At 65.1% G+C, this 98,363-nt stretch carries 103 protein-coding genes, 4 tRNA genes, 1 other RNA gene, 1 pseudogene and 1 riboswitch (1 of these 110 cut by a window edge); of the genes and pseudogenes, 53 read left to right on the forward strand and 56 right to left on the reverse strand.

Annotated elements, in window-relative coordinates:
• Positions 1-526 carry the 3' portion of a dihydroxyacetone kinase subunit DhaL gene (dhaL, locus tag CXR00_RS06155; protein WP_104053566.1) on the forward strand. 116 nt of this gene lie to the left of the window's left edge, so only the last 526 of its 642 coding nucleotides appear in the window; its start codon lies beyond the left edge, outside the window; its stop codon occupies positions 524-526.
• On the forward strand, positions 523-1,350 hold the full coding sequence (dhaM, locus tag CXR00_RS06160; protein WP_104053567.1) for a dihydroxyacetone kinase phosphoryl donor subunit DhaM: 828 nt from the start codon (positions 523-525) through the stop codon (positions 1,348-1,350). The genes dhaL and dhaM overlap by 4 nt, the downstream gene beginning before the upstream one ends.
• Before the next feature lie 27 nt (positions 1,351-1,377).
• On the opposite strand, the gene CXR00_RS06165 is transcribed toward dhaM, so the two are convergent.
• The gene (locus CXR00_RS06165) at positions 1,378-2,367 is read right to left on the reverse strand and encodes an A/G-specific adenine glycosylase (RefSeq protein WP_104053568.1); all 990 of its coding nucleotides are present in this window, start codon (positions 2,365-2,367) and stop codon (positions 1,378-1,380) included.
• Positions 2,368-2,454: 87 nt separating this feature from the next.
• Here CXR00_RS06165 and CXR00_RS06170 point away from each other — a divergent pair, with 87 nt between their 5' ends.
• Positions 2,455-3,141, forward strand: coding sequence for a hypothetical protein (locus CXR00_RS06170; RefSeq protein WP_104053569.1), 687 nt, complete (start codon positions 2,455-2,457; stop codon positions 3,139-3,141).
• 33 nt (positions 3,142-3,174) lie between these two features.
• On the opposite strand, the gene disA is transcribed toward CXR00_RS06170, so the two are convergent.
• The 3 genes from disA to CXR00_RS06185 all read right to left on the reverse strand — a co-directional run bounded on the left by disA (position 3,175) and on the right by CXR00_RS06185 (position 6,948).
• Entirely contained in the window at positions 3,175-4,251 is a 1,077-nt protein-coding gene (disA, locus tag CXR00_RS06175) for a DNA integrity scanning diadenylate cyclase DisA (protein ID WP_104053770.1), read from the reverse strand.
• Between the two features lie 130 nt (positions 4,252-4,381).
• Positions 4,382-5,749 (reverse strand): DNA repair protein RadA, encoded by a 1,368-nt coding sequence (gene radA, locus CXR00_RS06180; protein ID WP_104053570.1) that lies wholly within the window; start codon positions 5,747-5,749, stop codon positions 4,382-4,384.
• A gap of 68 nt (positions 5,750-5,817) precedes the next feature.
• The gene (locus CXR00_RS06185) at positions 5,818-6,948 is read right to left on the reverse strand and encodes an aromatic acid exporter family protein (protein WP_237685532.1); all 1,131 of its coding nucleotides are present in this window, start codon (positions 6,946-6,948) and stop codon (positions 5,818-5,820) included.
• A gap of 266 nt (positions 6,949-7,214) precedes the next feature.
• Between CXR00_RS06185 and pstS the strand changes: the two genes are divergently transcribed.
• From pstS to pstB, 4 genes are all read left to right on the forward strand, one after another.
• A complete protein-coding gene (pstS, locus tag CXR00_RS06190; RefSeq protein WP_104053571.1) occupies positions 7,215-8,339 on the forward strand; it encodes a phosphate ABC transporter substrate-binding protein PstS in 1,125 nt (374 codons plus the stop codon).
• 191 nt (positions 8,340-8,530) lie between these two features.
• Positions 8,531-9,463 (forward strand): phosphate ABC transporter permease subunit PstC, encoded by a 933-nt coding sequence (gene pstC, locus CXR00_RS06195; protein WP_104053572.1) that lies wholly within the window; start codon positions 8,531-8,533, stop codon positions 9,461-9,463.
• Positions 9,463-10,566, forward strand: coding sequence for a phosphate ABC transporter permease PstA (gene pstA, locus CXR00_RS06200; protein ID WP_104053573.1), 1,104 nt, complete (start codon positions 9,463-9,465; stop codon positions 10,564-10,566). Before pstC ends, pstA begins: the two co-directional genes overlap by 1 nt.
• Positions 10,567-10,635: 69 nt before the next feature.
• Positions 10,636-11,415, forward strand: a complete 780-nt coding sequence (pstB, locus tag CXR00_RS06205) for a phosphate ABC transporter ATP-binding protein PstB (protein WP_104053574.1) — start codon at positions 10,636-10,638, stop codon at positions 11,413-11,415.
• 32 nt (positions 11,416-11,447) lie between these two features.
• Here the strand turns inward: pstB and CXR00_RS06210 are convergent, their stop codons facing one another.
• The 3 genes from CXR00_RS06210 to CXR00_RS06220 all read right to left on the reverse strand — a co-directional run bounded on the left by CXR00_RS06210 (position 11,448) and on the right by CXR00_RS06220 (position 13,951).
• A complete protein-coding gene (locus tag CXR00_RS06210) occupies positions 11,448-12,458 on the reverse strand; it encodes an inorganic phosphate transporter (protein WP_104053575.1) in 1,011 nt (336 codons plus the stop codon).
• Positions 12,459-13,076, reverse strand: a complete 618-nt coding sequence (locus CXR00_RS06215) for a DUF47 domain-containing protein (protein ID WP_104053576.1) — start codon at positions 13,074-13,076, stop codon at positions 12,459-12,461.
• Between the two features lie 230 nt (positions 13,077-13,306).
• A complete protein-coding gene (locus CXR00_RS06220) occupies positions 13,307-13,951 on the reverse strand; it encodes a hypothetical protein (protein WP_104053577.1) in 645 nt (214 codons plus the stop codon).
• 215 nt (positions 13,952-14,166) lie between these two features.
• Here CXR00_RS06220 and CXR00_RS06225 point away from each other — a divergent pair.
• Positions 14,167-14,242 (forward strand) — tRNA-Lys (locus CXR00_RS06225).
• Positions 14,243-14,361: 119 nt separating this feature from the next.
• On the opposite strand, the gene CXR00_RS18725 is transcribed toward CXR00_RS06225, so the two are convergent.
• Together CXR00_RS18725 and CXR00_RS06235 are read right to left on the reverse strand one after the other, a co-directional pair.
• Complete coding sequence (locus tag CXR00_RS18725; RefSeq protein WP_104053578.1) at positions 14,362-14,745, reverse strand: CDGSH iron-sulfur domain-containing protein; 384 nt, start codon at positions 14,743-14,745, stop codon at positions 14,362-14,364.
• Positions 14,742-15,824, reverse strand: coding sequence for an iron-containing redox enzyme family protein (locus CXR00_RS06235; protein ID WP_104053579.1), 1,083 nt, complete (start codon positions 15,822-15,824; stop codon positions 14,742-14,744). Before CXR00_RS06235 ends, CXR00_RS18725 begins: the two co-directional genes overlap by 4 nt.
• A 242-nt stretch (positions 15,825-16,066) precedes the next feature.
• Between CXR00_RS06235 and CXR00_RS06245 the strand changes: the two genes are divergently transcribed.
• From CXR00_RS06245 to CXR00_RS06260, 4 genes are all read left to right on the forward strand, one after another.
• Positions 16,067-16,663 (forward strand): hypothetical protein, encoded by a 597-nt coding sequence (locus CXR00_RS06245; RefSeq protein ID WP_104053581.1) that lies wholly within the window; start codon positions 16,067-16,069, stop codon positions 16,661-16,663.
• 48 nt (positions 16,664-16,711) lie between these two features.
• Positions 16,712-17,026 carry a GNAT family N-acetyltransferase gene (locus CXR00_RS06250; protein WP_104053582.1) on the forward strand — a complete coding sequence of 105 codons (315 nt, stop codon included), beginning with the start codon at positions 16,712-16,714 and terminating at the stop codon, positions 17,024-17,026.
• Between the two features lie 246 nt (positions 17,027-17,272).
• Positions 17,273-17,926, forward strand: a complete 654-nt coding sequence (locus tag CXR00_RS06255; RefSeq protein ID WP_307859006.1) for a hypothetical protein — start codon at positions 17,273-17,275, stop codon at positions 17,924-17,926.
• Positions 17,923-18,657, forward strand: coding sequence for a hypothetical protein (locus CXR00_RS06260; RefSeq protein ID WP_104053584.1), 735 nt, complete (start codon positions 17,923-17,925; stop codon positions 18,655-18,657). The genes CXR00_RS06255 and CXR00_RS06260 overlap by 4 nt, the downstream gene beginning before the upstream one ends.
• A 146-nt stretch (positions 18,658-18,803) precedes the next feature.
• On the opposite strand, the gene CXR00_RS06265 is transcribed toward CXR00_RS06260, so the two are convergent.
• The 4 genes from CXR00_RS06265 to CXR00_RS06280 are packed head-to-tail and all read right to left on the reverse strand — an operon-like array spanning position 18,804 to position 24,075.
• The gene (locus CXR00_RS06265) at positions 18,804-19,079 is read right to left on the reverse strand and encodes an HPr family phosphocarrier protein (RefSeq protein WP_104053585.1); all 276 of its coding nucleotides are present in this window, start codon (positions 19,077-19,079) and stop codon (positions 18,804-18,806) included.
• 59 nt (positions 19,080-19,138) lie between these two features.
• A complete protein-coding gene (gene ptsP, locus CXR00_RS06270; protein WP_104053586.1) occupies positions 19,139-20,851 on the reverse strand; it encodes a phosphoenolpyruvate--protein phosphotransferase in 1,713 nt (570 codons plus the stop codon).
• Positions 20,852-20,884: 33 nt separating this feature from the next.
• Complete coding sequence (locus CXR00_RS06275; protein WP_104053587.1) at positions 20,885-23,047, reverse strand: fructose-specific PTS transporter subunit EIIC; 2,163 nt, start codon at positions 23,045-23,047, stop codon at positions 20,885-20,887.
• The gene (locus tag CXR00_RS06280; protein ID WP_104053588.1) at positions 23,047-24,075 is read right to left on the reverse strand and encodes a 1-phosphofructokinase family hexose kinase; all 1,029 of its coding nucleotides are present in this window, start codon (positions 24,073-24,075) and stop codon (positions 23,047-23,049) included. The genes CXR00_RS06275 and CXR00_RS06280 overlap by 1 nt, the downstream gene beginning before the upstream one ends.
• 168 nt (positions 24,076-24,243) lie before the next feature.
• On the opposite strand from CXR00_RS06280, the gene CXR00_RS06285 reads away from it, so the two are divergent.
• From CXR00_RS06285 to CXR00_RS06295, 3 genes are all read left to right on the forward strand, one after another.
• Positions 24,244-24,900, forward strand: a complete 657-nt coding sequence (locus tag CXR00_RS06285) for an alpha/beta hydrolase (RefSeq protein WP_104053589.1) — start codon at positions 24,244-24,246, stop codon at positions 24,898-24,900.
• 141 nt (positions 24,901-25,041) lie between these two features.
• On the forward strand, positions 25,042-25,308 hold the full coding sequence (locus tag CXR00_RS06290) for a GlsB/YeaQ/YmgE family stress response membrane protein (protein ID WP_104053590.1): 267 nt from the start codon (positions 25,042-25,044) through the stop codon (positions 25,306-25,308).
• A 186-nt stretch (positions 25,309-25,494) separates the two neighbouring features.
• Positions 25,495-26,217, forward strand: a complete 723-nt coding sequence (locus tag CXR00_RS06295; protein WP_104053591.1) for a hypothetical protein — start codon at positions 25,495-25,497, stop codon at positions 26,215-26,217.
• A gap of 39 nt (positions 26,218-26,256) precedes the next feature.
• Here CXR00_RS06295 and CXR00_RS06300 read toward each other — a convergent pair whose 3' ends face one another.
• Positions 26,257-27,513 carry a DUF445 domain-containing protein gene (locus tag CXR00_RS06300; RefSeq protein ID WP_104053592.1) on the reverse strand — a complete coding sequence of 419 codons (1,257 nt, stop codon included), beginning with the start codon at positions 27,511-27,513 and terminating at the stop codon, positions 26,257-26,259.
• Between the two features lie 242 nt (positions 27,514-27,755).
• On the opposite strand from CXR00_RS06300, the gene CXR00_RS06305 reads away from it, so the two are divergent.
• Genes CXR00_RS06305 through CXR00_RS06315 form a run of 3 tightly spaced genes read left to right on the forward strand, consistent with a single transcriptional unit; the run spans position 27,756 to position 30,506 of the window.
• Complete coding sequence (locus CXR00_RS06305) at positions 27,756-29,594, forward strand: glycoside hydrolase family 15 protein (RefSeq protein WP_104053593.1); 1,839 nt, start codon at positions 27,756-27,758, stop codon at positions 29,592-29,594.
• Complete coding sequence (locus tag CXR00_RS06310; protein WP_104053594.1) at positions 29,591-29,986, forward strand: hypothetical protein; 396 nt, start codon at positions 29,591-29,593, stop codon at positions 29,984-29,986. The genes CXR00_RS06305 and CXR00_RS06310 overlap by 4 nt, the downstream gene beginning before the upstream one ends.
• Before the next feature lie 10 nt (positions 29,987-29,996).
• Complete coding sequence (locus tag CXR00_RS06315) at positions 29,997-30,506, forward strand: metallophosphoesterase (protein ID WP_104053595.1); 510 nt, start codon at positions 29,997-29,999, stop codon at positions 30,504-30,506.
• Positions 30,507-30,517: 11 nt separating this feature from the next.
• Here the strand turns inward: CXR00_RS06315 and CXR00_RS06320 are convergent, their stop codons facing one another.
• The 3 genes from CXR00_RS06320 to pta form a co-directional block, all read right to left on the reverse strand.
• Positions 30,518-31,702 (reverse strand): zinc-dependent alcohol dehydrogenase, encoded by a 1,185-nt coding sequence (locus CXR00_RS06320; RefSeq protein ID WP_104053596.1) that lies wholly within the window; start codon positions 31,700-31,702, stop codon positions 30,518-30,520.
• An 813-nt stretch (positions 31,703-32,515) separates the two neighbouring features.
• Entirely contained in the window at positions 32,516-33,673 is a 1,158-nt protein-coding gene (locus CXR00_RS06330; protein ID WP_104053598.1) for an acetate/propionate family kinase, read from the reverse strand.
• Complete coding sequence (gene pta, locus CXR00_RS06335) at positions 33,673-35,745, reverse strand: phosphate acetyltransferase (RefSeq protein WP_104053599.1); 2,073 nt, start codon at positions 35,743-35,745, stop codon at positions 33,673-33,675. The genes CXR00_RS06330 and pta overlap by 1 nt, the downstream gene beginning before the upstream one ends.
• A gap of 266 nt (positions 35,746-36,011) precedes the next feature.
• Between pta and CXR00_RS06340 the strand changes: the two genes are divergently transcribed.
• The 5 genes from CXR00_RS06340 to CXR00_RS06360 all read left to right on the forward strand — a co-directional run bounded on the left by CXR00_RS06340 (position 36,012) and on the right by CXR00_RS06360 (position 41,785).
• Complete coding sequence (locus tag CXR00_RS06340; protein WP_104053600.1) at positions 36,012-37,562, forward strand: APC family permease; 1,551 nt, start codon at positions 36,012-36,014, stop codon at positions 37,560-37,562.
• A gap of 90 nt (positions 37,563-37,652) precedes the next feature.
• Entirely contained in the window at positions 37,653-38,018 is a 366-nt protein-coding gene (locus CXR00_RS06345) for a thiamine-binding protein (RefSeq protein ID WP_104053772.1), read from the forward strand.
• A 143-nt stretch (positions 38,019-38,161) separates the two neighbouring features.
• Positions 38,162-39,391, forward strand: coding sequence for a hypothetical protein (locus CXR00_RS06350; protein ID WP_258060283.1), 1,230 nt, complete (start codon positions 38,162-38,164; stop codon positions 39,389-39,391).
• On the forward strand, positions 39,388-40,728 hold the full coding sequence (locus tag CXR00_RS06355) for a DUF4041 domain-containing protein (RefSeq protein ID WP_104053601.1): 1,341 nt from the start codon (positions 39,388-39,390) through the stop codon (positions 40,726-40,728). Before CXR00_RS06350 ends, CXR00_RS06355 begins: the two co-directional genes overlap by 4 nt.
• Positions 40,729-40,915: 187 nt before the next feature.
• Positions 40,916-41,785 carry a spermidine synthase gene (locus tag CXR00_RS06360; protein WP_181032486.1) on the forward strand — a complete coding sequence of 290 codons (870 nt, stop codon included), beginning with the start codon at positions 40,916-40,918 and terminating at the stop codon, positions 41,783-41,785.
• 101 nt (positions 41,786-41,886) lie between these two features.
• On the opposite strand, the gene CXR00_RS06365 is transcribed toward CXR00_RS06360, so the two are convergent.
• Both CXR00_RS06365 and CXR00_RS06370 read right to left on the reverse strand, forming a co-directional pair.
• Complete coding sequence (locus CXR00_RS06365) at positions 41,887-43,317, reverse strand: NCS2 family permease (protein WP_104053602.1); 1,431 nt, start codon at positions 43,315-43,317, stop codon at positions 41,887-41,889.
• A 143-nt stretch (positions 43,318-43,460) separates the two neighbouring features.
• Entirely contained in the window at positions 43,461-44,102 is a 642-nt protein-coding gene (locus tag CXR00_RS06370; RefSeq protein WP_104053603.1) for an FAD-binding protein, read from the reverse strand.
• Between the two features lie 297 nt (positions 44,103-44,399).
• Here CXR00_RS06370 and CXR00_RS06375 point away from each other — a divergent pair, with 297 nt between their 5' ends.
• On the forward strand, positions 44,400-45,392 hold the full coding sequence (locus CXR00_RS06375) for a universal stress protein (RefSeq protein ID WP_104053604.1): 993 nt from the start codon (positions 44,400-44,402) through the stop codon (positions 45,390-45,392).
• 21 nt (positions 45,393-45,413) lie between these two features.
• Here the strand turns inward: CXR00_RS06375 and CXR00_RS06380 are convergent, their stop codons facing one another.
• Positions 45,414-46,343, reverse strand: a complete 930-nt coding sequence (locus CXR00_RS06380) for a cation diffusion facilitator family transporter (protein WP_104053605.1) — start codon at positions 46,341-46,343, stop codon at positions 45,414-45,416.
• Between the two features lie 13 nt (positions 46,344-46,356).
• Complete coding sequence (locus CXR00_RS06385) at positions 46,357-46,716, reverse strand: metallopeptidase family protein (RefSeq protein ID WP_104053606.1); 360 nt, start codon at positions 46,714-46,716, stop codon at positions 46,357-46,359.
• 158 nt (positions 46,717-46,874) lie between these two features.
• Between CXR00_RS06385 and CXR00_RS06390 the strand changes: the two genes are divergently transcribed.
• The 9 genes from CXR00_RS06390 (at position 46,875) to CXR00_RS06430 (ending at position 50,314) form a co-directional block, all read left to right on the forward strand.
• Positions 46,875-46,947, forward strand: a tRNA-Glu gene (locus CXR00_RS06390).
• A 59-nt stretch (positions 46,948-47,006) separates the two neighbouring features.
• Positions 47,007-47,080: transfer RNA gene (locus CXR00_RS06395), tRNA-Asp, on the forward strand.
• Positions 47,081-47,138: 58 nt separating this feature from the next.
• A tRNA-Phe gene (locus CXR00_RS06400) sits at positions 47,139-47,214 on the forward strand.
• Positions 47,215-47,411: 197 nt separating this feature from the next.
• On the forward strand, positions 47,412-47,858 hold the full coding sequence (locus CXR00_RS06405; RefSeq protein WP_181032487.1) for a pyridoxamine 5'-phosphate oxidase family protein: 447 nt from the start codon (positions 47,412-47,414) through the stop codon (positions 47,856-47,858).
• 57 nt (positions 47,859-47,915) lie between these two features.
• Positions 47,916-48,470 carry an Asp23/Gls24 family envelope stress response protein gene (locus tag CXR00_RS06410; RefSeq protein ID WP_308470492.1) on the forward strand — a complete coding sequence of 185 codons (555 nt, stop codon included), beginning with the start codon at positions 47,916-47,918 and terminating at the stop codon, positions 48,468-48,470.
• A gap of 71 nt (positions 48,471-48,541) precedes the next feature.
• A complete protein-coding gene (locus CXR00_RS06415) occupies positions 48,542-48,733 on the forward strand; it encodes a DUF2273 domain-containing protein (RefSeq protein ID WP_104053608.1) in 192 nt (63 codons plus the stop codon).
• Entirely contained in the window at positions 48,730-49,125 is a 396-nt protein-coding gene (locus CXR00_RS06420; RefSeq protein ID WP_237688638.1) for a hypothetical protein, read from the forward strand. The genes CXR00_RS06415 and CXR00_RS06420 overlap by 4 nt, the downstream gene beginning before the upstream one ends.
• Complete coding sequence (locus CXR00_RS06425) at positions 49,122-49,706, forward strand: DUF6286 domain-containing protein (protein WP_104053609.1); 585 nt, start codon at positions 49,122-49,124, stop codon at positions 49,704-49,706. The genes CXR00_RS06420 and CXR00_RS06425 overlap by 4 nt, the downstream gene beginning before the upstream one ends.
• Positions 49,703-50,314: a hypothetical protein gene (locus tag CXR00_RS06430; protein WP_104053610.1), complete on the forward strand. Its 612-nt coding sequence runs from the start codon at positions 49,703-49,705 to the stop codon at positions 50,312-50,314. The genes CXR00_RS06425 and CXR00_RS06430 overlap by 4 nt, the downstream gene beginning before the upstream one ends.
• A gap of 14 nt (positions 50,315-50,328) precedes the next feature.
• Here CXR00_RS06430 and CXR00_RS06435 read toward each other — a convergent pair whose 3' ends face one another.
• The 3 genes from CXR00_RS06435 to nadE are packed head-to-tail and all read right to left on the reverse strand — an operon-like array spanning position 50,329 to position 52,856.
• On the reverse strand, positions 50,329-51,183 hold the full coding sequence (locus tag CXR00_RS06435; protein WP_237685528.1) for a hypothetical protein: 855 nt from the start codon (positions 51,181-51,183) through the stop codon (positions 50,329-50,331).
• Positions 51,184-51,185: 2 nt separating this feature from the next.
• Positions 51,186-51,989 carry an exodeoxyribonuclease III gene (locus CXR00_RS06440; RefSeq protein ID WP_104053611.1) on the reverse strand — a complete coding sequence of 268 codons (804 nt, stop codon included), beginning with the start codon at positions 51,987-51,989 and terminating at the stop codon, positions 51,186-51,188.
• Positions 51,990-52,031: 42 nt separating this feature from the next.
• Positions 52,032-52,856, reverse strand: a complete 825-nt coding sequence (gene nadE, locus CXR00_RS06445; RefSeq protein ID WP_104053612.1) for an ammonia-dependent NAD(+) synthetase — start codon at positions 52,854-52,856, stop codon at positions 52,032-52,034.
• Positions 52,857-52,923: 67 nt separating this feature from the next.
• Here nadE and pyrE point away from each other — a divergent pair, with 67 nt between their 5' ends.
• A complete protein-coding gene (gene pyrE, locus CXR00_RS06450; protein ID WP_104053778.1) occupies positions 52,924-53,493 on the forward strand; it encodes an orotate phosphoribosyltransferase in 570 nt (189 codons plus the stop codon).
• 54 nt (positions 53,494-53,547) lie between these two features.
• Positions 53,548-54,549, forward strand: coding sequence for an alpha/beta fold hydrolase (locus CXR00_RS06455; protein ID WP_104053613.1), 1,002 nt, complete (start codon positions 53,548-53,550; stop codon positions 54,547-54,549).
• A 29-nt stretch (positions 54,550-54,578) separates the two neighbouring features.
• Here the strand turns inward: CXR00_RS06455 and CXR00_RS06460 are convergent, their stop codons facing one another.
• Positions 54,579-55,331, reverse strand: a complete 753-nt coding sequence (locus tag CXR00_RS06460) for an HAD-IIA family hydrolase (RefSeq protein WP_104053779.1) — start codon at positions 55,329-55,331, stop codon at positions 54,579-54,581.
• Positions 55,332-55,487: 156 nt separating this feature from the next.
• Here CXR00_RS06460 and CXR00_RS06465 point away from each other — a divergent pair, with 156 nt between their 5' ends.
• From CXR00_RS06465 to CXR00_RS06475, 3 genes are all read left to right on the forward strand, one after another.
• Entirely contained in the window at positions 55,488-56,141 is a 654-nt protein-coding gene (locus tag CXR00_RS06465) for an RNA methyltransferase (protein WP_258059908.1), read from the forward strand.
• Positions 56,142-56,303: 162 nt separating this feature from the next.
• Positions 56,304-57,323 (forward strand): class II fructose-bisphosphate aldolase, encoded by a 1,020-nt coding sequence (fbaA, locus tag CXR00_RS06470; RefSeq protein ID WP_104053615.1) that lies wholly within the window; start codon positions 56,304-56,306, stop codon positions 57,321-57,323.
• A complete protein-coding gene (locus CXR00_RS06475; RefSeq protein WP_104053616.1) occupies positions 57,323-57,751 on the forward strand; it encodes a DUF3151 domain-containing protein in 429 nt (142 codons plus the stop codon). Before fbaA ends, CXR00_RS06475 begins: the two co-directional genes overlap by 1 nt.
• Before the next feature lie 89 nt (positions 57,752-57,840).
• Here CXR00_RS06475 and CXR00_RS06480 read toward each other — a convergent pair whose 3' ends face one another.
• The 4 genes from CXR00_RS06480 to CXR00_RS06495 all read right to left on the reverse strand — a co-directional run bounded on the left by CXR00_RS06480 (position 57,841) and on the right by CXR00_RS06495 (position 60,353).
• Positions 57,841-58,341, reverse strand: a complete 501-nt coding sequence (locus tag CXR00_RS06480; protein ID WP_104053780.1) for a DUF427 domain-containing protein — start codon at positions 58,339-58,341, stop codon at positions 57,841-57,843.
• Positions 58,342-58,458: 117 nt separating this feature from the next.
• Positions 58,459-59,151 carry a sortase gene (locus CXR00_RS06485; RefSeq protein ID WP_104053617.1) on the reverse strand — a complete coding sequence of 231 codons (693 nt, stop codon included), beginning with the start codon at positions 59,149-59,151 and terminating at the stop codon, positions 58,459-58,461.
• Between the two features lie 42 nt (positions 59,152-59,193).
• A complete protein-coding gene (locus CXR00_RS18220; protein WP_181032488.1) occupies positions 59,194-59,622 on the reverse strand; it encodes an excalibur calcium-binding domain-containing protein in 429 nt (142 codons plus the stop codon).
• 137 nt (positions 59,623-59,759) lie between these two features.
• Positions 59,760-60,353, reverse strand: a complete 594-nt coding sequence (locus tag CXR00_RS06495; protein WP_104053618.1) for a hypothetical protein — start codon at positions 60,351-60,353, stop codon at positions 59,760-59,762.
• A gap of 231 nt (positions 60,354-60,584) precedes the next feature.
• Here CXR00_RS06495 and CXR00_RS06500 point away from each other — a divergent pair, with 231 nt between their 5' ends.
• Complete coding sequence (locus CXR00_RS06500) at positions 60,585-61,874, forward strand: adenylosuccinate synthase (RefSeq protein ID WP_104053619.1); 1,290 nt, start codon at positions 60,585-60,587, stop codon at positions 61,872-61,874.
• Positions 61,875-61,882: 8 nt separating this feature from the next.
• Here CXR00_RS06500 and CXR00_RS18010 read toward each other — a convergent pair whose 3' ends face one another.
• The gene (locus tag CXR00_RS18010) at positions 61,883-62,062 is read right to left on the reverse strand and encodes a hypothetical protein (RefSeq protein ID WP_146067173.1); all 180 of its coding nucleotides are present in this window, start codon (positions 62,060-62,062) and stop codon (positions 61,883-61,885) included.
• A 27-nt stretch (positions 62,063-62,089) separates the two neighbouring features.
• Here CXR00_RS18010 and CXR00_RS06505 point away from each other — a divergent pair, with 27 nt between their 5' ends.
• Positions 62,090-63,373, forward strand: a complete 1,284-nt coding sequence (locus CXR00_RS06505; protein WP_104053620.1) for an ATP-binding protein — start codon at positions 62,090-62,092, stop codon at positions 63,371-63,373.
• Positions 63,370-64,851: a hypothetical protein gene (locus CXR00_RS06510; protein ID WP_104053621.1), complete on the forward strand. Its 1,482-nt coding sequence runs from the start codon at positions 63,370-63,372 to the stop codon at positions 64,849-64,851. Before CXR00_RS06505 ends, CXR00_RS06510 begins: the two co-directional genes overlap by 4 nt.
• Positions 64,852-64,856: 5 nt before the next feature.
• Here the strand turns inward: CXR00_RS06510 and CXR00_RS06515 are convergent, their stop codons facing one another.
• Positions 64,857-65,849: a DUF2804 domain-containing protein gene (locus CXR00_RS06515; protein WP_104053781.1), complete on the reverse strand. Its 993-nt coding sequence runs from the start codon at positions 65,847-65,849 to the stop codon at positions 64,857-64,859.
• Between the two features lie 150 nt (positions 65,850-65,999).
• Here CXR00_RS06515 and CXR00_RS06520 point away from each other — a divergent pair, with 150 nt between their 5' ends.
• The 3 genes from CXR00_RS06520 (at position 66,000) to CXR00_RS06530 (ending at position 68,523) form a co-directional block, all read left to right on the forward strand.
• Positions 66,000-66,806 (forward strand): carbon-nitrogen hydrolase family protein, encoded by an 807-nt coding sequence (locus tag CXR00_RS06520; protein ID WP_104053622.1) that lies wholly within the window; start codon positions 66,000-66,002, stop codon positions 66,804-66,806.
• A gap of 219 nt (positions 66,807-67,025) precedes the next feature.
• Positions 67,026-67,586, forward strand: a complete 561-nt coding sequence (locus tag CXR00_RS06525) for an RNA polymerase sigma factor (protein ID WP_258060284.1) — start codon at positions 67,026-67,028, stop codon at positions 67,584-67,586.
• The gene (locus CXR00_RS06530) at positions 67,570-68,523 is read left to right on the forward strand and encodes a hypothetical protein (RefSeq protein WP_104053624.1); all 954 of its coding nucleotides are present in this window, start codon (positions 67,570-67,572) and stop codon (positions 68,521-68,523) included. Before CXR00_RS06525 ends, CXR00_RS06530 begins: the two co-directional genes overlap by 17 nt.
• Here the strand turns inward: CXR00_RS06530 and CXR00_RS06535 are convergent.
• Together CXR00_RS06535 and CXR00_RS06540 are read right to left on the reverse strand one after the other, a co-directional pair.
• A complete protein-coding gene (locus CXR00_RS06535; protein ID WP_104053625.1) occupies positions 68,520-69,023 on the reverse strand; it encodes a CoA-binding protein in 504 nt (167 codons plus the stop codon). The genes CXR00_RS06530 and CXR00_RS06535 overlap by 4 nt on opposite strands.
• Positions 69,013-70,407: an O-acetylhomoserine aminocarboxypropyltransferase/cysteine synthase family protein gene (locus CXR00_RS06540; RefSeq protein ID WP_104053626.1), complete on the reverse strand. Its 1,395-nt coding sequence runs from the start codon at positions 70,405-70,407 to the stop codon at positions 69,013-69,015. The genes CXR00_RS06535 and CXR00_RS06540 overlap by 11 nt, the downstream gene beginning before the upstream one ends.
• Positions 70,408-70,577: 170 nt before the next feature.
• Between CXR00_RS06540 and CXR00_RS06545 the strand changes: the two genes are divergently transcribed.
• Positions 70,578-70,838 carry a hypothetical protein gene (locus tag CXR00_RS06545; RefSeq protein ID WP_104053627.1) on the forward strand — a complete coding sequence of 87 codons (261 nt, stop codon included), beginning with the start codon at positions 70,578-70,580 and terminating at the stop codon, positions 70,836-70,838.
• Here CXR00_RS06545 and acs read toward each other — a convergent pair.
• The 4 genes from acs to CXR00_RS06565 all read right to left on the reverse strand — a co-directional run bounded on the left by acs (position 70,832) and on the right by CXR00_RS06565 (position 75,685).
• On the reverse strand, positions 70,832-72,877 hold the full coding sequence (gene acs, locus CXR00_RS06550; RefSeq protein WP_104053628.1) for an acetate--CoA ligase: 2,046 nt from the start codon (positions 72,875-72,877) through the stop codon (positions 70,832-70,834). The two genes, CXR00_RS06545 and acs, sit on opposite strands and share 7 nt — an antisense overlap.
• Positions 72,868-73,626, reverse strand: a complete 759-nt coding sequence (locus CXR00_RS06555) for an ABC transporter permease (RefSeq protein ID WP_237688728.1) — start codon at positions 73,624-73,626, stop codon at positions 72,868-72,870. The genes acs and CXR00_RS06555 overlap by 10 nt, the downstream gene beginning before the upstream one ends.
• Positions 73,627-73,691: 65 nt before the next feature.
• A complete protein-coding gene (locus CXR00_RS06560) occupies positions 73,692-74,753 on the reverse strand; it encodes an aliphatic sulfonate ABC transporter substrate-binding protein (RefSeq protein WP_104053630.1) in 1,062 nt (353 codons plus the stop codon).
• A 107-nt stretch (positions 74,754-74,860) separates the two neighbouring features.
• Positions 74,861-75,685 carry an ABC transporter ATP-binding protein gene (locus CXR00_RS06565; protein WP_104053631.1) on the reverse strand — a complete coding sequence of 275 codons (825 nt, stop codon included), beginning with the start codon at positions 75,683-75,685 and terminating at the stop codon, positions 74,861-74,863.
• Positions 75,686-76,081: 396 nt separating this feature from the next.
• Positions 76,082-76,196: riboswitch (SAM riboswitch) on the forward strand.
• Positions 76,197-76,231: 35 nt separating this feature from the next.
• Between CXR00_RS06565 and CXR00_RS06570 the strand changes: the two genes are divergently transcribed.
• The 3 genes from CXR00_RS06570 to CXR00_RS06580 all read left to right on the forward strand — a co-directional run bounded on the left by CXR00_RS06570 (position 76,232) and on the right by CXR00_RS06580 (position 78,873).
• Positions 76,232-77,653 carry an LLM class flavin-dependent oxidoreductase gene (locus tag CXR00_RS06570; RefSeq protein WP_258060285.1) on the forward strand — a complete coding sequence of 474 codons (1,422 nt, stop codon included), beginning with the start codon at positions 76,232-76,234 and terminating at the stop codon, positions 77,651-77,653.
• Positions 77,654-77,779: 126 nt separating this feature from the next.
• On the forward strand, positions 77,780-78,397 hold the full coding sequence (locus CXR00_RS06575) for an alpha/beta fold hydrolase (protein WP_104053632.1): 618 nt from the start codon (positions 77,780-77,782) through the stop codon (positions 78,395-78,397).
• Positions 78,398-78,453: 56 nt separating this feature from the next.
• Complete coding sequence (locus tag CXR00_RS06580) at positions 78,454-78,873, forward strand: CoA-binding protein (RefSeq protein ID WP_104053633.1); 420 nt, start codon at positions 78,454-78,456, stop codon at positions 78,871-78,873.
• 4 nt (positions 78,874-78,877) lie between these two features.
• Here CXR00_RS06580 and CXR00_RS06585 read toward each other — a convergent pair whose 3' ends face one another.
• Positions 78,878-79,705 carry a DUF1206 domain-containing protein gene (locus CXR00_RS06585; RefSeq protein WP_258060286.1) on the reverse strand — a complete coding sequence of 276 codons (828 nt, stop codon included), beginning with the start codon at positions 79,703-79,705 and terminating at the stop codon, positions 78,878-78,880.
• Positions 79,706-79,816: 111 nt separating this feature from the next.
• Here CXR00_RS06585 and CXR00_RS06590 point away from each other — a divergent pair, with 111 nt between their 5' ends.
• Together CXR00_RS06590 and CXR00_RS06595 are read left to right on the forward strand one after the other, a co-directional pair.
• Entirely contained in the window at positions 79,817-80,203 is a 387-nt protein-coding gene (locus CXR00_RS06590) for an MmcQ/YjbR family DNA-binding protein (protein ID WP_104053784.1), read from the forward strand.
• Positions 80,200-80,769, forward strand: a complete 570-nt coding sequence (locus tag CXR00_RS06595) for a DUF1990 family protein (protein ID WP_104053634.1) — start codon at positions 80,200-80,202, stop codon at positions 80,767-80,769. The genes CXR00_RS06590 and CXR00_RS06595 overlap by 4 nt, the downstream gene beginning before the upstream one ends.
• Here CXR00_RS06595 and CXR00_RS06600 read toward each other — a convergent pair.
• The 8 genes and pseudogenes from CXR00_RS06600 to CXR00_RS06635 form a co-directional block, all read right to left on the reverse strand.
• Positions 80,745-81,278 carry a GNAT family N-acetyltransferase gene (locus CXR00_RS06600; RefSeq protein WP_207348604.1) on the reverse strand — a complete coding sequence of 178 codons (534 nt, stop codon included), beginning with the start codon at positions 81,276-81,278 and terminating at the stop codon, positions 80,745-80,747. The two genes, CXR00_RS06595 and CXR00_RS06600, sit on opposite strands and share 25 nt — an antisense overlap.
• Before the next feature lie 133 nt (positions 81,279-81,411).
• Positions 81,412-83,721 carry a phosphoribosylformylglycinamidine synthase subunit PurL gene (gene purL / locus CXR00_RS06605; RefSeq protein WP_104053635.1) on the reverse strand — a complete coding sequence of 770 codons (2,310 nt, stop codon included), beginning with the start codon at positions 83,719-83,721 and terminating at the stop codon, positions 81,412-81,414.
• On the reverse strand, positions 83,722-84,483 hold the full coding sequence (purQ, locus tag CXR00_RS06610; protein WP_258060304.1) for a phosphoribosylformylglycinamidine synthase subunit PurQ: 762 nt from the start codon (positions 84,481-84,483) through the stop codon (positions 83,722-83,724). It abuts the gene before it with no gap.
• 14 nt (positions 84,484-84,497) lie between these two features.
• A complete protein-coding gene (gene purS / locus CXR00_RS06615; protein WP_104053637.1) occupies positions 84,498-84,752 on the reverse strand; it encodes a phosphoribosylformylglycinamidine synthase subunit PurS in 255 nt (84 codons plus the stop codon).
• Between the two features lie 157 nt (positions 84,753-84,909).
• Positions 84,910-85,686: an amino acid ABC transporter ATP-binding protein gene (locus tag CXR00_RS06620; protein WP_104053638.1), complete on the reverse strand. Its 777-nt coding sequence runs from the start codon at positions 85,684-85,686 to the stop codon at positions 84,910-84,912.
• Positions 85,673-86,342, reverse strand: a pseudogene (locus tag CXR00_RS06625) (amino acid ABC transporter permease). The gene CXR00_RS06620 and the pseudogene CXR00_RS06625 overlap by 14 nt, the downstream one beginning before the upstream one ends.
• Positions 86,343-86,350: 8 nt before the next feature.
• On the reverse strand, positions 86,351-87,157 hold the full coding sequence (locus tag CXR00_RS06630; RefSeq protein ID WP_104053639.1) for an amino acid ABC transporter substrate-binding protein: 807 nt from the start codon (positions 87,155-87,157) through the stop codon (positions 86,351-86,353).
• Between the two features lie 92 nt (positions 87,158-87,249).
• Entirely contained in the window at positions 87,250-87,660 is a 411-nt protein-coding gene (locus tag CXR00_RS06635; RefSeq protein ID WP_237685525.1) for a hypothetical protein, read from the reverse strand.
• A gap of 152 nt (positions 87,661-87,812) precedes the next feature.
• Between CXR00_RS06635 and CXR00_RS06640 the strand changes: the two genes are divergently transcribed.
• Positions 87,813-88,295, forward strand: a complete 483-nt coding sequence (locus CXR00_RS06640) for a DUF4442 domain-containing protein (protein ID WP_237688641.1) — start codon at positions 87,813-87,815, stop codon at positions 88,293-88,295.
• Between the two features lie 20 nt (positions 88,296-88,315).
• Here CXR00_RS06640 and CXR00_RS06645 read toward each other — a convergent pair whose 3' ends face one another.
• The 4 genes from CXR00_RS06645 to CXR00_RS06660 all read right to left on the reverse strand — a co-directional run bounded on the left by CXR00_RS06645 (position 88,316) and on the right by CXR00_RS06660 (position 90,866).
• Positions 88,316-88,849 carry a hypothetical protein gene (locus CXR00_RS06645; protein ID WP_104053641.1) on the reverse strand — a complete coding sequence of 178 codons (534 nt, stop codon included), beginning with the start codon at positions 88,847-88,849 and terminating at the stop codon, positions 88,316-88,318.
• A 31-nt stretch (positions 88,850-88,880) separates the two neighbouring features.
• On the reverse strand, positions 88,881-89,414 hold the full coding sequence (locus CXR00_RS06650; protein ID WP_104053642.1) for an SRPBCC domain-containing protein: 534 nt from the start codon (positions 89,412-89,414) through the stop codon (positions 88,881-88,883).
• Positions 89,357-90,337 carry a 3-methyladenine DNA glycosylase gene (locus CXR00_RS06655; RefSeq protein ID WP_104053643.1) on the reverse strand — a complete coding sequence of 327 codons (981 nt, stop codon included), beginning with the start codon at positions 90,335-90,337 and terminating at the stop codon, positions 89,357-89,359. Before CXR00_RS06655 ends, CXR00_RS06650 begins: the two co-directional genes overlap by 58 nt.
• 70 nt (positions 90,338-90,407) lie before the next feature.
• A complete protein-coding gene (locus tag CXR00_RS06660; RefSeq protein WP_258060287.1) occupies positions 90,408-90,866 on the reverse strand; it encodes a MarR family winged helix-turn-helix transcriptional regulator in 459 nt (152 codons plus the stop codon).
• 86 nt (positions 90,867-90,952) lie between these two features.
• On the opposite strand from CXR00_RS06660, the gene CXR00_RS06665 reads away from it, so the two are divergent.
• Together CXR00_RS06665 and CXR00_RS06670 are read left to right on the forward strand one after the other, a co-directional pair.
• Positions 90,953-91,168 (forward strand): hypothetical protein, encoded by a 216-nt coding sequence (locus CXR00_RS06665; protein WP_104053787.1) that lies wholly within the window; start codon positions 90,953-90,955, stop codon positions 91,166-91,168.
• A gap of 139 nt (positions 91,169-91,307) precedes the next feature.
• Entirely contained in the window at positions 91,308-91,619 is a 312-nt protein-coding gene (locus CXR00_RS06670) for a hypothetical protein (RefSeq protein WP_104053645.1), read from the forward strand.
• 9 nt (positions 91,620-91,628) lie between these two features.
• Here CXR00_RS06670 and CXR00_RS06675 read toward each other — a convergent pair whose 3' ends face one another.
• The 6 genes from CXR00_RS06675 to CXR00_RS18400 all read right to left on the reverse strand — a co-directional run.
• On the reverse strand, positions 91,629-92,915 hold the full coding sequence (locus tag CXR00_RS06675) for an aspartate kinase (protein ID WP_104053646.1): 1,287 nt from the start codon (positions 92,913-92,915) through the stop codon (positions 91,629-91,631).
• Positions 92,916-93,161: 246 nt separating this feature from the next.
• Positions 93,162-93,758, reverse strand: a complete 597-nt coding sequence (gene recR / locus CXR00_RS06680) for a recombination mediator RecR (RefSeq protein ID WP_104053647.1) — start codon at positions 93,756-93,758, stop codon at positions 93,162-93,164.
• A gap of 121 nt (positions 93,759-93,879) precedes the next feature.
• On the reverse strand, positions 93,880-96,825 hold the full coding sequence (locus CXR00_RS06685; RefSeq protein WP_104053648.1) for a DNA polymerase III subunit gamma and tau: 2,946 nt from the start codon (positions 96,823-96,825) through the stop codon (positions 93,880-93,882).
• Positions 96,826-96,903: 78 nt separating this feature from the next.
• Positions 96,904-96,999, reverse strand: an RNA gene (gene ffs / locus CXR00_RS06690) — signal recognition particle sRNA small type.
• 150 nt (positions 97,000-97,149) lie between these two features.
• Entirely contained in the window at positions 97,150-97,743 is a 594-nt protein-coding gene (locus CXR00_RS06695) for a GNAT family N-acetyltransferase (RefSeq protein WP_104053649.1), read from the reverse strand.
• A 407-nt stretch (positions 97,744-98,150) separates the two neighbouring features.
• Positions 98,151-98,363: hypothetical protein (locus CXR00_RS18400; RefSeq protein WP_219815983.1), on the reverse strand; the 213-nt coding region annotated here is incomplete at its 5' end.

A 98,363-nucleotide genomic window follows, 5' to 3' on the forward strand; every position in this document is an offset into this window, starting at 1 on the left:
CGAGAACATGGACCGCGGATTTTCGGCGGTGGTGGAGAAGCTGGATGCGGACGGAACCCCGGCCACACCGGGTGACGTGATGAAGCTTGCCGCCATGACGCTGATGTCCAAAGTTGGCGGGGCAGCCGGGCCACTGTACGGCACGGCCTTCCTGCGGGCTGCCACGGCGGCGGGACCGGCACCGGACCTGGATCCAGGAACGCTGGTCACTGTCCTCACAGCCGCACGGGACGGAATTGTTGCCCGCGGAAAAGCCGAAGTCGGAGACAAAACCATGGTGGATGCCTGGACGCCGGCAGTTGAAGCAGCCCAGACAGCAGCCGGCGCCTCGGCCTCATCCGCTGAGGTGCTTGCCGCCGCATCAAACGGAGCCCGGGCAGGCCTTGCCGGCACCGAACCGCTGATAGCCCGCAAAGGCCGCGCCAGCTACCTCGGAGAGCGCAGTGCCGGCCATCTTGATCCCGGGGCTGCTTCCACAGTCCTGATCCTGCAGGCGGCGGCACAAGCGGCGGAAGAGGGCTCATGAGCGTTGGACTTGTGATCGTTTCGCACAGCGACAAACTCGCTGAGGGTCTCCGTGAACTGGCGGCGCAGATGGCACGGGACGTCACCATCGAAACGGCCGGAGGTACGGACGACGGCGGGATCGGCACCAGCTTGGAGAAAATCTCCGCTGCCATTGCTGCGGCGGACACCGGCGACGGGGCACTGCTGCTTGCCGACTTGGGATCAGCGGTCATGACCGCGGAAACGGCAGTGGAATTCCTTGAAGATGAGCAGCGGGCACGTGTCCGGCTGGCCGACGCGCCGCTGGTTGAAGGAACCGTGGCGGCGGCAGTTGCCGCCCAAACCGGAAGAACCCTGCAGGCAGTGCTGCAGGAAGCCGAGTCGGCAGGGAGAATACCGGGGCCGGCGGGCACCCGGGACACCGGCACCCGGGACACCGGCACCCAGGAATCCGGAGCCCAGCCCGGTACGGAACCGACAGCCGCCGCCCGGACAGGGACGGGGGAGCGGCCCGGCGCGGAACCGGCGGCCGGCGCGGGGGAGCCGGGCGATGCCGGTGACGATGATTTCGATCCCGATGATGCCGGGGTTCACACCGGTTCGTGGGAGCTCATTAACCCGGCGGGACTGCATGCCCGCCCTGCCGCAGCCGTGGCCCAGGCCATGTCGGACCTGGATGCGGAGGTCCGCATCAACGGAGTGGACGCCAAGTCCATGATGATGCTGATGACGCTCGGGCTGGGACAGGGGCAAACCCTGACCGTGACGGCACGCGGTCCCGATGCGGCCCGGGCCGTGGAGATGATGGCCCTGGAAGTTCGCAACGGTTTCGGCGAGATTTAGCCCGGGGGGATCCCGGCGGGGCTGCGTTCAGACGGGAAGCTGCAGGCCAGCGTCGTTTTCTTGGGCCAGCTTGTCCGCCAGCAGACCGGCCAGGGCGCGCTCCAGCTGTTCGGCGGGCGCCTGCAGGGCGTGCAGCTTGGCCAGCGCGGCTGCGTCCGTCCCGGCGTCCGCTTCCGCTGAGCTTGTTGCCGTGTTGCCAGTTGCGGCCGCGGCCGTCATCAGGTCCGCCGGGCCAAGGAGCAGATTCCGCGGGACCGGCTCCCGGGCCTGCCGCAGCACGGCCATGAGGGCGCCGCGGACCTGCCGGTCGGTGCCGGCCCAGGCCTGTCCCTTGGGCACATAATCGGGTGCTGGTTCTCCGGCCGCCACCCAGGCGCAGCGCTGCCGCACCGGACACACCGCGCATTTGGGGGACCGGGCAGTGCACACAAGAGCGCCCAGCTCCATGACGGACGCATTCCAGGCGACGGAGGCGGCGTCGTCGTCGGGCAGCAGTGCCACGGCCAGGCGCATTTCAGCGGCATTCAGCGCCGGCGCAGGCAGCGCCTTGCCCGAAAGTGCCCGGGCATGGACCCGGCGGATATTGGTGTCCACCACTGTTTCCCTGCGGCCGAAGGCAAAAGAGGCAACCGCCGCAGCGGTGTAGGTGCCCACGCCGGGCAGAGTCAGGAGTTCTTCCCGGGTTGCGGGAACGGAACCGTTGAAGCGGTCCGTCATGGCGGCGGCAGCGGCATGCAGCCGAAGCGCACGCCGGGGGTACCCCAGCCGGCCCCAGGCGCGAACCGCTTCCCCGCTCGGCTCGGCGGCCAGGGCGGACGGCTCCGGCCAGCGCTTCATCCACTGCTCCCACACCGGCAATACCCGGACCACGGGGGTCTGCTGCAGCATGATCTCACTGACGAACACACCCCACGGGCTGCACCCGGGACGCCGCCACGGCAGATCGCGTGCATTGGCCGTGAACCAGCTGATGATTTCCGTATGCAGCTGCGGTGCCTGCTGCAGGCCCGGTTCCATGCATTCTCCCTTGGTTATGACCAGCAATACTCTACTAACCGGCGTGGTGCGGCAGGTAATCCGGGGCCGGGTACCTAGCCTTAAGTCATGGTTGGGAACGAAACATCAAACAGGGCTCCAGAGCGGCCCAGTGCGGCTGTCTACCGGCGGCGCAGGATCGTCGCAGGAATCCTGGTGCTCCTGGTCCTGATAGGCCTTGTCGCAGGCATCAGCGCAGCGGTCAACATGCTGCGGGGGGACGACAGCGCTTCCGCGACTGAGACAACTGAGGAAGCCACTTTGCCCGGGCCGGACAGCCAGCAGCCCGGAGCCGCGCCCGCCGGCACTGCTGCTCCGACAGCTCCGGCCGCGAGCCCGGCAGCCACAGCGAGCGCAACCGCCGCACCGGCACTGTGTCCGCCGGCCTCCGTGGGAGTCAGCGCCACCACCGACGCTCTGAGCTACACCGCCGGCGTTGCACCCATGCTGACCATGACGGTCACCAACACCGGGGCGGAGGCATGCGACGTCAACGTGGGCACCAGCCAAATGGAGTTCATCATCACCAGCGGCTCAGACCGGATCTTTTCCTCCGCCGACTGCCAGCAGGCCGGTGAGGATCTGTTCAAGACCATTAAGCCCAACACCGTGGAAACGGCAAAGTTCAGCTGGGACCGCCAGCGCTCGGCCCCCGGATGCTCGGAAGTTGCCAGCAATCCCAACCCGGGAACCTACTCGTTCACCGCGCGTCTGGGGAACATCAGCAGCGAACGGACCACCTTCGAACTCGAGTGACCGGACTGCTGGATCATAAAGCCGGTCCGCCCGCTACATGAAACGGTCGAGCAGACTGGTCTCGGCAATGCGGGAGAGCCCCTCGCGCACGGTGCGGGCGCGCTGCTCGCCGATGCCGTCCACCGTCATCAGGTCATCAATGTTGGCGGCCATCAGGTTCTGCAGACCGCCGAAGTGGTCCACCAGCCGGTTGGAGACCGCCGGCGGCACGGACTTGATGTTGCTGAGCAGCCGGTAGCCGCGGGGCTGCACCACGGCCTCGAGCGAATCCTGGCCGGGTTGAAAGCCCACAACGGCGGCAATCTTGCTCAGGTCCACCATGTCGGAGGAACTGAGGTTCTGCAGCGTGGCCACCTGGTCTTCGGGCCGCTGGCTGCCGTCCTGCAGGTCTGCGTAGTCGCGGACGATCATCTCACTGCCCGGCCCCAAGCCGGCGGTGAGTTCCTCGAGCTGCAGCGACAGCAGGCGGCCGTCCACCCCGAGTTCGAGGACATACTGGGAGATTTCCTCGGAAATGCGGCGCACCATTTCCTGGCGCTGCAGGGTGACGGCAACATCCCGGACCGTGACCATGGCTTCGATTTCCAGGGCGGAGAGGGAGTTGGTGACCTGGTCCAGGCGCGCCCGGTAGCGTTCCAGAGTGGCCAGGGCCTGGTTGGCGCGGGCCAGCACCGGCTCGGAACCCTCCAGCACGTGGCGCAGTCCGCCGACGTAGAGCTGGATGATCTGCATGGACTGGCTGACCGAGATGACGGGGAAACCGGTTTCGATGGCTACCCGCTCCGCTGTGCGGTGCCGGGTTCCGGATTCGTGCGTCTCGATCGTGTGGTCCGGCACCAGCTGCACTGCTGCGCGCAGAATGGTCTTGGCGTCCTTGTCGCAGACAATGGCGCCGTCCATTTTGGCCAGTTCCCGCAGGCGGGTGGGCGAAAAATCGATGCCGATGTCGAATCCGCCGGAGCAGATGGAGTCAACGGTGCGGTCAAATCCCATGACGATCAGCGCGCCGGTGCGGCCGCGGAGAATGCGCTCCAGGCCATCGCGGAGTTCGGTTCCCGGCGCAACCCGGGCCAGGGTGGCCTTCAATGAATCTTCGGGACTTCGTGCCACGGTCACTTCCTTCCGGCCGTCGGGCCCACGGGCGTTCTGGGCGGACAATGCACAGACACTTTCCCTATAGTAGTGGTCCCGCACGGGACAATGACCACCTTTGTGCCGTCCGCCGCAGGTGCGCGCCGTCCTAGAACAGGAGCTTGAGTGCCTCCGTCAGTGTGGAAACCTCCCGGACGTGGAAACCGGCCGGAACCGCGCCGGGACCGTTGGGTGAAGCCGGAACCACCGCGTGCGTGAAACCGAGGCGTTCTGCTTCCTGGATCCGCCGGGCTATGCCGGGGATGGGCCGCACTTCTCCGGCCAGGCCAACCTCCCCAAAGGCAATCAGCTGGGCGGGAAGGGGTTTGTTCATCTTGGCGGACGCAACGGCAAGGGCCACTGCCAGATCGGTAGCCGGCTCGCTGAGCTTGACCCCGCCCACGGTGGCCACGTAACTGTCATCCTTGGCCAGATTCATGGACGCCCGCTGCTGCAGCACTGCCAGGAGCATGGCGACCCGGGAGGAATCCAGTCCGCTGGTGGCACGCCGGGCCTGCGCGTTGCTGGTTTCGGCCAACAATGCCTGGACCTCGGCCACCAGGGGCCGCTTTCCTTCCAGCGTGACGGTAATGCAGGTGCCGGACACGGGTTCCTTGGTCCGGGACACAAACAGCCCGGAGGGATCCGCCAGTCCCACAATGCCTTCCTCCGTCAGGTCGAAGCAGCCCACTTCGTCGGTGGGACCGTAGCGGTTTTTCACGGCCCGCAGCAGGCGCAGGCGGGAGTGGCGGTCGCCGTCGAACTGGCAGACCACATCCACGAGGTGTTCCAGCAGCCGGGGCCCGGCGATGGAACCGTCCTTGGTCACGTGCCCCACGAGCAGGGTGGTCATGTTCCGTTCCTTGGCCGCCGCAATCAGGGAGGCAGCCACTTCGCGGACCTGGCTGACTCCGCCGGCGCTGCCGTCCACAGCGGCGCTGCTCAGGGTCTGCACGGAGTCAACGATCAGCAGCGCGGGCTTGACCTGCTCCACCTGGCCCAGAGCCTGGCCCAGATCGGTTTCCGCACTCAAATACAGAAAATCCGACACCGCACCGATACGCTCGGCGCGCAGTTTTACCTGTGCCGTGGATTCTTCACCGGTGACGTACAGGACCTCCCGTCCGAGGTTCCCCACTTTGGCTGCCACATCCAGCAGCAGCGTGGACTTTCCGACACCCGGTTCACCGGCAAGCAGGATAACGGCACCCGGGACCAGCCCGCCGCCCAGAACGCGGTCCAGCTCATCCACTCCCGTGGCCTGATAAGCGGCGGTGGTGGAGTCCACGTCCGCAATGCGCTGCGCCGGGCGTGCAACGGTGGCTGCCGCAGTGGTGCGGGCAATGACTTCCCCGGCTTCCTCCACAGTGCCCCAGGCCTGGCATTCACCGCAGCGGCCCACCCACTTGGCGGTGGTCCAGCCGCACTCGGCGCATCGGTAGTTGGCGGTTTTTGCGCGGGTTGTCTTCGTGGCCATAAAAACAGGCTATCCCGCCGCACTGACACTTCCGCGCCGTGCCCCCGCGGCTTGGGGACCACACCGGATCACACCTCGGACAGGCAGCTCACTGCTTCCTCGTGGCTGAGTCCCGTGGACTCGAGCAGATCCACCACAAGCGGCCGGAATAACATGATCAGCGCGTCGCCCTGGATGTTGGTGATGCCCAGCGATCCGGGGTTCAGCTGCGCACCCACGGCGGAGAGTTCGTTGCGTGCCTGGCGAAGATGCCGCTCCCTCGCACCCGCCGACTCACCGCCGGCCAGCGCGCGGGCGAGGATATCGACGGCGTCGGCCGTGTCATTGACAACTTCGGTGACGCGCTCAATAGCCTCGTCATCGAGGGAGGCGTGGTTGATGACCGACGTGGTGCGGCGGGCGAAGACCCGGCTGTTGCGCACTGCGAGGTCCAGGTAGCCGATGGATCCGCGCAGGTCTCCGAGCTCGGCCAGATGCCGCCGGTAGGCCGGGGATATTCGGGCAATCTCCCGGGCGTCACGCACGCTGCGTGTGAGCAGATCCAGCTGGGGCTGCGTGTTGCGGGCACGCACCAGGGCGTGCCAGGCAACGGTGGAATCACTCTTTGCCACCGCTTCGGCGCACTGCCGCAGCACCGCGGAGAGCTCGTGCAGCAGGTCGCGGACATTGGACTTTGGCTCCCGCCGGGGATCGCGGGGAGCCAGCATAGTGACCAGCAGGGCAAACAATCCGCCCACGAGGGCATCTGCGCTGCGCGTAAACACGCCGCCGTCGGGAGCGGGAAGGAGTACTACCAGCAGCGACTGGAGGCCCAGCTGAGTGGTGAAAATGACGCCCCGGTCCAGGAAGCGGGCAAGCATGACGGAGAGAAAGAGTACGACGGCGGCCTGCCACAGTCCGGTGCCCAGTGTGTGCAGCAGAAGTTCACCGATGGTGATTCCCAGGGTGCAGCCAATGCCAACCTCCAGTACCCGGCGGGTACGCGGTTCCCGGGAAAAGCCCAGCGATATGAGCGCGGCAGTGGCCGCGAAGAGCGGTCCCTCATGGCCGAGCACATACTCGGCAAAGCCGTACGCCCCGACGGCGCAGATGGTCATCTGAAGTGCGGGGATGACCGAATCGCGGCTTCGGCGCAGCCCAACCTTTACCCGGTTGCGCAGGAACCCCCGGCTTTGGGCAAGGCGGTCACGTGGGGGCATGCCAACAGTCTAGGGGCAGAGCAGTGCGCCCTCCATCCGAAGAGCACTGCGGCGTACTTCGGTGACGGGGCAAATCCGGCGGGACAACACCAGCACCTTGTGGACGCGGGTGTGCCGGCCAGAGTTTCCTCCGCCGCTTGGCCCCGTTCACCTTTCGTTAACCTTCTCCGTCCACCATCGATGGAGGGGCGGCAGAACGTCCCGGTGTGCCGGAACGTGCCGGGACACCTGCTCTACGGAAAACGAGCCCTTGAAAGGGGCCAGACGTGTCGGTAATTCGCATAGTTCGTTCCGCAGCACTGCTGTCAGCCGCCGCACTCGCCTTGTCGGCGTGCGGCAGCGACAGCGCCATCACCCCGGCCGGCGGCAGCACGCCGTCGTCCTCATCGGAAAGCACCCTCGCCGGGACGCTTTCCGGGTCCGGCGCCTCCTCCCAGGACTCTGCCATGCAGGCCTGGATCGCGGGGTTCACCGCAGTGAACCCGGACACCGCAGTGCAGTACTCTCCGGACGGATCGGGAGCCGGCCGCAAGGCGCTGCTGGCCGGCGGTGTGCAGTTTGCCGGTTCGGATGCCCATTTGAAGGACGAGGAAGTGGAAGCCTCCATCGAGGCGTGCGGGCCGGACGGTGCGCTGCACATTCCCGCCTACATCTCGCCCATCGCCATCGCCTTCAACCTGGACGGCGTGGATGAACTCAACCTGGATGCCGAGACGATTGCGGGCATCTTCCGCGGTGAAATCAGCACCTGGAATGACCCGGCGATCGCGGGCCAGAATGAGGGTGCGCAGTTGCCCGATACGCCCATCACGGTTATTCACCGCTCTGACGAGTCGGGAACCACCGAAAACTTCACCGAGTACCTCGCGGCTGCAGCGCCGGCCGTGTGGAGCACTGAGGCTAGCGGTGAATGGCCGGCCGATCTGGACGGCCAGGAGAATGCCCAGGGCACCAGCGGCGTCGTGTCTGCTGCCGGCGCCACTGACGGAGCCATCACGTACGCGGACGCCTCAGCCGTCGAGGGCATGGGGACGGTAGCGGTAAAGGTTGGCGCAGAGTACGTCCCCTACAGTTCCGAGGCCGCGGCGAAGGCGGTGGAAGCCTCCACTCCGGTGACCGGCGAGGGCCGCCCCGACGGCGACATGGCCATGGATTTGGTCCGCGACACCACCGAATCCGGAGCCTACCCCGTGGTCCTGGTCTCCTACCACATCTACTGCACCACCTACCCGGATTCTGAAACCGTAGATTTGGTGAAGGCCTTCGGCTCCTACGTGGTCAGTGAGGAGGGCCAGGCAGCTGCAGCGGACGCAGCAGGCAACGCGGAGCTCTCCCAGCCGCTTCGCGAGAAGGCCGAAGCCGCACTGGCAGGCATCAGCGTCGCGAAGTAGCCCGTGCCCTCCGGGTGGCGGCGGAGCTTCCGCCGCCACCCGGGGGAACGCTTCCTATTCGCACCCTCCGCCGGGCCGTGGGACAGTAAATGGGGGGATTGCGGAGTCAGACTGAGGCCCCGCGTCAAAGGGATCAGTGCAGGGTCAGTAGAGTTTAAGAAGTTGCCAGTGAAGAACCGAAGGGTTGTGCAGTGTCCAGCAAGTCCATAGAAGGCACCGGTGGTGCCGGCCGTGCCGGAGACAAGGTGTTCTCCGGAATCACGCTCCTGGCCGGTTGCCTCATCCTTCTTGTCCTGTTTTCCGTGGCTGTGTTCCTGCTCTGGCAGGCGCTGCCCACGTTTACCGCCGATTCCGCGGACATCAGCGGCGGGGAGGGTTTCTTCACCTACATCTGGCCGCTGGTCATCGGCACCGTCATCGCTGCAGCCATCGCCCTGCTGATCGCGACGCCGGTGGGCATCGGCGTCGCGCTGTTCATCTCGCACTACGCGCCGCGCCGCATGGCACAGGGCCTGGGCTACCTTATTGACCTGCTGGCAGCCATCCCGTCAGTTGTGTACGGAGCCTGGGGGATGATGGTGCTGGCACCGGCCCTGGTGGGTCCCTACACCTGGCTGGCCGACAACGCCGGCTGGATCCCGATCTTCTCCGGTCCGGCCAGCCAGACCGGCAAGACCATGCTGACGGCGGGGATTGTGCTGTCCGTCATGGTGCTGCCGATCATCACCTCGCTGACCCGTGAAATCTTCCTGCAAACCCCGAAACTGCATGAGGAAGCGGCCCTGGCCATGGGCGCCACCCGCTGGGAAATGATCCGCATGGCGGTGTTCCCCTTCGCCCGGCCTGGTGTCATCAGCGCCGTCATGCTGGGTCTGGGACGCGCCCTGGGCGAAACCATGGCCGTGGCCCTGGTTCTCTCCTCCGGCGGCCTGATTGCCAGCCTGATCCGTCCGGGCAACCAGACGATCGCCGCGGAAATTGCCCTGAACTTCCCCGAGGCGTACGGGCTGCGCCTGTCCGAGCTGATCGCCGCCGGCCTGGTGCTGTTCCTGATCACCCTGGCCGTGAACGTGATTGCGCGCTGGATCATCAGCCGCCATAAAGAATTCTCCGGAGCCAACTGATGCAGACACAAACACTCAGCCGCCGTCCGGCGACACTGACCAAGAACCAGCTCCCGCCGTACGCAGTATGGGTGGCGCTGGGCGCGGCAGTCATCCTGGGCGCGGCCCTGTCGGCCCTGATCGGCTTCGGCATCGCAAGCTTCACCATCTTCACCGCGGTGATCTTCGTGCTCGGCGCCACCGTCATGACCTGGATCGTCGAGGGGCGCCGGCGCGCGGTGGACCGCTTTGCCACCTACCTGATCTGCGGCTCCTTCCTGCTGGCGCTGGTTCCCCTGGTCTCCGTGATCTTCACTGTGCTGTCCAAGGGCCTGGCCGGGCTGAGCCCGGACTTCCTGTTCACCTCCATGGGCGGCATGACCGGAGCCGTGGACAACAACAGTGCCGAAACGGGCGGCCCGGTGCTGGGCGGGGCGTACCACGGCATTGTGGGCACGCTGCTGATCACCCTCTGGGCCACCATCATCTCCGTGCCGATCGGCCTGCTGACCGCCGTTTACCTCGTGGAATACAGCAACGGCGGTCCGCTGTCCCGTGCCATCACCTTCTTTGTGGACGTCATGACCGGAATCCCGTCCATTGTTGCCGGCCTGTTCGCCGCCGCCTTCTTCGCCCTGGTGTTCGGACCGGGCGTGCGCACCGGCTTTGTGGCCGCCGTCGCCCTCTCCGTCCTGATGATCCCCGTGGTGGTGCGATCCACCGAGGAAATGCTCAAGATCGTGCCGAATGAGCTGCGGGAGGCCTCGTACGCCCTGGGCGTGCGCAAGTGGCGCACCATCCTCAAGGTGGTGGTGCCGACGGCGATTTCCGGCATCGCCTCGGGCGTCACCCTGGCCATTGCCCGCGTCATCGGCGAGACAGCCCCGCTGCTGGTCACCGCAGGGTTTGTGAACACCATCAACATGAACGTGTTTGCGGGCTGGATGAGCACCCTGCCCACCTACATTTACCGGCAGCTAATGAGTCCCACTTCGCCCACCAACACCGATCCCAGCACACAGCGTGCCTGGGCGGCGGCGCTGCTGCTGATCATCATGGTGATGCTGTTGAATCTGGGTGCCCGTCTGATCGCCCGGATGTTTGCGCCCAAGACCGGACGCTGACCGGAACCACCCCCCCCTGCGGAGGCACCGCTGCCCCGCCCCCGAAGAACCTCGAACAAAAGGAATCACATGTCCAAGCGAATCGACGTCAAGGACCTCAACGTCTACTACGGCGACTTCCTGGCCGTAGAAAACGTCAATATCAACATTGAGGCCCGTTCCGTCACGGCGTTCATCGGACCCTCGGGCTGTGGAAAGTCCACCTTCCTGCGGACCCTGAACCGCATGCATGAAGTCCTTCCCGGTGCCCGCGTGGAGGGCGAAGTCCTGCTGGACGGGGAGAACCTCTACGGTCCCGGCGTGGACCCCGTGACCGTGCGCAGCCACATCGGCATGGTGTTCCAGCGCCCCAACCCGTTCCCCACCATGTCCATCCGGGACAACGTCCTGGCCGGCGTGAAGCTGAACAACAAGCGCATCTCCAAATCCGATGCGGACAACCTCGTGGAGAAGTCGCTCACCGGGGCCAACCTGTGGAAGGAAGTCCGGGACCGCCTGGACAAGCCCGGCTCCGGCCTCTCCGGCGGCCAGCAGCAGCGCCTGTGCATCGCCCGCGCCATCGCCGTCTCACCCGAGGTCATCCTCATGGACGAGCCGTGCTCGGCCCTGGACCCGATCTCCACTCTCGCCATTGAGGACCTCATCGAGGAACTCAAGAGTGACTACACCGTGGTGATCGTGACCCACAATATGCAGCAGGCCGCCCGGGTCTCGGACAAGACCGCGTTCTTTAACATTGCCGGCACCGGCAAGCCGGGCAAGCTCATCGAGTATGACGACACCACGGTCATCTTCAACAACCCGTCCCAGAAGGCCACGGAGGACTACGTTTCCGGACGCTTCGGATAGAGACCGTTCCCGGTGCTTTCCCGCCCGGCAGGTCAGAGCAGCGGGCTGATGGCCAGGAAGAGAATCCCGCCCAGCAGTGCGGTGACCGGTGCTGTGACCAGCCACGTCACCAGGATTTCCCGCAGCGGAATGAAGCGGACAGTGGAGAACCGCTGGTTGGCACCGGCGCCCACAATCGCCGAGGTCATGGTCTGCGTGCTGGAAAGCGGGATCTGAAGCCATACGGCGCCCAGGAAAAGCATGGAGGAGCTGACCGCCGTCGCACTCATGCCGCGCAGCGGGTCAATGCGCACCAGGCGGCTGCCGAGTGTGCGGCTGATCCGCCAGCCGCCGAACAGGCTGCCCGCGGCCAGTGCCACGCCGGAAAAGATTTGTACCCAGAGTGGAATGCCGGTGGTGCCGGAGAATCCGGCGGCCACCAGCGCCAGGACAATGACAGCCATTGTCCGCTGCCCGTCCTGCATGCCGTGCCCCAGGGAAAACGCCGAGGTGAACACTGACTGGGCAATCCGGTTCCCCGCGTCTCCGCGCCGCGGCGAGCTGTAGCGCATGAGCCATGTGGTCGGAAAAACCAGCAGGTAGGCCAGCACAAAGGCAATAACGGGGGAGAGCAGCAGCGGCAGGACAATCTGCTGCAGGAGCACCTGATAGGACTCGGCGATGTTGGGGCCTCCCACCAGGGTGGACGCGGCTCCCGAGCCGACTATGCCGCCCACCAGGGCGTGCGTTGAGGACGAGGGCATGCGCCGCCACCAGGTCCACAGCCCCCAGCCGCACGCCGCCAGCAAACCTGCGATGAGGATGCCCAGGCCGGGGGTTCCCGCCGGCAGCTGGATGAACCGATCCGCCAGAACCAGGGCCAGCGCTGTGCTCAGCAGGGCGCCGGTCAGGTTGAAAACGGAGGCAAGCACGACGGCGACGGTGGGAGTCAGTGCGCGGGTGCGCACCGAGGTGGCTACGGAGTTTGAAACGTCATGGAACCCGTTGATGAAGGCGTAGGCACCTGCAAAGAGAACCACGGCGGCCAGCAGAACCGGCTCCACCTAGGATTCCCGCACCAGGATGCCGCCCACGGCGGTGGCGCACTGCCGCAGTGAAGCGGTGGTTCCGGCCAACTGGTCGGCGAGGTCCCTGTGCCGGGCATACGTGAGCGGCTTGTGGTCGCGCAGGAGTTCGGACACCCAGATGCGGTGGGTGCGCTCGGAGCGCTTGGACAGGCGCAGCATCTCAATCCAGTAGTCGTCGAGGTCTTCCAGTGAAGCCAGGCGGCGCATGGCACTTGCCGTCAGCTCGGCCTGCCGGCCAATGACTTCAAGCTGTTCGGCAGCACGTTTTGAAATGCCTGTCAGCCGGTACAGCGAGATGATTTCCGCTGCGGCGTCGAGGTTTTCCATTGCTGACATCAGCGTGAGGGAAAGGTCGTAGAGGTCCTCGCGGGGGAGCGGGTTGATGAAGCTTGACCTCATCTGCGTCATAAGCGCGAAATGCAGGTCAGTGGATTCAGCCTCCAGCTGATGCATGTGCTCGGCGAGGCGTTCATAGTCAGCCGGTTCTGCGCCGAGGACCTCAGAGAGGGTCCCTGCGCCGCGGATCAGGACGCCGCCCATCTGGGAAAGGAGCTCGAGCCCCGCGTTTTCCTGGGGAAAGAGCCGCAGCCTCACAGGGCAACCCGGGGTTGCCGGCCGGAGTGGGGGTCCTGCGCGAAGTAGGTCACGAGCCCAAGATTATCGGCTGTGAAGGAAGATCCAAAAGCGGTGCCGGACCGGGAGCGCCTCTCGGCGGAAGGCCGCTCGAAGCGGCTCTAAGTTGAAGCCCGGGGGTTCCGCGGTCCGACACCAATTTCAGTTTTCTACGCTTCGCCGATGTTGTCAACATGGGCTTCGGACGGCCCCTAATCCAGCTCTCCCCGACGCCAGGCAGCCGCTGAATACTCCAGGTCTTCGGCCGTGCGCATCAACTGGCGGGCATTGCGGGTGAGCTGCGTCGCCTTGTCCGTGCTGCCTGCCTCCGCTGAATCTGCATGATGGGTCTGGCCTAGGGCTACCACGCGGCAGAATGCAGCGAAGCGCTCCAGGGCTACGTCAAACTCTCCTTCGAAAGCCCCGGAGAGGATGGTGTCAGCCATGGCCTTGACCTCATCAGCGCCCAGGGGTTCCGCTACTCCGGCCACCACCTTGGACACCTGGGCGACGTCTTTGCCTGCGGCGTAGTAGGCGGCGACCCGCTCCGGATTCTGCTGAGTGGCTGCGCGGAGGGCATAGAGGCGCCACAGGGCACCCGGCAGCGAGCGGGCGGGGCTTTCCGCCCACATCTCCGCGATGGATTCCAGGCCCTGCCGGTCCGCCAGTTTCACCAGGCGGCGGGTAATCTCCGGATCGGAGCTCTCCCTGCCGTGGTGGACCAGTGCCTGGGCTGCCAGGTGGGCCGCCTCGGATACTCGGGCCGGATCCGCGCCTCCGGGGATGTTGGCGAAGTCCAGCGGAGCGTACAGCTTGGGTTTGTGATGCCGTGGGGGCATTTCATTGGACTCACTCATAATTTGAGAATACTCCGCCCCGGGAACGGGAGTCGAGGAGTGCCTCCGGGGAGGGGAGCGGGGCCGGCGCGGCTGCTCCCGGGGCGAAACGCAAAGTGTGCGCCACGATGTTTCGTGAGATACGTCCCCCGTGCGATAAAGTGGAGAAGTCGATTCGTCGACGGCTGGATTGCCAGGGGAAACCCCGGCGGTAACAGTTGTCCCGATACGACTGGGGGCCTTTAGCTCAGTTGGTAGAGCATCGGACTTTTAATCCGTGGGTCGTGGGTTCGAGCCCCACAGGGCCCACCAGAAGATGGGCCGGCAAGCCGTCAGCGGCGGGCCGGGACTTCGGCAGCACCCCGGTTTTCGGACCGGGGTGCTTTTTCTTTGCCGGGAGCACTCCCGGGCAGGGGCGGTCAGCCTCCGGCTCAGGAGGACTGGCTGCCGTCGCCTTCCCCGGCACCTTCTTCGTTGCCCTCTTCCCCGGCAGGCCGGCTGCGTTCGGCCACGGGGGCAGGCACGGGCCGGCGGCGGGCGGTGTCAAACTTCATCAGCTTGTGCGTTCCGTCGCAGTAGGGCTTGATGGCGGATCCGCCGCACCTGCACAGTGCCACGGTTCCCCGGTCACGCGGAACAAGTTCGCCGTCGGGAGTGATGATTTCAAAGTCTCCGCGCACCAGCAGCGGCCCGTTGGGATAGGTGACCACGGAGGCCGCTGCGGGCCGTTTCCCGGATTCCGCAGCTTCGGACTGTGGATGTTCATTGTTGCCGGGACACCCGGCACACCCGTGTCCAGCGGGAGCCTCGCTCACGGGGTCACTCCGGACGCCGGGGCAACCCCGTCCAGGGCTGCTGTTGCAGCTCCGGAGGGCTGCACGCGCAGGGCGGTTCGGCCTTCCTTCCAGGCCGTGAGCTGATCCCCACCCATCATGGCATCCAGGGCCAGAACCGTTGCGGCGCCGAACACCACATCTGCCAGCAGGGAAGGTTCAGCCTCCACCAGTCCTCCGGCCAGGTCCCGTGCAGCAATCTGTTCGTGAACGGCGTCGGCCTCCACATGCTCATCGAAGTAGTAGGTGACGGTGTCATCGAACCCGAGCCGGCGGAAGCCCCGTGCATAGAAGGAGTTCGGGATGGAGGAGGTCATTTCAAAGGCGGCCAGGTGGCCCGCGATAGCCCCGCGCAGGCGGCGGTTCAGGCCAAACAGGGACATGGCGTTTGATGAGGCAAGGGTCAGGGCGGGGACGGCGTCGAGGTACCAGCCGTACTCGGTCTCCAGGTCCAGGCCCTTCATGGTGACCGCAAAGAGATGGGAATGCATGCGTTCGGGACGTCCGCCGCCGTATTCGTCCGCCTGGATTTCGATCAGGGCCGCCTTGGCGCGGCCCACCGGCAGGCGGGGAATGGCCCAGCTGTGGGGGTCGGCTTCCTTCAGCTGGTAGACGGAACGGAGGATCAGGAACTCCTCCAGCTGCTCACGGGTTGCCTTGGCGGCGACGAAGCGGGAAACGCTGGGCCCGTCGTCGTCGGCGGCCATCCGGAACAGCTCCGCAGCTACTGCTTCCGAGGTGGGTTCGGGGAGCGCAGGAACAGGAACCGTGCGGCGAAGGGCCGCCTCGAAAGTCTTCTCGAGCTCCAGGCGAAGGCCCACGAGGCCGGGATGCCACTCCAGAGTGTCCGGCACCGTGTCCAGCCCGCTGTAGTGCAGCTCGTACAGGCAAAACAAAGCCAGCTGGAGGTCGTCGTCGCGGAGGATGTCGGCAGCGCCATGGCAGGCACGGCGGACGGCTTCGGTCAGATCCGTAAGCGCGCCGGCGGACGGGGCCTCCGGGGCCGTGAGCAGGTCAAGAAGGGCTGCACTGACTGGTCCGCGGGGTGCGGGGATTCTCATTCTTATCCTTTGTACTCCGGGTCAAGGGTCCCAGGAAGACGCCGTGGGCGGGACAGCAAATCAAAGACATCAGCATACTTGGTAAACCGTTTGGGCCGGAATTCGTCCCGCCCGCGGCCGGCTGCGCGGACATTGACCTTTCCGCTCATCCGGCGTGAGATGGAAGCGTACGGTGGGCTGCGCATGAAAATGATCGCCCGCCTGTGCGGAAGACTACGATGGCTGCGGAAAAGAGGAAACCCATGCCGCTGATTGACGCAGGAGGTTCAATGCTCGTTCCGGCACTGCTGCTGATGATTGCGGCCATGATTCTGACCGCAGCCCGGATTGATGCGGCGCTTGCACGCGGGGACGGCGAGAAACTGTTCTGGGTGGGCCTGACGGGGTCTCTGACAGCCCTGCTGGCCGTGGCCTGGGCGGTTGCCGGCAGCCCCGGCAGTGGACCGTGGGTGGGTTTGGCTGCCGTGGGCGGGGCAGCCGGTGCTGTCCGTTGGGTGCAGGTGCGCCACCGGCAGCGTAAAGCGGCCCGGCAACAGGACGCCCGCCGGCAGCAGATTGCAGCTCTGGAGCGCCGCCACGATGCCGTGCTGAAGAGCTGGAGTTCTTATGAGCTGGACGGCTGGAAGGCTCTGGAAAAACCGGGACTCACAGACGCTGCCAGGCCCGAGACCAAAAACCTGATGCGTGCCATGAAGAGCGCTGCTGCGCTCCGGCCGCCGGTGGAAGGTTCTGGTGCGGTGGATGATGAGAACATCAGGGACTACGGAACGGCCGTTGCCGGTCTGGAAAATGCGTGGGTCAGCGCAGAGAGCTCAGCCGGAGGCGGCCACGCGGCCTAGCCTTCCGGGGTCTGGACGAAACGCAGCTTCGATGTCAGGCTCAGGGGCATGAGCGGGCACATAAGGGATGACATTGTGGTCTCCCGAAACGACGACCATGACCGGTACGAGCTTCGCGTGGGCGGTGAACTGGCAGGCACGGCGGAGTACGAGGACGCCCCGGATGCAGTGGCCCTGACCCACACGGTGGTCCGGGAGGAATTCCGGCACCGGGGTTATTCATCCATGCTGGTGAAGTTCGCGGCGGAGGACATTATTGCGTCGGGGCGGCGAATAAAGCCGTATTGCTCCTACGCGGCGTCATATCTCGGCAAGCATCGGGAGCTGAGCCATCACGTTTCATGGCCGCAGCAGGCGCGCTAATCGCGTGGCCGCCCAAATAAGCGGCTGATCCAATGATGATGGTTGGCTTGAATCACCCTTAATTGAAGCTGGCTCCCCGCTCTGCATATGGGGGGAACGCAGAAGGGGGAGCCAGTGAAAATAGTATAGTGGCATCAGTCCGGAGAAACCAATTGGGGGGAACCGCCTGTGGCTGTGTCGGCCAAAGCTTTCCAGAACTGGCGATCCATGACTGCCCCGTGGGAGTCCACGGCTGATCTTTGCCGTATGGCCGGCATAAAACGCTCTACCCTGGCGCAGCAGCTGGTCCGCGGGAAGGTGTCTGAGGCCACGGTTGTCCGTGTAGCCCGGGCCTGTGACCAGAACCCGGTTGAAGCTCTGTCCTTCTTCGAGGAGTACCGGGATCTCTTGGCGGGCTCCCGACCGCCCACAGCCAGCGAGCTCATCAGCCAGGTGACGTATGTCTGCGTCCTGCAGCTGCTGGTGGCGCGGAGCCTGCACCCCAATCCGTCGCCCGCAGATCTGCCGGGCCTGGGGCCCTTTCCGCACCGGAACTCCGTGCGCGCCTGGTTTGAGGCGGTTGATCCGGGGGACCTGCGCCAGCGTCTGAGTGCCGTAAGCGGCGTGGCACCCCAAAACCTCTCAGCGCAGCTCACGGCCGGCCGGCTCGCCCCGGAGCTAGCCGTTCAGGCCGCCAGGATTGCAGGAGTGTCCCTGACCGGCGGGCTGGTGGCCACCGGACTTCTGACTCCGGATGAGTGCGGGTGGCCCATAGGCGGCCGCGAACGTGCGCTCTCACAGCTTTCCGACACTGACCTGGTGTTCCTTGCGAGGAACCGGCTGGACACCTTGGGCAAGGTGCTGAGAAAACTTGAAACCGACGAGAAAAACAACTCTTCATTTTTGGAGGAATTGGGATGACATTGCAATGGGTGGTCCTTGGGACCACTGCTTTCCTGGCCCTTCAGCGTCTTCCCTCAGCAATCCGGGGTGAGAACCGCGGGATGTTCTGGGCGATGGCCACGATTACGCTGGCAGTGGCGCTAAGCATCCCATTCTTTTACCTGCAGGTTGATTCGCTGTTGGGCGGAAGGAACATCGCCAACCTTTTGCTGCGGTTCTCAGTGTTCGCTACCTTCCTCATCCTCGGCGTAAAGGTTACATCAGCCTTTACGGCACCCCGCGCGCAGCGTTTAATTTCCGGACCCGTGGGATTTATTGTCCTGGGAATGGTTGTGGCGGCGGTGACCGTGCTCTTTGCCCTGAGCGACGTCCCCGAGTCCTCCACGGCACTGCGCGCCTATGCGGATCAAGGCACAGTGGCCGCCTACGGAGACACCGCCAGGCTTTATCAGATGTATGTTGCTGCCTGCCTGGCCCCGGCCTTGTTTCTGTGTGCGGTGGACTCACGGCGCCGCCGGGACATCCGTATCAGTGCCGGCCTCATGTCGCTGGGGATGTCCTCCGTTGTGCTTCATGCCTTACTGAGCCTGGCAGTTTGGAATCTGCCGCGGGGTGCCTGGGACCGCATACTGCCGTATTCGGCAGTCCTGGTCATTTCAATTGCGCTGGCCATGATGTGGAACGCACGCAGGACTGAGAAAAAGAGGCCGAAATCAAATCTGCTCGCGGAAGCCTACGGCACTAGGTAAAGAATCGGTATCGCTCGTTCACAATTTCATGATCATGTGCCAGAATAATGATTATGTAACATCCGCTGCCTGTGGGGGGTCAGCGTGACGTTACGACCGAAGCCAGCGGATAACTCCGCTGGCTTCGCTGTATCCGGATTTCCCTATTAGGCGTCGAGATCCGTTTCCAGGATTTTGACCAGGGCATCGAGGGCCTCGTCGGCCCCATCACCCTCGGCCCGCAGCACCACAACGTCGCCGTTGGAAGCACCCAAACTCATGAGCGACAGCATGCTGGCGGCGTCCATTGCCTCCTCGGCGGGTTCCCCCTCCATTGCAATGGTTACGTCGACGGGCTGGGCCGCAGCTGCCTCGGCGAAAATGGAGGCGGGACGGGCGTGCAGGCCAACTCTGCTGGCGATTGTGGCTTTACGTTCTGGCATGGTGTGTGTTTCCTTCCGTTTCTACTCTCAGTACGCGTGGTGGATGACTCAGGGTGAGGCTATAGTCCCAGCTCCTCGAGGACGGGAAGACGGCTGCGGACCGCGGAACGTGCCTCTGCTGCAGTGTGCGCACTCAGGGCGACTGACGCCAGATCCTGCGCCTCAGCGAGGGACACGGTGGCCAGGACTGCTCCCACGGAGGCGAGTGCCCGCGGGGTCATGGACAGCGTGTTGACTCCCAGCCCTGTCAGCACGACGGCGAGGGCAGGGTCTGCCGCCGCTTCACCGCAGACGCCCACATTCTTGGTTGCGGCAGTGGCCTGGCCCGGCTCAGCGGCTGCTTCCGCCGCGCGCGCTCCTTCAACCGTTCGCCCGATCAGCTGCAGCACCGCCGGTTGCCAGGGATCATTCAAGGTGGCCAGGGTGCCGAGCTGCCGGTCCGCTGCCATGGTGTACTGCGTGAGGTCGTTAGTGCCCAGCGAAGCGAAACGGACCCGGGAAAGGACGGCCTCAGCCATGAGTGCGGCTGCCGGGACTTCGATCATCACTCCGGGCATCGCGAGTCCTGCGCCGGTGCACTGAACCGCAAAATCCGCAGCCTCCTCGGCGGTGGAAATCATCGGAGCCATGACCCATACATCGGCTTCGTGTGCGCCGGCCGCAATGGCAATCGCTTCCAGCTGGCGGCCGAGGACTCCGGGGGAGGACCTGTCGGTACGGAATCCCCGAACGCCCAGGGCCGGATTGGGTTCGGTGGCATCAGTCAGGAACGGCAAGGGCTTGTCCGCACCGGCATCCAAGGTGCGGACCACCACTTTCCGTCCAGGGAAAGCCTCAAAAACGGCACCGTAAGCCGTGACCTGTTCCTCTTGGGTGGGCTCCGAATCGCGGCCAAGGAAGCAGAATTCGGTGCGCAGCAAACCGATGCCTTCCGCACCGGCCGCCGCCGCAGCCTTCGCGTCCTTGCCGGAACCCACGTTGGCGAGGAGGGGAACACGGTGACCGTCCGACGTCGTTCCCGTACCGCTGAAGGCGGGCAGGGACACCCGTGAGGCGTACTTGGAAGCGGCTTCCCGTTCCGAAGCGCCCGGTTCCGCCACCACGGTTCCGGTGGCCCCGTCGACGTAGAGCTCGGTGCCGTCGCTGAGTGAATCGGCGTCTGGGGCTCCCACCACAGCCGGCAGCCCCAGGGCACGTGCCAGGATGGCGGTGTGAGATTGTGGTCCGCCGCCGGAGGTGACAAGGCCAATAACCTTCGCCGGGTCCAGGGTGGCCGTGTCAGCGGGGGCCAGTTCCTCGGCGACCAGGATGAACGGGGTGTCGGACGCGGGAATCCCCGGCGCCGGGAGCCCGTCCAGTTCAGCCACGATGCGCGCCCGGACGTCCAGGACGTCCTGTGTGCGCTCAGCCATGTAGCCGCCCAGGCTCTGCAGCATGGCGGCAACCTCCAGCCCCGCCTCCCAAATGGCCCGGTCGGCGGCCATGCCGGCATTAATGTGTTTGCCGGCAGCCTTGAGCAGCATGGGGTCCGTGGCCATCATGGCTGTTGCGTCCAGTACGGCCTTGGCATCTCCGCTGGCCGTTTCAGCCCGGTGGCGGAGGTCTGCCCGGACTTCTTCGGCTGCGTCCTTCAGCCGGGCCTTCTCTCCGTCCACCGTGCTGTCTGCCCCGAATCTGGCATCAGCTTCGGGCTCGGGCACCGGAGGCGGCATCCGCAGCGATGGGCCAAGCACCCGCCCGGCGCTGACTCCGATTCCCTTGATGGTCCGCATCAGTGTGCCTCTCTGTGTGTGGGTAGTGGGCTGCTAGGCAATGACGGGTTCCTCCACGCGTTTGGGGGCCGTCCAGCGTTTGAGCGCCACATAGATCAATCCTGAGGCCACCATTCCCGCGAGGATAGCCACAATGAACATCAGGATGTTGCCGATGGCGAAGAACACGAAGATTCCGCCGTGCGGTGCCTGGGACGTCACCCCGGTGCCCATGCAGATGGCGCCGGCAACGGCTCCGCCAACCATGCAGGACGGAATGACACGGAAGGGGTCTGCCGCGGCAAAGGGAATGGCGCCTTCGGAGATGAAGGCGGCACCGAGCAGCCAGGCGGCCTTGCCGTTCTCCCGCAGAGCCATCGTGAACTGCTGTTTGTCCACCACGGTTGCCAGGGCCATGCCCAGCGGAGGAACCATGCCGGCGGCCATGACCGCGGCCATGATTTGCCAGGGTGCCTGGTTCTCGAAGCTTCCTTCGCCGAGTCCCGCCACTGCAAACGCGTACGCCACCTTGTTGATGGGGCCGCCGAGGTCCGAGCCCATCATGAGTCCCAGAATGATGCCCAGCACAATGGCGGTCACTCCGCCGAGGCCGTACAGCCAGTCATTCAGGGCCTGGGTCAGGGCGGCTATGGGACCGCCCAGGACAAGGATCATCAGCCCGGAGGCTATCAGTGAGCTGATGAGCGGAATGATCACCACGGGCATCAAACCCCGCAGCCACGAGGGTACCGACCAGCTGCCGACCCACCGCGCAACGTAGCCGGCCAGCAGGCCGCCGACGAGTCCGCCAAGGAAGCCGGCGTCCATGAACAGGGCCACTGCACCGGCAGTGAATCCCGGAGCGATGCCCGGCCGGTCAGCCAGGGCGTAGGCAATGTACCCGGCCAGGGCAGGCACCAGGAATCCCAGGGACAGGTTGCCGATCTTCCAGAAGACTGCTCCAAGATAGGTCAGCAGGCCCTGATCGCCCGGATTGAAGAGGGTGCCGCCGTCCAGGATGATGTCACCGGTCAGGTCGCCGTCGTCGTTGGACAGCGACAGCTCATAACCTCCGAGGAGGAAGCCCAGGGCAATGAGCAGGCCGCCGCCGGCAACAAACGGAATCATGTAGCTGACGCCGGTGAGCAGAGCCCGCTTCAGCTGTCCGCCGAATCCCTCACCGCCGCCGCTGCTTTGCGGATCGCGCTCCTCGCCGCCTCCTCCGCCGCCCGCAACACGCCGGGCATTGGGATCCTTGGCGGCGGCAAGCGCTTCATCGATCATGACGCCGGGTTCGTCGATGCCCCGCTTGACCGGACCGGCCACCACGGGAAGGCCGGCAAACCGGCCCTTGTCCCGGACATCGACGTCGGTGGCGAAGATGACAGCCTCCGCGTTGCGGATGACCGAGGGGTCCAAGGGGGTTGACCCCGCGGATCCCTGTGTTTCCACCTGCAGGTCAATACCCCGTTCGGCGGCTACCGCAGCCAAAGAATCCGCCGCCATATAGGTGTGGGCAATGCCTGTGGGGCAGGCGGTGACAGCGACCAGATGGTGGGTTTCTCCGCCGTCGCCGGCTGCGCCTGTATCGCCGTTGTCCGCGGTGGGCTCCGATGCCGGAGCTCCTGCCGCATGGGCGCCCTCCGGACTCCCGGACGCGGTTTCAGCACCTGCGTTGCCGGCGCCTGCCGCCGTGGCCCCGGTGACCGGAGCCTGGTTCGCGGCCCCCGAAGCCGTTCCTCCGGATTGTGACTCCGGGACCGGCCCCAGCCCCAGTGCTCCGTCCACCAGCTCAACTATTTCCTGGGGGGAGGCGGCTGTACGCAGCGCACTGGTGAAGTTTTTCTTAATCAGTGAACGTGCCAGCTTGGAGAGCAGCTGCAGGTGTTCCTGGTCCGCGCCTTCCGGTGCGGCAATGAAGAATACGATGTCCGCCGGGCCATCCTTGGCTCCCCAGTCCACCGGTGGCTGGATCCGGGCCATGGCCAGCGTGGCCTTGGTGACTGCTGAGGAGCGGCAGTGGGGAATGGCTATTCCGCCGGGAACCCCCGTTGCTGTCTTGGATTCCCGGGCCATGGCATCTGAGTACAGCCCGTCAAAGCCGGTGGCGCGTCCCGCTGAGACCACCTGCTGGACCAGGTGGCGGATCACCTCGGACCGTTCCGTTCCCAGATTCTGGTCAAGGGTGACCAACTCCGGTGTGATGAGATCCGACATTAGTTTTCCTCCTTAGATGCCGCCTGAGCGGTTGCGGAGCCGGGGGTGTTAGCGGGGAGGGGTATCTCCGTCACGGTCACCGCGGCGGGATCAGTCTGCGCAAGCGTGGGGACAGTGGTGCCCGGAAGGGATGCGGCTGCGGCGCCGTGTGCCACGGCCTGGCGCAGGCAGTCGCCCGGCGGGGTGCCGGCGACGTCGGCGAGCAAGTACCCGGCCAGGGAGGAGTCGCCGGCGCCTACGGTGGACCGGGCCGCGACCGGCGGGCGGGTGGCCTGCCAGGCTCCCTCAGCCGTGATGAGCAGGGCGCCTTTGGCGCCCAGAGTTGCCAGGACGGCTCCGACGCCCCGGGCGATAAGGGTCCGTGCCGCCTGCACGGCCAAAAGCGGATCTGCTTCGAGTTCGTCTTCGCTTCCAACGCCGGTCACTTCGGCCAGCTCCTCTGCGTTGGGCTTAAGCAGGTCCGGTGTGGCGCCGTGCATCAGCGCACCAAGGAGCGGAGGGCCTGAGGAATCAACGGCGATGCGCGGAGCGGCGTCGCCGAACTGCCTGCGGACGGCATGTGCCACCAGTGCATACAGGTCCGGGGACGCCCCGGGAGGCAACGACCCGGCAAGCACCAGCCACGACGCAGCAACGCCGTTCCCGCCGGCAGCACAGGTGTCCACCAGCAGGCTGATGAGGGCTTCCTGGTCCGAAGGGTCCAGTGCAGGGCCCGGGACGTTGATCTTGGTGGTGGTTCCATCCGGTTCCGTCAGGGTGATGTTGCTGCGGAGCGCGGATCGGATGGGCAGGTTTGCGTAGCTGACGCCGGCGCTGCGCAGGGCGGAAAGCACAGGGTCATTGTCGCCGCCGGGGAGGACGGCGATTGACTGCAGCCCGGATGCGGTGAGGGCGCGGGATACGTTGACTCCTTTGCCTCCGGGATCCCCGCTGATGGCGGCAGCGCGCTGGACAGCCCCGCGGACCAGCGGTCCCGGCAACTCGATGGTCCGGTCCAAACTGGGATTGACGGTGAGGGTGACGATCATTGATGGTTTCGGCATGGACACCCGCAATCTGCGCCACCTCATGACGTGGCGTACGCCACGTCCGGTGTGCTGAACCAACGCTATTTAGGTTGACCAGCGATTGCAATGGGAGGCGTTTGCAGCGGTCTCCCGAAGCCCAAACGGGTCTGTCCGGAATAGGGTGGGTGCATGCGCAACGTCCTCTGGTCCGCCCCCGCCGACGCCCGCCCCGGCACCCACCTCCTCGTGATGCTGCATGGCTACGGAACGGATGAACACAGCTTGGCAAGGTTGTTTCCGTCAATTCCCGCGGGCATTACGGCTGCTGCGCTGCGAGGCACCTTTCCAGTGGGGGACTCGCACGGCTGGTTCCTGCTGGATCCGTATCTGCAGTCCGACACCGCCGAGGTGCTGGAGGCCGCGGCAGCGGTTTTCACCTGGCTGGACCGGACCATGGCAGGGGAATCCTTCACCGGAGTGTCGCTGCTGGGTTTTTCCCAGGGCATGGCGATGGCCACCACCCTGCTCCGTCTGCGGCCCGGAAGGTTTGAGTCCGTTGTGGGACTGTCCGGGTTCGTGGCTGAGAACGAACTGCTGGCCATGGCAGAACCGCTTCCGGAGCCGGTCCCCTACTTCTGGGGGCGGGACCGGGATGACTGGGTGATCAATGAAGACGCGGTTCTTGGGACGCAGGATTGGCTGGAAAAAAATACCGCGCTGACCGCCCGCACATACCCCGGGATGGGGCACAACATTGGTGCCGACGAGCTTCGTGACGTGAGTCTCTTCCTGAGGCGTTATGTAGTGGCCCAGCCCCGCCCTGACGGGGAAGACAAACGGAGCTAACATCTATCGGCAAGGAACCAAAATCGCTTTCAACTACTACCTAAGCATGCTTATGAAGTACAGTGGAGGAAAGCGCGGCCCACAGGTCGCTCGGCAAAACAACGAAATCATCACTCGTTCACACAGCAAGGAGTAATCATCATGGGTTTCATTGCTTTCCTTATTCTTGGTCTTATCGCAGGTGCTATCGCTAAGGCAATCCTTCCGGGTCGCCAGGGCGGCGGCTGGATCGCTACTCTGGTCCTCGGCGTCATCGGCGCCCTGCTTGGCGGCTGGATTGGCGGCGCAGTGTTCAACGTGCCGCTGGACACCTTCTGGTCCATCCAGACGTGGCTTGTTGCCATCATCGGCTCCATCATCGTTCTCGTGATCTACGGCTTCGTTACTCGCAAGAGCAGCCGCGCCTAGTTCGTGAGTCTGCGCTCCGGCGCAGAGTTCTGCAGCAGACTGCAGATAGAAAGCGGGACCGGCGGATTATTCCGCCGGTCCCGCTTTTTACGTACCTGCCTCACGTAGGCTTAAACGGGCTGGTGCCCTGCACCGGAACATGTGTCGAAAAGGAGCGTTGCCGTGGGATTTTTATCCAACCGTGCCATGAAGGCTGCCGGGGGAACCGTCTTTGAAAAGGACGGGACGCCCAAACCTTCGGTGCTGCGGGCAATGGAGCGGGCCGTGGAGGTCCAGCGCCCCCTGGTGCTCGCAAATATCAGACGGCTGCAGCGCAAGCATCCCCGGGCGACACCGGCGGAACTGGTGTCGATCGTGGAAAAGCATTATCTGAACACCGTGACCGGAGGCGGAGCCGCAGTGGGCGCGACCGCCGTCGTGCCCGCCATCGGCACTGCCGCAGCTTTGGGGCTCTCAGCGGCGGCAACGGTGGGTTTCCTTGAGGCAACGGCGCTCTACGCGCAGTCAGTCGCCGAACTGCACGGGGTGCACCTCTCAGATCCGGAGCGTTCGCGGACCATGGTCATGGCCATCATGCTGGGCGAAGAGGGAACCGCCATGATGCAGTCCGTTGCCGGGCGTGGAGCCAAACCCTGGGCCAGCTCGCTGGGCAAAATGCCGTCCGGCGTGATGGGATCCGTTGGATCATCCATTCGAAAGCAGTTCATGAAACGCGTTATTGCCCGGCAGGGAACGGCCCTGCTTGGCCGCGCGCTGCCCCTGGGGATCGGGGCGGTGGTGGGCGGAGCTGGCAACCACGCCATGGGCAAGGGTGTCATCAAGGCCGCCCGGCGTGCGTTTGGCCCGGTACCGGAAACAATCAGCGGCGAACTGGCCGAGGATCTGCGGCAGGTGCCGGAGAAGCCCTAGCGAAACAGGCCGGGCGGGCGTGTGCGCCCGCTGCCCGCCCTAGCCGAAGACCGCGTGCGCGACGGTGAAGATGGCCAGCCCTGCCAGGGATCCAACCACGGTGCCGTTGATCCGGATGAACTGCAGGTCCTTACCCACCTGGAGCTCGATCTTCTCTGATGTCTCCTGCGCGTCCCAGTGCTCCACCGTTTCAGTGATCACGCCGGCTATGTCGCTGCTGTAGGTCTTCACCAGGTAGCCGGCGGCATCGGCGATCCAGGTATTCACCTTTGCGGCGAGCTCGGGATCGGTGGCAAGCCGGTGACCGAAGTCCTGCACTGCAGCCTTGAAGTTCTGCGTCAGCTCGCTGTCCGGGTCATCCACGGCGGTGGTCAGGGCATTTTTGATAGTGGCCCACGTCTGTGTGATGAGCTGCTGGACCCGGGGATCATCCAGCACCTGTTCTTTGATCGCGTCGGCTTTGGCCATGACGGCGGGATCCTCCTGCAGGTCCCGGGCCAGTCCCTTGAGGTAGTTGTCCAGGGCACGGCGCATCTCATGGTTCTGATCTTCCTGCACGGCCCGCAGGAAGCGTCCCACTTCCACCTGCACACGGTCGCCCACCAAGTCATCCACAAACGAGGGCACCCAGGACGGGGACCGCTGGGCCACCAGTTCGGAGATGACATCCGGGTTCGCTTCCACCCAGTCATTGATGCTGTCCACCACCAGATTCACGAGCTGGTGATGGTGCCCCTCTTCGAAGACCCGTTCCGCCACCCGGCCCATGGGCGGGCCCCACGGCGGATCCACCACGTGCCGGCGGAACATGGACTCCAAAACCGTTTTGACGGCGTCGTCGTCCAGGACCCGCAGGATTCCGCGGATGGCGGCGGACCCCTCGGTGGCTACGCGGGCGGCGCTTTCCGGGCGTTCCAGCCAGGCGCCGGCCTTCTGCGCCAGCTGCATGGAGCCCAGCTTTTGGGTGATGACCTCTTCGGAGAGGAAGTTGCTCTCCACGAACTGGCCGAGGGAGGCGCCGATCTGATCCTTCTTGCGCGGAATGATCGCCGTGTGCGGAATCTTCACGCCCATGGGGTGCTTGAAAAGCGCGGTGACTGCAAACCAGTCCGCCAAGGCGCCCACCATGCCGCCCTCGGCGGCAGCCCGAACATACTGCAGCCAGGGATAGCGCTCCTGCAGGGCAAAGGAGATGACGAAGATGACGGCGAGCACCACCAGCAGTCCGGTCGCCACCATTTTCATTCGGCGCAGGCCTGCCGCCCGCTGGGCATCGTCCAGTACCGGAAGGCTCATGCCGACGCTCCGTTTCCGTCGTTACGAAGGTTCCCCGGCCGGGGAACCGAAGATGAAATCGAAGACAAAAGCAAAACCGCTCCTCGTGCTTGTGCCGGTTCGTGTGCCGCGGGCCGGTCGGACGCCGCGGCAGGAACCGTCCAGCCAATGTAATCAGTCTGCTGTGCAAGGTACCGTGTCGGCAAACGCCGTCCCCGGGGACATGCTGGGAGCGGCGCCGGCCGTGTGGTTGAGTGGGGCTCATGGCTTCCCCGATTGAGGATTATGCGCTGGTTTCAGACCTGCACACCGGTGCCCTGATTTCCCGGCGGGGAAGCATCGACTGGCTGTGCCTGCCGCGGTTCGACTCGCCGTCGGTCTTTGGCGCATTGCTGGGAACCGAGAACCATGGCCGGTGGCTGCTGGCTCCGGAGGGAGATGCCGCCGTCGTGAGCCGACGCTATCTTGGGCCCACCTTTATCCTGCAGACACACTGGGCAACTGACACCGGCGCTGCGCTGGTCACTGAGTTCATGCCGGTGGGTGACGGCCGGGCTTCGATTGTGCGCCGGGTGGAGGGAATCAGCGGAACCGTGGATATGCGCCAGGAGCTGGAAGTGCGCTTCAACTACGGAACCGTCCTGCCGTGGATGCGCCGTGACCCCGATCCCCACGGCGAGCGGCTGCTGGCGATAGCTGGACCGAATGCACTGGTGCTGCGCGGGGACAACCTGCCCCGGGCGGTGGACCACCAGCACGTTGGGCGCTTTACTGTGGGTGCCGGCGAGCGCGTGGACATGGAACTGACCTGGCATCTCTCCCACCATGAAGTGCCTCCGCTGACGGACATCGACACCGCGCTGGCGTCCACCACCGACTATTGGGAAAGATGGGCGGACCACTGCGATCCCGCGCAGCAGTATGTTGGACCCGTCCAGCGCTCGCTGCTGGTACTGCGCGCGCTGACGCATGAGTCCACCGGCGGCATTGTGGCGGCTCCCACCACCTCGCTTCCGGAGATTGCGGGCGGGGAACGCAACTGGGATTACCGCTACTGCTGGCTCCGGGATGCGGCGCTGACCCTCGAAGCCATGCTGGGTCACGGCTACGCGGATGAGGCACTGCGCTGGCGCAACTGGCTGCTGCGTGCCGTGGCCGGTGACCCGGAGGACCTGCAGATCATGTACGCGGTGGACGGTGCCCGTGAACTTCCCGAACGCATCCTGCCCCAGTTCACCGGGTATGGAGGATCCGTTCCGGTGCGCGTGGGGAACGGGGCGGTTTCCCAGTACCAGGCCGACGTCGTCGGTGAAGTGATGGTTGCCCTGGCCAAGCTTCGGGATGCGGGCGTGGCGGAGGATCATTTCTCCTGGCCCCTGCAGCGGGCTCTGATGACCTTCCTGGAACGCCACCTCGAGGATAAGGACCACGGAATCTGGGAAATGCGGGGAGAGCCCCAGCACTTCACCCATTCTCGGGTCATGATGTGGGCGGCGTTTGACCGGGCGGCCGCCGCCGTCCGGTCCCATGGCCTGGACGGTCCGGTGGAGCTGTGGGACGCCCTGCGGGACGGACTGCGTGAGGAGATCCTGAACCGAGGCTTCAACGAAGAATTGAATACCTTCACGCAGTATTACGGCAGCAGGGAAGTGGATGCGGCTCTCCTGCAGCTTCCTCAAGTGGGCTTCCTGGCCTACGACGACGAACGCATGCTGGGCACGGTGGCCCGGCTTGAGCAGGACCTGCGCACCGATTCCGGCCTGCTGCTGCGCTACGCCACGCACAGCGGGATTGACGGCCTGGAGCCCGGCGAGAACCCCTTCCTGGCCTGCAGTTTCTGGCTCGTCGAGCAGTATGCCGCCACCGGGCGGTCCGGGGAGGCACGCGCCCTCATGGACCAATTGGTGGCATACTCCAACGAGCTGGGCCTGCTCAGCGAGGAATATGATCCGGTGCACAATACGATGGCCGGAAACTTTCCGCAGGCTTTTTCCCACCTTGCCCTGGTCCGAGCCGCGGACGCGCTGAACACCGCGGCGCCGCTGACGGATGCTCCTGCCGGACCTTCCGTTATCTTCCACCCCACCGAAAGAAGCACATGAACCGCCAAAGTTCCTCAGCGGCCGCCATGGCGGCGCTGCTGTCCGTCAGCGCCGTCAATCATTTCCGCAACCCGAAGTTCTACAACGCGGTGGTTCCCCGCAGCATCAGCACGGACACTGACGGGCAGTTCGGTGTGCTGACCCGCCGGCAGTGGACCCACCTGAGCGGGGTGCTGGAGTTTGCCGCCGCGGCGGGTCTGCTGCTGCCGGCCACCCGCCGGGCGGCCGCCACGGGAACCACGCTGATGTACATCGCCTTCATCGCCGGACACCTCAGTGCCCTGCAGCGTGCCTTCGGGCCCCGCGGATCGGACCGGGAGAAGGCCATCCACCTGGCCCGGCTGCCCCTGCAGCTGCCCCTGATCCGCTGGGCCTGGAGCCTGCGCGGCTAGGAAGCGGGACATGGCAACGAATTTGCTGGTGCTGTCGGACACCCATCTGCCCAAGCGGGCGCGGGAGCTGCCCGCGCAGCTGTGGGCGGAGATTGAGGCAGCTGATGCCGTGGTCCACGCCGGTGACTGGGTCAGCGAAGACGCACTGGATGAAATGCTGCAGCGCTCGCGAAAACTGATTGCCTGCTACGGCAATAACGACGGCGGTGCGCTGCCGTCCCGGCTGCCTTTGGTTGCCACGGCCACGGTTGAGCAGGTGCGGCTGGCCGTCATCCACGAAACAGGTCCTGCCGCAGGGCGGGAAAAACGCCTGGATGAGCAGTTTCCGGACACGGATCTACTGATCTTTGGGCACAGCCACATTCCGTGGGACACCGTGACCCCGGCCGGAATGCGGCTGCTGAATCCCGGGTCGCCCACGGACCGCAGGCGCCAGCCCTTCTGCACCTACATGCGCCTCACAGTAGAGGGGGAAGCCGTCACCGTGGAGCTGGTGCGGCTTCCCCCTCGAAAGGCTTAGCTGCTGCCGGCTTAGTTGGCGCCGGGCGTGAAGACGACCTTGATGCAGCCGTCATCCTTCTTCTGGAACTTCTTGTACAGGTCCGGTGCTTCCTCCAGTCCGGCACGGTGGGTGGTCAGGTCCATGACGCCCAGCGGATCGGAGGGATCTTCGACCAGCGGAATCAGGTCATCCACCCAGCGCTTGACGTTGGCCTGGCCCATGCGCATGTTGATCTGCTTGTCGAACATCTCCATCAGCGGCATCGGGCTGGCCATGCCGCCGTACACGCCGCTCAGGGACACCGTGCCGCCGCGGCGCACAGCGTCAATGGAGCCGTGCAGGGCGGAGAGCCGGTCGGTTCCGGCTGTTTCCATGGCCTTCTGTGCCAGCTTGTCGGGCAGGAAGCCGACGGCGGTTTGGGCGATGGCGCCCACCGGCGAGCCATGGGCTTCCATGCCCACGGCATCGACCACGGAGTCCGGTCCGCGGCCATCCGTCATCTCGCGCAGTTCATCGGCAACGTCCTTGGTCAGGTCCAGCACCTCTGCGCCGTGCTTGGCGGCCAGCGCCCGCCGTTCAGCCACCGGCTCCACCGCGATGACGCGGTAGCCGAGGTGGGTGCCGATCCGGGCTGCGAACTGTCCCACCGGGCCGAGGCCGTACACGGCCAGCGTTCCGCCGTCGGGCACATTGGCGTACTGGACGCCCTGCCAGGCGGTGGGAAGGATGTCGGACAGGAACAGGTAGCGCTCGTCCGGCAGTTCGGAACCGACCTTGATGGGGCCGTAGTCCGCGTGCGGCACGCGCAGGTATTCGGCCTGAGCTCCGGGTACGGAGCCGTAGAGCTCGGAGTAGCCGAAGAGCGGAGCGCCGGATCCCTTCTCCCGGACCTGGGTGACTTCACACTGGGTCTGCAGGCCGCGGCGGCACATGAAACAGGAGCCGCAGGCAATCTGGAAGGGAATCACCACGCGGTCACCGCGCTTGAGGTTGGTGACGCCGGGGCCGACCTCTTCGACGATGCCCATCGGTTCGTGGCCGATGATGTCGCCCTGGTTCATGTATGGGCCCAGGACCTCATACAGGTGCAGGTCAGATCCGCACAGGGCCGTGGACGTGATGCGGATGATGGCATCGGTGGGTTCCTGGATCACCGGATCCGGTACCTCGATGACACTGACGTTCCGCTTTCCCTGCCAAGTTACTGCCTTCATGTGCAAACCTCCTGCTGATTGCGTTGGATGCTTTGAAAGTGCGTGGAACCCATTGTGGCAAATAGTAAGGGTGCTGACAAAATACTGTCCACGGCGCGCCGCATCCAATGCTCGAAGTGGGGGCACCTATGCGCAGCGGATATCGGCAGTCGCATCTCGAATCAGCGGCGGGCCTTAGCCCCAGCAGACCTAGGGGGTGCTCCGGGGCGGGACCTTGCGAGGGGATGCCGGTGTTGCGAGGACTCGGGGGTCCCGGCGGAGAAAGGCCATTTCCAGGGCTTCCTCGTTGGTTAGTACACGACCTGAGGGCAATGAATGCGATGCCGGCGATTCCGGACCCAATCGGCACACTGGAAGGGCGGACGGAACAATGATTTCCACCGGCTGGACAGCCGCATAACCCGCTCCTGGCCGCCCCCCGTTCGCAGGACCGGACCGGATGCCGGCATCCACGGCGGCATCAGCGCCCGCGCGCAACTGCGTCAAAGCGTCCCTTTCCACGTGTTCGGCCCTGGCGAGATTCACCCGGACCGCGGCGCCCAGGGATCCGGTATGGGTAAGAATGTTCACCAGTGTTGCGTAAGTGGAAGCGGTAAGGCAGCCCCGGACCTCCAAGCAGGCCAGGCGCAGCTGTGTATCGATTCGCACCAGGACCCGAAGCCCGTGGCCGTTTGAGGACTGGTCCCGTGATTCACTGAGCATCGAATCCTCCGCACATTTGTATTAGGCGGCGTCTGCTTAACCGGGTAACCGACGTTATCCCACGTGAGACGGTCTGTCTGCCCCTGGCAGTGGTTACTGGCCCGGCACCTGCTAACTGGGCGCTGCACCCGCGGGCGAGGCGCTGTTCCGGGCCACGGTTTCAGCTGTAGCTTCGGCGATTGCTTCCTCTTCATCGGTGGGCACCACCAGGACAGGAATGGCAGACGCGGCACTGCTGATCAGCCGCGCCCCCGATTCGCGCCGCCGGTTTGCATCCTGGTCCAGCTCGATCCCCAGGGCGCCGAGCTTGTCCACGGTCAGCTCGCGGAAGTCCCAGGAGTTCTCTCCGATGCCCGCAGTGAACACCACCGCCTGCGCGCCTCCCACAGCCACATGGTAGGCGCCGATGTACTTGGCGAGCCGGTACGCGGCAATGTCCAGGGCCGTGGCGGCGGTTGTGTTCCCGGCTGCCGCCGCCTCCTCCAGAGTCCGCATATCCGAGGCTCCACCCAGGGCCAAAAGACCCGACTCCCGGTTCAAGAGATCATCAAGGGTCTTCGCGTCATACCCTTCCCGGAGCAGGAACACCAGGATGGACGGATCAACGTCACCGCTGCGGGTGCCCATCACCAGTCCCTCCAGCGGGGTGAACCCCATGGAGGTGTCGATGCTCCGGCCGTCCTTGATGGCCGCCACCGAGGCCCCGTTGCCGAGGTGGGCGATAACGGCGTCGAACTCCTCAGGGTTGATCCCCAAAAAACGTGCCGCAGCCGGAGCGACAAAACCGTAGCTGGTCCCGTGGAAGCCGTACCTGCGGATGCCGTACTTGCGGTAGAGGCTGTTGGGGAGGGCGTAGCGCCAGGCGTGCTCGGGCAGGGTGCGGTGGAACGCGGTGTCGAAAACTGCCACCTGGGGAGTGTCCGGCCATTTGTCATGCACGGCGCGGATGCCGCGGGCGCTGGCCGGATTGTGCAGGGGTGCCAGCGGGCTAAGGCGCTCAATGGAACGGACAATTTCATTGTCAATCAGGACCGGCTCGCTGAAGCGCTCGCCGCCGTGCACCACCCGGTGTCCGACGGCGTCAATGTCCCGGCCGCCGAGAGCTTCGGGCAGGCGGCGGGCCAGCTCCTCCAGCGCGGCGCCGTGGTCCGGCACCGCCTCTTCGCCGATCCGGTCGATGATGCCCTTGACCAGGAGCTCACCGGTTGCGGTGTCCCGCACCTGGTATTTCAGCGACGAGGATCCGGAATTGATGACAAGTACCAGCATCAGCCCTCCTGGGCCTGGACCGCGGTGATGGCCACGGTGTTGACAATGTCTTCAACGGTGCAGCCGCGGGAAAGGTCGTTGACCGGTTTCCGCAGTCCCTGCAGGATTGGCCCGACGGCCACCGCTCCGGCCGACTGCTGCACCGCCTTGTAGGTGTTGTTGCCGGTGTTGAGGTCGGGAAAAATGAAGACGGTGGCCTGCCCGGCCACGCTGGAACCGGGCAGTTTCGAGGCGGCAGTGGAGGCGTCCACTGCGGCGTCGTACTGGATGGGTCCTTCCACCGGCAGGTCCGGCCGGCGGCTGCGGACCAGTTCGGTGGCCTCGCGGACCATTTCAACCGATTCACCGTGTCCCGAAGCTCCGGTGGAATAGGACAGCATGGCCACCCGGGGCGTCACGCCGAACCGGGCGGCAGTGTCCGCGGAGGCCAGGGCAATGTCCGCCAGCTGCTTGGCATCCGGCTCCGGGTTGACAGCGCAGTCCCCATATACCAGCACCCGGTCCTCCAGCAGCATGAGGAAGACCGAGGAGACGATCTCCACCCCTTCCTTGGTGCGGATGAATTCCAGTGCCGGCCGGATGGTGTTGGCAGTGGTGTGGGCCGCTCCGGAGACCATCCCGTCGACCCGTCCCAGCTGGACCATCATGGTGCCAAAGTATGCCCCGTGGAGCATACGTTCGCGGGCGTCCTCCAGGGTCACGCCCTTCTTGGCCCGCAGGGCCGCGTATTCGCGGGCAAAGTCGTCCCGCAGTCCACTGGTTGCCGGGTTGATGATGGTGGTGCCGCTGAGGTCAACGCCTTCGCTGGCAGCCAGTTCCCTCACCTGGCCTTCGGGTCCCAGGATGGTTAGGGCGCACACGTCCCGGCGCTGCAGGATTTCGGCGGCGCGGAGTACCCGTGCGTCAAGGCCCTCCGGCAGGACAATGTGCTTGCGCTGCGCCCGGGCACGCACGATCAGCTGGTTCAGGAACCGCAGTGGCGTGGTTTTCTCCGGGCGGGGCAGCTCCAGTCGCTCCAGGAGCTCATGCTCGTCCACGTGCCGGGTCCAGACGCCGAGGGCGGCCGCCACTTTCCGGCGCTGGCCGGAGGCAATCTCGCCGCGCACCCGGCTGACTTTCCGCGCGGCCGTGTACGTGTCGTCGTCGACGGCGAACACGGGAAACGGTGCCTGCGACAGCAGGGCCAGGATGCCCGCATCAATGGGCAGGCCGCCGGTCAGCACCATGCCGCTGGGAACCGGAAACTCGGGCGAAACGGCGGAGGCCAGCGCAGCCACCATGACGTCCGCCCGGTCGCTGGGGGCAATGACCAGATTGCCGTGGTCCAGCTGGGAAATAAAGTTCCCCACCGTCATGGCAGCGACCTTGATGCCGACGACGTCGCGTTCCAAGGATGCGCTGCCGGCCACCTGGCGCGCGTGCAGAGCCCTGGCGACCTCGGACATGGAGGGTTGGGAAATCTCGTTCAGTTCGGGCATCACGTACACCGGCCGGCCGGAGGCTCCCGGGCGTACGGCGGCCCTGACTTCATCCACGGCGTCCGGCTCGGCCCGGTTGACCATCATGGCGAGGAGGTCACAGTGTGCGTCGTGCAGCTCCCGCCTGGCCACGTCCACCGCATCGGCCGTTTCCGGCACCGTCATCTCCCGCGCGTTGACAACCGCCAGCACCACAGCGCCCAGGTTGTTCGCGAGGCGGGCGTTCAGGACAAACTCAAGGGCGACGTCGTGCCCGGACAGGTCGGTGCCCTCGATGATCACCACGTCGCAGTGGGCTGCAACTTCGTTGTAGATCGTCAGGCACCGGGAATCCACTTCACCGCGTTCGCCGGCCACAAGCAGGGAGCGGACCTCGCGGCGGGTGAGCCCGCCCCGGCTTGTCTCGGCGGTCAGGTTGAAGTTGCGCTGCATCAGCCGCACCATGGGATCCTGTGCCGGTTCGGAGCCTTCCACGATTGGCCGGAAGAACCCTACGCGGTCGGCATGGCGCAGCAGCATGTCGGCAAGGCCGAGGGTGACAAGGGACTTGCCGGACCCCGGGGTCATGGCACTGACATAGATTCCGCGGGCCATGGTTGTTGTCCGATCTGTGGGCTTCAGGGCCGTGCCGCTGCGTTTGACACCGGAAGCGCACAAGGTGTGACCGGCGACACTGTTCCATCTTCCCAAAAGCACCGGGCAGTGGCTAGCAGGCAGGCCGCCGGAGCCCGCCGCGTACCGTTTCCCCGTCCTGGCTGGACTGTAACGTCTCAACATGTGGGATTAAACTGGAGAGCGCCGGTCTGCGGCCTACGATTGATCGGTCAGTTTTACCGAATACCTCGAGTACAAGGACCACCGTGAGTCTCTTCCGAACCAAACCCATTGAGGATTCCCTAGCGGATGCCGACGAACCCGGACGGCGGCTAAAACGCTCCCTGACCACCTGGGATCTCATGATTATGGGGGTGGCCGTGGCCGTGGGTGCCGGGATTTTCTCGGTGGGCGCCAAGGCGGCAGCCGATTTCTCCGGTCCGGCGGTGACCCTGTCCTTTGTCCTGGCTGCGCTCACCTGTGCGCTGGCCATCATGTGTTACGCCGAGTTCGCCACCGCCATTCCGGTGGCCGGCTCCGCCTACGTCTTCACCTACGCCACCATGGGCGAACTTGTGGCCTGGATTATCGGCTGGAACCTGATCCTGGAACTGTTCACTGCCGCGGCCGTGATCGCCAAATACTGGGGCATCTACCTCAGTGAGGTGTTCCGGCTGATCGGCTGGGACGTTCCGGCCACCATCGACCTCGGTCCGGTGGACCTGACCTGGGGCCCGCTCCTGATCGTCGCGGTCTTCACCGTACTACTGGTGATGGGCACCAAGCTGTCCGCCCAGGTCAGCAACGTCTTCACGCTGATCAAGATCGGCGTGGTGCTGTTTGTCATCGTCGCCGGCTTCTTCTACGTCAAGGCCGAGAACTACACGCCCTTCATTCCGGATTCCGTACCCACCGGAGGCACCGGCGCCGAAAGCGTTATGCAGCAGTCGCTGTTCTCCTTCCTGACCGGTGCGGCGCCGGCCCAGTACGGTGCACTCGGCGTGTTTGCCGGTGCCGCCATTGTTTTCTTCGCCTTTATCGGATTCGACGTCGTGGCGACGTCCGCCGAAGAAGTGAAGGACCCGGGCAAAACCCTTCCCCGGGGCATCTTCGCCGGTCTGGCAGTGGTCACCCTGCTCTACATCGGCGTATCCCTGGCCCTGACCGGTATGGTTTCCTACACCGATCTCGCTGCCGCCGAAGCGCCCAACCTCGCCACTGCCTTCAGCCTGGTGGGCAACACCTGGGCGGCGCAGGTCATAGCCATTGGCTCACTGATTGGCCTCACCACCGTGATCATGGTGCTCCTCATGGGCCTGGCCCGCGTGGTGCTGGCCATGAGCCGTGACGGCCTGCTGCCCCGCTCCCTCTCCCGCACCAGCGACAAGCACGCCACCCCGGCCCGACTGCAGGTCCTGTGTGGCACCCTGGTGGCACTGGTAGCCGGCTTCACGCAGGTTGATGTGCTGGAAGAGATGATCAACATCGGCACGCTGTCCGCGTTTGTGGTGGTCAGCCTCGGTGTCCTCGTACTGCGCCGCAAGCGCCCGGACCTCAAGCCTTCCTTCCGGGTGCCTTTTGGACCCGTGCTGCCCGTGCTTTCAGCGCTGCTGTGCCTGTACCTGATGGCCAACCTGGCCGTGGAAACGTGGATCTACTTCGCCGGCTGGCTCCTCATCGGATTCCTGGTGTACTTCGCCTATGGCCAGCGGAATTCGCGCATGAATGAGAAGTTTGCCGAGGTCCGGCAGGCGGAACGGGATGAACGCGCGCACCGGCTGGCCCGCGAACAGGACTCTTCCGCAACGGAGGCCTGAGCGCGTCCGGCTCGCCTGCGGGTTGGACCCGTGGGCGGGCCGGCGGCCGGCGGGGTTGCTTTCGGAGGCGCCGGTGGCAGACTGGGCCTCATGCTAGTTGCCTTTTCAGTAGCCCCGTCCGGCGTTGGTCCGGACACTCCCGCGGGTCCCGCGGCGGCTGACGCGTCAGTGCACGACGCCGTCGCCGCGGCAGTCCGGATTGTGCGCGAGTCCGGCCTGCCCAACCGCACCGATTCCATGTTCACCACCCTTGAGGGGGAGTGGGACGAGGTGATGGAGGTGATCCGCCGTGCCACGGAAGCGGTGGGCCGTTACGGCAGCCGCGTGTCCCTGGTGCTCAAAGCCGACATCCGGCCCGGCCACACCGGTGAAATAGAAGGCAAGGTCCAGCGGCTTGAAGCGGCGCTGGAACGGACGGCACCGGGCGTCTTCGACAAGAATCAGCCTCCGAGATAAGAGAACGAGACGTAATTTGGGGGCCTTTCGAAAGGTCCCATCTCTGGCCCGCCGAAGGCATTTGGTATTCGTCAATTCGTAACCCTTGATAACGTGTTAGCCATCCGATCTGGAAGGTTATTGTGGCACGTCGACGAGGTTTCTTGGCTGAAATACAGCATCAAAACAGGCTGGCAGAGCAACGCCAGCGCGCCGCTGCGCGGGAACAAGCGGCCGCCACACGCCGCAGCGAGCAGGCGATAAAAGCAGCACAGCGGGCTCAAGCGGCGGCCACCCGCGCGTCCGACGCCGATCGAAAGCGTCTTGAGAAGGAAGCCGCTGCTGCTCACGTGGCCGCGCAGCAGGCACAGGTGGACGAGCTTAATGCCAGACTCGCGGCAAATTATGATCGGGTTGACACGCTCCTTGAAGCAACACTCGATGTGGACGATTACGTCGATCTCAAGGATTTGCGACGTACCGTGGTCCACCCGCCCTTTGACCGACAGGATCTGCGGGACCCGATACCCGAGCCCCCGGTTCTTCCCGATCCTGAACCACCGGCATTCCAGGAGCCACCCGCACCCTCAGGAATTTTTGGCCGCAAGAGGAAGCGTGCTGAGGCGGAGGAAAAAGCGAAAGCAGCTTTTGAGCAAGAGCGGTCCGCATGGGAATACGAGATGAAGCAGCTTCCGGTAAAGCGCAGGCAGCAGACGGAAGAACATGCACAGCAGGAGCTGATCAGGCAGCAAACGCTTAAAACAGAAATCGAGCGATATAAAAGGGAATGCGAAGCGCGCGAAAAGGATGTTGCTGAACACAACGCCTCAATTGATCAATTCACAACGGATCTCAGCTATGGGGTGGTTGATGCCGTTCAGGAGTACATCGGCATTGTGCTCGCAAATTCGGTTTATCCCGAAGGTTTTGTTGTCGAGCACGAGTCTTCATTCGACCCAGATACAGCTGAACTCTCGCTGCGGGTTTTGATCCCTGGACCGGACACGATTCCTACCGTAAAGGCGTATCGGTATGTCAAAGCCAGCGATGAAATATCCCATGTTGCTTTGTCTCAGAAGGATGCAAAGAACAGATACTTGGGGATTATTCACCAAGTGACCCTTCGAACCTTACATGAAGTATTCGAAGCGGATCGACGGGGACTCGTGCAGAGTATTGCTCTGGAAATTGGAACTGAGACCGTAAACCCGGCTACGGGGAGAGAAACTTATATCCCAATGGCTGCAGTTGGAGCGTTCCGTGAATCGTTTTTAGAGTTGGATCTCTCTGCAGTCGTTCCAGCGGCAACCCTGGAGCATCTCGGTGCCACCGTCTCGAAGAATCCGCTCGGGTTGGTCCCGATTGATGGCTCTGGCGTTCGACGGTCGTCATGACAGCTGACAAAACGGGCTACACCTTCAATCCTCCCCCTGAATGGCCTCAACCACCTTCGGGCTGGAGGCCCCCCGCTGGTTGGCAGCCAGACCCGACATGGCCGGACCCGCCCGACGGGTGGCAGCTATGGTTGCCTGCGGAAGGGGCGGTCCCTGGTGCAGGAACAACTGCGACCGTTGCGGATACCGCCTCTGAGGTGGCAGCTGATGCGGTGAACGAGACCTCCGAGCTTCAGCTCCTGCAGGTTGAAAACGCGCGGTTACGACAACAGTTATTCGAAGTCACAAGTGCGGATGCGGGCCCTGTCGAGATGGATGATGCACGCGTACTCCAAGAGGTCGGAATATACAGATATCACCATCCCCTGGAGAATGCGACGGAGTTTCGGGAACGACTGGAAGTAATCGAATCGAAGATCGCCGAGTTGGTGAAACAGGGCGGCGCTATAATTAAGTCGAATTTTTTCACCTTCGACAACTCGCTGGCAAAAGGGCGTAAAATGTCCGATGACTTGTCGAGACTCATGCTCCGCGCCTATAATGCTGAGGCCGATAACAGTATTAGGTCCCTGAAGGTTGGTAATGTGGTTACCGCCAAACGGAGACTTGAAGCATCTCGCGTGGCCATTGCAAAACTAGGCGCATTGATGGAAATGCGGATTAGCGACGAGTTCCATGGACTGCGCACGCAAGAGATAGAACTGACTGCAGACTGGCTTATGAAAAAGCAGGAAGAGAAGGAAGCAGAAAGAGAAGAGAGGGCTCGGCTACGCGAGGAACGGCGCGTTGAACGTGAGCTGGCCGACGAGCGTGCCAGGCTCGACAAAGAACGGAGCCATATTCTTAATGCACTGCAATCTCTGCGATCCGCAGGCCATCAGGATGCAGATTTGGAGCAAAGACTCAGTATAATTGATGCGGCTATTACACAGAATGATTTCAGGGCAGCAAACATCCGAGCAGGCTACATCTATGTCATCTCCAATCGAGGAGCCTTCGGGCAGGATGTAGTAAAGATCGGTCTCACACGGCGCCTAGAGCCCACTGACCGTGTTGCTGAACTTAGCGGCGCATCCGTCCCGTTCCGCTTTGACATCCACACACTGTTCTTTTCTGAGGATGCCGTAACGCTCGAGAACGAACTGCACAAGCACTTTGCCGACCGCGCCTTGAATCGAGCCAATGCTCGGAAAGAATTTTTCTTTGCGAGCCCAGCTGAGGTGCGCGACGTGCTTATGGAAAAGGTAGGAAACTTGCTGGAATTCAGCGAGCACGCAGACGCCACGGAATACCTTCAGTCGGTCGGGCTCTGGCCGCAGCGCGTTACGGCCAACTAGAAGGGCAAAGAGCGGCTGGAACGGACGGCCCCGGAACGGACACCGGGAACAGTGGCCGGCAGTCCTAGGGCCCCGCGGCGGGCGGCAGCACCTCAGGCACTTAAACTGAGAGCATGACCAATACCCCTAGCGCAACGGCGTCGACCGGCTGCCTCCGGACCATTCCGGTTCTCCGGATGGCTGCCTGATGGGCCGGCAGCGGCCCGGAAAGAATCCGGCTCACTCTGCGGAAACGGGTGAAGCGCCTTCCGGTGGGCCGGTGGCCGGAACCTACCCGGTGGACACCGGAACCTGTGAACTGATCCCGGACCAGTTCAACCCCCACGGCTGGATCCTGAAGGTCAACGGAGTGCACAGCTCCCACATCGACGTCGCCGATCCGCGCCTGCTGGACTTTGAATACATGCGCTGGATCGCTGCGCTTGTGGACACACACTGGGAAGCCGACGCGAAGCTGCGCGCCCTGCACCTTGGTGGCGCCGCCTGCTCCATGGCCCGCTACTTTGCCGCCGGTTTTCCCAATGCCCGCCAGGTGGTGGTGGAACTGGACGGCCGCCTCGCCGAACTGGTGCGTGCCTGGTTTGACCTGCCGCGTGCACCCCTGATGCGGCTGCGCGTGGGGGAAGCCCGCGAGGTCACCGAAACCCTGCACGATGACAGCCGCGACCTGGTGATCCGTGATGTCTTCGCCGGTGCCAAAACTCCGGAGCGCCTCACCACCCTCGAATTCACCGCCCAGGCGGCGCGGGTACTGGCACCCGGCGGGCTCTACATCATCAACTGCGGCGACACCCCGGATCTGCGCGGAGCACGCCGCGAAGCCGCCGCGGTGAGCCGGGTGTTTGCGCACACCGCCGTCGTCGCGGATCCCGCGATGCTCAAGGGCCGGCGCTACGGCAATATGATCATTGCCGGCAGTGACGCACCGTTTGCCGGGCACCCGTCCCTGCCGCGGACCCTGCTGGGCGGCGGCGTTCCTGCCCATCTGTGGGATGACGCCCAGGTACGCGCCTTTGCCGCGGGCACGCGTCCGCTGACGGACGAAGAGGCGTCCTGACGGATTTCTGGCAGCAAAAAGGCCGTCCGTGATGCACAGTGCACCACGGACGGCCTTTTTCTTCATGCCCTTCGAAACCCGACTGCTTCGGGAACGGGGACTTAGATCCCGAGGGCTGAGGAAATTGCCCCCACGGAGAAGAACACCACGAAGGCTGCGGCCACCACATACATCAGCGGGTGGACTTCCTTGCCGCGGCCCTGGAAGAGGCGGATCACGGCGAAAGTCACGAACCCGGCACCCAGGCCGGTGGCGATGGAGTACGTGAACGGCATCAGGACAATCGTCAGGAACGAGGGAATGGCCAACCCAATGTCGCTCCAGTCGATCTTGCCAACCTGGGAAACCATGAGAAAACCCACCACCACCAGTGCGGGGGCGACAGCCTCAAACGGCACCAGATAAATCAGCGGCGTCAGGAACATGGCGACAATGAAGAGCAGGCCGGTCACCACGGAGGCCAGCCCGGTGCGGGCGCCTTCAGCGATGCCGGAGCCGGATTCCACGAAGATCTGATTGGAGGAAACACCCGCGGCACCGCCTGCAACTGCACCGGCTGCATCGACCAGGAGGACGCGGTCCACGTTCGGGATGTGACCGTCTTTGTCGACGGATCCGGCGGCGGACGCCAGGCCCACCATGGTGCCCATCGCGTCAAAGAAGATGCTCAGCAGGATCACGAAGGTCAGCAGGGACGCAGCGACGACACCAAGCGTCTGGAAGGAACCAAAGACGCTGACTTCGCCCAGCAGGGAAAGATCCGGGGCCGCCCACTGCGGCATGCTCGGGGTGACCAGCGACCAGCCGGTTTCGATGCCGGCGCCCTGGGAGCCGGGGGCAGCGACCATCTCGATGATCACGGCGAGGACGGTGGAGGACACGATGCCAATGAGGATGGCGCCCCTGACGTTGCGGGACATCAGGACGATCGTCACGAGCAGGCCAAAGACGAAGACCAGGCTCGGCCAGCCCAGCAGCTGGCCCCCGGTCCCCAATTCCAGCGGAACGGTGGTGCCGGCCGCGTCGGGGATGCGGCGGACAAAGCCCGCGTTCACAAAGCCCAACAGTGCAATGAACATGCCGATGCCGACGACGATCGCCGTTTTCAGGCTGGCCGGAACGGCCCTGAAGACCGCGGTCCGGAAACCGGTCAGGACCAGGATGAACATGGTCACGCCGGAGAGCAGGACCAGGCCCATGACGTCGGGCCAGGTCAGGCCCGGATTGGTTGCCACCGTTGCGGCGACGAAGGCGTTGACGCCCAGCCCGGTAGCGAGCGCAAACGGATGCTTGGCCCAGGCACCCATGATGATGGTCAGCACGCCGGCCACGAGGGCGGTGGCGGCAGCGACAGCAGGCCCGGACAGTGTGTTGCCTACGCCGTCCTGGCCGCCGAGGATCAGCGGGTTAAGGACCACGATGTAGCTCATGGCGAAAAATGTGGCCAAACCACCCCGGACTTCGCGGGAGACGGACGAACCCCGTTTGGAGATCTCGAAATACCGGTCCAGCTTTGAACCTTGTTTGAGCATGACGCTTCCTCTGAATGGGTCTTGGCGTGTGAGGGGAATCCCGCCATTCGATCTTATCGCGCGCCTTTGGTCGCATTACCGGGAGGACATATAAGGGTGGAGGGCCCGTAACGTGAGATTCATCGCGTCCGTCCGCGCCGGAACTAAGCGCTGCCGGTCCAAACCCCGGAACCAGAGTCGAAAGCCGCGCTGCGCTGAGCCACTTCCTGTCCCGCGCGCTTGGCCTGACGGACCAGTTCGCGGGTGGATGAAGTAACTGCTTCCCCCGCACCCACAACGTAGAGGCCCGCACTGCGCAGGGACTTGCGCCGTTCCGCTCCGGCGGTGAATCCGAGTGAGCGGAGCAGCTTTAGCACTGCCGGGCGCCCGCATCCGGCCAGCACCACGGCATCGGCCAGCAGCAGGCCCTCGGGGGTGCGGACCGCCCACTTGACGGCTGTCCGAGTCACCGGTGCGGGAATCTTGGAACCCCGCAGCAGGCCCACTGCCTGGACGGCAGTGCCGCGGCGGATATCCAAGGAGTGGCCCGTCGCGTAACCGTGCAGCAGGCGGAGCAGCTCGGCCCGTCCCGGCAGGCCGGCGGAATCCGTAACCGGCACATGGGCCGGTTGGCTGTCATGCGCAAGGCCGTCCAGGACAACGGACTCCACACCCCGGCGGTTCAATTCACTCACTACTGCCAGGCCGGTCAGCCCGCTGCCAATGACGACGGCGCTGGTCACTTCCGTGTGGATTCCCGCCTCCGGGGGTACTGCTTCTGCCGTGCCGTTAATTGTGCGGGTCACTGTTCTAACCACCGAGGCAACCCCCTGACGTAGATCAAGGCTGCGGGTCCGGCGCCTCTTCCGGTTCCGCAGATGCCCGCCCCGGACGGATGCGGGCAGGTTTTCCGGTTGTGATGCCCCGAAGCATATCCGCCTTTCGCGGTGCCGTGTAGTGCCTCTTTCGGTGTGTTTCGGAAGCCGTCTCTCTCCGGGGCGAGGCACTGTAGGCTACCCACTAAAGCGGTGTTTGGCGGCGTTCCTCCGGGACGCCGGCGGCCGTGGGCGGAGCGAGAGGGGTGCGGAACTGTGGGTAGTTCAATGTGGAGCGAAGACAGTGGGCTGGAGGCATCGACGGGCATCGTGGTGGGTGTGGACGGCTCCGACCAAAGCCTGTGTGCCCTCGTGTGGGCAGCGAAGGAGGCTCAGCGGCGCAGAAGCCCGCTGCATGTCGTCACCGCATATACCGTGCCCATCTTTGCGGCCTCGTCCATGGACGCCGGCTACTCGACCATGGATGACGCCATCATCCGTGAGGGTGCACAGTCCGTCCTGGACAAGGCCCTGGAGCGCATCAGCCGGTACAACATTGAGGTTTTTCCGCGGGTCGAAACCGGAGATGCGTCCGCCGTCCTGCTGGAGCTGTCCGAGGAAGCGGAGCTGATGGTGGTGGGGTCCAGGGGCCGCGGCGGCTTCGTGGGGCGCCTGCTGGGGTCGGTCTCCAGCGCCCTGCCGGCGCATGCCAAATGCCCCACGGTGGTGGTTCCCCTGCGCACGGCGGGACGGCTCCCCGAAGCCGGGGTCCGGCCGCCGTCCGGATCACCCACTACGCAGACCGTTGAGGACGTGGTGGTGGTGGGCGTGGACGGCTCCGAACAGGGGCGTGCGGCGTCCCTCGTGGCCGCTGAGCAGGCCATGAGCCGAGGACTGCCGCTGCAGATCCTCTGCGCACTGCCGCCCTTCAGCGGCTCCCTTGCCTGGGTTCCCGCCCCGCTGGACCTTGAAGCCCTGCACGAGGAAATCTCCGAGCAGCTGCGGGCAGGCCAGGCCTGGCTGCAAAGCCACTTCCCGGACCTGCCGATGTCCGTGCAGCTGCTCGACGGTCCTCCCGCCGAGATCATGATCGACCGGACGGCGGACGTGGAACTGCTCGTCATGGGCACGCGCGGGCGCGGAGGGTTCGCCGGCATGCTGATGGGCTCCACCAGCCAAAGCGTGCTGCATCATGCCAAGGGTCCGGTAATGGTGGTTCCCGATCACGAGGATCCGCGGCTGGCGGACCGGGCGAACTTCGGTTCCCTTCCGGAGGAATAGCCCGGACCGGGATGCCCGGGGTCAGGCGTGCTGCTGTCCCTCGTGCACGGCGTGCGTGGCCGGCTCCAGCTGGAACGTGCAGTGCTCGGTGTCAAAGTGCTCGCTGAGGCAAGTGGTCAGCCGGTCCAGCAGCTGGTCCATCCGCTCGGAGGTGAGATGGTCGTCGTCGACCACCACGTGTGCAGAGAACACCGGAACACCCGAGGTGATGGTCCAGATGTGGATGTCATGCGCATCCGAGATGCCGTCCACCCGCACAATGTGGTCCCGGATCATTTCGGTGTCCACGCCCTGCGGAGTGGCTTCGAGCAGGACATCGATGACTTCCTTCAGCAGCGACCACGCCCGCGGCAGAATCATCAGGGCAATCAGGATGGACGCCCAGGTGTCCGCCTGCTGGTAACCCGTGAGCATGATGACGACGGCGGATACCACCACGGCGGCTGACCCCAGCAGGTCGCCCAGGACCTCCAGATAGGCGCCGCGCACGTTCAGGCTCTCCTTGCGGCCGCTTTGCAGGACCAGCAGGGACGCGAGGTTGGCCAGCCCGCCCACAATCGCGGCACCGAGCATGAGGCCGGTGTGCACTTCGGGTTCCGATCCGAAGCGGCGGATCGCCTCCACGAAAATGACGGTGGCAATGACGATCAGCAGCACGGCGTTGGCCAGGGCGGCCAGGACTTCCGCGCGCTGGTAACCGTAGGTGCGGCGCTTGGTGGCGGGCCGGGTGGCAATCCAGGCTGCCAGCAGCGCGATTGAAACGCCGGCGGCGTCTGAGAGCATGTGGCCGGCGTCGGCAAGCAAAGCCAGTGAGCCGGAGAGCAGGGCACCCACTACTTGGAGGAAGACAACGCTGATGGTGATCAGGAAAACGATCAGCAGTTTGCGGCGGTGCCGTCCGGTGGCGGTTCCTGCGGGCAGTCCGTGACTGTGGCCGTGATGATCTCCCATGCCTTAAGGCTAACTACCCCCAGCCAAGTTCGTGCAGGCGCTCGTCGTCGATCCCGAAATGATGGGCGACCTCGTGGATAACCGTGATGCGGATTTCATCGACCAACTCATCCCTGGAGGTACACATCCGCATCAGTGGACCGCGAAAAATGACGATGCGGTCCGGAAGGGAACCGGCATCCCACCACGAATCCCGTTCCGTCAGGGGGGTGCCTTCGTACAGGCCCAGCAGCTCGGTTGCGGGGTCCTCTCCGGGCCCCGGGATGTACTCGTCCTCGATGAAGATCGCGACGTTGTTCATGGCGGCGGCCAGGTCCGCGGGGATGGTATCGATGGCGTCATCCACTGCGGTCTCGAAGTCTTCGGGAAGCATCTCTATGGGCACCTAAGCCACTCTAGCGGGGCGGTCTCCGGCCCGGTTACGGCGGCCGTTTTGCTGTTTGCCCAAACAGGCCCTATAGTTTTATGAGTCCACAGGGGCGCAAACGAACGGAAACTTCCGCTTCCAAGCGTTCCCTGTGTGTTCTAAAGGCCCCCATCGTCTAGCGGCCTAGGACACCGCCCTTTCACGGCGGCGGCACGGGTTCGAATCCCGTTGGGGGTACTCAGGAGTGGTAATCGGACCGGCAAAATGCTGGTAGAGTTTACACTCGTGAAAAGCAAGGCCCTGTAGCGCAGTTGGTTAGCGCGCCGCCCTGTCACGGCGGAGGTCGCGGGTTCGAGTCCCGTCAGGGTCGCTCAGATTTTCTGAAGCGATTTGGAAGATCTCGGTGATCATCGGTTGCGATGATGCCCGGCTCTGTAGCTCAGTTGGTAGAGCGTTCGACTGAAAATCGAAAGGTCACCGGATCGACGCCGGTCGGAGCCACCAGCTAAAACCCCGGACTTACGAGTCCGGGGTTTTTCTTTTAACTGTCCGCCGCTGCCCGCGGCGTCTTTGATTTCGGCTGCGGCACCCCCGGCGTCGCAACAGAACCCACACCCTATAACCGGAAAAACCCGGAGCTTCTCTTCCCAAAATCTGCGGGTTCCCGCTTGAATGGTCCCGAATCTACTTCGGAGGCAATGATGGCGACGGAAGATACACAGGCTTTTGTGTGGGAAACTGCTGCAACCCACCAGAGTGAGGACCTGACGGAAGCGCAGTGCTGGACGCTGTTGGCGGGCACGGGAACCGGGCGGGTTGCCTACCAGGACAACGGCCGGGTGCTGGTGTTCCCGGTCAACTACGTGGTCCACGACCAAGGCGTGTATTTCCGAACAGCGCGGGACGGCGTGCTGGGAGGTGGACCGGAGCACCAAAACGCATCGTTCCAGATTGACCACCATGATTCCGGGCGCATGGAAGGCTGGTCGGTTCTGCTCAGCGGCCGTGCCGAGCCGGTCACGGACGCGGACCTGCTGACCGAACTCTGGGGCCGCCGCATGGATGAGCCCTGGGGCGGCGGTCAGCGGGATGTTTTCATCGGCATTGAGCCGGGGCTCCTGACCGGGCGCAGGGTGGGGCGGCGATGACGGCCGCCCGTGGCCCTGCCTGCCCAAAGTGCGGACCTGCAGGATACGCTTTGCAGCATGGATGATGCCCAGAACCAGAACATGTCCGCGGCCCAGGCCGGCCTGGCCGGTGAGGGATCCGCGGATGCCGCCGCCCATCGGGCCCCCGTGCACGCACCTGCTCCGGACCGCACGGTAAATCCGGCTCCCGCATCGGTTCCCGATGCGGTTCCGCCAACCGCGGTCGGCGGCAAGACGGCCATCAGCGAGCAGGCAGTGGCCAAAGTTGCTGCCATTGCCGCCCGGTCCGTGGCAGGAGTTTACGCACTGGGCACCGGTTCCGGGCGTGCGCTGGGCGCCGTCCGCGATGCAGTGGGTGCGTCCAGCGCCACTCAAGGGGTCCACGTTGATGTGGGTGAGACTGAAGTTGCGGTTGACGTGACCCTCGTGGCTGTTTACGGAACCCCGCTGACCCGGATTGCGGACAATGTCCGTACCGCCGTTTATTCTGCGGTGGAATCGCTGGTGGGACTGCGGGTGGTGGAAGTGAACGTTGACGTGAATGATGTCCAGATTCCGGGTGCCGCCGAAGGCCGGTCCGACAAGCCGGGCTCAGGGTCCGAGTCCGCTTAGCGGAAGGGCTGCGGCAGTATCCGTTATAGGGTCGAAGAAGAGTTCGGGATCACCGTCATGAGGCAGGAACAATGAAACCAACCGTTACAGGCATGGCGATCGGAGCCGTTCTCGCCTTCACCGCACTGATTTTCGATTTTTGGGGCTTCCTGCTGATGGCACTGTTCATTGCAGCAGGGGCTTTGTGCGGGCGCGCCGCCGAGGGCAAAGTGGATTTCCGCACTGTCCGTGACGCGCTGACCGGACGCCGTTCTTCCTCGTGAGCTCCGCAGTCCTGCCCGCAGTTCCGGCCGCTGAACGCCAAGCAGGTCTCGCCGGACACAACCGGATCAGCACCCAGGCGCTGACCTCCACAGCCAAAGCCGCGGCAGCCGAGTTCTTTCGGGTTCCGCCGGCGCAGATCAGGGTCACCTGGTCCGATGACCAGGGCATGCTCGCCATGTCTCTTGCCCTGCCGGTTGCTCTTCCGCCCCTGAACCGCATCGCGGCTGATCCGAATCTTGTAAGCCGGGCCGGCGGATCCGTCTGGGACCGCGCCCATGAGGCCAAACCCCTGCTCAGGGACAGGGTTACCGAACTGACCGGCTCGCTCGTTTCCCGCGTGGACATACGCATTACCGGGGTCCACCTCGAGGAAGGAAGCAGGGTCCGGTGAGCAGCAACGACGTTCGCACGCGGCAGATCGTACGCCGTGAAACCCACGCCAGCCGGGCAGCCGCTTCCATAGTGCTGGTCATCCTAGCCATCATCTTCTGCCTATACGTCCTGCTGGAAGCAACGCTCCAGGCCCTCGGCCAGGATGCCTGGCTCACAGACCCTGCCGCCCTGGGCGCCTGGCTTTCCCGCCTTCCCGAGAACGCAGACTCCGCCATTCTGGGACTCAGCGGACTGCTGATCCTGCTGGCGGGCCTGGTGTTCTTCCTGCAGGCGGTCCTGCCGGGCAGGCGTCCGCGCTACTCATTGCCCAACCCGCGCGCCGCCGTCGTGGTGGACGCTGAAGTGCTGGCCTCTTCGCTGGCGCGCCGGACCCGCCTCACTGCCGGCGTCACTGCCGAGCAGGTGCTGGTGACGGTGGGCCGCACCCGTATTGACGTCCGCATCCGGCCGACGTCGGGTATCCCGGTCGATGAAGAGGCGGTGCGCGCGGCCGTGACCGAAGAGTTGGAGCTGACCGGCCTGGTGCCCCGCCCCGAGGTTCGCGTGCAGGTGTCTTCCGTGGGGGTGATCGGCCAGTGAACCGCACACCCCGGGCACTGAACCGCATCCTGCTGGGGCTGATCGGCCTGATCCTCATCGGGATCGGCGGCGGCCTGCTCTGGCTCACCCTCGACAGCGGTGCCGCCGGCAGCTGGCAGCGCTTCGCGCCTAAGATGCTGGAGCGGATCCAGGCTTTCGGGGCGGACACCGCCCTCCCGGGGCAGTCACAGAGCTGGATCTGGGTGCTGCTGGCCGTAGCCATGCTCGTGGCGATTGTGCTTCTCGTCCTCTGGGCCGCCGCGCAGGGCCGCGGCCGAACCGGAACCCTGGTGTCAGAATACGACGACGACGGCGCACCGGGCCGGGTGGCGATCAGCGGCGCGATGGCGGAGCAGGCCCTGCGCTCGGCACTGCAGGAAGATCCCGATGTGGCGGCTGCCGCCGTCAGCACCTATGACGTGCGGGGCAGCTCGGCCCTGCGGATTCGCATCAATCCCCGGCAAGGTGCGGCACCCCACCTGATCGCCGCCGACGCCACGCGCCTGGTGGAGGCGCTGGACGCCGCACTGGGCCGGGAGCCGGCGGTACTGATCAGTATCGATGCGGGCCGCAAGCTGCGCTTCAACCGCGAGGACCGCGTCCGCTAGGTAACCCGGCGCTCTTAGCTGGCGCGGGCCAGCTGGCGGATCGGAATCCAGCGGTTGGCCAGCCTCCGGTAAGAGGCGGCGGCTCCCGTCATGTCACCGTCCGCGAGGGATTCGATGCCCAGGCGGACGTCCGAGGGCGAATCGTCCGGGAACACCAGGTCCGCCACCGAGCCGTAGTCCAGTTCCAGCACTGCGTCCTCGGAGAAGATTTCCAGCCAGTTCGTCAGCTCGTCCAGCTCATCGAGCAGATCCAGTTCGGGTGCGGCGAGCGCCAGGGACGCAGTGGCGGCGCGTGCCCGCTCCAGGCACTGGGTTACGGGTGCTGCGAGCCGGACGGTCTGCACCTTGCCGTCGTCTTCCACCACCTCGCTGTGGTCATCCTCGTGGAGCAGCACAAACCAGCCGAACGGAACCCCCCATGTGGCGGATCGGGTGTGCAGGCGGGCCAGAGAGTCTGCAAAGGAGTCGGGATCAATTCGGGCGGCGTGCGCTTCGCGGGCCACCTCCGGTACCAGGACATCGACCAGGGGTCCGCGGATGCTCTCGCCCAGCGACTCGGCGGCCAGCGAAGCCCGGACCGCCAGCTGGTTGGGGCAGTACAGCCGGCGCGTTGAGCCCTGATGGTCCGGATAGTGCAGCACCCGCACCAGATCAGTGGAACTGTGAGGAAAAGGATCCGACACGGCACGGACCAAACGCCGCACGGCGTCGCTGCGTTCCAGGACCTCGGTCTCGTGGCGTCCCCGTGCCCGCTGCTCGAGGATGGCCAGCTGCTGGTCATCGTCAAACACGTCCAGCGGCTCATAGACACGCAGATGCGACACGTAGGGGAACGTGTGGTGCATGGGATCTCCGGGCCGCGGACTCATGGTCAGTCCAGCTCCACGATGACGGGGGCGTGGTCCGATGCGCCCTTGCCCTTGCGTTCCTCGCGGTCAATGGATGCGCCGGTGACCCGGGCGGCAAGCGCGGGGGAGGCTAGAACGAAGTCGATGCGCATGCCTTCCTTCTTGGGGAACCGCAGCTGGGTGTAATCCCAGTACGTGTACACGCCGGGTCCCGGAGTGTAGGGCCGGACGACGTCGGTGAATCCGGCGTCCAGGAAAGCCTGAAATGCTGCCCGCTCGGGCTCCGTGACGTGGGTGGCGTTCTGGGCGCGGAACCAGTCGATGTCCCACACATCGTCATCCTGCGGGGCGATGTTCCAGTCGCCCATCAGCGCCAGGGGCAGGTCCGGGTTGTCCTTCACCCAGCCTGCGGCCTGGTCCTTCAGGATGTCCAGCCACTGCAGCTTGTACGGCATGTGGGGGTCTCCCACGGCCCGGCCGTTGGGAACATACAGGCTCCACACCCGCACGCCGTTGCAGGTTGCTCCGATGGCGCGCGCCTCGGTGGCGGTGGTGGCTTCGGTTTTGCCGAAGGCTGGCTGTCCCGGGAAGGTGCGCTCGACGTCGTCGAGCCCCACCCGGGAGGCGATGGCCACGCCGTTCCACTGGTTCACACCGAAATGCGCCACTTCGTAATCGTTGTTCTCAAAAATCTCCCAGGGGAAATTCTCGTCCTTGGCCTTGGTTTCCTGAATCGCCAGGACGTCGACGTCGGAGCGCTGCAGCCACGCTTCAACGCGGTCTGCACGGGCACGGATGGAGTTCACGTTCCAGGTAGCAATCTTCACCCTTGCTACGTTACCGAATCCGGCGCCGGTTCAGGGCATGCCTCAGGGCTTCCACCACGTGTCCAGAATGCTGACGGGCACGGTGCGCTTGTGCCGGGTCATCAGGAAGCGGCGTTCAATCTTCTCCGCAGCCTCCTCCGGAACATCGCGGCCTTCCAGATAGTCATCGATGGTGTCGTAGGAAATACCCAGTTCGGTCTCATCGGTCTGGCCGGGGGCGTCATCCAGCAGGTCCGCGGTGGGAGCCTTGCGGATCAGGGCGTCCGGAGCCCCGAGCTCGGCCAGCAGCTGCCGGTTCTGGCGCTTGTTCAGGCCGAACAGCGGCAGGACATCGGCGCCGCCGTCACCGTACTTGGTGAAGAAACCGGTGACGGATTCGGCACCGTGGTCCGTGCCGATGACCAGCAGGTTGTGCTGGCCAGCCACCGCATACTGCGCCGTCATCCGGGCGCGGGCCTTGATGTTGCCCTTGTTGAAGTCACTGATCCGCTCGCCGGTCATTTTGACGTACTCGTCTTCATAGCCGTCCACGGCGGGCGCCACGTTGTAGACCCAGGAGAGGGCGGGCTGGATGAATTCCAGGGCGGCCTGGGCGTCAGCTTCGTCATGCTGGACCTGGTAAGGCAGGCGCAGGGCGATGAACTGTGCCTCGGTGCCCCCGGCGTTGAGTTCGTCCACGGCCAGCTGGGCCAGCCGGCCGGCGAGGGTGGAGTCGATGCCGCCGCTGATTCCCAGGACAAAACCGCCGGTGTGTGAGGCGGCCATGTAGGCCTTGAGGAAATCCACCCGACGGCGGATCTCAGCAGCGGGTTCAATGGTGGGCTGCACGCCCATTTCCGTGATGATTTCAGCTTGTAGTTGGCGCATGTGTTCCAGCCTATATCTCCCGTCACATCTGCGTCCGGGAAAGGGGTGCTCGGCTAGGATGGAGGCCATGACTGCGCCCGTTTCGCCTGCTGCCCGTGCCCGCCTCCTGGATCTGATCGGTGAGCTGGCGGTGGTCCGCGGAAAGGTCACGCTGTCCTCAGGCGCCGAGGCTGATTACTACATTGATTTGCGCCGCGTCACCCTGCACCATGAGGCCTCCCAGCTGGTGGGCGAGGTAATGCTGGACCTGATCGACGCGGCAGGCATTTCCTTTGAGAGCGCCGGCGGACTGACCATGGGTGCTGATCCGGTGGCCACGGCGGTGATGAATGCCGGAGCCCGCGCCGGCCGTCCCATCGACGCCTTCGTGGTGCGCAAGGCACAGAAGTCCTACGGCATGGGCCGCCAGGTTGAGGGCCCCGACGTTGCCGGACGCAACGTGGTGGTCCTGGAGGACACCTCCACCACCGGCGGGTCGGCGCTCACCGCGGTGGAGGGCGTCCGCCGTGCCGGCGGAAACGTGGTTGCCGTTGCCGTCATCGTGGACCGGGACACCGGATCGAAGGAGCGCATTGAAGCCGAAGCCGGCGTGCCCTACCTGTATGCCTTCGGCAAGGATGAACTGGGCCTGGAGTAAGGCCGCGGCCACCACGGCGGGATCCGCAGTGCCGGGCACGGGGACCGGGCAGCCGTGAGCGGGGATCCGGCAGAGTTCCTGCGGTCCGCCGAAGACCTCAAGCGGTTCTCCCGGCGCCGTTTTTTGGCCGGAAGCGCACTGGGGCTGACCCTGGCCGCGGATCTGTTGATCACCCAGCGGATCCAGCGCTACCGGGAGGATCTGGAAATCCTCCGGGTCCGGGACGAGACCGCGGAGCGGCGGTTTCCCACGGCCTCCTGGTTCCTGTTTCCCGGGTACAAGACCAGCTGGGAAGAAACGGTCTGGATCCTGAACTCCCTGCGCCCCGTGCTGGCCTCCCGCGGGCAGCTGGCCGGCGTCGGCTACTCCAACCGGGGGCTGGACGTCGATGACATTGTGGCCGCCGTCTACCGCTACATCCGCAACCATCAGCTGCGGCGCATCTACTTTTACGGCCACAGCTTCGGCGGCATGCTCGCCGTCCAGGTGGCGGCCCGGCTGCTCGAGCGCGGAGTCGCCGTCGAGCTTGTCATCCTGGACTCCAGCCCGGCCGGACCGCAGGACGTCCTGGACCGTGCCATGTTCGAAGGAGTGGTGGCCCTGTACGACGCCGGCTACCGGATTCCCAGCGTGGTCCGCGGCGGCTACGAACTGGGCGAGCGGGTCCTGCACAAGGACGAGCGGACGTGGCGGACCGTCGTGGATCAGACTCTGGAGCAGCTCTCGCCGCTGGCGCCGTCCACCACGCTGATCCAGTCCGAGGCGTCCTACATCTTCCACTACGACGCCCGGCGCTACGCAGGCGCCCTGGGCGGAACCTCGCTGGCGTTCATCGGCAATCCGGATGACAGGACGGTCAACTACTTCGGCGCCAAGTATGAATGGGCGGCGGTGTTCCCGCGCAACCTGGTGTCCAATGATCTGGTGACCGAAGGAGCCAGCCCGGCGCACGCCAGCCCGCAGTGGAATCCCGTGGTCTATCAGCGGGTGGTGCGCGAAGTGCTCCGGCAGTACTCGCCGCCGGAACAGGGAGGCGGCCTGAAATCGGTGTTTTGAGGTTGCATGCCGGCCTGCCCGCCGGCGGGTCAGACGGTGCTGATCAGGTCCGAGACTGAGTTGACGATCTGGGTGGGCCGGAACGGATAGCTGTTGATGTCCTCGCGCTGCGTGATGCCGCTGAGCACCAGGACCGTGGTCAGGCCTGCTTCGATGCCCGCAATGATGTCGGTGTCCATCCGGTCCCCGATCATGGCTGTCGATTCCGAATGCGCGTCGATCTTGCGCATCGCGGAACGGAACATCATGGGGTTGGGCTTGCCGACAATATAGGGCTTCATGTTGGTGGCCGCCGTGATCAGGGCCGCGATCGCGCCGGTGGCCGGCAGGGGCCCCTCCGGTGAAGGCCCGGTGACGTCCGGGTTGGTGGCAATGAAGCGTGCGCCGCCCATGATCAGCCGGATGGCCTTGGTAATGGTGCCGAAGGAGTAGGTGCGGGTTTCGCCCAGCACCACGTAATCCGGATTGGTGTCCGTAAGGATCATTCCGGCCTCGTGCAGCGCCGTCGTCAGCCCTGCCTCACCCACCACAAAGCAGCGGCCCGGCACCCCGGCGTTCTTGACCTGGTCCTTCAGGAATTCGGCCGTGGCCAGGGCGGAAGTCCACAGGTTTTCTTCGGGAACCTCCAGTCCCGACGCGTGCAGCCGTGCGGCGAGATCCCGTGGAGTGTAGATCGAGTTGTTGGTCAGGACGAGGAACCGCTTGGACGTCGCCACCCAGCGGTCAATGAGCTCGGCTGCACCAGGAATGGGATTATTCTCGTGAACCAGGACACCGTCCATGTCCGTCAGCCAGCACTCAATGTTCTCGTTTTCGCCCACGCTGTCCCTTTTCTTGCCGTGCGGGTCCGGCTGTGCACGCCGTGCTGCCGGTGACCCGTGATCGTCCGTCCCAGTCTTTCACCTTAGGCTTGTTGGGTGAAAGACAGCGCTGAACAATTGCCGGACCTGCCCGTTGAAACACCCGACACCGCCCCCACGCACCAGGTGGGCGTAGGACCGTGGGAAGGCCCCCTGCCGGAAGGGGATCACTGGGACCCGGAGCTCCTGGCCAACGGTGATGTCCGGAACGTCGTGGATGAGTACCGCTACTGGAAACATGACGCCATCGTGGCGGACCTGGACACCAAGCGGCATCCGTTCCATGTGGCGATTGAGAACTGGCAGCATGACTTCAACATCGGCACGGTGGTACGCACAGCCAATGCGTTCATGGCCAAGGAAGTGCACATCATCGGCCGGCGCCGCTGGAACCGCCGGGGCGCCATGGTCACCGACCGCTACCAGCATGTGCGCCACCACCCCACGGTGGAGGACTTTGTGCAGTGGGCGCACAGCGAGGGTCTGCGCATCATCGGAATCGATAACTTTCCGGATTCGGTGCCGCTGGAAACCTACGAACTGCCGCAAAACTGTGTCCTGGTGTTCGGCCAGGAAGGACCCGGGCTCAGCGCCGAGGTGCACGCCGCCGCCGACGCCACCCTGTCCATTGCCCAGTTCGGATCCACGCGGTCCATCAATGCAGGCTCCGCTGCGGCCATCGCCATGCACGGCTGGATCCGGCGGCATGTCTTCGGCCAGACGGTGAACTGAGCAGGGACCGGCTCCGCTCGGTCCCTTGTAGGCCCCGGCGCCCGTCCGCAGTCCGTTATGCCGTGACACGGCGCACTGCCGGAAGGATACTTATGGCTAGGATGTAGGAAGCCAATGAGGGCCCTGGCCCTGCCGTAGATCGACCTTTCACGAGGAGTCAGCATGCCTATTGCAACCCCTGAGATTTATGCCGAGATGATCGACCGCGCAAAGGCCGGGGGATTCGCATATCCGGCAGTGAACGTCACCTCGTCCCAGACGCTGAACGCCGCCCTTGCAGGGTTCGCCGAGGCCGGATCGGACGGCATTGTCCAGGTGTCCACCGGCGGTGCGGCGTACTGGTCCGGTGCCAAGATCAAGAACATGGTCACCGGCTCACTGGCCTTCGCAGCCTATGCCCGCGAAGTGGCGAAGAGCTACAACGTCAACATTGCCCTGCACACGGACCACTGCCCCAAGGACAAGCTGGACGACTTTGTGCTGCCCCTCCTGGCGGCCTCCGAAGCTGCGGTCAAGCGCGGCGAAGACCCCATCTTCAACTCCCACATGTGGGACGGCTCGGCGGAAACCCTGGAAGACAACCTGCGGATCGCCCAGGAACTGCTGGCCCGCACCCACGCTGCCAAGATGATCCTCGAGGTGGAGATCGGCACCGTGGGCGGCGAGGAAGACGGCGTGGAGAACGCCATCAACGAGAAGCTCTACACCACGGTTGCGGACGGTATGAAGACCATTGAGGCACTCGGCGCCGGCGACAAGGGCCGCTACCTCACCGCTCTCACCTTCGGCAACGTGCACGGCGTCTACAAGCCCGGCGGCGTAAAGCTGCGCCCCGAAATCCTCAAGGACATCCAGGACGCGGTGGGTGAATCGATTGGCCGGGAACGTCCCTTTGACCTGGTCTTCCACGGCGGCTCCGGCTCCTCCGCACAGGAAATCGCCGACGCGGTGTCCTACGGCGTCGTGAAGATGAACATCGATACCGACACCCAGTACGCCTACACCCGCCCCGTGGTGGACCACATGTTCCGGAATTATGACGGCGTGCTGAAGGTTGACGGAGAAGTTGGGAACAAGAAGCAGTATGACCCGCGCGTATGGGGCGCCTCGGCGGAAGCCGGGATGTCCGCGCGCGTAGTTGAAGCAGCACAGAACCTAGGATCGGCAGGCAAGTCCCTCTAATGTCAGATGAATTCCGCAAGAACCTGCTCGGCCCCGAGCCCACGTACCTGCCCGAGGAGTCCGACGTCGTCGCGCGCCTTGAAGCCGGAGACGAAGCCGTGGACCTGGCCGCGAAGCACCCCACCTCGTCCCAGGTTTGGGCCATTCTGGCCGACGAGGCCTTCGATGAGGGACGGACCATTGAGTCCTACGCCTATGCGCGGGTTGGCTACCACCGCGGCCTGGATGCCCTGAGGCGTTCGGGCTGGCGCGGTGCCGGTCCCATCCCGTGGGAGCACGTGCCGAACCAGGGGTTCCTGCGTTCGCTGTACGCCCTGGGCCGGGCGGCAGCGGCCATTGGCGAGGCCGAGGAAGTCGACCGGATCACCAAGTTCCTGAACGAGTCGGATCCGCAGGCGAAGATCGCCATTGAAGGGCGCGAGTCCTGATTCCCCGCTGATCCGTGCCAGAGGCCGGGTGCCCGACTTCGGTTGGGTGCCCGGCCTTTGGCCTGTCCGGGCCGCGCGGGTTATCGCTGTTACCAGCCGCCGGTGCCCGGCGCCCCCTTGAAAGGTCCCGTGATGCGCCCGGTAAGCCAGCCGCCGTAGAAGTCGCCGTCCTGTGGACGGACCTCTTCTCCATCCACAGTGCAGCGGTCCATCCTTCCGGGATACACCGCCACCCGGCTCGCCAGCGGCGCATAGCCGGTCACGGGATCGGGATAGGTCCACGCCGCATGGGCGGCCCGCTCGTTTCCCCCGACGACGTCGAAGTACGCCGCCTTTCCCTTGTACTCACACCAGGTGGATCCGGGGGCAGGAACCAGCGCATCCGGCGCGAAGTCCTCCAGCGGAATGTAGTAGACCGGCGGGTGGCTGGTTTCCAGGACCCGGACGGCTGACGTGGTGTCCGCTATCAGCTTTCCGCCGAGAAACACCTGCACATGCTCCGACGTCGGCTCCAGCCGCGGCGGGCGGGGGTAGTCCCAGACGGATTCGGCGGCGCGTTCCTGTTCCGGGTGCAGAGGAAGTTGTTCCATGATCAGCCCTTTCACCTGCCGGCCGCAGTCGGCTCCTCCCCGGGGTTTCGGTTTCTCCGGGTTATGCCGTGCTTCGGAGCTGTGGATGTTCGGGATGGGCGCTTCGGGGAAGAAGCTCTAGGGGGCAATCCGCGCATAGACAACGTAGTTGTCACCGAAGGTTCCGGTCTGGGGATCGTAACCGTCGCAGGTGATCAGGCGGAGTTCCGGCCCGTCGGTGTTGCCGTAGACCTTCTCGGTGGGGAAGGTGTCCTTGGGATACTGCTCGCCGTACATCACTGTGAAGACCGCGGTGGAACCGTCCTCACGCTGCACCTGAATCTCATCATTTGGCTGCAGTTCGCGCAGGTTCGCGAAGACCCCCGGTCCGCCGTCATCGGCGTTGACGTGCCCCAGAATCACTGCCGGTCCGGGGTCTCCGGGTTTTGGTGAATCTCTGTACCAGGCAGCGGGTGCTCCGGGGTTGCCGGGAGGCACTTCCAATGTGCCGTCTTCCCTCAGCCCCACCTGCATCAGGTCCGAACCTGCGGCAACGGACGGAAGCGTCAGGGTTCTGGGTGGTGCCGTGATCTCGCGGGCCGGCTCAGGGCTGGGTGTTTCTGTTGGCTCGGAGGTGACGGTGCTGCCGGTGGTCTGAGCGGGCGACGGCGGCAGCTGCCAGGACGACTTCGAGGGTTCCGGCGGCAACGCTTCAGCGCCAGGGCTGGTTCCGCATCCCGGGATCAGCAAGCTGGCTGTAATGAGCAGGCCGGCGGCGGCAGTTGCCCGAAGACTCCTGCCGCCGCCGGTCTCAGGTGTCAGTCGGCTCATGAGTGATGGAACCTTAGTCCGGCTGATCCTGATCGCACGGAACTAGGCATGGTTCCCGCTGCGGCGCCGGATGACGAACGTTCCGGCCCCGGCGGCCGCCAGCATGAATCCTCCGGCCAGGGCGACTGAACCGAAGTCCGTCCCCTTCTCCGCCGCCACACCGGCATCCACTCCGCCCTCGGGCATGGGCATCCCGGAGGGTGTTGGCGTGGGCGGTTGCGTTGGTTCGACTGGGAGAGTTTGAACCGGAGTTAGGGGTTTGCTGTCATCTTCGCAACCAATGCCGTCACCTTCACGGTCCAGACCCGGCTGGTACCGGTAGTCACCGGCTTGGATGTTGTAAACGCCGTCCAGTTCCGCGGTAGGACAGTCTGGATAAGGGCCGTCCGTCACCGCGAAAGCCGGGGTTGCGGTTAGTGCCGAGAGGCCGGTTGCGGCTGCGAGTGCGAGTCCTGCTGTGCGTTTCTTCATTGGGCTCTGCTTTCCATGTGGGGTCGTCATCCGAGTGACGGTGACAGGAAAGAGAGTATGGACACGGTAGTTTTGTCACCCGGGTAGCCGGCGTTTATGCCTGCGCAGCACGCAGATTAAATCGGGCCAATAGCGCGTCAGGGAAGGATGCTGGTCGTCACAGCCACTATTTGCGGTTTCGGCGGCACCGAGCTGAAACCGAACCGAACCGGCGGATCTACAGGTGACAAACCGCCCAGATCCCGGCCGTCCCAACTGGCCAGTGCTCCCGTGACGGAACGGATGGACCGGACCCCGTAGTACTCGCGCCGCCCGCCGCCCGCAGACCCCGACGTCCGGACACCGGGCACCAGCAGCCCGGCCAGGGGGCTGACGGCGGCCAGCCAGCGCGGATGCACGGCCACAGCGGGCGGAACCCGCTCCAGCAGCTGTCCGAAGGCGGTGCGCGGCCCCAGCTCGGCCCTGAGCCGCAGCGGTCCCGCGCTGACCAGGAGGCTGTCCGCCGTGAGCCGGGCATCGACGTCGAACACGTCCACCGCATCAAAGGAATAGGTACCGGACACGTAGTCCGCAACCTCGGAGCTGGGGGCCAGCAGCAGGCGTGACCCGGCGGCGTTCTCCGCCATGACATCCGTGAACGCGCCAAATGGCGACTCCAGCCAGTGGCCCACCACCATCCGGGTGCCGGAGGCTGTTCCAATGCCGGCGATGTAGCCCACAAAACGGTCCATCCGGCCACGCTACCCGGGTAACACCGGGCGGAATACATCTTATGGCGCTTCCAAAAGAGCACAGGACCTACAATCGGCTAAACTTGACAGGTAAGAGCCCCGCGACTCCGGCCAGACCCGGCCCACAGCCATTTCCGGTCCGGCTTGGGAGTCTAGGGGCGTTCTCATGCACGGAAGCGGATCGCGCCGTCGGCGTTTTTCTCCCTTTCGTAACTAATGGGGGAGGATCCCATGCCCGCAATTGTCATCGTCGGCGCCCAGTGGGGCGACGAAGGTAAAGGTAAGGCCACTGACCTGCTCGGGGGCCGTGTCGACTACGTCGTCAAGCCCAACGGCGGAAACAACGCCGGCCACACCGTCGTCGTCGGCGGTGAAAAATACGAACTCAAGCTTCTGCCGGCAGGCATCCTGAGCCCCAACGCCATTCCGGTGATCGGCAACGGCTGCGTGGTGAACCTCGAGGCACTCTTCACCGAAATTGACGGGCTGGAAGCACGCGGGGCTGACACCTCCAAGCTGCGCATCTCCGCCAACGCCCACCTCGTGGCCCCGTTCCACCAGGTCATGGACAAGGTCACCGAACGGTTCCTGGGCAAGCGCGCCATCGGCACCACCGGCCGCGGCATCGGCCCGGCCTACATGGACAAGGTGGCACGCCTGGGCATCCGCGTCCAGGACATCTTCGACGAGTCCATCCTGCGCCAGAAGGTTGAAGGCTCCCTGCGCCAGAAGAACCAGCTGCTGGTCAAGGTCTACAACCGCCGCGACGTGGACGTTGAAGAGGTCGTCGAATACTTCCTGTCCTACGCGGACCGGCTGCGCCCCATGGTCATTGACTCAACCTTTGAGCTGAACCGGGCGCTGGACGAGGGCAAGGTCATCCTGATGGAAGGCGGCCAGGCAACGTTCCTGGACGTGGACCACGGCACCTATCCGTTTGTGACCTCTTCCAACCCGACCGCCGGCGGCGCGTCAGTGGGTTCGGGCATCGGCCCCACCCGCATCACCCGCTCGGTGGGCATCATCAAGGCCTACACCACCCGCGTGGGGGCCGGTCCGTTCCCCACCGAGCTTTTCGACGACATGGGTCTGTACCTGCAGAAGACCGGCGGCGAGTTTGGCGTGAACACCGGACGGCCGCGCCGCTGCGGCTGGTACGACGCCGTGCTGGCCCGCCATGCCTCGCGCGTCAACGGCTTCACGGACTACTTCGTGACCAAGCTGGACGTGCTCACCGGCATTGAGAAGATTCCGGTGTGCGTGGCTTACGACGTCGACGGCGTGCGCTTCGACGAAATGCCGATGACGCAGACCGATTTCCACCACGCCAAGCCGATCTTCGAGTACTTTGACGGCTGGACCGAGGACATCACCGGCGCCAAGACCCTTGAGGACCTGCCGGAGAACGCCCGCAACTACGTGCTGGCCCTGGAGAAGATGTCCGGCACCCGGTTCTCCGCCATCGGCGTGGGCCCGGACCGGGACCAGACCATCGTGGTGCGGGACCTGATTTCCGAATAGGGTGCCCGTTAGCCGGGGACGATGCGGGGGCCCGCATCGTCCCCGGCTCCCGTTAACGCGGCTCCCGTCTGAGCTGCGGTCAACCAGCTGGTCCGCACGGCGTCGTCCACCGGGACGGCGCCGTCGTCGTAGGCGGCCCGTGGTTCCCCGCCATTGGACCGCCGCCGTGGCAGAGTAATTGGTGTCACGCATATCGGGGGAAGGACTACGGGGAAATGAACGACGACGTATTGGCCAGCCTGAGGCGGGCCGTTGAAGCCAGCCCGGAGGACACAGGCCTTCGCCTTCACGTAGCGGAAATGCTGCTGGCAGCAGGCCGGCATACCGAAACCATCGGCGAGGTAAACGCCGTGCTGCAGCAGGAGCCGACCCATGAGGTGGCACTGGAGCTGCTCAGCCGCACCGTGGCAGCGCTGACCTCAGCGTCCGCCGCCGCGGCCTCCGGGGCCCCGAGTGCTGACCCCGCCACGGAGCCGGACCCGGTCTCCGACCCGGAAGAACCTGCTGCCGCCGCTTTCGACTGGACCCGCGCAGAAACCGAGGTTGGCTCCGACATTCCGCCGCCCTTCGTGGCGGAACCGCAGCTGGCAGCAGGAGAGGGCCGCGAGGGTGTGGCTCCGCTGGAACCCGAAACGCCGCCGGTCACCCTCAAGGACGTGGGCGGTCTGGAGGCCGTCAAGAAGCGGCTGGACGAGTCCTTCATGCAGCCCATGAAGAATGCAGAGCTTGCCAAGGCCTTCGGCAAGTCGCTGCGCGGCGGTCTGCTGCTGTACGGGCCGCCCGGCTGCGGAAAAACGTTCCTGGCCCGCGCAGTGGCGGGAGAACTGGGCGCCGTCTTTATGTCCGTGACCATGACGGACATCCTCGATCCGTACCACGGGGTGACCGAGAAGAACATGAAGGCCGTCTTCGACTCTGCCCGGGCCCACTCGCCAACCGTCCTGTTCTTGGATGAAGTGGACGCCATTGGAATGAAGCGCAGCGGACTGGGCCACCACGCCATGATCCGGCAAATGGTGAACCAGCTGCTCATCGAGATGGACTCCATGGCGGGCAACAATGACGGCCTGTACCTGCTGGCTGCCACCAACCACCCCTGGGATCTGGACGAAGCCCTGCTCCGGCCCGGACGGCTGGACCGTACGCTGCTGGTGACGCCGCCGGACATTGAGGCACGCCGCACCATTCTGGAGTACCACCTCAGGGACCGTCCGCTGGCCGGAATTGACCTGACCAGCATCGCGTCCCGGACGGAGATGTTTTCCGGCGCGGACCTGGCCCACATCTGCGTGACCGCGGCTGAAAAGGCCATGACGGAATCCATCCAGGCCAACCGGATCTGCCCCATCAGCATGACGCACATTGATGCGGCGCTGGAGGAAATCGGTCCCTCCACCCTCGCCTGGCTGGAGTCCTCCCGGAACGTGGTGAAATTCAGCAACGACCACGGCCGCTACAACGACCTGGCCGAATACCTGCGCTCCCGCAGCATCCTGTGAGCGACGTCCTCGACCCGGATCTGATAGCCGTCCGGTACACCGCCTATGCACAGGCGGGCAGGTACGAGGAAGCTGTGGCGCTGCTCCGGGACCAGATTGGCCACCACTTGGACGACGAGCGGCTCTGGTTCTACCTGGGAAGCGGGCTGGCCAGCACCGGGGAGCTGGAGGAATCCGAACGTGCCGTCCGGGAGGCCTTGAACCTGGTCCCGAATATGCTTCCGGCGCTGGTGCTGCTCAGCTATGTTTTGGGATGGCTCAGGCGCGGTGACGAGTCCGTGGAAGCTGCGCTCCAAGCTGCCGCGGAACATCCGCAGGAACCTTCCGCGCACCTTGCCGTTGCCTCCGCCCATTTTTACCGCCGTTCGAACGGGACGGACCTGTGGACTGCATTGCAGGCCGCCCTGAACGCCATCAATTTGTCAGCGGAACTCGAGGACGCGTTTGCGCTGGGAAGCCGGGCTGCAGACCTGCTGGGCCGCAAAGACCAGGCACTTGATCTGCTGCGGACCGGCCTCGCCGCCCACCCCAACAGTGCGGTGCTGCTCCAGGCCGCCGGGATTGTCGACGGCGGTGAGCGGGTGGTGGGCGACCGTGCACCGCTGTTGTCCTCTCAGCTGGCATCCAACCCGTTTGATGATGAAAGCGCGGAAGACCTGCGTGCTCTGGCCTTCCGGGGACTGCGGCGGCTCTTCTACCTGCCGTGGCTGCAGGGCTTGGTTTTCTGTGTCACTTCCGGACTGGTCCTGCCGCATCCGGCGGCTGCAGCGCTGGTGGCCCTGGGGCTGACCGCGGCGGTTTCCGCGTTCTTCTTCCTGTCCTTCCGCCGGCTCGAAGGACGGCTGCCGCGGGGATATTTGCGGGGAGAACTCCGCTCATCACCCCGGGCGCTCAGGGCTGTGAAGTGTGCGGCAGCGGCAGAAGCATGGGTGAGCGTGAGTGCGCTCTGGGTTGCCCTGTCCGGGGGCAGTCAGCTCGGTGCCGTTGCGCTGGCCCTGACAGCGGTTCCGGTCATTGCCAGCCAGCACCTGCTGAGCCAGGGGCAGTACCCCGAGCTCTTCTCCGCCTGGCCCGATGCCGATGCGGACGCCAGGCGTGCCTACTGGAACAACCGCGTGAAGATATACCTGTCGACCCGGCGGATTGCCTGGGCCGGGTTGATTCTCGGCATCGCCGGGATGTCGGTGGCCGGGCTTTCCGAATCGGATACACCTGCCGCCGCGGGGGCGGGAGCTTGCCTGGCAGCGCTGCTCTGGATGGCACGCGCGGCGTACCTTGCCCGCCTGCAGCTTGCCCTCGGTGCGGACAATCCCTTCGTGGTGGGCAGGGTGCTGCAAAAGCCCGCGGGACGGGAGTCTTCCGCCCGCAGGCACGGAGCATGGGATGCAGTGGCCTACACCCTGCGCATTACGCTTGTTCCGCTGATCCTCTTCATAGTCGGCGCCGGAATCCTGGTCTCCAACGCCATGCCTGAGTAAAAGGCCTACCAGCGGTGCCGGGCCTCCTCGATCCAGCCGCCCAGCCCGTCCAGGGAGTAGCTGGTGCCGTCCGGGGTGCGCGCCGTTCCGGTCCAGGTGCCAAAGGCCTGCCAGATCTCCGAGGAAATGACACCCAGCTTGGTGGCGGACTCCCTGCGGTGGAAGGGCGTGAGCACGGCGTCGATCCACGGACCGTGCACGGTCCAGGTGGAGGCGGGATCCGAGAGATCGTACGCGAACTCCAGTTCGCCGTCGTAATGGTGCAGCCGGCCGTCAACAATGAGGGCGTTTTCCGTGGCTGGAGTTCCGGCGGTCCACTGTCCGCCGATCTGCAGGCCAAGCTTGGTACCGTTCACGGTTCCTGATCCGGCACCCCAGGTCCAGGTGGTCCGGTACGGCCAGCGGCCCCGTCCGCGGTCCAGCACGGCAAAGGCATCTGCCCCCACTGTGAAGACTTTGCCGTCCACGGTCACTGTTCCGGACACGCTTCGCGCCACGTCCTTGAGGGTGTACTGGAACCGCCGGTCCGACCACGGCACCACCACTCCCAGCACATCGCCCGACGCCGGGGCGTACAAGTCCACCGACACCCGCGGGGAGCGGGCGCGCAGGCGGGTGCCGCCGCCGTCGTCGTGGAAACGCAGCGTCACGTCCCCCGCGGTGCCCAGTGCCGTGAGCGGAGGCAGGGTATCCGGGAGCACGATGTCCGCGGCGCCGGGCAGGATCTTCAATGGTTCAACACTGATTTCCTCGCCGGTTGCACGGTTCAGGACGTAAATTTGCAGCGTCGCGGCGTAGCCAAGGTTCACGATGGTCATGCCGACCGCCAGCTCCGGCGTGAGCACGCCCCAGTATTCCCAGCGTTTGGTGCGCATCCGGGACGCCGTGTTGCCGGCGAGCGGAGTGCGGTGCAGCGGTGAGCGGGAGTAGCCCACCGCCTCCGGGTTGAGGGTTCCGCGGGCGGTGGTGAGGTCCGTCGGCAGCGTGAGTTCGTTCATGCGGCCCAAGTCTAGGCGGGTCAGCGGCACCCGCCGGCGCACCACCCCGGCCGGAGCCTGCCTTTTGCGCCCGCTGTTTCCGTGCCGGGCCCAGCGGTCCTGGTCTAGGCTGGGGGAGAAACTTCAGCCCAGATAAGGCGGTGCCGCACAATGTTGGTGAGCGTAGGTCAGTTCAGTCCCACGGGCGACGTCGGAGCGAACCTCGAGGTGATGCGCTCGCTGGCGTCCAAGGCCAGGGCGGACGGCTCCGAGCTGATCGTGTTTCCTGAGGAGTCCATGTTCAGTGTGGGCAAGGTGGAAGGTTCCCTGGCAGCTGCGGTGGATGCCGGCTGGACCACCTTTGTCCAGCAATTGTCGCTGCTGGCAGCGGAACTGGGCATGGCCGTTGTTGCAGGTGGCTATGAGTCCAGCGGGGAGGAACGTCCCTACAACACCCTGGTGCTCATCGATGAGACCGGCCGGATTGCTGACACCTACCGCAAACTGCACCTCTACGACGCGTTCAGCTACTCCGAGTCCTCCCGGATTAAACCCGGCGACGGCGGCGTGAAAGTGGTGGAACTCAACGGCATCAACGTGGGTCTGATGACCTGTTACGACATCCGCTTCCCCGAACTGGCCCGTGCACTGACCGACAAGGGTGCCGATTTGCTGGCCGTTCCCGCCGCGTGGTTCAAGGGCGAGCACAAGATTGAACACTGGGAAACCCTGCTTAAGGCCCGTGCCATTGAAAACACGGTCTGGGTGGCTGCTGCGGGGACCTCCAGCCGGCACACTGTGGGGCACTCGGCCATCCTCGACCCCATGGGAGTGCCGCAGGCATTCCTCGACGACGAACCCGAGGCCGTGGTCACCGCGGAAGTTACCCGGAAACGGATAGACGATGTGCGCGAGTTCCTGCCTGTGCTGAAGAACCGGCGGTTTGCGGCGAACGACCAGATAAATTCAGCCGGATAGGAGCCAATCCGGGCTCGTATTCTGGCCGGACGCTCCGCTCAACCGAAAGAATAAAAAAATTATCGAGCGGGGCGTAACCTTTTTGGAACCGGTAACGATTACTCTCTTGGAACGTCCGCACCGAGGCTTATCCCCCCAACGAGCCCCGGTGCGGATGTTTCTTTATGTCCGCGGGATATCATGTGGGATGCTCATCTTTCGCGAGGGAAAGACCGCCCCTTGGCCATAACCCCGACTGAGGAAATCCTTTCCGCTGCTCGTGAGGGACAGCCCCGGGCACTGCGCGATATTTATGAGTTCCTGGCTCCCTCCATTTTGGCGTATCTCGCCGGCAAGGGCTGCGACGATCCCGAGGGTCTCACCCAGGAAGTCTTCCTGACCCTGTTCGGCAAGCTGGGGAACCTCACCGGCGGGGTCAGCGGGTTACGGACTTTTGCCTTTTCCGTGGCCCACGCCCGCATGGTCGATGACGTGCGGCGCCGGGAACGCCAACCCGTGCTGGCACAGTTTGACCCCCAAGCTGATGACAGGTTCAGCTCATCAGCTGAGGAAACCGTGCTGGGGTCAGCCTCCGGGGTGAGCGCACTGCTTCAGGGCTTGACGCGCCGTCACCAGGAAGTGCTGCTGCTGCGCGTCGTGGCGGACCTTTCCATCGAGGAAACAGCCAAGATCATGGGCATCAGCGCCGGTGCCGTCAAACAATTGCAGGGTAGGGCCCTAAAGACCCTGAAGGACCGGATGGAACACGAGGAGGTGCCCGATCATGAACGAATCGCCTGAGCAGGACGACATCATGATCCGGCGGCTCCTGACCGAATCGGGGGTCGAGGAGAGCCCTGAGCTGTTGGAGGGGCTGCGGAGGCTTCGGTTCTACTCCGCCGCGTCCGCACCGATTCCAACCGGCGAGCTGGGCCAGCTGCTAGCGGAAAGGCCGGAACCTGCGCCTAAGCGGCCGCACCGGCGCAACCGGGGCCTCATTCTGAGTTTCACGCTGGCCGCTGCTATGGCAGCCGGAGCAACCGGTGTGGCTGCCAATACCGGCACCGGCCTGCGCCTGACCGCCAGCTCACCGATAACAGCCGACCGTGAGACGGTTTCGGGACAGGAAATCACCGCCCAGGATGCAGAGGCGGAAACTCCAGCTCCCTCCCAGGTCATCCCGGAGGACACCGATAACGCGGACCTGCCCGCACCGGTGGCTGCGGACGCCTCCTCTCCTGGGGATCCGAGTGGCGTCTCCGGCCCGGGATCCGGTGCGGACGGCGGTGTCTCAGCGCCCCCTGCTGCCGCTGCACCAGTTCATCCCGCCCCCGGGCTTCCCGAGGTAGTGGATCCCGAGTGTGAGGACGACGACGTGACCGGGTGTGATTCCGGCACGCCAGACCGGGACTCCGGGGCGGACACGGGCGTCCGCCCCGACGGCCGGAACGGCCCTGAGCGCAGCGGTCCCGGCCGGAACGGCGGCGTGCGTCCGGACGGAGGCCGCAGTAACGACAGGGAAAACAATGCTCCTGAAGCCCCGAGGGAAACCGGCGGCCCCGGCCCCCGGGAAGGCGGAGGCCAGGATCGCGGGCCGGGGGAGAACGGACGCAGCCGTGTCGTTGGGCCCGGCGGCGCCGGCGGGAAGCAGGCCGAAAACAAGCAATCCGGTGACAAGCATCCCGGTAACCCCGGCCAGGGCTCCCCCGGGAGGCCCGGCGGAGCCGGCAAGCCCTAAGCGGTCAGCTGCCGCTTGGAGGAAATGACCCCGGTATTGAAGCCCGCCAGGTTCAAACCGCCGTGGAAGCGGGCGTGTTCAATCTTCACGCAGCGGTCCATCACTACATCCAGCCCGGCAGCTTCCGCATCTCGGGCCACCTCCTCGTGCCAGGAGCCCAGCTGCAGCCAGAGCGTTTTCGCACCGACGGCGATGCTCTCCTGCAGCACGGAGGGCAGGTCATCATGGCGGCGGAACACATCCACAATGTCGGGCACCTCCGGCAGGTCAGCCAGCGACGCGTAGACCGGCTGCCCCAGAATCTCCTTGGCGACCGGGTTCACGAAATAGACCGTGTACGGCGAGGAGGACAACAGGTAGGTTGCCACAAAATAGGACGCCCGTGAGGGTTTGTCCGAGGCTCCCACAATTGCGATGGACTTGGCCCGGCGCAGCAGCGCCAGCCGTTCCGGAGCGCTCGGGCCCTCCCAGGTGCGCGGTGCGGCGGCTTCAGCGGACATGGGCGGACTCCTCAAGATCAAAGGCGCGGGCGGCCTGCGGGGCGGTGCCGGACAATGCAGCGGCGGCGGGAACGCCTGGCTCGGATCCGGCCTGCGGTGCAGACGCTGCAACGGCCAGAGCCTGGTCCAGATCCCAGAGGATGTCCTCAAGGTCCTCCAGGCCAACCGAAATCCGCACCAGATCCTCCGCGACTCCGGCGGCGGCAAGCTGTTCGGGGGAGAGCTGACCGTGCGTGGTGGAGCCCGGGTGGATCACCAGGGTGCGCGAGTCACCCACGTTTGCCAGATGCGACGCCAGCTGCAGGGCCTCGATGAACGCCTTGCCGGCCTCGCGGCCCCCGCGCACACCGAAGCTGAAGACCGATCCCGGTCCCTTGGGCAGGTACTTCCGGGCCCGCTCGTAGTGCGGATGGGACGGCAGTCCGGCATAGCTGACCCAGGACACGCGCGGATCGGCTTCCAGCCACTGCGCCACCGCGGAGGCGTTGCGCAGATGCTCGTCCAGTCGCTGCGGCAGGGTTTCCACGCCCTGCAGAAGCTGGAACGCCGACTGGGCGCTGAGCGAGGGGCCGATGTCCCGCAGCTGCTCCGAGCGCAGCTTCGTCAGGAACCCGTACTCGCCGAAGTTTCCCCACCACGAAATGTTGCCGTAGCTGGCCACGGGCTCGGTCATGGCGGGAAACTTTCCATTGCCCCAGTTGAACTTTCCGGACTCGACGACGACGCCGCCCAGGGTGGTGCCGTGCCCGCCAAGGAACTTCGTGGCGGAGTGGATCACGATGTCCGCGCCGTGCTCAAACGGCCGCACGAGGTACGGCGTGCTTAGGGTGGCGTCCAGGATCAGCGGCACACCGGCGTCGTGCGCCACCTGAGCCAGCCCGGCAATGTCGGTGACCTCGCCGCTGGGATTGGCAACCACCTCGGCGTAGACGGCCTTGGTGTTCTCCCGAATGGCCGCGGCATAGTCGGCCGGGTCCGTGCCGGCCACGAAGGTGGTGTCGATCCCGAACCGGCGCAGGGTCACGTCCAGCTGGGTGACGGTGCCGCCGTACAGCTGGGCCGCGGCCACAATGTGGTCACCGGCTCCGCACAAGGCGGCGAAGGTGACGAATTCCGCGGACATGCCCGACGCCGTCGCCACCGCTCCGATGCCGCCCTCCAGGGATGCGATGCGCTCCTCGAAGGCCGCGACCGTGGGGTTGCCGATCCGCGAGTAGATGTTGCCGTACTTCTGCAGCGAGAACAGGTTCGCGGCATCGTCGGTGTCCTTGAAGACAAAGGACGTGCTCTGGTAGATGGGCACGGCACGGGCACCGTGCGTGGCGTCGGGGGTGCCGCCGGCGTGCAGGGCACGGGTACGGAAGCCAAACTGGCGATCACTCATGAAATGAGTGCTCCTTCCTGGTGTGCCGCCGCAAAGCGGCGGGTGGATCGTTGCAAGTAGAGGGCGGCGGACGAACAATGGGGAACAGGACTGCATTGCTGGGCAGAACCGCAGACCCGAGACGGACAGCGGCGGGGGAGCCGGACGGCACGACGAAGGGCAAGATCCCAATGGACCAATACGTGGTTGTCATCGAGACCGGCTACAAAGTTGCCGCCGCAACACACAAGGTCACCGCCACCGATCCGATGCCGCCGGTGGAGGCTAACCGGCTGTTCCTGGAACTGCTGGAGGGCATGCACGCTGACCTGCTGCCGGCCAAGGCGGACACCACCATGCTGGAGGTTTCGCCCACGGAATTCGTGCGCATCCACCGCCTGATGGGCGGCGTGGTGGTGCTGGACCGGGTGACCCTGGCCCGCGTTCACTGAGAAACCCCGCTGCGGCGCGCTTCACACACATCCGCGATGCCAGCGATGCACGGTTCATTCTGCAGGCTTGTGGTGTCGCCCAGTGGCGTGCCCTCGAACAGCTGCGTCAGCAGGCGGCGCATGATCTTCCCGGAACGCGTCTTGGGAACATCAGGAACCACGACGACGGCGGCCGGCTTGGCGATCGGCCCGATCTGCCGGGCAACGTGTGCCCGGAGCTCAGCCGTGACCAGCTGGGTGAAATCCGAATCCGGTTCGGTACCCGCTTCGGTACCCGCGGCGGGCGCAGCGGAGGACAGCACGACGAACGCGGCAATGGCATGCCCGGTCTTCGGATCCGCGACCGGGCAGACCCCGGCTTCGGTGACCCAGGGATGGGACACCAGCGCGGACTCGATCTCGATTGTGGACAGCCGGTGTCCGGAGACGTTGAGGACGTCGTCGGTGCGGCCCAGGATCCAGGTGTCGCCGTCGTCGTCGTACTTGGCGCCGTCACCGGCGAGGAACCAGCCCTGCCGTGCGTACTGCCGCCAGTAGGACGCCAAGTAACGCTGCGGATCGCCCCAGACGGTGCGGGCCATGGCCGGGCCGGTTTTGTCCACCACGATGAACCCCTGGGTGTGCGGGGGAACCGGGTTTCCGGCGTCATCCACAATCCGGGTGGATACCCCGGGCAGGGCACGGGAGGCGCAGCCGGGCTTGAAGCCGGTGTCGGTGGGACGCGGGGAGAGGATGGTGGCGCCGGTTTCGGACTGCCACCAGGTGTCGATCACGGGAACTTCGCCGCGGCCGAGCTGCCCGCGCATCCACCGCCACGCCTCGGGATTCACGGCCTCGCCCACGGTGCCGAGCAGGCGGATGGAGGACAAGTCCCAGGTGTCCGGGACGCCGTCGGGGAACCAGCCCATCAGCGACCGGACCAGGGTGGGTGCGGTGTAATAACTGGTCACCTTGTAGCGCTCGATGATCTCGAAATGCCGTCCCGGATGCGGGGTGTTCGGGGTGCCCTCGAAGATCACCTGGGTGACGCCGTTGGAGAGCGGCCCGTAGATCTCGTAGGTGTGCGCGGTGACCCAGGCCAGATCCGCGGTGCACCAGTGGACGTCCGCTTCCCGTGCACGTTCGTCCGGGTTGGCGAAAAGGAACTCATAGCTCCAGGACGCCTGGGTCAGGTAACCGCCCATGGTGTGCACGAGGCCTTTGGGACGTCCGGTGGTTCCGGACGTGTACATGATGAACAACGGTGTTTCGGCGTCGAACGCCTCGGGTTCGTGGATGTCGGAGGCGGTGTCCACGGTCTCGTGCCACCAGAGGTCGCGGCCTTCGGTCCAGGCGATGTCGCAGCCCGTGCGGCGGACCACCAGAACGTGTTCGACGGCGTTGGCCCCGGACACGGCTGCATCGGCATTGTCCTTCACCGGCACGGCGGCGCCGCGGCGGAACTGGCCGTCGGTGGTGACCAGCAGCTTGGCGCCGGTGTCCTCAACCCGGAACTTCAGGGCCTCGGCGGAAAAGCCGCCGAACACCAGGGAATGGACGGCGCCGATCCGGGCGCAGGCCAGGGTGATGACGATGGTTTCCACGATGACCGGCAGATAGATGACCACGCGGTCACCTTTGCCGATGCCCAGGTTCAGCAGTGCGTTGGCGGCGCGGCAGACGTCGCGCTGCAGATCCGCGTAGGTGACGGTGCGCCGGTCTCCGGGTTCGCCCTCAAAGTGCAGGGCCACCTTGTCCCCGCGGCCGGCGGCAACGTGGCGGTCCACGCAGTTCACCGCGACGTTCAGGGTTCCGCCGGCAAACCATTCGATGGCAGGGACGCTGTACTCGGCCTCTGGCTCCGGGGTCTCCGGTCCGCTGAGCCGCTGCGGCGGGGTAAACGTGTGCGCCGTGTGCCAGGGCTGCTCCCACTGCAGCCGGCGGGCTGCCGCCTCCCAGAAGGCGATCCGCTCGGTTTCGGTGGTTGGGTCCGCCGCCGAGCTCTTCACATCCTGCAGTGCTTCTTCGAGTGTTTCCTGCAGTGTTGTGCTCAGGCCCATTTGGCCACCGCCTTCTTTTCGGCCAGTCCCAGCAGGGCGTCGGTAATCTTGCCGATCACCGCCAGCAGGATGATGGCCAGCAGCAGCCGGTCGGTGCGCCCGTTGTTTTGCGAATCGGTCAGCAGGAAGCCCAGCCCCATGGAAGAGGCGATGAGTTCCGCGGCCACGAGGAACAGCCAGGACTGTGCCAGCGCCAGCCGCAGCCCGGAGAATACCGCCGGAACGACGGCGGGCAGCTGCACCGTGGTCAGGAGTTTCAGCCCGTTGAGTCCGAAGGCGCGGGCGGCCTCCACCAGGTTCCGGTCCACGTGGCGCAGGGCCAGTGACACGGTGGTGAACACCGGGAAGAAGGCACCGATCGCAATCAGCGTGATTTTGGAGTCCTCGCCGATCTTCAGCCACAGGATCAGCAGGGGGACCCAGGCCAGCGACGGCACGGCACGCAGTGCGCCGATCATCGGACCCAGCAGGATGTCGGCCAGGCGGGACAGCCCCAGCACGGCGCCCAGGGCCAGGCCCAGCAGCCCGCCGGCGGCGAAACCGATGAGCACCCGCTGGGTGGAGATGGCCACGTGGTTGCCCAGCTGGCCGCGGCCGATCAGGTCAGCTGCGGCAGTGTAGACGGCCGACGGCGAGGGCAGCTGGACCGGACTGAAGATTCCGGCGGCTGTGCTGATCTGCCAGGCGGCCAGTACCAGGACGGGAACCACCAGGCCCAGGCCCGCGCGGGTCCAGCGGCTGGCCAGGATGGTGCCGGCCGGCGCTGCATTCCCGGCACCGGCGCTCGCGGATGCCGGGGTCTTCAGGGCCGAACTCACTGTGCATCCGAAATGGACTCGGGATCAGCGGACTTCACGAAGGAGTCATCGAACAGGCCGTCCAGTGCCTTGTCCACGGCGTCCTGGCCGGCGACGTCCCCGGTTTCCACCAGTGTGGGGCCGATTTTCTCAAGCACGCTGCGCTGGGCCTCACCCGGTGCGGGGTCAACGTCCAGGTTGCTGCGTTCCAGCACCACGGTCTGGGCCACCGCCAGGTCCAGGCCGGCAACATCGGCCAGGATCTGCGCCGTTTCCTCCGGGTTTTCAGCAGCCCACGCGCGGGCCTTCTCATAGGCGTTGACCACTGTCTGAGCGAGTTCCGGATCCTCTTTGAGGAAGGATTCGTTGGCGGCAAGGATGCCGTAGGTGTTGAAGTCCAGGTTGCGGTGGATCAACCGGGCACCGTTTTGTTCGGCACCCGCCATGATCGGGTCCAGCCCTGCCCAGGCATCCACTGATCCGTTTTCCAGGGCGCTCCGGCCGTCTGCGTGCTGCAGCTGTTCCACGGTGACGTCGTCCAGGCTCAGTCCGGCTTCGTCCAGGGCCTGGACCAGGAAGAAGTAGGGGTCGGTGCCCTTGGTGGCCGCCACGGACTTGCCCTTGAGGCCCGCCACGGAGGTGATGTCCGAGTCGGCGCCCACCGCCAGGGCCGCCCATTCCGGCTGGGAGAAAATGTCGATGGCCTTGATCGGGGATCCGTTGGCGCGGTGCAGCAGCGCTGCGGACCCTGCGGTGGAACCGACGTCGATCGCCCCGGAGCGCAGGTTTTCATTGGCCTTGTTGGAGCCGGCCGACTGCACCCACTCCACCGTGACGCCGTCGTCGGCGAGGGCGGATTCCAGCCAGCCCTGGTCCTTGATGATCAGGCTGAGCGGGTTGTAGGTGGCGAAGTCGAGGGTGAGGGTTCCTCCGTCGGCCGCGCCGGCGTCGGCGGCGGCATCGGAATCCTCGCCTGCCACGCAACCGGTCAGCAGCAGGGAAGCTGCGGCGGCGGCTGCGGCCAGGGTCTTGAGCGCGGTGCGGGAAGCTGAGGGGGAACTGAGGGAACGGCTGTTCATGGGGATTCTTTCTGATGAGTTGGCTGCGAGGCATCGCGGTTCATGCGCAAAATGGGCGCAGAACGGCGGGGGTAGCGGCCCTTAGAGGGGTGACGCCGGGAGAAGTTTTAGTGGCGGTCGACGCCGAGGCGGGCCAGGAGCTCGCCGCGCATTCGGGCCAGCTCGGCCGAGGCGCGGTTCCGCGGGCGCGGGCCGGGCACGGTGATGGTGTCCGTAATGGTGGCTCCGGCAGCACCGGGCTCCCTGCCCAGGACGATGATGCGGTCTGCCAGCTGGAGGGCTTCGTCCACGTCGTGGGTTACCAGCAGCACCGTGGTGGGGGTGGCCCGGTGAACCGCGAGCAGCAGGTCCTGCATCTTCAGCCGGGTCAGGGCATCCAGTGCACCGAACGGTTCATCCAGCAGGAGCACGCCGGGCGTGCGGGCCAGGGCCCGGGCAAGAGAAGCGCGCTGCGCCATGCCACCGGAAACTGCCCGGGGACGGTGTTTGGCGAATGCGGCCAGTTCCACCAGCTCCAGCAGTTCGGCCACCTTGGCCTTGCCGTTCTTGGCGCTGATGCCCTTGGGCAGGCCCATGGCGATGTTGGCCTGCAGGGTTTGCCAGGGCAGCAGCCGCGGTTCCTGGAACGCGACGGCGCACCGGTCATCAATGCCGCGCACGGGTGTTCCGTTGATCCGGACTTCCCCGCTGGTTGGAGCGTCCAGGCCGGCTGCGGCCCGCAGGAGCGTGGACTTTCCGCAGCCGCTGGAGCCCAGGATGGCCAGGACTTCGCCGGCATGTACGTCAAAGGTGATGTCCCGCAGCACCTGGTGGGTTTCACCGCCGGAGCCGAATGCGCGGCCGAGGGAGGAAAAGGCAACGGGAAGGGCGGAACCGGCGGCGCGCGTTTGGGGCGGCGCGGCGGCAGGGGACTGTGAAGCCAGAGCGGTCATGTTAACTCTCCATCGGTCCTGGCAGTAGCACCCTACGGATAACGCCTTGGGCCGGGAGGCCTCCTGCGGTGTTGTCCTCGCTATTGCCGTCCCTCAAGGAGGAGGTACGGCAACCAGGGTTGCTGCGGCTTCACTGATCCAGGTCTCTCAGCCGCTCGGGATGGTCAAGAGCAACTAAACGCGCGATTGCGGAAACCGGCAAGTCCCCCGCGTAATATTTCGACGCCGCCTGTGCCGGCGGGGGCGCCGGCGGGGGAGTGGAGGCCAGGCTATCTGTGGAGTCTGGGACAGGATGGGGAATGCTGCCAACCAGTGGTCATGCGGGGTCATAAATCCGTTCACACGGGGTCATGTTCTTTCCTTGCCTGTTCCGCTGTGCAAATACTGGTGGCGAAGGATCATGAGTCCCAACGCAAAGCTCTGGCTGGTTGGGCGGCAACCCTCTTTCCGTAGCGGGGTGCCCCAGATGAGGATCCGGCCGTGTCGCGTCCGCGAACGGCAAGTACGGCGCCCCAGCGGGTGCGTCCCGTCCCGAAGGATTTCCCCGTGTCCGAATCATCTTCCTCAACACCTCAGAACAGCCGGCGGCAGATCCGGTTCAACGCCTTTGACATGAACTGCGTGGGCCATCAGTCTCCGGGACTGTGGCGCCATCCGCAGGACCAGTCCGCGAATTACACGGATCTCCGCTACTGGGCCAACCTGGCCCAAACCTGCGAGCGCGGATTGTTTGACGGCATCTTTATCGCAGACGTCCTGGGCACCTATGACGTGTATGGAAACTCCAACGAGGCCACACTGCGGCAGGGCACCCAGGTGCCGGTGAATGACCCGCTGCTGCTGGTCTCCGCCATGGCACTGGTCACCGAGCACCTCGGTTTCGGCATCACCGCGGGAACAGCCTATGAACACCCCTACCCCTTCGCGCGGCGCCTCTCCACCCTGGACCACCTCACCAACGGCCGGGTCGGCTGGAACGTGGTCACCGGCTACCTGCCCTCGGCGGCCCGCAACATGGGTGCCGAAGACCAGCTTGAGCACGACGAGCGCTACAACCACGCGGATGAATACCTCGAGGTGATCTACAAGCTGCTGGAAGGCTCCTGGGAGGATGACGCCGTCGTCCGGGACAAGGACAGCGGCATCTTCACCGACCCGGCGAAGGTGCATGACATCAACCATGAGGGCAAGTACTTCAAGGTTCCCGGCATCCATATCAGTGAGCCGTCACCGCAGCGCACCCCGGTGATCTTCCAGGCCGGCGCCTCGCCGCGGGGCATTGCCTTTGCCGCCGGCAATGCCGAGGCCGTCTTCGTGGGCGCCCCCACGAAGGAAAAGCTCAGGGCCACGGTCACCCGGATTCGTGATGCCGCCGAAGCCGCCGGCCGGGACCGCCACTCCATCCGGATCTACACGCTGCTGACCATCATCACCGCGGCAACATCCGAGGAAGCCGAAGCCAAGCATGTGGACTACCAGCGGTACGCCAGCGACGAGGGTGCCCTGGCCCTGATGTCCGGCTGGCTCGGCGTGGATCTGTCCACCTACAACCTGGACGAGCCGCTGGGCAATGTGCAGTCCAATGCGATCCAGTCTGCCGCGGACAACTTCCAAAAAGCGAAGGACGACGGCGAACCCTGGACGGTGCGCGACATCGCCGAATCCGCGGGGATCGGCGGGCTGGGTCCGCGGCTGGTGGGCTCGGGGTCCGACGTCGCCGAGGAGCTGATCCGGTGGGTGGAAGAGACCGATGTGGACGGCTTCAACCTGGCCTACGCCATTACCCCGGGTACCTTCGAGGACGTGGTGGAATTTGTGGTGCCGGAGCTGCAGAAGCGCGGTGCCTACCGGACGGAATATACCCCGGGGACGCTGCGCCACAAGCTCTTCGGTGCCGGTGACAAGCTGCCCGAAAACCACCGCGGTGCGTCCTTCCGGCTTCAGCCGGCAGGGATTCCGGCACGCTGAGGGGTTCCGCCGTCCGGCCGGAGGTTTGCGGGGCGGGTTCCGGGCGGGGCCATTGACCGGGGACGGACTGCCTCCTTACGTTTGAAGGGTCCGCGCAGTGAACCCTTTAGCGAGCAGGAGTCGGCTATGGAACCCTCACCCAGCGCCACCGGCATGGCCCTTTCCGCCGACGGCACCCGCATCGCCTGGTCCCGGCAGGGCGACGGTCCGCCCCTGGTGATCGTGGATCCGCTGACAGCTGACCGCAACAGTTCCAGTACCCGGGCCCTGGCGCAGCTGCTCTCCGGAAACCACACCGTCTACACGTATGACCGGCGCGGACTGGGTGAAAGCGACGTGGGGGAGGAGTACACGGCCGAGTCCGACGTTGATGACCTGCTGGCAGTGGTGCAGGTGGCCGGCGGAAGGGCAGACCTCTACGGGTTCGCGTCGGGTGCCTTCCTGGCGCTGCGCGCCGCCGAGGAGTCCGCCGTCATCACGCGGGTTGTCGCGCTGGAGCCGACCCTGGCCCTGGAGGAGGGTGAAGACGAGATGCTGGTGCTGCAGACGGAACTTGAGGGACTCGGCGGTGTGCAGGTGCCCGTGCTGGTGCTGGCAGGGAGCGCCAGCGGCAACGAAACGCAGGATCTGGCCCGGCGGGCCGCCGATGCCCTGGAGGAAGGGGAGTTCCAGCTGCTGGAAGGCAGCACGGCCAGTGTGCCGGAGACCGCCCTGGCCGATGCCATCGAATCTTTCCTGAGCTGAGGCACGCAGCCGGGCGTAAGCTGGTGCCCGATCCAGAGCCCACCGAAGGACGGCAGATGACACACGTCAATAACCCCGCAGTTGTCGAAGCACTTCTGACCAACAAGGGCGCCCGCTGGGCGGTGGTGGGCCTGTCCAACAATCCGCGCCGCACCGCCGTCGGCGTCTCCCGTTACATCCAGGACCACCTCGGAATGGAAATCATCCCGGTGAGCCTGAAGGGAGACGATGTCCACGGCAACAAAGGCTACCGGCAGCTCAGCGAAATCCCCGGACAGATCGACGTCGTTGACTGCTTCGTGAATTCCTCCCGTGTCGGGAACATAGTGGACCAGGCCATCGAGGCAGGCGCCAAGGCGGTGTGGCTCCAGCTGGGCGTGATCGACGAGGCAGCGGCGCAGCGGGCGGCCGACGCCGGGCTGGACGTGGTGATGGATACCTGTCCCGTCATCGAAGCTCCCCGGTTCGGTCTCTGACCCGTTACAGCTTGGCGAACCGGGCGCGCAGGATCCCGGTGTACAACCCGTAACAGATCATTCCGGCGCCCACGGCTCCCAGCGCCAGCACGCCGAAGGGCTGCTCGCGCAGGGCGCGGAGTGCGCCGTCGAGCCCGGTGGACTTCACCGGGTCGGCCGTGAAAGCGGCCACCATCACCAGGAGGCCCAGAATAGCCAGGGACACTCCCTTGGCGACAAAGCCCAGCGTGCCGGTAATGGTGACGGCGCGGTCCCAGATGCCCGCCGGAATCGCCGTCAAATCCTTGCGGAAACGTCCGGTGGCGCCCTTGAAAATGAAATAGCCGCCAACACCGACGATGCCAAGTCCCACCAGGCCCAGCAGGACGGCGCCCGCCGGCTGCGCCATCAGCTTGGCGCTCCAGCCTGCGGAACTCTCGCCGCTGTCCGTGCCGCCGCCCAGGGCTACGGTGCCGAAGGATACGCCGATGGCACCGTAGGTGATGGCCTGGGTGGCCGCGGAGCCTCGCACTTTCCAGGCGTCTTTGCCCTGCAGCCCGCGGCCGTCCAGCCAGACGCGCGATGCCTGAAACAGCGCGAGGGCGAGGCAGCCCAGGAAACAGATCCAGAGCAGGACCAGTCCGCCCGGCTGGGCGGCCAGGGCAGAGACGGCGCCGGAGGAATCCGCGCTGCCGCCGCTGCCGGACGCAATCTGCAGGGCGATCACGCCGATGAGCAGGTGCAGCACTCCGCTGGCGACGTATCCCATGCGTGCGGCCCGCTCAAACCCCTGTGAATCCGCCGCTTTTTCCGCGGCCGAAGCGAGCCGGTCCCCATGTCCTGTGCGAGCCAAAACTGTCCTCCGTTGGGTGAGCACACGTGCGGTGTGTGGCGGGTTGATGCTGGTCTGGCTTCCATTTTGTCACCTGTGGCGCGGCCTGGGGCGACGGACTACGCTCGGATGATGGACGCGGCAGAGGTAAGGCGGTTGTGCCTGGGCTTCCCGGGCGCTTACGAGGACTTCCCCTTTGGTCCGGAATCGTCCGTGTTCAAGGTCCAGGCAACCGGCGGCAAGGCGAAAATGTTTGCCCTGTGTGCGCTGGCCGGTCTTCCGCTGACGATCAGCCTGAAGTGCGAGCCGGAGTTGGCCCGGCAGCTGCGGGCGGCGCATCCGCAAATCAACGGTGCCTGGCACATGAACAAGACCCACTGGAATTCCGTGGTGCTGAATGACGGACTGGAAGACGGGCTGGTGCGCGATTTGGTGGAGGATTCCTATGATCTGGTGGTGGCCTCCCTGCCGGCACGGGACCGCGATTCGCTGGCCTGGAAAGGGCTGGCGGGTGGATGAGCCGGGATCTGAGCTATGCGGAAAGCGGCTACACCCGCCGGCCCTATCCGCAGCCGCTGACCGACCGGTGGCCTGAAGGCTACCGGCTGGTGCTGCGCCGGGAGAGTTTTGACATTCCGGATCCGGCGGCCGGGTACCTGCGGCTGGCCAGCGGAATTCTGAACTGGGATTTGCACCGGAGAAGCGGGCTGCGGGTGGCGCCGGGCACGCCGCGTGCGGCGCCGGGAGTGGAAATGGCCTCCGGGATCGGCGCGGGACCGCTGCGCTACTACGCTCCCTGCCGGGTTTTGTGGGCTGATGAGCCCGCAGTGGACGATGACGGCACCCCGGTTCCGGGGCAGCGGGCCGGCTTCGGCTACGGAACCCTTCGCGGGCATCCCGAACGGGGCGAAGAGGGTTTCTACGCCGAACTGGACGGCGACGGAAAGCTCATCTTCCGCATCGCTGCCTACAGCCGCCCTGCCAACAAGGTGATAGCTGCCGGAGACTTCGCCAACCGCGCAGTGCAGGCCTTCATCACCTGGCGGTACCTGGCCGCAGCCTACAAACTCGCGTCCGGCAACTGATCACGGAGCAGGACGAACGTCAGTCCCAGGCCCGGGATTTCCACCGGCATAAAACCGGCGGTGAGCAGGAGTTCCTGCGAGGCGGTGTTCTCTTCCTCCGTGTGGGCAATGACCCGGGAGACGGTGGGCTCGTCCAGAGCCACCCGGGAGAGCGCAAGCAGTGACTCAGTTGCGTAGCCCTGATTGCGGCGGGAAGGAACCACGCTGTAGCTCACCTCCGCGTCGCCCGCCTCAGGCAGCATCAGGAAACCAATGGTTCCCACCACCTCGCCCGTCTTCTGCTCGCGGATAACCCGCGTCGCCAGGGCAGGGGCAGCGGTGTGAAGGCCCTGTTCAAAAAACTGCCGGGCGGCGTCGAGGTCCGTGGGCTGGGGAAAGTCCTCGGCCCAGTCTGGCAGCCGGGACTGGCTAATAAGGGCATCCATCTCTGCGGGAGACATGGTCTCCAGGCGCAGCCGTTCGGTGAGCACACTCGTGGAGGGTGCCGAACGTTCCGGGGTAAGGGTCACAGCATAATTGTGCACGTCAGACGGCCCGTGCCCTCACTCAGGGAAAGAGATCTTCCCCACATCGTGACAGAGGGCGGCAGGGGCGGCCCCGGACGGGACGAGCACCTGCCGCCCTCAGCGGACGGAGAGGAGGTTAGCCGAAATGCTTCGGCAGGGTTCCCTCGTGGGCTTCCTTCAACTCGGACAGGGGCAGCGAGAAGCGGCCCTGGAAGTCCAGCGCCTCAATCTCGGTGTCCACCACGCCAATACGCATGTGCGCATAGCCGCGGGCCGAGCACATGTCCTTGAAACGGACCTCTTCACTGCGGGCCACGGACACCAGGGCACGGGACTGGGACTCGGAGAACAGCATCGTGAACAGGTCCACGCCGTCGCGTTCGCAGACCTCGTCCAGCCCAATGCGGGCACCCACGCCGAAGCGCAGCGCCATCTCGGACAGGGCCGCTGCGAGACCGCCTTCGGAGAGGTCATGCGCGGCGTCGATCATGCCGTCGCGGGAGGCGTTGACCAGCAGTTCGCCGAGCAGCTTTTCCGTCTTCAGGTCCACCGCGGGCGGCTGTCCGCCCAGGTGGCCGTGCAGGTTGGCGAATTCTGAGCCGTCCAGCTCGTCCTTCGTGACGCCCATCAGGTAGATGGCCTGACCGTCTTCGCGCCAGCCCGACGGCGTGCGGCGGGCGACGTCGTCGAACACGCCCAGCACACCCACCACGGGGGTGGGGTGGATGGCAACGCCGCCGGTCTGGTTGTACAGGGAGACGTTGCCGCCTGTGACCGGGATGCCCAGTTCCTGGCAGCCGTCGGCCAGGCCGCGGACGGCCTCGGCGAACTGCCACATGACCTCGGGATCCTCGGGGGAGCCGAAGTTCAGGCAGTCGGTGACCGCCAGCGGGGTGGCCCCGGAGGTGGCCACGTTGCGGTAGGACTCGGCCAGGGCCAGACGCGCACCCTCGTAAGGGTTGAGGTAGGTGTAACGGCCGTTGGCGTCGGTGGAGATGGCCACGCCCAAACCGGTTGTCTCATCCACGCGGATGACGCCGGCGTCGTCGGGCATTGCCAGTGCGGTGTTGCCCTGGACGTAGCGGTCAAACTGGTTGGTGACCCAGGACTTGTCGCACATGTTGGGGGAAGCCATCAGCTCCAGGATGGACGCCTTGATGGCCTCGGCGCCGAACGGGCGGGTGCCGGCAAAAGCGTCGGCCTGCACCTTGTCCTGCCATTCGGGGCGGTGGAAGGGGCGGTGGTACACCGGGCCCTCGTGCGCCACGGTCTTGGGATCGACGTCGACGATCGTTTCGCCGTCCCAGTCGATGATCAGCCGGCCGGTGCCGGTGACCTCGCCGAGCCAGGAGTACTCCACGTTCCACTTGTCCATGATGGCCTCGAACGCCTCAACGTTCTCCGGCGTGACCACGGCCATCATGCGTTCCTGTGACTCTGACATCAGGATTTCGCCCGGGGTCAGGGTGGGATCGCGCAGCAGCACGTTGGTGAGCTCCACGTGCATGCCGCCGTCGCCGTTGGACGCCAGTTCCGACGTCGCGCAGGAAATGCCGGCCGCGCCCAGGTCCTGGATGCCCTCCACCACGGAAGCCTTGAACAGTTCCAGGCAGCACTCGATGAGGACCTTTTCCGCGAACGGGTCGCCCACCTGCACGGCGGGGCGCTTGGACGGTTTGGTGGCGTCGAAGGACTCGGAGGCCAGCACGGACGCGCCGCCGATGCCGTCGCCGCCGGTGCGCGCACCGAACAGGACCACCTTGTTGCCCACACCGGAGGCGTTGGCCAGGCGGATGTCCTCGTGGCGCATGACGCCCACGGCCAGCGCGTTGACCAGCGGGTTGCCCTGGTACACGGAGTCAAAGACCACTTCGCCGCCGATGTTGGGCAGGCCCAGGGAGTTGCCGTAGCCGCCGATGCCGGAGACGATGCCGTGCACCAGCCGGGCGGTGTCCGGGTGGTCAATGGCGCCGAAGCGCAGCGGATCCATCACGGCCACCGGGCGGGCGCCCATGGAAATGATGTCGCGGACAATGCCGCCGACGCCGGTCGCGGCACCCTGGTAGGGCTCCACGAAGGAGGGGTGGTTGTGGGATTCCACCTTGAAGGTCACGGCCCAGCCCTCGCCGATGTCCACGACGCCGGCGTTCTCGCCGATGCCCACCAGCAGGTGCTTCTTCATCTTCTCGGTGACCTTCTCACCGAACTGTTTCAGGTGCACCTTGGAGGACTTGTAGGAGCAGTGCTCGGACCACATGACCGAGTACATGGCCAGTTCCGCCGCGGTGGGGCGGCGGCCCAGGATCTCCACAACACGGTTGTATTCGTCTTCCTTCAGGCCGAGTTCAGCCCAGGGGAGGTCGGTGTCCGGGGTGGCGGCGGCGTGCTCGACGGTGTCGATGCGGAATTTCTTCGCTCCGGCGGGGGAGTCTGCGGAAACTGTCATTTATTTGCCTCCGGCAACAAGCGAGGTGAGAACTGAGGTGAAAATGCCCAGGCCGTCGATGCCGTAGCCCAGCCCGACCTCGCCGTAGGCGGAGGAATCCGGGCCGAAGCCGGCCTCTACCGCATGTTCGGGGTGCGGCATGAGTCCCACGACGTTGCCGGCGGCGTTGGTGATGCCGGCAATGTTCCGGCGCGAGCCGTTGGGGTTGGCGCCGTCGTAGCGGAACACCACGCGGCCTTCACCCTCGAGCTCGTCCAGCGTCTTTTCATCCGCGACGTACTGGCCGTCCTGGTTTTTCAGTGGAATGACCATGCCGGAGTTTTTCTCGTAGGAACCGGTCCAGGCCGTGGTGTTGTTTTCCACGCGCAGGAGCTGGTCCGCGCAGGAGAACTTGAGGTGGTTGTTCTTGATCATGGAGCCGGGCAGCAGATGTGCCTCGGTGAGGATCTGGAAGCCGTTGCAGATGCCCAGCACGGGCATGCCGCCCTTGGATGCATCCACCACCTTGTCCATCAGCGGCGCAAAGCGGGCGATGGCCCCGGCGCGGAGGTAGTCCCCGTAGGAGAAACCGCCGGGGATGATGACGGCGTCCACGCTTTGCAGGTTCGCTTCGTTGTGCCAGAGGCCGACGGCGGTGCCGCCGGCGAGCGTTACGGCACGGGCGGCGTCGCGGTCGTCCAGGGTGCCGGGGAAGGTGACAATGCCAATCCGCACGGCCCGCAGGGCATCGTTTTCGGGGGCGACTGAGAAGTCGCCGATCAGGGGAGTGCTCAAAATCAGGCCTCCGGGATTACTTCAACGCGGGTGACGTCTTCAATAACGGGGTTGGACAGCAGCGTGGCGGCTGCCGTGCGTGCCTGCTCGAGGACTTCTTCAGTCACGTCGCCGTCCACGGTCAGCTCGAAGCGCTTGCCCTGGCGGACGCCGGTAAATCCGGTCAGGCCCAGGCGCGGGAGGGCGCCGGCGATGGCCTTGCCCTGCGGATCGAGGATTTCGGGTTTGGGCATAACGTCAACAACGATCCGGGGCATCCGGGCAACTCCTGTGAGAGAAAATGGGTGGCCGCGGACCCTGCCGTCTCACGCTGATTCAGCGCTCCGCGAGCTTGCACTGTCCAGTCTAGCGGCGTTTTCCGCGCCCGTCCTTTCGTGTCTTTCAGGGGTCCGGAACGGCCCCTCCGGCGGGCCGCTAGTGGTCCAGCAGCCGCTGCACGAATTGGCGGGTGCGCTCCTGTTTCGGGGCCGCAAGAACCTCCGAGGGTGGCCCCTCCTCGACTACGACACCTCCGTCCATGAAGATGACGCGGTCCGCCACATCCCGTGCGAAGCGAAGCTCGTGCGTGACAAGGAGCATCGTCCAGCCCTCGGCTGCGAGTTCACGGATGGCCTCCAGGACCTCACCCACGAGTTCCGGATCCAGTGCGGAGGTGGGCTCGTCGAAAAGCAGCAGGCGCGGCTTGAGGGCGAGTGCCCGGGCTATGCCCACCCGCTGCTGCTGGCCGCCGGAGAGCTGATAGGGATAAGAGTCGCTCTTGTCGGCAAGCCCAACGCGTTCCAGCAGGGCCAGCGCGTCTGTGGAGGCTTCCTCCCGGGGGCGCCGCTGCACCCGAACCGGCCCCTCCATCACGTTTTCCAGCACCGTCCGGTGGGGAAACAGGTTGTAGTGCTGGAAAACCATGGCGCTGTGTTCCCGCAATCCCGACACCGTGCGGCGCGGAGGTTTGCTGCCGAAGTCCACCGCGGCCCCTTCGGCAAACTGCACCGTCCCCGAGTCAGGTGCCTCCAGGCCGTTGAGGCAGCGCAGGACGGTGGTTTTGCCTGATCCGCTGGGACCAATCAGTGCAACCACTTGGCCGCGGCGGATGTCCAGGTCAATTCCCTTGAGCACTTCCACCGGGCCGAAGCGTTTGTGGAGGCCGCGGACGGTAAGGACGTCGGACCCGGCCGGGTTCTCATTTGGCGACATGGCGGTCCAGCCTCCTTTCAAGGGCTGATTGTCCCGTGGACAGGACGAGGCAGATCATCCAATAGATGAAGGCGGCCTCAATGTAGAGGGCCATAAACTCCCGGCTGAAGGCCGCTATTTCCTGTGCCTGCCGGAAGAGCTCGGTGACGAGGATCAGCGAGGCGAGGGAAGTGTCCTTGACCAAGCTGATGAAGGTGTTCGAGAGCGGCGGCACCGATACCCGTGCCGCCTGGGGGAGGATCACGCGGATGAGGGTCTGCGTGGGGGGGCATCCGAATGGTGTACGCCGCTTCCCACTGGCCGCGCGGGACGGAGAGGATGGCGGCCCTGATGACTTCGGCCGCATAACCGCCCACGTTGAGGGAGAACGCGATGACGGCGCTGGGCCACGGGGGAACCAGCACTCCGATGGAAGGCAGCCCGTAAAAGATGACAAAGAGCTGGACCAGCAGCGGCGTGCCCCGGACAACCGACACGTAGGCGCGGGCAATGCCGGAGAGGATCCGCACCTTCGACAGGCGCATCAGGGCGATGCCGAGCGCAATGGCCAGACCCAGGACAAACGAGACCAGGGCCAGCGGGATGGTGCCCTTCACCGCTCCTTCCACAAGGGGCAGGAAGGAGCGCAGGACAAGGTCCCAGGTCGACTCATCCACGGACGGACCTACTCGGAGACGTTCTCGCCGAAGTACTTCTCCGAGATCTCGGCGAGCGTTCCGTCAGCACGCAGTTCGGACAGTGCTTCGTTCACGGCGTCGCGCAGTTCAGTGTTGCCCTTCGCGAAGGCGAAGGCCGAAAGCGCGGGATCATCGGTTTCGGCGGCGACCTCCAGCGGGGCGTCAGGGGTCTGCTGCATGTAGTCCAGGTACGTGAGCTTGTCATTGACCGTCGCGTCAACGCGTCCCTGCTCCAGCAGTGCCACTGCCTGGGCCCAGCCCTCCACGGCTTCGACTTTTGCCCCGTTTTCCTGCGCCAGTGTGTACCAGTTGCTGGTGAGGGACTGCGCGGTGGTCTTGTCCTTCAGATCCGCAAAGGAGCTGATGGACGATTCACCGGCGGGTACCACAATGACCCCCGGGCTCACGGTGTAGGGCTCGGAGAACTCGTATGATTCCTCGCGCTGGGGGTTGATGGACACCTGATTGGCGATCATGGCAAAACGGTTGGCCTCCAGCCCGGCAAAGATGGCGTCCCACTGCGTTTCTTCGAACTTCACGTCAAGGCCGAGTTTGTCCGCTACGGCCTCGGTGACTTCGATGTCATATCCGGTCAGGTCACCCGAACCGTCAGTGTGGAAGCTGAACGGACGGTAGGTGCCTTCCGTGCCAACCACTATGGTGCCGGCTTCCTGAATGGCCTCAAGTCCGGTGGGAGCGGTGGCGGCGTCATCAGTCCCGCCTGACCCGCAGGCAGCAAGCGTCAGGGTCCCGGTGGCCAGTGCGAGTGCTGCGAGGGTCTTGTGGATGCGCATGAGTCTCCTAGGGGTGTGGCAGACACACTACGCACTGGCGGCGGGATCTGCACGCAGCTTGTTACGTTGCGTGCAGATCCCGCCTGGCCCGGTCAGGCCGGCACGCTGATCTGGAACCCGCAGCGGCACCGCAGCACTGTGGTGTCCAGCTGGACCTCGGGAACGGGAGTGCCGTCCGGGTCGGTGAAGACGGGTTCAAAAATGGACGCTATGGCGCTGTCCTTGGGCTGCATCGGCTCTCCGCAGTGCAGATACTGTGCGGTGGTGCTGTCCGACTTCAGTTGCCGTGCACGCACGGACGAGTGCCGCACCGGATGGCCATAAAAGCTGTCGCATTCCGAGCAGGTGTAGCTGATTTCCAGGAACTCCGCTGCATCATCGCCAACGGCCGGTTCCACGGATTCAATAATGAGGTAGTCATCCGTTCCGCACCGGGTACACCAGGGAACGTAGGGTTCAGGCGCAGGGTCTGCTTCGCCTTCGGGTCGTGCCTGCGTTGACATTTGTGCCTCCAGATATGGTCCGGGCGGAAGACCTCCGGCCGGATCGGATACTAAGCATGCTTAATGATTTTACGTAGTGAAGGGGTAGGGAACAAGTCTTCGAAGGCAGGCGGATGGAAGATGAGCTGCGTCACGGCCGCTAGAGTGGGTGCGTGAAAGCTCTAACCGTGAAGCCGGCCGTGATGCGCCGGTTCATCAATCTTTGGCCGCCCTTTGTTTTTTCCGGCATTCACATCACGCATCTGGGCGCTGATTCGCTGTCCGCAGAGGTGCGGCTGCGGTTGCACTGGTGGAACCGCAATGTAGCGGGGGTGCATTTTGGCGGGTCGCTTTTTGCCATGACGGATCCCTTTTGGATGATGCTTCTGCTGCGTCATCTGGGCGCGGACCACGTGGTGTGGGACCGGGCGGCGGAAATCGATTTCATCAAGCCCGGCCGCGGCGAGGTCACGGCCCGCTTTGTCCTGGCTCCGGCCGACGTGGAGCGCCTGAGGAAGCTGGCTGCCGGCGGGGACAAGGTCCTGGAGTGGTTCTCCGTGGACGTGGTGGATGCCGACGGCGGTGTGGTGGCGCGGGTGCGCAAGCAGGTCTACGTCCGCCGCAAGCAGGAGCGGAACAAGACAGTAGCTGGCTAACCAAATGCTCGGACCGGCCGCTACAGGTTTCCCTCCGCCGGGCCGAGCAGGGCGGTAAGGCTCTCCCACCGGCCGATTTCACAGCCGTCCCGCAGCGAAAAGGTGCGGTCCACGGCTTCGCCGTTCACAGTGCCGGTGACATGGGCGCGCTGCTGGCCCTTGATGATCTGCGTGCACATCAGATTCGCGTCCGGGGCAGCAAACAGCGCGCTTCCCTGGTCCGCCAGTCCTGCGCAGGCCGCTGCCGGATCCGGTGCGTCGGAGCTGCCCACGGGGGTGGCGCCGTCGCACTGCAACGTCCAGGTTGCGCTGGTGGTCTCACCGTCTTGCCGGTACTCCACGGTAAGCGAGGTCCCGGCGGATGATGCATCCGGTGCCGGAGTTCCGCCGGCTGACGGGGATGCTGAGGGGGATGAAGAGGAAGAAGCAGAAGAGGAAGCAGAGGGAGCGGCAGACGAGGAGTCGGCTGACGGTGCGCCGGCGGAGTCGCCGCACGCCGACAGGGCAAGGGCGGCAACACCAAGGACCAGCAGTCCTCGAAGGGAACGGAACATGGGCGAGACCTCCGGGTAGGGTGGCCCCAGCCTAGCCAATTCCGCCGGTTTCGTCCGCATCCGCTGCAGCACGCGCCTGAGCCAGGAAATACGGTCCCTGGCCGGGGTAATAGTCGCCGAACTCCGGAACCGTGGCGCCTCCGCGGACAGCCGCCAGCCGGTCCAGATAGTATTCCCAGCCGGGCCCCACGCCTTCCGCAGCCAGCGGATCGTCCAGATGATGAATGAAATCCAACCGGGTTCCGCCGGAGCGGCCCTGGAAACGGATCTCCAGGTCCCAGCTGCCGTACTCGTCCTCCACCAGCAGGCGAAGCAGTTCAGGGGCGGTGCATTCGGAAACCTGCAGCCGGCTCCACGGCAGTCCATCCTCATAGAGCATCTGAAGATCCAGCCATGATCCCCGGGCGGGGGTGCCCTGCCAGCGTCCAAACCAGGAGGCTGTTTGGGCGGAATCCGTGAAGCTGGACCAGACGGCGTCCGGCGGTTCCGAAAACAACCGGGAAAAAGTCAGGTCGTAGGATTCCGGTCCGGTGCGGGTGATCCTGCCGGTGGGTTGTGGCTCCATAGCTGCTCCTGAAGGGGTTCCAGCAGGCCAAGGATGCGGGCCCGCAGCAGTTGTGATTCTTCACTGAACTGTCGCTGGGCGGCAGCATATTCACTCCGGCCGCCCGGGGTTTCCACGCGGATTGGAGAGTAGCCCCAATCCTGCAAGTCGTAGGGGGAGGCCTGCATGTCCATGGTCCGAATGCGCCAGGACAGTTCAAAGCAGTCCATGACCAGTTCGCTCGGCAGCAGCGGCACCAGCTTGTAGGCCCACTTGTAGAGGTCCATGTTGGCGTGCAGGCAGCCGGGCTGCTCCAGGTCAACCTGGTTTTCGCGGGTGGGCCGGAGTTCATTCAGGGGCACCGCCTGCGGTGCGTAGAAACGGAATGCATCGAAGTGGGTGCACCGGATCTTGCTGCGCTCCACGAGCTCGTCAGTTCCCTGCGCACCCAGGCGGAGCTGCAGGTATTCATGCCTGATGCCGTTGGTGTCCGACTTGTAGGCCATCGCCCACTCATGCATGCCGAAGCAGCCCAGTGTTGCCTTCCGTGCGGCAGTGCGGGCAAGCAGCCTGGCCGTGAAGGCAGTGGCGTCTCCCCGCGCCGCCGCAAAGGCGGGCAGGTCCACGGTCACCGCCGTCGTGCCGGCGCCGAGTCCCGCCGCTGCAAGTTCCGGCTCGCTGAGGGGGCGGTAAAACTTCCAGTCTTTGCGCTCGCCGGCCGCCGTCCCGGCCAGGACGACGCCGGCCCCCGGATGCCAGCGCAGCAGCTGTCCGGGCTTCTGGGAGTAGTAGGTAAAGAGGAAATCTTCCACGGGGTGCTTTTGCCCCGCCGACCGGCGGGACAGGAATCCCTCCACGAAAGGCTGCACGCGCTCCCGGTGCTGCTGAACCAGCGGCAGCCACTGATCCTCTCGGAGGACGGCGGAGAAAGCGGAAGAAGTCACGCAATCATTATCCCGCTCCCGCTCCCCGTTGTGGGGCCCGGTGCTGTTGCTGCGGCCCCCGGGGACCGAATCAGTTCTGATCCGCTGCCACTGCCAACTGTGCGGACTCAATCAGACGCCGCATGGCGTCATTCAGTTCCTGCACCTGGTCCCGGGTCAGATTCAACCGTTCCAGCATGGTGCCCGGGACCTCAGCAGCCATCCCCCGAAGGGAACGTCCGGCTTCCGTCAGCTCCACGGCCAGGGACCGGTCATCTTCCGGTGCACGGTTGCGCGTGAGGAGCCCGGCCGCCTCCAGCCGCTTGAGCATCGGGGACAAGGTGGCCGGCTCCATGGCCAGGGCCGCACCGAGGCTGCGGACGCTTCGCGGGCTCTGCTCCCAGAGGGCAAGCATGACCAGATACTGCGGATGGGTGAGACCGAGTTTTTCCAGCACGGGTTTGTAGGCGCCGACAACGCTTCGGGAGGCCACGGACAGGGCAAAGCACAGCTGATGTTCCAGCAGGAGGTCCTCATCAACCCGGCTCATGTCCTCATCCCTTCTTGAAATCATTAGTGCACTAATGATTAGCGTACTATGGGCTGCAGGCAAGGAAGTTGCGAAAGGTGCAGGACATGGCTGACAAAGAGAGCTTTACCTCAAAATTCATGCGGACAACCGGCAAGGTCCGGTTTATTTTCGGTCCTGCCCAGACCAGTGCCCTGGACCATCCCATGACGGATGAAAACCAGCAGCTGCTCAAGGAACAGCAGGCCCAGGAAAAGGCTCTTTGGGAAACGGTTACGCGCGCCGACGGCAGCAGTTACATCGTTTCCCGCAAGCCTGAGTAGCAACTCCGAGAAAACCCGATACCGACGTTTGCGTATTCGACCCGTACCACCGCGGTGAGCGCGTACGGTTGATTAACCCGGAACCCAGGCCACCTGCGTCTGGACGGACTTCCGGCCTCAACCGCACAAGGAACTTTCCATGAGCGCTGAAATCCCTCCCCGGCCTGCACCCTTCGCCCACGGCACCGGGATGGCGGGTCGGGTGGCCCGCCTGGTCTCCGTCTTCTACGGAGATGCTGAACGCGATCGCGTAACCGAACCCGTACGGCATCTGCACGACGATCTGGAAAATGAGATCGACGACCAGCTACGGTCCATCCGGGTGGAAACGGATGCAGACGGCAGGCACTACGCCGTCCGGGTTACCGACCCGGCGGAACCTGAGCCGCCGGGACTGCCCCTGTCCTACCGGAACTATTCGCTTCGTCCGCCGCTGCCCCCGGACGCCTAAACAGCCGTTCTAGCGGCCGGTGCCGCCGTACACGGTGGCCTCGGCTTCGCCGTCGAGTCCGAATGCGGCATGGACGGCGCGGACAGCCGTGTTCAGAAGCGCGGCGTCAGTGACAACCGAGATGCGGATTTCCGACGTGGAGATCATGTCGATGTTCACCCCGGCCAGATGCAGTGCTTCGAAGAACTTGTGCGAGACGCCCGGGTTGGAGCGCATGCCGGCGCCGATCAGGGACAGCTTGCCGATCTGCTCGTTGTAGTCGATGCTGTCGAAGCCCACCTCCGCCTTGGCTGCGTTCAGGGCTGACATGGCGGCCTGGCCGTCAACGATCGGCAGGGTGAAGGAGATATCCGTCTTTCCCGAGCCCTGGGTGGAGACGTTCTGCACGATCATGTCGATGTTCGTGTTGGCACCGGCCACGATGCCGAAGATCTCTGCCGCCTTGCCGGGGATGTCCGGCACGCCCACCACGGTGAGCTTGGCTTCGGAGCGGTCATGTGCGACGCCGGAAATGATGGGCTGTTCCAAGGGTTCTCCCTCTTGAATCTTGATCTTGTCATCGGGGCTGGGCAGGACCCAGGTTCCCTCGTGCTGGCTGAAGGAGGAGCGCACATGCAGCGGAACGCCGAAGCGGCGGGCGTACTCCACGCAGCGCAGGTGCAGGATTTTGGCTCCGGACGCCGCCATTTCCAGCATTTCTTCGCTGGAGATGGTGTCAATCTTCTGAGCGGTGGGTGCCACGCGGGGATCCGCGGTGTAAATGCCGTCCACGTCGGTGTAGATTTCGCAGACGTCAGCGCCCAGCGCGGCGGCCAGCGCGACGGCGGTGGTGTCCGAACCGCCGCGGCCCAGCGTGGTGATGTCGTGGCTGTCCCGGCTCATGCCCTGGAACCCGGCGACAATGGCGACGTCGCCCTTCTCGATGGCCGTCTTGATCCGGTGCGGCGAAACATCAATGATGCGGGCCTTGCCGTGGATGGCATCGGTGATCATGCCGGCCTGGCTGCCGGTGAAGGACTGGGCGGATCCGCCGCGTTCGTTGATGGCCATGGCCAGCAGCGCCATGGAAATACGTTCACCGGCGCTCAGCAGCATGTCCATCTCGCGGGCGTTTCCGCCGGAGGTAATCTGCGCGGCCAAATCCAGCAGTTCATCGGTGCTGTCACCCATGGCGGAAACCACCACCACCACCTCGTTGCCGGCGGCGTGAGTGTCCACAACCCGCTGGGCAACGCGCTTGATGCCTTCGGCGTCCGACACGGAGGAACCGCCGAATTTCTGAACTATCAGGCTCATGCGTACACGCTCTCTGAATCACTTCCGGTTTGCTGCCCGGCGACGTCCTCGGCGCGGTGCATCTGATGTCATCCCCGGCAGTCCAGGGAAGCCGGGCCACGGATACTGTGGCCAATCATCAAAAGTCTAGCGTTGCGGCCTGAACGCGCCGAAATAGAGGGGACATATGCACTTAATGTCACGTTCGGGCAGGCCCGGTGCTCTGCCCGGATGCCCCCGAGGTGCAGGCGGGACCCGGAGAACCGGCTAGGACATGCTGCGCCGGCCCTCGAAGGCCCGGCCCAGCGTAATTTCGTCGGCGTATTCCAGGTCCCCGCCCACCGGCAGGCCGGACGCCAGCCGCGTGACGTTAATGCCCAGCGTCTTGAGCATGCGGGACAGGTAGGTGGCCGTCGCTTCGCCTTCGAGGTTGGGGTCCGTGGCGATGATGATTTCGGAGATCTGCTCGTCCGAGAGCCGGCTGAGGAGCTCACGGATGCGAAGCTGGTCCGGTCCGATCCCGGCAATGGGATTAATGGCACCGCCCAGCACGTGGTACCGGCCGCGGAAGGACCGGGTGCGTTCCACCGCAATGACGTCCTTGGACTCTTCAACCACGCAGATCATGGTCGGGTCCCGGCGGCTGTCGCGGCAGATGGCACACGTTTCCTGCTCGGTGACGTTGCCGCAGATGCTGCAGAACTTCACCTTGTCCTTGACCGTGACGATGGAGGACGCCAGTTTCCGCATGTCCTCCGGATCCGCTTCCAGAATGTGGAAGGCAATGCGCTGGGCGGACTTGGGGCCAATCCCCGGAAGCCGTCCCAGCTCATCAATCAGTTCCTGAACTGCGCCTTCGTACACGTGACCTTCTCTGCTGGATTGGTGCGCCGCCGTTGGGGCTGCGTTGGTGCTGCCGTTACCGGACGATCCCGCCGGCAAGCCGACGGGAGTGCATTGTCAGTCGGACCGCGGAAACGGCGGGTTACCGGCCGTCGACGCTGCGTTCTTCGATCAATCGGCCGCCCAAGATTCGCTCGATGGCTTTCCTGCCCACCAGCCCGGAATCTTCAAGCCGGATGTCATCCGCGCTGGGGATGTCTTCCACCAAGTTTACTGTGCTGCGCCCGGCGGAGGGGTTTGCCGAACCGCTGCGCGCGGCAGCTTCATTGAGCAGTTTTTGATACCGGCTCAGCGGCCGCCCGTCGTTGCCCGGCCCGGGCGCGGCGGCGGGAGGCACCGCAGCGGGAGGGGCGGACCGCTGTGCCTGCGGCTGCACGGGCGCGCTTGCGGACGACGACGATGCCTGGGCCGATCCTGCCGGAGCCGGTGCTGCTTGTGCCGCCGTGGACGGGGCGCCCTGGGCTGCCTGTGTTCCGCCCGCTTGCCGGGCCGGTGACGAACCTGTGCCGGCCCAGTTAGTGGCAGCCCATTCGCTGTCGGACAGATTGCCGGACGAGTACACGTCAACGGGCGGCTCGGCCTGCTCCCAGGCGTTGCTTTCCGGACCGCCGGCATACGGATCCTCCGGCGGCTCCTGCTGCCAGTCATCCGGCAGCGGGCCGGGTTCGACTGCAGTGCTTCGGCCGCCGCGGCCCGGGAACCGCGAAGAGGACGAGGACCGCTGTGCTGAACCCGGTTGTCCTGAACCCTGCTGGGGGCCGGAACCTTGCTGGGGGCTTTGCCCGCGGCGACGGTTCAGGGCAGCGGCAGCCGCGGGACCGGAAACAACGGCCGAGGAGCTGTGGGCGCGCTGTGGCTGCGCTGACGGTCCTGAGGCGTCGGGACGTGCCGAGCCGCTGGGCTGTTCTGGGCTGACGGACGGTGCCGAGCTGCTGGGTGGCGCCGGGCGATCGGAACTGACCTGGGCAGCCGGAGCTGCGGCGCGTGCGGGGGAATTTACGGAAACCGCCGGTGCCGACGGCACAGCCGGAGCCTGTGCCGAATGGCCGACGGATTGCTGGGACGGAGCCTGGACCTGAGCGGGAGCCGGCGCCGGGGTTAACCGGCTACCTGCTTTTGGGCCCGACTCACCCGCCGAACTGTCATGCACCACATTGACCTGGCAATCCACTCCAAGGACCTGGCTGACCGCCTTCCGGAGGTTCTCCAGATGGTCCGGGCGGTTGAAGTTTGTGGCGGCGCCCTGATTACTGAACGCCAGCTGCAGGATTCGCCCGTCGAAGGACTTGGGGCTGGCGTTCTTGCTGACATTGAGCCATGTGGCGCGGCGGATTCCCGTGAGGGCATCCATGATTTCAGGCCACGCGCGGCGGATCATTTCGATCTGGCCGCCCGAAGCATCACCGGCACCACCCGTCTGCTGCGCGGCAGGGGCTGGAGTTGCGGGTGCCTGTGCCGCGGAAGGTGCCTGCCGGGGATCCCGTTCTGCAGGTGCAGGTGCAGGAGCGGCCGGACCGGCAGCCGTGGCCGGAGGCGTTGCACCGTTGCCGGCAAATCCGGACGGGGCGGCCGCCGCGGAGCCTTGGAACGTGTTTGTTGCGCCCTGCGGTTCCGGTGCAGTTGCCCACGTTCCGCCCCAGTCCAGGGGAGAACTGTCCGCAGCACCTGTTGAACCCGAAGTCTCGGCAGCACTCGAAGCGGCCGCAGCTGCCGGCACGGCATCCGGTCGGGATTCAGCCGGCGCTGCCGGTGCATCCGCAACCACGGCGGGTGTCTCCGGTGCCGCCGTCGGGCGTGCCGCCGGGATGGATTCCACCGGCGACGACGCAGCTGCAGCCCGGCCCACGGCCTCGGTGCTGTCCCCGGCGTAGCTCAGGCGCCGTTCAATGCGGTCTACACGTGCGGCGGTGCCGCGTTCGGTCTGGTCCGAGGCCGGCAGCAGGATGCGTGCACACAGCAGCTCCAGGTGCAGCCGCGGGGACGTGGCGCCGGTCATTTCCGTCAGCGCGGTGTTGGTGATGTCCGCGGCGCGGGAGAGCTCGGCGCCGCCTAGCTGGGTTGCCTGGGTGCTCATCCGGCTGATCTGGTCCTCGGGCATGCCGCGCAGCACCGCGGCGGCGCTGTCCGGCATGGCGTGCACAATGATCAGGTCGCGGAAGCGTTCCAGCAGGTCCTCGACAAACCGGCGGGGGTCCTGGCCGGTCTGGATGACGCGGTCCACGGCGCGGAAGACGGTGGCGGCGTCGCCGGCCGCGAAGGCGTCTACGACGTCGTCGAGCAGCGAGATGGGCGTGTAGCCCAGGAGGTTGACGGCCAGCTCGTAGTCCAATCCGGATTCTCCGGCGCCGGCCATCAGCTGGTCCAGCACCGAAAGCGAGTCGCGCACGGATCCGCCGCCGGCACGGATCACCAGGGACAGGACGCCGGGGGCAACCGGAACGTTTTCCTGCTGGCAGAGCTTGTCCAGGTAGGCCAGGAGCGGTTCAGGCGGAACCAGGCGGAACGGATAGTGGTGGGTGCGGGACCGGATGGTGCCGATCACCTTGTCCGGCTCCGTCGTGGCGAAGATGAACTTGATGTGCTCCGGCGGTTCTTCGACGATCTTCAGCAGGGCGTTGAAGCCGGCGGACGTCACCATGTGGGCTTCGTCAATGATGAAGATCTTGTAGCGGTCGCGGACCGGGGCAAAGGTGGCGCGTTCGCGCAGGTCGCGGGCGTCGTCGACACCGCCGTGGCTGGCGGCGTCAATCTCGATGACATCGAGGCTGCCGGAGCCGTTGCGGGCCAGCTCAACGCAGCTGTCGCACTTGCCGCAGGGGACCGGCGTCGGGCCCTCGGCGCAGTTCAGGCAGCGCGCAAGGATGCGTGCGGACGTGGTTTTGCCGCAGCCTCGGGGGCCGGAGAAGAGATAGGCGTGATTAACGCGGTTTTTGGAGAGCGCCGCCATCAGCGGTTCAGTGACGTGCTCCTGCCCGATCACATCCGCGAAGCTCTCGGGACGGTAGCGGCGGTAAAGGGCTGTACTCACAGATAGAACCCTATCGGTTGGCACTGACGGTTTGCATCCCGGCACCTGGGGCGGGGAAAACCTGTTGGTCCTGAAAAAATTAAAGACCCCCCATGCACCTGCCAGAGCCCGCTTACCCTTGCTACCTTCCGGTCCTGGGGGAGTTCACAGGATGACACCACATGAGGGGCCGCGAACAAGTCTACCCGATTTTTCGAGTGCTTATGCGGCGGGCGGTTCCAAGAGGTTCTGCCTGCCCTTCGGGGCCCTTGTTTGCCCCTGAACGCGCCCTGTATTGGAGACACGCAGAATATAGGAGAGCCGCAGAGGAGGAAGATCCGAGGGTCAGAGCGGCGTCCGTATGTAGCGGTACATGTCCTTCCACTGCGTCCCCACCTTCTGCCAGGAGGGCAGCAGTGCATCCCTTCTGTAGCCGGCCCGTTCCGCCGTACGCCAGGACCCCTCATTCCATGGCTCTATATACAGGTGGATTTGGCGCATGTTCGCCTCCGTCAGGGCCCACTCCGTCAGCAGGTCCAGTGCGGCACCCGCATAGCCCTGTTTCCGGTGGTTCGGGCCGATCCAATATCCGATGGTGTCCGGGTTGCTGGTCCGGCGGGAGGATTGCCCCGGCCACAAGCCGATCTGGCCCACGGCAGTATCGGAGGAGGCATCGGCAATGGCGAAGGACCAGCCGGATCCGCTGTTCAACCGCTGATGCTGGCGTTCTATGAATGCCAGGGCTTCGGAGGGTCCGGAGGTAGAGGGAACGGAGGTAATGAGGGGAATCAGGGGATCCCGGGACGCAGATTGGACAAGTCCGACGTCGGCGGCTGTGAAAGCACGCAGCGTCACCCGGGTGCCGGCAGTGTGAGAGGGGGTTGTGAGGACAGGGAGTTCGAGCGGAATGCTCAGTACCCGCTTATGGGACGACGGCATGGCACTCCTCCTATTGCTCCTCGGTCCAGCAAGCCGTTGCGGGGACAACTTCCTGTCCCCTTATCCTTAGCTGCACCGTGTACCCAACCTGCACTGTGTCCCTTACTTGCACTGTCCCTATCTATAGTGTGTCCCCTACCTATCCTGCAGGGCTCCGGCGTCAGCCGGATCTTTCGGACTCTTCCCACGCGCTCCGGCATCCGTTTGGGGCGGGAGCGGAGGCGGCTTGGGGACGGTTTGAGGCCGATTTGCGGGTGGGTCAAAACCTGTGTAAAGTCTTCTAAGTCGCCGCGGCCGGGAGTTGGAAAACATCCCGAGCATGGCGGCCAAACCCCACCAAAAACTTCCTGGTGATCCATCCTGCGCCTTACGGCCCGGGAGCGGAAAGCCGGGGCTTTTGCGCGGGGTCAGCCGGACAAAATGAAGCAGTCTTCGGGAATTACCCCGAATTGCCAAATACCGTCCGGATGAAATAGAATAAAGAAACACTGCAGCGAAGAGAAAAGAAAAACATTCTTTGTTTTTCCGAGTATTTCGGATGCATCTGTTGTTTGAGAACTCAATAGTGTGCCAAGTTTATTGATACCAATTATTTTAATTGGTTGAACTGGTTGTTTCCG

The organism is Arthrobacter sp. 9E16 (genome assembly GCF_002929435.1).
GTDB lineage: Bacteria > Actinomycetota > Actinomycetes > Actinomycetales > Micrococcaceae > Arthrobacter_B > Arthrobacter_B sunyaminii.

What these genes read in the sequence shown, in the direction of transcription:
- CXR00_RS06580 (WP_104053633.1), top strand. Translation starts at nt 78,454, where the DNA reads ATGACACACGTCAATAACCCCGCAGTTGTCGAAGCACTTCTGACCAAC.
- CXR00_RS06250 (WP_104053582.1), top strand. Translation starts at nt 16,712, where the DNA reads ATGAGCGGGCACATAAGGGATGACATTGTGGTCTCCCGAAACGACGAC.
- CXR00_RS06530 (WP_104053624.1), top strand. Translation starts at nt 67,570, where the DNA reads ATGAACGAATCGCCTGAGCAGGACGACATCATGATCCGGCGGCTCCTG.
- CXR00_RS06560 (WP_104053630.1), bottom strand. Translation starts at nt 74,753, where the DNA reads ATGAACAGCCGTTCCCTCAGTTCCCCCTCAGCTTCCCGCACCGCGCTC.
- CXR00_RS06675 (WP_104053646.1), bottom strand. Translation starts at nt 92,915, where the DNA reads ATGAGCCTGATAGTTCAGAAATTCGGCGGTTCCTCCGTGTCGGACGCC.
- CXR00_RS06245 (WP_104053581.1), top strand. Translation starts at nt 16,067, where the DNA reads ATGCCGCTGATTGACGCAGGAGGTTCAATGCTCGTTCCGGCACTGCTG.
- nadE (WP_104053612.1), bottom strand. Translation starts at nt 52,856, where the DNA reads ATGCGCCAACTACAAGCTGAAATCATCACGGAAATGGGCGTGCAGCCC.
- CXR00_RS06405 (WP_181032487.1), top strand. Translation starts at nt 47,412, where the DNA reads ATGGCGACGGAAGATACACAGGCTTTTGTGTGGGAAACTGCTGCAACC.
- CXR00_RS06630 (WP_104053639.1), bottom strand. Translation starts at nt 87,157, where the DNA reads ATGCGCATCCACAAGACCCTCGCAGCACTCGCACTGGCCACCGGGACC.
- CXR00_RS06275 (WP_104053587.1), bottom strand. Translation starts at nt 23,047, where the DNA reads ATGTCGGATCTCATCACACCGGAGTTGGTCACCCTTGACCAGAATCTG.
- CXR00_RS06515 (WP_104053781.1), bottom strand. Translation starts at nt 65,849, where the DNA reads ATGAACGAACTCACGCTGCCGACGGACCTCACCACCGCCCGCGGAACC.
- CXR00_RS06320 (WP_104053596.1), bottom strand. Translation starts at nt 31,702, where the DNA reads ATGAAGGCAGTAACTTGGCAGGGAAAGCGGAACGTCAGTGTCATCGAG.
- CXR00_RS06620 (WP_104053638.1), bottom strand. Translation starts at nt 85,686, where the DNA reads ATGTCGCCAAATGAGAACCCGGCCGGGTCCGACGTCCTTACCGTCCGC.
- CXR00_RS06345 (WP_104053772.1), top strand. Translation starts at nt 37,653, where the DNA reads ATGCTAGTTGCCTTTTCAGTAGCCCCGTCCGGCGTTGGTCCGGACACT.
- CXR00_RS06285 (WP_104053589.1), top strand. Translation starts at nt 24,244, where the DNA reads ATGCGCAACGTCCTCTGGTCCGCCCCCGCCGACGCCCGCCCCGGCACC.
- pyrE (WP_104053778.1), top strand. Translation starts at nt 52,924, where the DNA reads ATGACTGCGCCCGTTTCGCCTGCTGCCCGTGCCCGCCTCCTGGATCTG.
- CXR00_RS06505 (WP_104053620.1), top strand. Translation starts at nt 62,090, where the DNA reads ATGAACGACGACGTATTGGCCAGCCTGAGGCGGGCCGTTGAAGCCAGC.
- CXR00_RS06295 (WP_104053591.1), top strand. Translation starts at nt 25,495, where the DNA reads ATGAAGGCTGCCGGGGGAACCGTCTTTGAAAAGGACGGGACGCCCAAA.
- CXR00_RS06315 (WP_104053595.1), top strand. Translation starts at nt 29,997, where the DNA reads ATGGCAACGAATTTGCTGGTGCTGTCGGACACCCATCTGCCCAAGCGG.
- CXR00_RS06170 (WP_104053569.1), top strand. Translation starts at nt 2,455, where the DNA reads ATGGTTGGGAACGAAACATCAAACAGGGCTCCAGAGCGGCCCAGTGCG.
- CXR00_RS06435 (WP_237685528.1), bottom strand. Translation starts at nt 51,183, where the DNA reads ATGAGTCCGCGGCCCGGAGATCCCATGCACCACACGTTCCCCTACGTG.
- CXR00_RS06365 (WP_104053602.1), bottom strand. Translation starts at nt 43,317, where the DNA reads ATGCTCAAACAAGGTTCAAAGCTGGACCGGTATTTCGAGATCTCCAAA.
- CXR00_RS06310 (WP_104053594.1), top strand. Translation starts at nt 29,591, where the DNA reads ATGAACCGCCAAAGTTCCTCAGCGGCCGCCATGGCGGCGCTGCTGTCC.
- CXR00_RS06650 (WP_104053642.1), bottom strand. Translation starts at nt 89,414, where the DNA reads ATGGAGCCACAACCCACCGGCAGGATCACCCGCACCGGACCGGAATCC.
- radA (WP_104053570.1), bottom strand. Translation starts at nt 5,749, where the DNA reads ATGGCCACGAAGACAACCCGCGCAAAAACCGCCAACTACCGATGCGCC.
- CXR00_RS06255 (WP_307859006.1), top strand. Translation starts at nt 17,273, where the DNA reads ATGGCCGGCATAAAACGCTCTACCCTGGCGCAGCAGCTGGTCCGCGGG.
- CXR00_RS06665 (WP_104053787.1), top strand. Translation starts at nt 90,953, where the DNA reads ATGGCTGACAAAGAGAGCTTTACCTCAAAATTCATGCGGACAACCGGC.
- CXR00_RS06645 (WP_104053641.1), bottom strand. Translation starts at nt 88,849, where the DNA reads ATGTTCCGTTCCCTTCGAGGACTGCTGGTCCTTGGTGTTGCCGCCCTT.
- CXR00_RS06575 (WP_104053632.1), top strand. Translation starts at nt 77,780, where the DNA reads ATGGAACCCTCACCCAGCGCCACCGGCATGGCCCTTTCCGCCGACGGC.
- CXR00_RS06280 (WP_104053588.1), bottom strand. Translation starts at nt 24,075, where the DNA reads ATGATCGTCACCCTCACCGTCAATCCCAGTTTGGACCGGACCATCGAG.
- pstB (WP_104053574.1), top strand. Translation starts at nt 10,636, where the DNA reads ATGTCCAAGCGAATCGACGTCAAGGACCTCAACGTCTACTACGGCGAC.
- CXR00_RS06415 (WP_104053608.1), top strand. Translation starts at nt 48,542, where the DNA reads ATGAAACCAACCGTTACAGGCATGGCGATCGGAGCCGTTCTCGCCTTC.
- CXR00_RS06185 (WP_237685532.1), bottom strand. Translation starts at nt 6,948, where the DNA reads ATGCCCCCACGTGACCGCCTTGCCCAAAGCCGGGGGTTCCTGCGCAAC.
- CXR00_RS06520 (WP_104053622.1), top strand. Translation starts at nt 66,000, where the DNA reads ATGTTGGTGAGCGTAGGTCAGTTCAGTCCCACGGGCGACGTCGGAGCG.
- CXR00_RS06290 (WP_104053590.1), top strand. Translation starts at nt 25,042, where the DNA reads ATGGGTTTCATTGCTTTCCTTATTCTTGGTCTTATCGCAGGTGCTATC.
- CXR00_RS06460 (WP_104053779.1), bottom strand. Translation starts at nt 55,331, where the DNA reads ATGGACGGTGTCCTGGTTCACGAGAATAATCCCATTCCTGGTGCAGCC.
- CXR00_RS06540 (WP_104053626.1), bottom strand. Translation starts at nt 70,407, where the DNA reads ATGAGTGATCGCCAGTTTGGCTTCCGTACCCGTGCCCTGCACGCCGGC.
- CXR00_RS06300 (WP_104053592.1), bottom strand. Translation starts at nt 27,513, where the DNA reads ATGAGCCTTCCGGTACTGGACGATGCCCAGCGGGCGGCAGGCCTGCGC.
- CXR00_RS06595 (WP_104053634.1), top strand. Translation starts at nt 80,200, where the DNA reads ATGAGCCGGGATCTGAGCTATGCGGAAAGCGGCTACACCCGCCGGCCC.
- CXR00_RS06545 (WP_104053627.1), top strand. Translation starts at nt 70,578, where the DNA reads ATGGACCAATACGTGGTTGTCATCGAGACCGGCTACAAAGTTGCCGCC.
- CXR00_RS06695 (WP_104053649.1), bottom strand. Translation starts at nt 97,743, where the DNA reads ATGCCGTCGTCCCATAAGCGGGTACTGAGCATTCCGCTCGAACTCCCT.
- pta (WP_104053599.1), bottom strand. Translation starts at nt 35,745, where the DNA reads ATGGCCCGCGGAATCTATGTCAGTGCCATGACCCCGGGGTCCGGCAAG.
- CXR00_RS06165 (WP_104053568.1), bottom strand. Translation starts at nt 2,367, where the DNA reads ATGGAACCGGGCCTGCAGCAGGCACCGCAGCTGCATACGGAAATCATC.
- CXR00_RS06260 (WP_104053584.1), top strand. Translation starts at nt 17,923, where the DNA reads ATGACATTGCAATGGGTGGTCCTTGGGACCACTGCTTTCCTGGCCCTT.
- purL (WP_104053635.1), bottom strand. Translation starts at nt 83,721, where the DNA reads ATGACAGTTTCCGCAGACTCCCCCGCCGGAGCGAAGAAATTCCGCATC.
- CXR00_RS06265 (WP_104053585.1), bottom strand. Translation starts at nt 19,079, where the DNA reads ATGCCAGAACGTAAAGCCACAATCGCCAGCAGAGTTGGCCTGCACGCC.
- CXR00_RS06375 (WP_104053604.1), top strand. Translation starts at nt 44,400, where the DNA reads ATGTGGAGCGAAGACAGTGGGCTGGAGGCATCGACGGGCATCGTGGTG.
- CXR00_RS06590 (WP_104053784.1), top strand. Translation starts at nt 79,817, where the DNA reads ATGGACGCGGCAGAGGTAAGGCGGTTGTGCCTGGGCTTCCCGGGCGCT.
- CXR00_RS06565 (WP_104053631.1), bottom strand. Translation starts at nt 75,685, where the DNA reads ATGACCGCTCTGGCTTCACAGTCCCCTGCCGCCGCGCCGCCCCAAACG.
- ptsP (WP_104053586.1), bottom strand. Translation starts at nt 20,851, where the DNA reads ATGCGGACCATCAAGGGAATCGGAGTCAGCGCCGGGCGGGTGCTTGGC.
- CXR00_RS06360 (WP_181032486.1), top strand. Translation starts at nt 40,916, where the DNA reads ATGGGCCGGCAGCGGCCCGGAAAGAATCCGGCTCACTCTGCGGAAACG.
- fbaA (WP_104053615.1), top strand. Translation starts at nt 56,304, where the DNA reads ATGCCTATTGCAACCCCTGAGATTTATGCCGAGATGATCGACCGCGCA.
- CXR00_RS06305 (WP_104053593.1), top strand. Translation starts at nt 27,756, where the DNA reads ATGGCTTCCCCGATTGAGGATTATGCGCTGGTTTCAGACCTGCACACC.
- CXR00_RS06355 (WP_104053601.1), top strand. Translation starts at nt 39,388, where the DNA reads ATGACAGCTGACAAAACGGGCTACACCTTCAATCCTCCCCCTGAATGG.
- acs (WP_104053628.1), bottom strand. Translation starts at nt 72,877, where the DNA reads ATGGGCCTGAGCACAACACTGCAGGAAACACTCGAAGAAGCACTGCAG.
- CXR00_RS06385 (WP_104053606.1), bottom strand. Translation starts at nt 46,716, where the DNA reads ATGCTTCCCGAAGACTTCGAGACCGCAGTGGATGACGCCATCGATACC.
- CXR00_RS06535 (WP_104053625.1), bottom strand. Translation starts at nt 69,023, where the DNA reads ATGTCCGCTGAAGCCGCCGCACCGCGCACCTGGGAGGGCCCGAGCGCT.
- CXR00_RS06635 (WP_237685525.1), bottom strand. Translation starts at nt 87,660, where the DNA reads ATGTCAACGCAGGCACGACCCGAAGGCGAAGCAGACCCTGCGCCTGAA.
- CXR00_RS06475 (WP_104053616.1), top strand. Translation starts at nt 57,323, where the DNA reads ATGTCAGATGAATTCCGCAAGAACCTGCTCGGCCCCGAGCCCACGTAC.
- CXR00_RS18220 (WP_181032488.1), bottom strand. Translation starts at nt 59,622, where the DNA reads ATGAAGAAACGCACAGCAGGACTCGCACTCGCAGCCGCAACCGGCCTC.
- CXR00_RS06410 (WP_308470492.1), top strand. Translation starts at nt 47,916, where the DNA reads ATGGATGATGCCCAGAACCAGAACATGTCCGCGGCCCAGGCCGGCCTG.
- CXR00_RS06330 (WP_104053598.1), bottom strand. Translation starts at nt 33,673, where the DNA reads ATGCTGGTACTTGTCATCAATTCCGGATCCTCGTCGCTGAAATACCAG.
- pstA (WP_104053573.1), top strand. Translation starts at nt 9,463, where the DNA reads ATGCAGACACAAACACTCAGCCGCCGTCCGGCGACACTGACCAAGAAC.
- CXR00_RS06660 (WP_258060287.1), bottom strand. Translation starts at nt 90,866, where the DNA reads ATGAGCCGGGTTGATGAGGACCTCCTGCTGGAACATCAGCTGTGCTTT.
- CXR00_RS06500 (WP_104053619.1), top strand. Translation starts at nt 60,585, where the DNA reads ATGCCCGCAATTGTCATCGTCGGCGCCCAGTGGGGCGACGAAGGTAAA.
- CXR00_RS06380 (WP_104053605.1), bottom strand. Translation starts at nt 46,343, where the DNA reads ATGGGAGATCATCACGGCCACAGTCACGGACTGCCCGCAGGAACCGCC.
- purS (WP_104053637.1), bottom strand. Translation starts at nt 84,752, where the DNA reads ATGCCCCGGATCGTTGTTGACGTTATGCCCAAACCCGAAATCCTCGAT.
- CXR00_RS06235 (WP_104053579.1), bottom strand. Translation starts at nt 15,824, where the DNA reads ATGAGAATCCCCGCACCCCGCGGACCAGTCAGTGCAGCCCTTCTTGAC.
- CXR00_RS06495 (WP_104053618.1), bottom strand. Translation starts at nt 60,353, where the DNA reads ATGGACCGTTTTGTGGGCTACATCGCCGGCATTGGAACAGCCTCCGGC.
- CXR00_RS06220 (WP_104053577.1), bottom strand. Translation starts at nt 13,951, where the DNA reads ATGAGTGAGTCCAATGAAATGCCCCCACGGCATCACAAACCCAAGCTG.
- CXR00_RS06480 (WP_104053780.1), bottom strand. Translation starts at nt 58,341, where the DNA reads ATGGAACAACTTCCTCTGCACCCGGAACAGGAACGCGCCGCCGAATCC.
- CXR00_RS06670 (WP_104053645.1), top strand. Translation starts at nt 91,308, where the DNA reads ATGAGCGCTGAAATCCCTCCCCGGCCTGCACCCTTCGCCCACGGCACC.
- CXR00_RS06485 (WP_104053617.1), bottom strand. Translation starts at nt 59,151, where the DNA reads ATGAGCCGACTGACACCTGAGACCGGCGGCGGCAGGAGTCTTCGGGCA.
- dhaM (WP_104053567.1), top strand. Translation starts at nt 523, where the DNA reads ATGAGCGTTGGACTTGTGATCGTTTCGCACAGCGACAAACTCGCTGAG.